This window comes from Gordonia sp. L191 (assembly GCF_030077625.1).
Lineage (GTDB): Bacteria > Actinomycetota > Actinomycetes > Mycobacteriales > Mycobacteriaceae > Gordonia > Gordonia polyisoprenivorans_A.
The window spans coordinates 5,288,383-5,403,725 of sequence record NZ_CP125996.1; the positions used below are offsets into that span (position 1 = coordinate 5,288,383).

The 115,343-nt window shown below is 67.2% G+C and carries 100 protein-coding genes, 2 tRNA genes, 1 pseudogene and 1 riboswitch (2 of these 104 only partly in view); of the genes and pseudogenes, 53 read left to right on the forward strand and 50 right to left on the reverse strand.

From position 1 onward, the window contains the following. From QNM97_RS23750 to pknB, 7 genes are all read left to right on the forward strand, one after another. Positions 1–468, forward strand: partial view of an FHA domain-containing protein gene (locus QNM97_RS23750; protein WP_283820597.1) — the end only. 762 nt of this gene lie to the left of the window's left edge; 468 of the gene's 1,230 nt are visible here — the last part of the coding sequence; its start codon lies beyond the left edge, outside the window; its stop codon occupies positions 466–468. Between the two features lie 253 nt (positions 469–721). Beyond that, positions 722–1,186, forward strand: coding sequence for an FHA domain-containing protein FhaB/FipA (locus tag QNM97_RS23755; RefSeq protein ID WP_094602126.1), 465 nt, complete (start codon positions 722–724; stop codon positions 1,184–1,186). After that, on the forward strand, positions 1,183–2,754 hold the full coding sequence (locus QNM97_RS23760) for a PP2C family protein-serine/threonine phosphatase (RefSeq protein ID WP_283820598.1): 1,572 nt from the start codon (positions 1,183–1,185) through the stop codon (positions 2,752–2,754). Before QNM97_RS23755 ends, QNM97_RS23760 begins: the two co-directional genes overlap by 4 nt. Beyond that, positions 2,755–4,185, forward strand: a complete 1,431-nt coding sequence (locus QNM97_RS23765; protein WP_283820599.1) for an FtsW/RodA/SpoVE family cell cycle protein — start codon at positions 2,755–2,757, stop codon at positions 4,183–4,185. After that, positions 4,182–5,666, forward strand: coding sequence for a peptidoglycan D,D-transpeptidase FtsI family protein (locus QNM97_RS23770; RefSeq protein WP_283820600.1), 1,485 nt, complete (start codon positions 4,182–4,184; stop codon positions 5,664–5,666). The genes QNM97_RS23765 and QNM97_RS23770 overlap by 4 nt, the downstream gene beginning before the upstream one ends. Beyond that, the gene (locus QNM97_RS23775; protein WP_283820601.1) at positions 5,663–7,021 is read left to right on the forward strand and encodes a protein kinase domain-containing protein; all 1,359 of its coding nucleotides are present in this window, start codon (positions 5,663–5,665) and stop codon (positions 7,019–7,021) included. The genes QNM97_RS23770 and QNM97_RS23775 overlap by 4 nt, the downstream gene beginning before the upstream one ends. Before the next feature lie 4 nt (positions 7,022–7,025). Beyond that, on the forward strand, positions 7,026–8,933 hold the full coding sequence (gene pknB, locus QNM97_RS23780) for a Stk1 family PASTA domain-containing Ser/Thr kinase (protein WP_283820602.1): 1,908 nt from the start codon (positions 7,026–7,028) through the stop codon (positions 8,931–8,933). Between the two features lie 43 nt (positions 8,934–8,976). Here the strand turns inward: pknB and QNM97_RS23785 are convergent, their stop codons facing one another. Next, positions 8,977–9,726 (reverse strand): aminodeoxychorismate/anthranilate synthase component II, encoded by a 750-nt coding sequence (locus tag QNM97_RS23785; protein ID WP_283820603.1) that lies wholly within the window; start codon positions 9,724–9,726, stop codon positions 8,977–8,979. Positions 9,727–9,914: 188 nt separating this feature from the next. Here QNM97_RS23785 and crgA point away from each other — a divergent pair, with 188 nt between their 5' ends. Next, a complete protein-coding gene (gene crgA / locus QNM97_RS23790) occupies positions 9,915–10,205 on the forward strand; it encodes a cell division protein CrgA (protein WP_006368633.1) in 291 nt (96 codons plus the stop codon). Between the two features lie 94 nt (positions 10,206–10,299). Further along, positions 10,300–10,782 (forward strand): PH domain-containing protein, encoded by a 483-nt coding sequence (locus QNM97_RS23795; protein WP_283820604.1) that lies wholly within the window; start codon positions 10,300–10,302, stop codon positions 10,780–10,782. Positions 10,783–10,865: 83 nt separating this feature from the next. Here the strand turns inward: QNM97_RS23795 and QNM97_RS23800 are convergent, their stop codons facing one another. After that, complete coding sequence (locus tag QNM97_RS23800; RefSeq protein ID WP_283820605.1) at positions 10,866–11,774, reverse strand: rhomboid family intramembrane serine protease; 909 nt, start codon at positions 11,772–11,774, stop codon at positions 10,866–10,868. Positions 11,775–11,800: 26 nt separating this feature from the next. Next, positions 11,801–12,352 (reverse strand): peptidylprolyl isomerase, encoded by a 552-nt coding sequence (locus QNM97_RS23805; RefSeq protein WP_283820606.1) that lies wholly within the window; start codon positions 12,350–12,352, stop codon positions 11,801–11,803. 110 nt (positions 12,353–12,462) lie between these two features. On the opposite strand from QNM97_RS23805, the gene QNM97_RS23810 reads away from it, so the two are divergent. From QNM97_RS23810 to QNM97_RS23820, 3 genes are all read left to right on the forward strand, one after another. Next, the gene (locus QNM97_RS23810) at positions 12,463–12,684 is read left to right on the forward strand and encodes a hypothetical protein (RefSeq protein WP_283820607.1); all 222 of its coding nucleotides are present in this window, start codon (positions 12,463–12,465) and stop codon (positions 12,682–12,684) included. Between the two features lie 1,051 nt (positions 12,685–13,735). Next, positions 13,736–14,008, forward strand: coding sequence for a DUF4190 domain-containing protein (locus QNM97_RS23815; RefSeq protein ID WP_283820608.1), 273 nt, complete (start codon positions 13,736–13,738; stop codon positions 14,006–14,008). A gap of 71 nt (positions 14,009–14,079) precedes the next feature. Further along, positions 14,080–14,790, forward strand: a complete 711-nt coding sequence (locus tag QNM97_RS23820) for a cutinase family protein (protein ID WP_276115720.1) — start codon at positions 14,080–14,082, stop codon at positions 14,788–14,790. Here the strand turns inward: QNM97_RS23820 and QNM97_RS23825 are convergent. After that, on the reverse strand, positions 14,741–15,454 hold the full coding sequence (locus tag QNM97_RS23825; RefSeq protein ID WP_283820609.1) for a DUF3159 domain-containing protein: 714 nt from the start codon (positions 15,452–15,454) through the stop codon (positions 14,741–14,743). The two genes, QNM97_RS23820 and QNM97_RS23825, sit on opposite strands and share 50 nt — an antisense overlap. Positions 15,455–15,525: 71 nt before the next feature. Between QNM97_RS23825 and QNM97_RS23830 the strand changes: the two genes are divergently transcribed. Beyond that, positions 15,526–16,173 (forward strand): TetR/AcrR family transcriptional regulator, encoded by a 648-nt coding sequence (locus QNM97_RS23830; protein ID WP_283820610.1) that lies wholly within the window; start codon positions 15,526–15,528, stop codon positions 16,171–16,173. 53 nt (positions 16,174–16,226) lie between these two features. Beyond that, positions 16,227–16,385 (forward strand): hypothetical protein, encoded by a 159-nt coding sequence (locus QNM97_RS23835; RefSeq protein WP_283820611.1) that lies wholly within the window; start codon positions 16,227–16,229, stop codon positions 16,383–16,385. 208 nt (positions 16,386–16,593) lie between these two features. Here the strand turns inward: QNM97_RS23835 and QNM97_RS23840 are convergent. From QNM97_RS23840 to dnaA, 10 genes are all read right to left on the reverse strand, one after another. Next, positions 16,594–16,666: transfer RNA gene (locus QNM97_RS23840), tRNA-Ala, on the reverse strand. 10 nt (positions 16,667–16,676) lie between these two features. Further along, positions 16,677–16,753, reverse strand: a tRNA-Ile gene (locus tag QNM97_RS23845). A gap of 97 nt (positions 16,754–16,850) precedes the next feature. Further along, entirely contained in the window at positions 16,851–17,759 is a 909-nt protein-coding gene (locus QNM97_RS23850) for a DUF3566 domain-containing protein (RefSeq protein WP_283820612.1), read from the reverse strand. Between the two features lie 122 nt (positions 17,760–17,881). After that, positions 17,882–20,371, reverse strand: coding sequence for a DNA gyrase subunit A (gene gyrA / locus QNM97_RS23855; RefSeq protein WP_283820613.1), 2,490 nt, complete (start codon positions 20,369–20,371; stop codon positions 17,882–17,884). 47 nt (positions 20,372–20,418) lie between these two features. Beyond that, positions 20,419–22,497: a DNA topoisomerase (ATP-hydrolyzing) subunit B gene (gene gyrB, locus QNM97_RS23860; RefSeq protein WP_283820614.1), complete on the reverse strand. Its 2,079-nt coding sequence runs from the start codon at positions 22,495–22,497 to the stop codon at positions 20,419–20,421. Between the two features lie 365 nt (positions 22,498–22,862). Next, positions 22,863–23,468: a DUF721 family protein gene (locus QNM97_RS23865; RefSeq protein ID WP_283820615.1), complete on the reverse strand. Its 606-nt coding sequence runs from the start codon at positions 23,466–23,468 to the stop codon at positions 22,863–22,865. After that, a complete protein-coding gene (gene recF, locus QNM97_RS23870) occupies positions 23,465–24,733 on the reverse strand; it encodes a DNA replication/repair protein RecF (protein ID WP_283820616.1) in 1,269 nt (422 codons plus the stop codon). Before recF ends, QNM97_RS23865 begins: the two co-directional genes overlap by 4 nt. A gap of 2 nt (positions 24,734–24,735) precedes the next feature. Continuing rightward, positions 24,736–25,668: a phosphogluconate dehydrogenase (NAD(+)-dependent, decarboxylating) gene (gene gnd, locus QNM97_RS23875; protein WP_283820617.1), complete on the reverse strand. Its 933-nt coding sequence runs from the start codon at positions 25,666–25,668 to the stop codon at positions 24,736–24,738. 85 nt (positions 25,669–25,753) lie between these two features. Next, complete coding sequence (gene dnaN / locus QNM97_RS23880) at positions 25,754–26,944, reverse strand: DNA polymerase III subunit beta (RefSeq protein WP_208793424.1); 1,191 nt, start codon at positions 26,942–26,944, stop codon at positions 25,754–25,756. A gap of 667 nt (positions 26,945–27,611) precedes the next feature. Then, positions 27,612–29,282: a chromosomal replication initiator protein DnaA gene (gene dnaA / locus QNM97_RS23885; RefSeq protein WP_283820618.1), complete on the reverse strand. Its 1,671-nt coding sequence runs from the start codon at positions 29,280–29,282 to the stop codon at positions 27,612–27,614. 619 nt (positions 29,283–29,901) lie between these two features. Between dnaA and rpmH the strand changes: the two genes are divergently transcribed. The 9 genes from rpmH to QNM97_RS23930 all read left to right on the forward strand — a co-directional run bounded on the left by rpmH (position 29,902) and on the right by QNM97_RS23930 (position 37,402). Further along, entirely contained in the window at positions 29,902–30,045 is a 144-nt protein-coding gene (rpmH, locus tag QNM97_RS23890; protein WP_006368615.1) for a 50S ribosomal protein L34, read from the forward strand. A 55-nt stretch (positions 30,046–30,100) separates the two neighbouring features. Beyond that, positions 30,101–30,538, forward strand: coding sequence for a ribonuclease P protein component (rnpA, locus tag QNM97_RS23895; protein ID WP_283820619.1), 438 nt, complete (start codon positions 30,101–30,103; stop codon positions 30,536–30,538). Beyond that, positions 30,535–31,014: a membrane protein insertion efficiency factor YidD gene (gene yidD, locus QNM97_RS23900; RefSeq protein ID WP_283820620.1), complete on the forward strand. Its 480-nt coding sequence runs from the start codon at positions 30,535–30,537 to the stop codon at positions 31,012–31,014. Before rnpA ends, yidD begins: the two co-directional genes overlap by 4 nt. Positions 31,015–31,017: 3 nt before the next feature. Next, the gene (gene yidC / locus QNM97_RS23905) at positions 31,018–32,364 is read left to right on the forward strand and encodes a membrane protein insertase YidC (RefSeq protein ID WP_283820621.1); all 1,347 of its coding nucleotides are present in this window, start codon (positions 31,018–31,020) and stop codon (positions 32,362–32,364) included. A gap of 85 nt (positions 32,365–32,449) precedes the next feature. Then, positions 32,450–33,190, forward strand: coding sequence for a Jag family protein (locus QNM97_RS23910; protein ID WP_283820622.1), 741 nt, complete (start codon positions 32,450–32,452; stop codon positions 33,188–33,190). Between the two features lie 214 nt (positions 33,191–33,404). Continuing rightward, positions 33,405–34,154 carry a 16S rRNA (guanine(527)-N(7))-methyltransferase RsmG gene (gene rsmG, locus QNM97_RS23915; RefSeq protein ID WP_283820623.1) on the forward strand — a complete coding sequence of 250 codons (750 nt, stop codon included), beginning with the start codon at positions 33,405–33,407 and terminating at the stop codon, positions 34,152–34,154. 171 nt (positions 34,155–34,325) lie between these two features. Next, entirely contained in the window at positions 34,326–35,240 is a 915-nt protein-coding gene (locus QNM97_RS23920; protein ID WP_244332875.1) for a ParA family protein, read from the forward strand. 72 nt (positions 35,241–35,312) lie between these two features. Beyond that, positions 35,313–36,404, forward strand: coding sequence for a ParB/RepB/Spo0J family partition protein (locus QNM97_RS23925; RefSeq protein ID WP_283820624.1), 1,092 nt, complete (start codon positions 35,313–35,315; stop codon positions 36,402–36,404). Between the two features lie 164 nt (positions 36,405–36,568). Continuing rightward, positions 36,569–37,402, forward strand: a complete 834-nt coding sequence (locus QNM97_RS23930; RefSeq protein WP_283820625.1) for a hypothetical protein — start codon at positions 36,569–36,571, stop codon at positions 37,400–37,402. A gap of 58 nt (positions 37,403–37,460) precedes the next feature. On the opposite strand, the gene QNM97_RS23935 is transcribed toward QNM97_RS23930, so the two are convergent. The 6 genes from QNM97_RS23935 to QNM97_RS23960 form a co-directional block, all read right to left on the reverse strand. Beyond that, entirely contained in the window at positions 37,461–38,621 is a 1,161-nt protein-coding gene (locus QNM97_RS23935; protein ID WP_208793415.1) for an N-acetylmuramoyl-L-alanine amidase, read from the reverse strand. A 210-nt stretch (positions 38,622–38,831) separates the two neighbouring features. Next, the gene (gene trxA / locus QNM97_RS23940) at positions 38,832–39,170 is read right to left on the reverse strand and encodes a thioredoxin (protein WP_208793414.1); all 339 of its coding nucleotides are present in this window, start codon (positions 39,168–39,170) and stop codon (positions 38,832–38,834) included. Positions 39,171–39,240: 70 nt separating this feature from the next. Further along, positions 39,241–40,236 carry a thioredoxin-disulfide reductase gene (trxB, locus tag QNM97_RS23945; RefSeq protein WP_208793413.1) on the reverse strand — a complete coding sequence of 332 codons (996 nt, stop codon included), beginning with the start codon at positions 40,234–40,236 and terminating at the stop codon, positions 39,241–39,243. Between the two features lie 165 nt (positions 40,237–40,401). Beyond that, the gene (locus QNM97_RS23950; protein ID WP_283820626.1) at positions 40,402–41,160 is read right to left on the reverse strand and encodes an RsmA family anti-sigma factor; all 759 of its coding nucleotides are present in this window, start codon (positions 41,158–41,160) and stop codon (positions 40,402–40,404) included. A 205-nt stretch (positions 41,161–41,365) separates the two neighbouring features. Beyond that, positions 41,366–41,959 (reverse strand): RNA polymerase sigma factor SigM, encoded by a 594-nt coding sequence (gene sigM, locus QNM97_RS23955; protein WP_283820627.1) that lies wholly within the window; start codon positions 41,957–41,959, stop codon positions 41,366–41,368. 324 nt (positions 41,960–42,283) lie between these two features. Continuing rightward, positions 42,284–42,502, reverse strand: coding sequence for a hypothetical protein (locus QNM97_RS23960; protein ID WP_283820628.1), 219 nt, complete (start codon positions 42,500–42,502; stop codon positions 42,284–42,286). 230 nt (positions 42,503–42,732) lie between these two features. Between QNM97_RS23960 and QNM97_RS23965 the strand changes: the two genes are divergently transcribed. After that, positions 42,733–43,281 (forward strand): DUF1990 domain-containing protein, encoded by a 549-nt coding sequence (locus QNM97_RS23965; protein WP_283820629.1) that lies wholly within the window; start codon positions 42,733–42,735, stop codon positions 43,279–43,281. A gap of 102 nt (positions 43,282–43,383) precedes the next feature. On the opposite strand, the gene QNM97_RS23970 is transcribed toward QNM97_RS23965, so the two are convergent. From QNM97_RS23970 to QNM97_RS23980, 3 genes are all read right to left on the reverse strand, one after another. Beyond that, positions 43,384–43,800 carry a histone-like nucleoid-structuring protein Lsr2 gene (locus tag QNM97_RS23970; RefSeq protein WP_425324165.1) on the reverse strand — a complete coding sequence of 139 codons (417 nt, stop codon included), beginning with the start codon at positions 43,798–43,800 and terminating at the stop codon, positions 43,384–43,386. 277 nt (positions 43,801–44,077) lie between these two features. Then, the gene (locus tag QNM97_RS23975; RefSeq protein ID WP_208793408.1) at positions 44,078–44,506 is read right to left on the reverse strand and encodes a PPOX class F420-dependent oxidoreductase; all 429 of its coding nucleotides are present in this window, start codon (positions 44,504–44,506) and stop codon (positions 44,078–44,080) included. A gap of 61 nt (positions 44,507–44,567) precedes the next feature. After that, positions 44,568–45,155: a TetR/AcrR family transcriptional regulator gene (locus tag QNM97_RS23980; protein ID WP_208795920.1), complete on the reverse strand. Its 588-nt coding sequence runs from the start codon at positions 45,153–45,155 to the stop codon at positions 44,568–44,570. 252 nt (positions 45,156–45,407) lie between these two features. On the opposite strand from QNM97_RS23980, the gene QNM97_RS23985 reads away from it, so the two are divergent. Continuing rightward, complete coding sequence (locus tag QNM97_RS23985) at positions 45,408–46,349, forward strand: sterol desaturase family protein (protein WP_283820630.1); 942 nt, start codon at positions 45,408–45,410, stop codon at positions 46,347–46,349. Here QNM97_RS23985 and QNM97_RS23990 read toward each other — a convergent pair. From QNM97_RS23990 to QNM97_RS24000, 3 genes are all read right to left on the reverse strand, one after another. After that, the gene (locus QNM97_RS23990; RefSeq protein ID WP_283820631.1) at positions 46,333–50,373 is read right to left on the reverse strand and encodes a lipid II flippase MurJ; all 4,041 of its coding nucleotides are present in this window, start codon (positions 50,371–50,373) and stop codon (positions 46,333–46,335) included. The two genes, QNM97_RS23985 and QNM97_RS23990, sit on opposite strands and share 17 nt — an antisense overlap. A 61-nt stretch (positions 50,374–50,434) precedes the next feature. After that, positions 50,435–53,221, reverse strand: coding sequence for a DUF6049 family protein (locus QNM97_RS23995; RefSeq protein WP_283823310.1), 2,787 nt, complete (start codon positions 53,219–53,221; stop codon positions 50,435–50,437). A 55-nt stretch (positions 53,222–53,276) separates the two neighbouring features. Continuing rightward, the gene (locus QNM97_RS24000) at positions 53,277–54,572 is read right to left on the reverse strand and encodes an NUDIX hydrolase (protein WP_172398976.1); all 1,296 of its coding nucleotides are present in this window, start codon (positions 54,570–54,572) and stop codon (positions 53,277–53,279) included. Positions 54,573–54,798: 226 nt separating this feature from the next. On the opposite strand from QNM97_RS24000, the gene QNM97_RS24005 reads away from it, so the two are divergent. After that, the gene (locus tag QNM97_RS24005) at positions 54,799–56,271 is read left to right on the forward strand and encodes a CCA tRNA nucleotidyltransferase (RefSeq protein WP_283820632.1); all 1,473 of its coding nucleotides are present in this window, start codon (positions 54,799–54,801) and stop codon (positions 56,269–56,271) included. A 44-nt stretch (positions 56,272–56,315) separates the two neighbouring features. Here QNM97_RS24005 and QNM97_RS24010 read toward each other — a convergent pair whose 3' ends face one another. Further along, positions 56,316–57,410, reverse strand: coding sequence for an aminotransferase class V-fold PLP-dependent enzyme (locus QNM97_RS24010; protein WP_283820633.1), 1,095 nt, complete (start codon positions 57,408–57,410; stop codon positions 56,316–56,318). 85 nt (positions 57,411–57,495) lie between these two features. Between QNM97_RS24010 and QNM97_RS24015 the strand changes: the two genes are divergently transcribed. Beyond that, positions 57,496–58,041 carry a hypothetical protein gene (locus tag QNM97_RS24015; protein ID WP_283820634.1) on the forward strand — a complete coding sequence of 182 codons (546 nt, stop codon included), beginning with the start codon at positions 57,496–57,498 and terminating at the stop codon, positions 58,039–58,041. Here QNM97_RS24015 and QNM97_RS24020 read toward each other — a convergent pair. Further along, positions 58,008–59,351: an MFS transporter gene (locus QNM97_RS24020; protein WP_283820635.1), complete on the reverse strand. Its 1,344-nt coding sequence runs from the start codon at positions 59,349–59,351 to the stop codon at positions 58,008–58,010. The genes QNM97_RS24015 and QNM97_RS24020 overlap by 34 nt on opposite strands. A 36-nt stretch (positions 59,352–59,387) precedes the next feature. On the opposite strand from QNM97_RS24020, the gene QNM97_RS24025 reads away from it, so the two are divergent. From QNM97_RS24025 to QNM97_RS24035, 3 genes are all read left to right on the forward strand, one after another. Next, entirely contained in the window at positions 59,388–60,065 is a 678-nt protein-coding gene (locus QNM97_RS24025) for a YqgE/AlgH family protein (RefSeq protein WP_006368588.1), read from the forward strand. A gap of 96 nt (positions 60,066–60,161) precedes the next feature. Then, complete coding sequence (locus QNM97_RS24030; protein ID WP_283820636.1) at positions 60,162–62,213, forward strand: CocE/NonD family hydrolase; 2,052 nt, start codon at positions 60,162–60,164, stop codon at positions 62,211–62,213. Positions 62,214–62,249: 36 nt separating this feature from the next. Next, positions 62,250–62,873 carry a DedA family protein gene (locus QNM97_RS24035; RefSeq protein ID WP_283820637.1) on the forward strand — a complete coding sequence of 208 codons (624 nt, stop codon included), beginning with the start codon at positions 62,250–62,252 and terminating at the stop codon, positions 62,871–62,873. 114 nt (positions 62,874–62,987) lie between these two features. Here QNM97_RS24035 and QNM97_RS24040 read toward each other — a convergent pair whose 3' ends face one another. Then, a complete protein-coding gene (locus QNM97_RS24040; protein WP_283820638.1) occupies positions 62,988–63,995 on the reverse strand; it encodes a bile acid:sodium symporter family protein in 1,008 nt (335 codons plus the stop codon). Positions 63,996–64,004: 9 nt separating this feature from the next. Further along, complete coding sequence (locus QNM97_RS24045; protein ID WP_283820639.1) at positions 64,005–64,541, reverse strand: SdpI family protein; 537 nt, start codon at positions 64,539–64,541, stop codon at positions 64,005–64,007. Between the two features lie 113 nt (positions 64,542–64,654). On the opposite strand from QNM97_RS24045, the gene leuS reads away from it, so the two are divergent. Next, complete coding sequence (gene leuS, locus QNM97_RS24050; protein WP_283820640.1) at positions 64,655–67,531, forward strand: leucine--tRNA ligase; 2,877 nt, start codon at positions 64,655–64,657, stop codon at positions 67,529–67,531. A gap of 14 nt (positions 67,532–67,545) precedes the next feature. Here the strand turns inward: leuS and QNM97_RS24055 are convergent, their stop codons facing one another. Continuing rightward, positions 67,546–67,872, reverse strand: coding sequence for an ArsR/SmtB family transcription factor (locus QNM97_RS24055; protein ID WP_283820641.1), 327 nt, complete (start codon positions 67,870–67,872; stop codon positions 67,546–67,548). Between the two features lie 76 nt (positions 67,873–67,948). Between QNM97_RS24055 and QNM97_RS24060 the strand changes: the two genes are divergently transcribed. Further along, positions 67,949–69,001 (forward strand): SDR family oxidoreductase, encoded by a 1,053-nt coding sequence (locus QNM97_RS24060; protein WP_283820642.1) that lies wholly within the window; start codon positions 67,949–67,951, stop codon positions 68,999–69,001. A gap of 36 nt (positions 69,002–69,037) precedes the next feature. Here the strand turns inward: QNM97_RS24060 and QNM97_RS24065 are convergent, their stop codons facing one another. Further along, positions 69,038–69,373 carry a TfoX/Sxy family protein gene (locus tag QNM97_RS24065; protein WP_283820643.1) on the reverse strand — a complete coding sequence of 112 codons (336 nt, stop codon included), beginning with the start codon at positions 69,371–69,373 and terminating at the stop codon, positions 69,038–69,040. A gap of 71 nt (positions 69,374–69,444) precedes the next feature. Between QNM97_RS24065 and QNM97_RS24070 the strand changes: the two genes are divergently transcribed. Further along, positions 69,445–70,641, forward strand: a complete 1,197-nt coding sequence (locus tag QNM97_RS24070) for an acyl-CoA dehydrogenase family protein (protein ID WP_283820644.1) — start codon at positions 69,445–69,447, stop codon at positions 70,639–70,641. Between the two features lie 41 nt (positions 70,642–70,682). Here QNM97_RS24070 and QNM97_RS24075 read toward each other — a convergent pair whose 3' ends face one another. Continuing rightward, positions 70,683–71,552 (reverse strand): RDD family protein, encoded by an 870-nt coding sequence (locus QNM97_RS24075; protein WP_283820645.1) that lies wholly within the window; start codon positions 71,550–71,552, stop codon positions 70,683–70,685. Between the two features lie 83 nt (positions 71,553–71,635). Here QNM97_RS24075 and QNM97_RS24080 point away from each other — a divergent pair, with 83 nt between their 5' ends. Further along, positions 71,636–72,631, forward strand: coding sequence for a stage II sporulation protein M (locus tag QNM97_RS24080; protein WP_208793388.1), 996 nt, complete (start codon positions 71,636–71,638; stop codon positions 72,629–72,631). On the opposite strand, the gene QNM97_RS24085 is transcribed toward QNM97_RS24080, so the two are convergent. The 6 genes from QNM97_RS24085 to QNM97_RS24110 all read right to left on the reverse strand — a co-directional run bounded on the left by QNM97_RS24085 (position 72,562) and on the right by QNM97_RS24110 (position 79,457). Then, positions 72,562–73,836, reverse strand: coding sequence for a PE-PPE domain-containing protein (locus QNM97_RS24085; protein WP_283820646.1), 1,275 nt, complete (start codon positions 73,834–73,836; stop codon positions 72,562–72,564). The two genes, QNM97_RS24080 and QNM97_RS24085, sit on opposite strands and share 70 nt — an antisense overlap. A 153-nt stretch (positions 73,837–73,989) precedes the next feature. Next, complete coding sequence (locus QNM97_RS24090; protein ID WP_283820647.1) at positions 73,990–75,282, reverse strand: DUF58 domain-containing protein; 1,293 nt, start codon at positions 75,280–75,282, stop codon at positions 73,990–73,992. Further along, positions 75,282–76,283, reverse strand: a complete 1,002-nt coding sequence (locus QNM97_RS24095; RefSeq protein WP_283820648.1) for an AAA family ATPase — start codon at positions 76,281–76,283, stop codon at positions 75,282–75,284. Before QNM97_RS24095 ends, QNM97_RS24090 begins: the two co-directional genes overlap by 1 nt. Then, positions 76,280–77,605, reverse strand: a complete 1,326-nt coding sequence (locus QNM97_RS24100) for a DUF4350 domain-containing protein (protein WP_283820649.1) — start codon at positions 77,603–77,605, stop codon at positions 76,280–76,282. The genes QNM97_RS24095 and QNM97_RS24100 overlap by 4 nt, the downstream gene beginning before the upstream one ends. Then, entirely contained in the window at positions 77,602–78,276 is a 675-nt protein-coding gene (locus tag QNM97_RS24105; protein WP_283820650.1) for a DUF4129 domain-containing protein, read from the reverse strand. Before QNM97_RS24105 ends, QNM97_RS24100 begins: the two co-directional genes overlap by 4 nt. Beyond that, positions 78,261–79,457 carry a hypothetical protein gene (locus tag QNM97_RS24110; RefSeq protein WP_283820651.1) on the reverse strand — a complete coding sequence of 399 codons (1,197 nt, stop codon included), beginning with the start codon at positions 79,455–79,457 and terminating at the stop codon, positions 78,261–78,263. The genes QNM97_RS24105 and QNM97_RS24110 overlap by 16 nt, the downstream gene beginning before the upstream one ends. 211 nt (positions 79,458–79,668) lie before the next feature. On the opposite strand from QNM97_RS24110, the gene QNM97_RS24115 reads away from it, so the two are divergent. Then, on the forward strand, positions 79,669–80,079 hold the full coding sequence (locus QNM97_RS24115; RefSeq protein WP_283820652.1) for a nuclear transport factor 2 family protein: 411 nt from the start codon (positions 79,669–79,671) through the stop codon (positions 80,077–80,079). A gap of 72 nt (positions 80,080–80,151) precedes the next feature. Here QNM97_RS24115 and QNM97_RS24120 read toward each other — a convergent pair whose 3' ends face one another. Beyond that, positions 80,152–80,901, reverse strand: a complete 750-nt coding sequence (locus QNM97_RS24120; RefSeq protein ID WP_283820653.1) for an SDR family oxidoreductase — start codon at positions 80,899–80,901, stop codon at positions 80,152–80,154. An 81-nt stretch (positions 80,902–80,982) separates the two neighbouring features. Between QNM97_RS24120 and ggh the strand changes: the two genes are divergently transcribed. Continuing rightward, positions 80,983–82,323, forward strand: a complete 1,341-nt coding sequence (gene ggh, locus QNM97_RS24125; RefSeq protein WP_006368013.1) for a glucosylglycerate hydrolase — start codon at positions 80,983–80,985, stop codon at positions 82,321–82,323. 73 nt (positions 82,324–82,396) lie between these two features. Here ggh and QNM97_RS24130 read toward each other — a convergent pair whose 3' ends face one another. After that, complete coding sequence (locus QNM97_RS24130) at positions 82,397–83,665, reverse strand: MFS transporter (protein ID WP_283820654.1); 1,269 nt, start codon at positions 83,663–83,665, stop codon at positions 82,397–82,399. Then, on the reverse strand, positions 83,662–84,135 hold the full coding sequence (locus QNM97_RS24135) for a MarR family winged helix-turn-helix transcriptional regulator (protein WP_283820655.1): 474 nt from the start codon (positions 84,133–84,135) through the stop codon (positions 83,662–83,664). Before QNM97_RS24135 ends, QNM97_RS24130 begins: the two co-directional genes overlap by 4 nt. 58 nt (positions 84,136–84,193) lie before the next feature. Between QNM97_RS24135 and QNM97_RS24140 the strand changes: the two genes are divergently transcribed. Continuing rightward, positions 84,194–84,421, forward strand: a complete 228-nt coding sequence (locus QNM97_RS24140; protein WP_283820656.1) for a PLDc N-terminal domain-containing protein — start codon at positions 84,194–84,196, stop codon at positions 84,419–84,421. Here the strand turns inward: QNM97_RS24140 and QNM97_RS24145 are convergent. Next, the gene (locus tag QNM97_RS24145) at positions 84,411–86,513 is read right to left on the reverse strand and encodes a PhoX family protein (RefSeq protein WP_283820657.1); all 2,103 of its coding nucleotides are present in this window, start codon (positions 86,511–86,513) and stop codon (positions 84,411–84,413) included. The genes QNM97_RS24140 and QNM97_RS24145 overlap by 11 nt on opposite strands. 177 nt (positions 86,514–86,690) lie before the next feature. Between QNM97_RS24145 and QNM97_RS24150 the strand changes: the two genes are divergently transcribed. Continuing rightward, positions 86,691–87,533 (forward strand): phytanoyl-CoA dioxygenase family protein, encoded by an 843-nt coding sequence (locus QNM97_RS24150; RefSeq protein ID WP_283820658.1) that lies wholly within the window; start codon positions 86,691–86,693, stop codon positions 87,531–87,533. A gap of 63 nt (positions 87,534–87,596) precedes the next feature. Here the strand turns inward: QNM97_RS24150 and QNM97_RS24155 are convergent, their stop codons facing one another. Beyond that, positions 87,597–89,660: a TPM domain-containing protein gene (locus QNM97_RS24155; RefSeq protein WP_283820659.1), complete on the reverse strand. Its 2,064-nt coding sequence runs from the start codon at positions 89,658–89,660 to the stop codon at positions 87,597–87,599. Between the two features lie 170 nt (positions 89,661–89,830). Beyond that, a riboswitch (M-box (ykoK) riboswitch) is annotated at positions 89,831–90,003 on the forward strand. Between the two features lie 256 nt (positions 90,004–90,259). On the opposite strand from QNM97_RS24155, the gene QNM97_RS24160 reads away from it, so the two are divergent. Together QNM97_RS24160 and QNM97_RS24165 are read left to right on the forward strand one after the other, a co-directional pair. Next, complete coding sequence (locus tag QNM97_RS24160) at positions 90,260–92,023, forward strand: ABC transporter permease (RefSeq protein ID WP_283820661.1); 1,764 nt, start codon at positions 90,260–90,262, stop codon at positions 92,021–92,023. Positions 92,024–92,048: 25 nt separating this feature from the next. Further along, positions 92,049–93,398 carry an ABC transporter ATP-binding protein gene (locus QNM97_RS24165; protein WP_283820662.1) on the forward strand — a complete coding sequence of 450 codons (1,350 nt, stop codon included), beginning with the start codon at positions 92,049–92,051 and terminating at the stop codon, positions 93,396–93,398. Between the two features lie 38 nt (positions 93,399–93,436). Here QNM97_RS24165 and QNM97_RS24170 read toward each other — a convergent pair whose 3' ends face one another. Together QNM97_RS24170 and QNM97_RS24175 are read right to left on the reverse strand one after the other, a co-directional pair. Continuing rightward, complete coding sequence (locus QNM97_RS24170) at positions 93,437–94,258, reverse strand: DUF1295 domain-containing protein (protein ID WP_283820663.1); 822 nt, start codon at positions 94,256–94,258, stop codon at positions 93,437–93,439. A 9-nt stretch (positions 94,259–94,267) separates the two neighbouring features. Next, the gene (locus QNM97_RS24175) at positions 94,268–95,050 is read right to left on the reverse strand and encodes an LLM class F420-dependent oxidoreductase (protein ID WP_208793373.1); all 783 of its coding nucleotides are present in this window, start codon (positions 95,048–95,050) and stop codon (positions 94,268–94,270) included. Positions 95,051–95,188: 138 nt separating this feature from the next. On the opposite strand from QNM97_RS24175, the gene QNM97_RS24180 reads away from it, so the two are divergent. Continuing rightward, positions 95,189–95,791: a class I SAM-dependent methyltransferase gene (locus QNM97_RS24180; RefSeq protein ID WP_283820664.1), complete on the forward strand. Its 603-nt coding sequence runs from the start codon at positions 95,189–95,191 to the stop codon at positions 95,789–95,791. 4 nt (positions 95,792–95,795) lie between these two features. On the opposite strand, the gene QNM97_RS24185 is transcribed toward QNM97_RS24180, so the two are convergent. After that, entirely contained in the window at positions 95,796–97,001 is a 1,206-nt protein-coding gene (locus tag QNM97_RS24185) for a MalY/PatB family protein (RefSeq protein WP_283820665.1), read from the reverse strand. 284 nt (positions 97,002–97,285) lie between these two features. Beyond that, positions 97,286–98,960 (reverse strand): annotated as a pseudogene (locus QNM97_RS24190) (HNH endonuclease signature motif containing protein). A gap of 388 nt (positions 98,961–99,348) precedes the next feature. On the opposite strand from QNM97_RS24190, the gene dinB reads away from it, so the two are divergent. The 8 genes from dinB to QNM97_RS24230 all read left to right on the forward strand — a co-directional run bounded on the left by dinB (position 99,349) and on the right by QNM97_RS24230 (position 109,990). Next, positions 99,349–100,557 carry a DNA polymerase IV gene (dinB, locus tag QNM97_RS24195; RefSeq protein ID WP_283820666.1) on the forward strand — a complete coding sequence of 403 codons (1,209 nt, stop codon included), beginning with the start codon at positions 99,349–99,351 and terminating at the stop codon, positions 100,555–100,557. A gap of 139 nt (positions 100,558–100,696) precedes the next feature. Then, entirely contained in the window at positions 100,697–102,199 is a 1,503-nt protein-coding gene (locus tag QNM97_RS24200; RefSeq protein ID WP_283820667.1) for a CitMHS family transporter, read from the forward strand. 71 nt (positions 102,200–102,270) lie between these two features. Beyond that, complete coding sequence (locus QNM97_RS24205) at positions 102,271–103,932, forward strand: ATP-binding protein (RefSeq protein WP_283820668.1); 1,662 nt, start codon at positions 102,271–102,273, stop codon at positions 103,930–103,932. Continuing rightward, positions 103,929–104,615 carry a response regulator gene (locus QNM97_RS24210; RefSeq protein ID WP_283820669.1) on the forward strand — a complete coding sequence of 229 codons (687 nt, stop codon included), beginning with the start codon at positions 103,929–103,931 and terminating at the stop codon, positions 104,613–104,615. Before QNM97_RS24205 ends, QNM97_RS24210 begins: the two co-directional genes overlap by 4 nt. A gap of 39 nt (positions 104,616–104,654) precedes the next feature. Next, the gene (locus tag QNM97_RS24215; RefSeq protein WP_283820670.1) at positions 104,655–105,713 is read left to right on the forward strand and encodes an FUSC family protein; all 1,059 of its coding nucleotides are present in this window, start codon (positions 104,655–104,657) and stop codon (positions 105,711–105,713) included. Positions 105,714–105,847: 134 nt separating this feature from the next. Then, positions 105,848–106,444, forward strand: coding sequence for a HEAT repeat domain-containing protein (locus QNM97_RS24220; protein WP_283820671.1), 597 nt, complete (start codon positions 105,848–105,850; stop codon positions 106,442–106,444). Further along, positions 106,431–107,441: a HEAT repeat domain-containing protein gene (locus tag QNM97_RS24225; protein WP_283820672.1), complete on the forward strand. Its 1,011-nt coding sequence runs from the start codon at positions 106,431–106,433 to the stop codon at positions 107,439–107,441. The genes QNM97_RS24220 and QNM97_RS24225 overlap by 14 nt, the downstream gene beginning before the upstream one ends. A 125-nt stretch (positions 107,442–107,566) precedes the next feature. Continuing rightward, a complete protein-coding gene (locus QNM97_RS24230; protein ID WP_283820673.1) occupies positions 107,567–109,990 on the forward strand; it encodes a phosphoketolase family protein in 2,424 nt (807 codons plus the stop codon). 124 nt (positions 109,991–110,114) lie between these two features. On the opposite strand, the gene QNM97_RS24235 is transcribed toward QNM97_RS24230, so the two are convergent. Continuing rightward, positions 110,115–110,498, reverse strand: a complete 384-nt coding sequence (locus QNM97_RS24235; RefSeq protein WP_208793361.1) for a hypothetical protein — start codon at positions 110,496–110,498, stop codon at positions 110,115–110,117. Positions 110,499–110,642: 144 nt separating this feature from the next. Between QNM97_RS24235 and QNM97_RS24240 the strand changes: the two genes are divergently transcribed. Further along, positions 110,643–111,947 (forward strand): TrpB-like pyridoxal phosphate-dependent enzyme, encoded by a 1,305-nt coding sequence (locus QNM97_RS24240; protein ID WP_283820674.1) that lies wholly within the window; start codon positions 110,643–110,645, stop codon positions 111,945–111,947. A 23-nt stretch (positions 111,948–111,970) separates the two neighbouring features. Next, positions 111,971–112,711: a DUF429 domain-containing protein gene (locus QNM97_RS24245; RefSeq protein WP_283820675.1), complete on the forward strand. Its 741-nt coding sequence runs from the start codon at positions 111,971–111,973 to the stop codon at positions 112,709–112,711. Positions 112,712–112,968: 257 nt separating this feature from the next. Here the strand turns inward: QNM97_RS24245 and QNM97_RS24250 are convergent, their stop codons facing one another. Then, positions 112,969–113,541 (reverse strand): GNAT family N-acetyltransferase, encoded by a 573-nt coding sequence (locus QNM97_RS24250; RefSeq protein WP_283820676.1) that lies wholly within the window; start codon positions 113,539–113,541, stop codon positions 112,969–112,971. Between the two features lie 140 nt (positions 113,542–113,681). Between QNM97_RS24250 and QNM97_RS24255 the strand changes: the two genes are divergently transcribed. Together QNM97_RS24255 and QNM97_RS24260 are read left to right on the forward strand one after the other, a co-directional pair. Beyond that, complete coding sequence (locus QNM97_RS24255) at positions 113,682–115,058, forward strand: 4-hydroxyphenylacetate 3-hydroxylase N-terminal domain-containing protein (RefSeq protein WP_283820677.1); 1,377 nt, start codon at positions 113,682–113,684, stop codon at positions 115,056–115,058. Then, a protein-coding gene (locus tag QNM97_RS24260; protein WP_283820678.1) for an acyl-CoA dehydrogenase family protein crosses the window boundary here: on the forward strand, positions 115,055–115,343 show its 5' end (the start). The gene runs 929 nt beyond the window's last position; only the first 289 of its 1,218 coding nucleotides appear in the window; the start codon lies at positions 115,055–115,057; its stop codon lies off the right edge, out of view. Before QNM97_RS24255 ends, QNM97_RS24260 begins: the two co-directional genes overlap by 4 nt.

Sequence of the window (115,343 nt, forward strand, 5' to 3'; positions counted from 1 at the left end):
GGCCAGCAAGGCTACGAGCAGGGCTACGGCCAACAGGGTTACGACCAGGGCTACGGCCAGCAGGGTGGCTACGACTACCAGCAGGGCTACGGCCAGCAGGGGTACGAGCAGGGCGGCTACGGCCAGCAGGGCGGCTACGACTACCAGCAGGGCTACGGCCGTCCGGCAGCCGGTTATGCGCCGACCGCGATCACGCTGATCCTCGAGGACGGCAGCAACCGCACCTTTGCGCTGCGCGAGGGCTCCAACGTCATCGGCCGCGGCCAGGATGCACAGTTCCGCCTCCCCGACACCGGCGTCTCGCGTCGTCATCTGGAGATCCGCTGGGACGGCAGCACAGCGATGCTCACCGACCTGAACTCCACCAACGGCACCACCGTCAACGACGTGCAGGTCAACAGCTGGGAACTCGCCGACGGTGACCGCATTCGCGTCGGTCACTCCGACATCACCGTCCGCTTCCAGTAGGGCATCGAGTTCGGCCTGCATGACGCACCACCGTGACTGCGCCATGTGCAGACACCGGCGCGTTCGTACGCAGGCACGACACCCGTTGATGCAGAACTGACACATCTGAATGACGGGCGCACCGGGTTGAGCCCATAAGATGCACCTCGGGTCTTGTACGTCCCGGACCCGCCCGGGTGGGGATCCTCCGTATCGTCGGAGACCGACTCGTTCGATCGACGACCGTTGAGATGCGCTGGAGGTGGATGACGACATGCAGGGGTTGGTGCTGCAGCTGACCCGGTTGGGTTTCTTGCTGCTGCTCTGGCTGTTCGTCTATGCCGTGATCCGCACCGTGCGCGCCGACATCGTCACCGCCTCGGGATCCCGGCTGCCGCGCTTTCGAGGCACGGCCGAGAAGGGACGGGCGAAGCCGGCCACGAAGGGGTCCGCGCGGTACCTGGTGGTGACCGCGGGCGCGCTCGCGAACACCCGCATCACGCTGGGAACGCAACCGGTGCTCCTCGGACGCGCCGACGATTCGACGTTGGTGCTCACCGATGACTACGCCTCCGAGCGGCACGCACGACTGTCCCGCCGCGGGGATGACTGGTACGTCGAGGATCTCGGGTCCACCAACGGCACCTACCTCGACCGATCCAAGGTGACCACGGCGGTGAAGGTCCCGCTGTCCACGCCGATCCGCATCGGCAAGACCGTGATCGAGCTGCGCCCGTGACACTCGTACTGCGCTACATCGCGCGTAGTGACCAGGGTCTGGTCCGATCGAACAACGAGGATTCGGCGTACGCCGGTCCGCGGTTGCTCGCGCTCGCCGACGGCATGGGTGGTCACGCAGCCGGTGAGGTGGCCAGCCGTCTGGTCATCGAATCCATGCGCACCCTTGACGAGGACGACGCGACCGGAGACCTGCTCGACGCCCTCAATCACGCCACCCAGGCCGGCAACCACGCGATCGCCGCCCAGGTCGAGGCAAAACCCGAACTCGACGGGATGGGCACCACCCTCACCGCGATCCTGTTCGCCGGCTCCCGAATCGGCTTGTGCCACATCGGCGATTCCCGCGGATACCTCTACCGCGACGGTGAGCTCACCCAGATCACCCGTGACGACACCTTCGTTCAAACGCTCGTCGACGAGGGCCGCATCACCCCCGAACAGGCCCACACCCATCCGCAGCGATCACTGATCATGCGCGCGCTGACCGGTACCGAGGTCGAGCCGACCCTGACCGTGCGTGAGGCGCGTGCCGGCGACCGGTACCTGCTGTGCAGCGACGGGCTCTCCGATGTGGTCAGCGAGGAAACCCTCGCCGAGACACTCGGTTCGATCAGCGACTACAAGGAATGCGCCGACCGGCTCATCGAACTCGCCTTGCGGGGCGGCGGACCGGACAACGTGACCGTCGTGCTCGCCGACGTCGTCGACACCGACTACGGCGAATCGCGGCCCATCGTCGGCGGCGCCGCAGGTACCGGTGAGGACGCCTACACCCCGGACCCGAAGACCGCGGCCGGCCGTGCGGCGGCGCTGCGCCCACCGCTCGAGGCGCCGCAGCAGCCGACGATCCTGCCCGACGACGACGAGCCGGTACGGACCGGACACAAGGGCCGATGGTTCACCATCGGGTTCATCATCCTGGTGATCGTGGCCATCCTCGCGGGCTTCTTCGGGTTGCGCTACTACCTGCACCGCACCTACTACATCGGCGAGCAGGACTCGAAAGTCGTTGTCTACCAAGGCTCTCCCGACGCCGTGCTGTTCTACTCGGTGAGCAACCTGGTGCAGAAGGGCTGCATCGTCGACGCCGACAAGGAGTCCGCGCGCATCACCTTCGTGCCCGCGGACGCCGCCGACTGCACCGCGCTCAACGTCGCCGACCTGCAGCCGTTCTCGCAGTCGGCGGTCCGCGAACACCGGATCTCCGGCAAACCGCTCAACGACATACTCGGCACCACCAGCGAGCTCGAACTGCTGCCGCTGTGCAAGGCGACGATGCCCGGCGTCAACGACCAGTCGATGCCGTCGGAATCGCCCGCGCCCGCCCCGCCGTCATCCAGCCCGGCACCCGCACCCGGGCCGGCCACGCCGGTGCCCGCGACCTTCGGGCCCGGCGGTGCCCACATCGCCCCGGTGACCGAGGCGCCCGCGCCCCCTACGTCGGGTGCCCCGAACAGCTCGGCGCCCGGCAGCTCCACACCCTCCGGTTCGGCACCCTCCGGCTCGGCGGGATCGTCGACGTCGCCCTCGGCTGACCAGCCCGGAACGAACTGCCGGGAACCGTAGATGACGCAAGCCGCCGCTCCGACCCACGCACGGCCCACCCAGCCCGAACACACCGGACGCACCGCCGAATTGGCGCTGCTGGTGTGTGCCATCGGGGTGGTCACGGTCGCGCTGCTCATCGTGCAGAGCGCCCAGGATCAGTCGCTGACGTGGGACATCGCGAAGTACGTCGCCGCCTACATCGTGCTGTTCGCGATCGGGCATCTGGTGGTGCGCCGCTTCGCCCCGCACGCTGATCCCGTCTTCTTGCCGGTGGTCGCGATGCTCAATGGCCTGGGCCTCGTTCTCATCCACCGCCTCGACCTCGGGTCGGGCAACACCGGGGAATCGATCAATCCGACGACCAAGACCGACAACGCCGACCAACAACTGCTGTGGGCGTTCCTCGGGATGGCCGCCTTCGCCGCGATCCTGATCTTCATCCGCGATCACCGCACCCTGTCGCGCTACGCGTACACGCTGGGTCTGGGCGGTCTGATCTTCTTGGCGATCCCGGCGATCCTGCCGGCATCGTTGTCGGAGATCAACGGCTCCAAGAACTGGATTCGTACGCCGCTGTTCAACATCCAGCCCGGTGAGTTCTCGAAGATCCTGCTGATCATCTTCACCGCGGCCCTGCTGGTCTCCAAACGCGACCTGTTCACCACCGCGGGCAAGCACTTCCTGGGCATGGATCTACCCCGCGCCCGCGACCTCGGTCCGCTGCTCATCGCATGGGTCGTCGCGATCGGCATCTTCGCCCTCGAGAACGACCTCGGTGGCCCACTGCTGATCTTCACCACGATCCTGGCGATGCTCTACGTGGCCACCGAACGGGTGGGCTGGGTGGTCATCGGCCTGACCATGTTCGCCGTCGGTGCGATCCTCGCCTACCAGCTGTTCCCACATCTGCAGGTGCGCGTGTCGGTGTGGCTCGATCCGTTCGGCGACTTCTACAACACCGGTTATCAGGTGGGCCAGAGTCTGTTCGGCCTGGCCACCGGCGGTCTGTTCGGCACCGGACTGGGCTCGGGGCGACCCAATGCGGTGCCGTTCGCCAACACCGACTTCATCATCGCGACGATCGGTGAGGAGCTCGGGCTCGTCGGTCTGGCCGCGGTGCTCATGCTCTACATGATCTTCGTCGTGCGCGGCCTGCGGACCGCGGTGACCGTCCGCGACAGCTTCGGCAAGCTGCTGGCCACCGGGTTGTCGGTGACCATGGCGGTGCAGGTCTTCGTCGTCGTCGGCGGCGTCACCAAGCTGATCCCGCTGACCGGTCTGACCACCCCGTTCATCTCCTACGGTGGCTCGTCGCTGCTCGCGAATTACGTGCTGGTGGCGTTGCTGATCCGCGTGTCCAACGCCGCCCGCGAGCCGGATCCGACGAAGCGCCGGCCCACCCCCAAGCCCGTGGAGTCGCTGCCCACGCAGGCGGTGAAGCGCACGTGAACACTCCGATCCGTCGGGTGTCGGTCGCGGTGATCGCGTTGATCGTCGTCCTGCTCGCCAACGCCACCTACGTGCAGGTGATCAAGGCCGACAAGCTGCGCTCCGACCCGCGCAACGACCGGGTGTTGCTCGACGAGTACTCCCGGCAACGCGGTTCGATCATCGCCGGCGGTGAGGTCATCGCGATGTCGCAGGCCACCGACAGCCGCTACAAATACCTGCGCCGCTATCCCCTGAACCCGCGCGCCTTCGCGCCGATCACCGGCTACTACTCGATCCAATACGGATCGATGGGACTCGAGCAATACGAGAACTCCATCCTGTCCGGCAACGACGACCGGTTGTTCGCCCAGCGGTTCACCGACATGTTCTCCGGTCGGGATCCACGCGGCGGCAACGTCGTCACGACGATCGACCCGCGGTTACAGCAGATCGCCTACGACCAGCTGAACTCCGGGGCCACGTGCGACGGGCCGTGCGTCGGCGCGGTCGTCGCGATGGACCCGAGTACCGGCAAGATCCTCGCGATGGCCTCGACGCCCAGCTACGACCCGAATCTGCTGAGCAGCCACGACCAGAACGTGCGGGAGGCGGCGTGGGGCGCCGACACCGGCGCGGACAAGCGCCTGCAGAACCGTGCGACCGACGAGATCTATCCGCCCGGATCGACCTTCAAGATCATCACGTCGTCGGCGGCGTTGCGGGACGGACTCAACGCGTCGACGCAGCTGACCGCGGCGTCGACCTTCCAGCTGCCCGACAGCACCGCGAAGCTGCCCAACTACGGCGACGAGACCTGCCCGGGCGGCAGCGGCACCGTCAGCCTCGCCGATGCGGTGAAGTACTCGTGCAACACCGCCTTCGCCGACCTCGTGCTCAACAAGATGCCCAACGCCACCGACACACTCAAGGAAACCGCACGGCTCTACGGTCTCGATTCGCCGGCGCCGAACATCCCGATGCCGGTGGCGCGGTCGACGGTCGGCACGATCCCCGACCGCGCGTCCCTCGCGCTCAGTGCGATCGGACAGAAGGACGTTGCGATGTCGACCCTGCAGAACGCGATGGTTGCCGCGACCGTGGCCAACGCCGGTGTGCGGATGCAGCCGTATCTGGTCGACAAGTTGCAGTCGGCGGACCTGCGCACCCTGTACACGACGCCACCGACCACCATCAACTCGCCGATCACCTCGGAGCAGGCGGCTAGCCTGACATCGATGATGGTCGGGGTGGAGAATGCATCGAACCCGTCCGGCGGGCCGGTGCAGATCGCGTCGAAGACCGGTACCGCCGAGCACGGCGACGAGAACTCCGCCACCCCGTATTCCTGGTACATCGCGTTCGGGCCGTCGACGGACGCGAAGATCGCCGTCGCGGTGGTGGTGGAGAATGGGAAGTTCGGTGTGCAATCGGTCGGTAACACCGTGGCCGGACCCATTGGCCGGGCAGTGATCAATGCTTATGTAGGAGGTGGACGATGACGTTGCAGAACGGCACCATCATCGCCGACCGCTATCGGCTGATGCGTCTCATCGCCACCGGCGGTATGGGACAGGTCTGGGAAGCGCTCGACACCCGGCTCAATCGCCGGGTTGCGGTCAAGGTGCTCAAGGCCGAGTACTCCGACGATCCCGAGTTCGCGGCACGGTTCCGCACCGAGGCGCAGACCACCGCGAAGCTCAACAACCCGGGCATCGCGAACGTCTTCGACTACGGCGAGACCGGTGACCGCGGCGGCGGCACACTGGCGTACCTGGTGATGGAACTCGTCGACGGCGAGCCGCTGAACTCGGTGATCTCGCGGATGGGTCGGCTGTCGGTGGCCAACACCCTCGACATGCTCGAGCAGACCGGGCGCGCGTTGCAGGCCGCGCACAGTCAGGGGCTGGTGCACCGCGACGTCAAACCGGGCAACATCCTGATCACGCCAACCGGTCAGGTCAAGATCACCGATTTCGGTATCGCCAAGGCCGTCGACGCCGCACCGGTCACGCAGACCGGCATGGTGATGGGCACGGCCCAGTACATCTCGCCCGAGCAGGCCACCGGCGACGACGCGACCGCGGCGTCGGACGTGTATTCGCTCGGTGTCGTCGGCTACGAGGCACTCGTCGGGCGGAGGCCGTTCCTGGGTGACGGCGCGATCACCGTGGCGATGAAGCACATTCGCGAGACCCCGCCGCCCCTGCCGGACACCATCCCGCCGAACGTGCGTGAACTGATCGACATCACCATGTCGAAGGACCCCAAGCAGCGCTACCCCAACGGCGGGGCGTTCGCCGACGCCGTCGCCTCCGTGCGCGCCGGGCGTCGGCCACCGCGTCCCGGGGTCGCCGGGGCCGCGGCGGCGGGTGCTGTTGTCGGCGCCGGAGCCGGAGCGGCGGCCGCACGGGCCAACGCGACCCGCGCGATGACCGACTCGACCCCACCGCCGACCTCGGCGCGTCCGCCCACCACATCCGCCGCGGCTGCCGCCGGGAACGGCGGGGGCGGCTGGACAACCGGGCAGAAGGTGCTCGCCGGTGTCGCGACGGCACTGCTCGTCGGGGCGATCGCCCTGATCGGGTACTACCTGGCCAGCGCCGACGACAACACGCCCGCACCGGCGCCGTCGTCGACGACGACCACCCAGACAGAGACGGTCACCAGCACCGACGACCAGACGACCACCCAGGAGACCACGACCACGCGGTCGCGGCCGCCGACCACGACCACCACCACCGAGGACACCACCACGCCGGAGACCACGACCCCCGAGGAGACGACGCCGCAGACCACCGACCCGGGCGCGACCACCCGATCGTGCAACATCGGGCCGATCCAGGTGCCGTGCTGATGCCATGATGTCGACCCCGCACCACCTCTCCGACCGCTACGAGCTGGGCGAGACGCTCGGCTTCGGCGGCATGTCCGAGGTTCACTACGCACGTGATCTCCTGCTGAACCGGGACGTCGCGGTGAAGGTGCTGCGCGCCGACCTGGCCCGGGACCCGTCGTTCTATCTGCGCTTCCGCCGGGAGGCCCAGAACGCCGCCAAGCTCAATCACCCGACGATCGTGCAGGTCTTCGACACCGGTGAAGCCGAGACCGACGAGGGGCCGCTGCCCTTCATCGTGATGGAGTACGTGGACGGTGAGACGCTGCGAGATGTGTTGCGGCGCAACGGTCCTGTTGCACCTCGGCAGGCCATGACGTGGATGGCCGACGTGGCCGCGGCGATGGATTTCTCGCACCGCAACGGCATCGTGCACCGTGACATGAAGCCGGCGAACGTGATGATCGACTCCTCGGGCGCGGTCAAGGTGATGGACTTCGGCATCGCGCGCGCGATGAACGACTCGACGTCGACGATGACGCAGACCAGTGCGGTGATGGGCACCGCGCAGTACCTCTCGCCCGAGCAGGCGCGCGGGATCAAGGTCGATCCGCGCAGTGACATCTACTCGATGGGCTGCGTGCTGTTCGAACTGATCACCGGCGAGCCCCCGTTCACCGGTGACTCGCCGGTCGCCGTCGCCCACCAGCATGTGCACGAGGATCCGCGCTGGCCGTCGGCGGTGCGCCCGGACATCCCGCCGGAGCTCGACTCCATCGTCATGAAGGCGATGAGCAAGAACAAGGAGAACCGCTACCAGTCGGCGGCCGAACTGCGGTCGGATCTGATCAAGGTTCTTGCCGGCGGAAAACCGTCAGCGCCGCTGCTGATGAGCGAGGAGGACCGGACCGCCTGGCTCGACACCGGCTCGGGTCCGCGTCGCGCATTACGTGCCGACACCGGTGGCCAGCCGGCTGCGGGCAAGGACGACGACACCCCGACCCGACGCCGTCCCCCATGGCTGATCGCCGGCGCGGTGGCGGCCGTGGTGCTGCTGTTCGTCGGGTTGCTGGTGTGGTGGTCGCCGTGGTCGTCCGGGTCGGCGCGCAAGGTGGCCGTACCCGCGGTGGCCGGACTGTCGGCGGCCGACGCGCGTAGCACCCTGGAGAAGGCGGGTTTCGAGGTCAAACAACTCGACGAGTCGAGCGAGACCGTCGACGCCGGTAAGGCCACCCGCTCGGCACCGGGCGAGAACGTCCCGACACCCGAGGGGTCGACGGTCACGCTGTTCATCTCCAGCGGACGTGAGCGCCAGCGCATCCCCGACGTACGCAACAAGACCCAGGCCGACGCCACGGCCGAGCTGCAGAACGCCGGTTTCACCAATATCAAGGTGCAACAGGTCGATTCGGTCAACGTCGAGGTCGGTGACGTGGTGGACACCAACCCGGCCGTCGGCACCGACACACCTGTACGGGACCCGTTGATCATCCGGATCAGCACCGGCCCCAAGGACGTCACGGTGCCCAACCTGGTGGGTCAGTTCGAGTCGGCCGCACGCGCCCAGCTCACGGAGCTCGGCCTCAAGATCGCTGTGGTGCCCGGCGATTCGGATCTGCCGCAGGGGCAGGTCGTCAGCTCCAGCCCGACTGCCGGGGACTCCATCAAGCAGGGCAGCACGGTGCAGCTGACGATCTCCCGCGGCAACATGATCGTGGTACCCGATCTGACCGGTCAGACCGCCGACCAGGCGTTCGCGACGCTGCAGCGGTCGGGATGGAACGGCGCACTGAACCAGACACCCCGCAATGTGCCGATCGGCAGCCCCGACGACGGGAAGATCCTGTCGCAGAGCCCCGGGGACGGATCGAAGCTGGCCAAGAACGGGGCGATCAACGTCGTTGTCGGACGAGCGAGCCTGCTCCCGGGCTGAGCACAGCCGGCTCGTCGGGACCGGCGGCTCGGGTGTGGGCGGGTCAGGACTGGGCGGCCAGCGCCGGACCGATCGCCTCGGCCATCTCCTGTTCGAGGACGGCGACGGCGGACTCGTCGATGTCGATGCCGCAGACGCCCAACCAGTTGGCCAGCATCCGGTGGCCACCCTGGGTGAGCACGCTCTCGGGATGGAACTGAACGCCGTGGATCGGCAGCTCCCGATGCTGCATGCCCATCACGATGCCCGACTCGGTGCGACCGGTGACCACGAGTTCGTCCGGAATGGTCTCGGGCAGCACCGTCAGCGAGTGGTAGCGGGTCGCGGTGAACGGATCCGGCAGCCCACGCAGCACGCCGACCTGATCGTGGTGGACCAGAGAGGTCTTGCCGTGCAGCAGTTCCGGGGCGCGGTCGACGGTGCCGCCGAACGCCGCACCGATGGCCTGATGACCGAGACACACCCCGAGCAGCGGTACACCGTCGGCGGCGGCAACACCGACGAGCGGCAACGTGGCCCCGGCGCGTTGCGGCGTACCCGGTCCCGGCGACAGCAGGACGCCGGCGAAACCGGATCCGTCGGGTCCGCGCAACGCGGCACGCAGCGACTCGTCGGTGAACTCGCCGTCGGGTGTCGTCAGCCGGGGATCATCGTTGCGCCACACGGTTGCCTCGACACCGAGCTGGCCCAGGTACTGGACCAGGTTGTAGACGAAGCTGTCGTAGTTGTCGATGACGAGGATGCGGGCCGCGTGGTTCGCGGAGCCGGTCGCCTCCGATGCTGCGCTGGTCATCGTGTCAGGTTACCCGGGGACTCGCGGGGCGCTCGTGGCGGCGACCTGGTGCGATACCGTAGAGGTGATGCGCCGGGCGTGTCGCGGACAACACACCGCGCCACGACACCGCCGCCGAACGCGAAACGAGAAGTTGCAAGGGGTTCATCGCCCGCCGATGACCCGCTCGCTGCACAACAGAGGAAGTCATGCCGAAGTCAAAAGTCCGGAAGAAGACCGACTACACCATCAACCCGGCGAGCCGCACGCCGGTCAAGGTGAAGGCCGGTCCCTCCAGCTCGATCTACGTCGGCGTGATGCTCGGCCTCATGTTGCTGGGTCTGGCCTGGCTGATCGTCTACTACCTCGCTGCCGGTGAGACCACCTACGGTGGCCCCGGTCAGGCGCTGCACTGGATGAACAACCTGGGTGCGTGGAACTTCCTCATCGGCTTCTCGATGATGGTCGTGGGCCTGCTGATGACCATGAAGTGGCGCTGAGGATCGCCGTTGATTCTGGTCAAAGACCTGCACGCGGTTATCCACAGTGTGGAAATTACATGTGTGTAAGTCATCCCCACTGTGAGTAAGTCCTGTGGATAACTCGGCCGATCTGTCCACACAGCAATGGGCGACGCCGCGACTCGCGGCGGGCGCGCTGCTGGCCGCGGGCGTCGTGCTCCTGCTGTGCGCGGTGTTCGTCGCGTCCGACGCCGTCGGATCGGTGATCATCGGTGTCGCCGGTTTGATGCTGCTCGGGTTCGGGGCGTACGCGTCGCTGATCCGGCCGCGTCTCGAACTCTCGGCCGGACCACGACTGACCATTCGTCGTATCGGCGGGGCCGTGACACTGGCACCCGCCGACGTCGAACGCGTCCGGCTTCTCACGATGCGTCGCATCGGACGCCGATCCGGTCAACTCGAGATCGACTACCTGCCGGCGGGTGCCGACCGGGGCACCGAACGCGAGGAATCGATGCTGGTGGTGTTCAGTCGATGGGATCTCGGTGCTGATCTACTCGACGTCGTCGAGGCGCTCGATCGCGCCGGGTTTCCAGTGGAGGACTCGCGGCGCTGAGCACGAGTGCTCCGGTTGTCGCTGAGCACGAGTGCTCCTGATCGTCGCTGAGTACGCATGCTCCGGTCGGTGCCGAGCGCGGTTCAGTGGACGTAGACGATGACCTGCCCGGTGTAGGTCACCGCGACGACGACGCTGATGGCCACCGCCACGACCAGCAGGGTACTGACGGCCACCCAGCCGATGAGGGTGGCGTTGCGGTCGGTGCGCAGAGACTGCGGCAGGAGCCGCGGCGACCAGATGAGTGCGGCGGTGGCTGCCGCGCCGAACACCAGGCCGCCGACGTGTGCGGCGAGAGAGATGCCGGGGATCGAGAACGACATCACGAGGTTGATGGCGATGATCGTCAGCACCGGGGCCGGAGAGACACGCAGACGCAGGACGACGATGAGCATGGCGCCCATCAGCCCGTAGATGGCTCCCGACGCGCCGGCGGAACTGGCCGCGTTGGATTGCGCGATCATCACCGCGGCGCTGCCACCGAGCAACGCGGTCATGTAGACCATCACGAAACGTCCGATACCCAGAGCGATTTCGAGGTCGCGGCCGAGGATGTAGAGCGAGATCATGTTCAGCGCAAGGTGTATCAGGCTGTAGTGCAGGAAGCCAGCGGTGACCAAGCGCCAGTACTGGCCGAGAAAGACGTTGCCGCGCACCAACTCTCCGTGCAGCAACGGTGGGGACACCTCGACGTTGAAGGAGTGGGCGGCGTAGACGGTGTAGGCGAAGACGGCGACGTTGATCGCGATCAGGGTGTAGGTAGCCAGCGGGCGGCGGGCGCGTACGGGCCGCGTGACCACCGACCGGATACCCCGGTCGCCGAAGTCGGGTCGGCGGATGTCCCGGCGGCCGGAGCCTTGCGCGCCGTCGCCGCGCACGCACTCGTCGCAGTGCTGCCCGACCGCGGCCGGGTGCAGACATCCCGGACAAGCCGGCCGCCCGCACCGCGTGCAGGACAGCGCGGTGGGGCGGTCGGGATGTCGGTAACACACCGCCGGCGGACCGGCGGGGCCGATGGTCAGTTGACCTCGATCTTTTCGATGCGGACCTCGTCGAGCGGACGGTCGCTGCGATCGGTGGAGGTGGTCGCGATCGCGTCGACGACCTGCTGCGAGGCCGGATCGGTGACCTCACCGAAGATGGTGTGGCGACGGTTCAGGTGCGGGGTGGGGCCGACGGTGATGAAGAACTGCGACCCGTTGGTGCCCGGTCCGGCGTTGGCCATCGCGAGCAGGTAGGGGCGGTCGAACTGCAGCTCCGGGTGGAACTCGTCCTTGAACTTGTAGCCGGGGCCGCCGCGGCCGGTACCGGTCGGGTCGCCGCCCTGGATCATGAAGCCCTCGATGACGCGGTGGAACACCGAGCCGTCGTAAAACGGACCTGAGTCGCCTCCGGAGGCGTTCGGCTCGCTGTAGTCCTTGCTGCCGGCGGCCAGGCCGACGAAGTTGGCGACGGTCTCGGGCGCATGGTTGCCGAAGAGATCGACCTTGATGTCGCCGCGGTTGGTGTGGATGGTCACGGTCTGCGTTGATGTGCTCACCACTCCATCCAACCAAATCGGCGGCGACATCCCCACGAGTCCGCCGACAACATCCCTCGCGACTCCCTCGACGGCGGCTCCCCTACGGCCCGTAACCACGCGAGTAGCACCGGCAAAGCGGACCTGGCACGCTGTGGGTCATGCCGAAGAAGTATCTCCTGCTGATCGCCGCTGCCTCGGCGGCAGCATTGTCGGCCGTCGCCGCGGTGTTCGTCGTGCGACGCTCCCGCACCGAGATCCCGCCGGTCTCGTCGACGGTGCCCCGTATCGAGAATCTCCGCTCCGCCGAGGGGGCCGACGATCTCGGCTCCGCCGAGGGGGCCGACGATCTCGGCTCCACCGAGGGTGATGTGGCTCTCTGATCCCGGTCGTGGGTATCCCCACAAGTCGGGCAACCGTTGCCGTTGCGGGACGCACCATGCATCGCCCGGAGGGTCCGGAAGGTAATTTGGACCGGTGACCTCCGACGAGAACAGGCCGGGCGGGGAGCTTCGCCGCGGCGACGCGCCCGACGGAGTGCCGCCCGTCCCCCGTGACGACGCGCCCGAGGCGGGCACCGGAACGGCGTCGGCGCCCTGGGAGCGACCGCCGACTGCGCCGGTCAGCGGCCGCAACCCCGATCTGACATCCGGTGCCGTGCGCTCGGATTCCGGCGTGGGACCCCGCCCGCCGGCCACACCGTCGAACCCGCGTGTTCCGATCACCGGTCCCGGACCACGACCACCCTCGGGTCCGCCCATCGGACCGGTCGCGCCCGGTGCACCCGCATCGCGTGGCGGGTCGAATACCGGATCCGGTCCTCGACCGCCACAACCGGGTCCGGCGTCGCGACCTCCCGGTGTGTCCTCGACAGGCCAGGGTCCCCGGCCGGTACCGCCGACCTCGGGTGCGCCCGCCGGTCCGAGCACGACTGCCGGTGGTCCGCCCGCCGGCAGCCCTCCGGTCGGCACTCCCGGAACCACCGGTCAGGGACCTCGTCCCGGCTGGCGCGGCGGACCACCTCCTGGTGCCCGATCGGGCCCGGGCACCCGGATTCCACCTCCGCCGGGCCGTCGACGCCCCGGCGCACCGATACCGCCGGGTGCTCGGCCTCCGGGCCCCCCACCGGCACCGCAAGGCGGGCCGCAAGGCAACGGACCACAGGGAGCTCCACCCCGCGGCGGTATTCCGGCCGGTGCCGACGCAGCCGACGCGACGGTCCGGTCCGATGAACAGTCCTCGGGTCCTCCCCGTGCCTACTCGGCCGTGGATGCCGCGCCGACCAGGACCACGTCCGCCGGAAACCCACCCGTCGGGGCATCACCCGTCGGGACATCACCCGTCGGGATCCCACCGAGGTCCGCCGACAAGAGTTCACCACCGACCACCGCCGTACCCGCGACGGAACCAACATCGGAGTCCAAGGAGGCGCCCGTGGGCGGGAAGAGTGCCGCCACCGCAGCCCGGTCGTCGTCGCGGTCGACGGCCAAGACGAGCACGCTCGCCATCTGGGCGATGGTGCTGTCGGTCATCGGCTGCACCTCGCCGATCGGGCTGTACCTGGGGTATCGAGCGCGCAACCAGATCCGGCGCACCCGTGAATACGGCGAACCGTTCGCCACCGTCGCGATCGTCGTCGGCTGGGCGTACATTCTTGCGCTGATCGTGGCGATCGTGGCGTACATCATCGTGCTCGTCCTGCGGTGAAGGTGACTGCGATGACGCTGTTCGGGCTGCGCGCCACCTAAAGTGAACCTTGTTCGCGTACCATTCGACGAATGAAGCGTCCACTTCTGATCCTGTTCGGATTCACCGTGCTCGCGGCCGGGTTGCTTGCCTCTCCGGCACCCCGCGCCGCCGCCGCTCCCCCGTGCGCCGACGTCGAGGTGGTGTTCGCGCGCGGGACCGTGGAGACGGCTCCACCCGTCGGCGTCACCGGCCTGTCCTTCGAGCAGGCCCTGCGCAATCAGCTGCCCGGTAAGTCGGTCAACGTCTACGGCGTGAACTATCCGGCCGGTAGCAACTTCGACAACCGGATGGCCTTCGTCGAGGGCGTGGTCAAGGGCGTCAACGACACCCAGCGCCGCGTCAAGTATCTGGCTGCGCAGTGCCCCGGATCGCACATCGTGGTCGGTGGGTACTCGCAAGGTGCTGTCGTCGCGTCCTACGCGTTGAGCAACAAGATCCAGATCGACCCGCAGTACCGGCAGTACCAGGACCGGGTGCCGCAGCCGCTGGCCGACAACGCCGCCTCGCACGTGACCGCCGCGATCCTGTTCGCGCCGCCGTCGTCGAACTGGATCAAGCAGGTCGGTGCTCCCCCGATGAACGTCGGACCCCTCTATGAGGGCAAGACCAAGCGCTACTGCATCGCCGGTGACGTCGTCTGCGACGGTGCCCCGGTCGGGCAACCCAACGGTCTACATGTGCTCTACGCCGTCAACGGCATGACCGTTGATGCCGCCCAGTATGTGAGAGCTCGTCTGTAGCACTCACCTCATCCGCTCTAGCCTCGACCGGCCGGACGTCCCGTGACGGGACGTCCGGCCGTTTCTGTCGTTCGACGTGGCGAAACGCCCAGCCGATCAGCATGAGGATCGTCACCGTCAACGGAAGGCCGGTGGCGATCCGTCCGACGGCCAGCCACCCGACGCTGCCGTGCTGATAGATCACGTACTGAACCACGAAGCGGGTCAGGCACGCCGATGCGGCGGCGAGGGTGACCGCGCCGAACAGTCGTCGCGCCGACGGGTCGCGCCGCCAACCGGTCCCTCGCCCGGTGACCGCACCGAATACCAGACCGATCACCGGATAACCGACGAGGCACGAAATGATCAGCGCGACAGCCACTATCGGCGGATACCAGAGATCGGGCAGAAAGAAGTCGCGGGCTCGACCGCTGTGGAGTGCGAACGCCGCAGAGATACTGACGCCGACGCAGGCACCGATGACCGGTCGCACCGTCCGCCACCGCCAGACGGTGAACGCCCCGATCGCGACGGTGGTGGCCGCTGCCGCGGCGATGGCCGCCCCGAGTCCCGCCGACGACGCGGTCACCGCGAAAACCGTGGACGGTACCGCCGAGAAACCGATCTCGGTCCATACCCGCGAGGGCCGTCTGTGTCCGGTCGAACGGGATTGCGGGGCACCCATGAAAGCACTCTATAACTAAGTTATAGTCGGGTCCAGTGGTGAGAATCGTCTCGAAGTCAGGGGGTCTACACGTGGCCACACGAGGTTCGTCCGCCGACGAGCCGGCCCGCGTCGACGCGGCCCACCTGGTGGCCGTCGCCGCCGACTTGCTGGCCGAACACGGACCGTCGGCGTTGACCGCACGACGCATCGCCGACGCCGCGGGTACGTCGACGATGGCGATCTACAGCCGATTCGGGGGCACCGGGGCCCTGCTTGCGGCGCTGCGAGCCGACGGATTCGCCCATCTCGCCTCCCTCACCGACGCGGCGGCCACCGAGGTGGACGATCCCGTGACCGCGCTCGCGGCAGCATCGTTGGCGTATCTCGATTTCGGTGTGGCACAACCGCATCGGTACCGTTTCATGTTCGTCGAACCGGCTCCGGGCGACGAGCCGGGACGCACGGCATTCGCGACGCTGTGTTCATCGATCGAGAAGTGCCTTGCGGCCGGCCGATTCCGGCCGGACCCCGGGCATGCCGACTCCGACGCCGCGGACCCTCCCAGGATCTGGGCCGCCCAGCTCTGGGCGATCACGCACGGGGTCACGAGTCTGGTGCTCACCGGCACGGTGCCCGCTGCGGCCGCCCGCCACGTTCTGTGCGACGGTCTGACACGCCTGTTCATCGGATACGGCGACGATGCCGAGCGTGCGGCGCGGTCGGTGGCCGACGCATGAGCCGACGCCGGATCGGGGTTGACAGATGGTTGGCATCGTCGCTGAATGGACCCATGGCTGATCCGGTAACGGCGTTCGCGCACTATCGGGTGCGAGAGGGTCGGGTCCCGGAGTTCCTCGAGCTGGTTGCCCGGCACGGGCCGATCCTGCGCCGGCTCGGGCCGGCGACCGAGACGCCCAGTCGGCCCGAGCCCACACTCACCCTGAGGTGAGCGCGGTGTGGACATCGATGGGCCCCTTGTGTGAGGAACGCGGCGGACGGCCGCCATTCGAGTTCCCCAGTGCTCGAGAGGTGATCCTGCCCTGAGCGTGCGTCTGCTCGAGGGGTAATCCTGCCCTGAGCGTGCGTCTGCTCGAGGGACTGAGGAAACTCGACGACATCGACGCTCGGTTCTCAGCGCTCGTGTCGGCGAAAAAGAGTGGAGCCTAGGAGATTCGAACTCCTGACATCTGCCTTGCAAAGGCAGCGCTCTACCAACTGAGCTAAGGCCCCGGGTTTCGGGTGGTGGGCCTAGGAGGACTTGAACCTCCGACCTCTTCGTTATCAGCGAAGCGCTCTAACCGCCTGAGCTATAGGCCCCTGAACCGAGGACTGAGATTACCCGACGGGGTGGCGAGAAACCAAAACGGTTCCCACCCACGCCCGTGAGCTGCGCAGATGAGCCTCGGCGCCCGAACTAGTCGAGGTCGGCCAGGGTGATCTCGAGACCGCCGACGAGCTCGGCGACCAGGTTGTAGATGTAGGAGCCGATGGTGCCCAGCGCGGTGATCAGCACGGCGTTGACCACACCGAGTACAGCCGCGTAGAAGAACACGCTGCCGGCGCCGATGATGTCGCTTTCCGACGTCGAGCCGTCGGTGGTCACCAACGTGCCGAAGGAGCTGTTGACCTGCTCCCAGACGCCCATCCCGTCGAGCACCAGATACAGCACGGCGACGGCGATCATCCAGATGACGAAGCCGACGATCGAGAGCACGCCGGCCACCTTGAAGGTCGCCCAGGGGTCGAGTCGACGGATCTGCACGGCAGCGCGCAGACCACGCCCCGAGGAGCCGACCTGCGCCGGCGCCGAGCGTGCGGCGGAGCCGACGACCGTGGCGGGTTCGGCGGCCGCGGCTCGGGCGGTCTCGGTGTTGGTGTGGTGGATCTCGTCGAGATCGGGCAACTCGGACTCCAGGGAGGGGTCCCGCGCGATGTTGCGGGTGGGGGTTTCGGTGAAACGTCCGCGCGGCACCTCGGCGGTCACGGTGGGCGCACCTGCCGGGGAATCGAGTTTCTTCACCGGCGCCTGCTGACCACTCATGCTGGCTGCGGCGGTACCGCTACCGGTCACCACCCCGCGCGGAGGGGGTCCGCCGGGACGACCTCCGGCGGGGATCTGCTCGGTGGTTCCGTTGTCGGGCACAGGGGCCTGAGCGCTGCCGGTGGCCTCGGGTCCGGCCACTCCGCCCGGGCCGCGCTGCCACGGAGGAACCAGCCCGCCGCCCTGAGGCGGACCCGACTGGGCTGCCGGGCCACCGGACGCGGTCGACGGCGTGGACGGGGTCTTGTTGTCCGGGTCGTTCGGTTGGCTCACTGGTGTCATTTCCTCCGGTTGCGCACGTTGGGTCCACCCTAACGGTTGTGGCCGTCACACAAGACGAGCCACGACGCTGCAATGGCGTCGTGGCTCGTGCGTGTGTCCGGAATGCCTGTCCGGGCGTCGGATCAGGCGGTCGGTTCCGGATCCGGCTCGTCGGCGTTGCGGGCGATGGCCAGCAGCGTCGTGCCCTCGTCGAGGTTCATCAGGCGCACACCCTTGGTCTGGCGTCCGGCCTTGCGGACCTGACGGGCCGCGGTGCGGATGACACCGCCCCCGGAGGTGATCGCATAGAGCTCGGAGTCGTCGTCGACGATGAGCGCGCCGATCAACGTGCCACGGCGCTTGTCGTGCTGAATGGTCAGCACGCCCTTGCCGCCACGCCCCTGCACCGGGTAGTCGTCCATGCCGGTGCGCTTGGCGTAACCGCCGGAGGTCGCCACCAGCAGGTAGGTGCCCTCGCGCACGACATTCAACGACAGCAACTCGTCGTCGGCGTTGAAGCGCATGCCCTGCACGCCCGAGGTCTGCCGGCCCATCGGGCGCAGCGCCTCGTCGTCGGCGTGGAAGCGGATCGACTGCCCCTTGCGGCTGACGAGCAGCAGATCGTCATCGGCACTGCACAATTGGGCGCCGACGAGCTCGTCCTCGCCGCGCAGGTTGATCGCGGCGATACCACCGGACCGGTTGGAGTCGAAGTCTTCGAGCTTGGACTTCTTCACCAGGCCGTTGCGGGTGGCGAGCACGAGATACGGTGCGTCGGTGTAGGTCTTGATTTGGATGACCTGGGCGATGCGTTCTTCCGGTTGGAACGCAAGGAGATTCGCGACATGCTGGCCGCGTGCGGTGCGGTTGGCCTCGGGGAGCTCATAGGCCTTGGCGCGGTAGACGCGACCCTTGGTGGTGAAGAACAGGATCCAGTCATGCGTCGAGCACACGAAGAAGTGCGCGACGATGTCGTCCTGTTTGAGCCCTGCCCCCTGCACGCCCTTGCCGCCGCGTCGCTGACTGCGATACAGGTCGGTCTTGGTGCGCTTGGCGTAGCCGGTCTCGGTGATGGTGACGACGACGTCCTCGCGGGCGATCAGATCCTCGTCGGCGACGTCACCGTCGGCAGCGATGATCTGGGTCCGACGCTCGTCGCCGAACTTCTCGACGACCTCCCGGAGCTCATCCCGCACGATCGAACGCTGACGCTCGGGCTTGTCGAGAATGTCCTTGTAGTCGGCGATCTCGCGTTCGATCTCGTCCAACTCGTCGATGATCTTCTGCCGCTCCAGCGCCGACAGTCGACGCAGCTGCATGGCGAGGATGGCATCGGCCTGGATCTCGTCGATCTCGAGCAAGTCCATCAACCCGGTGCGGGCTTCGTCGGTGTTGGCCGACGCACGGATCAACGCGATCACTTCATCAAGGGCGTCAAGGGCTTTCACCAGACCGCGCAAGATGTGGGCGCGTTCCTCGGCCTTGCGCAACAGGTAGCGGGTGCGCCGCACGATGACGTCGATCTGGTGGGCGACGTAGTAGCGGATCATCTGATCGAGGCGCAGGGTGCGGGGCACCCCGTCGACGATCGAGAGCATGTTGGCACCGAAGCTGGTCTGCAGCTGGCTGTGCTTGTACAGGTTGTTCAGGACGACCTTGGCCACCGCGTCACGACGCAGGGTGACCACGATCCGCAGGCCGACACGATCGGAGGAGTGATCCTCGATCTTGCTGATGCCCTTGAGTTTTCCCTCGTTGACCTGCTCGGCGATGGACTGGATCATGTTGTCCGGGTTGACCTGGTAGGGCAACTCGGTGATCACGATCTGCGTGGCACCGCCCTTGGCCTCCTCGATCGCGGTCACCCCGCGCATACGGATCGACCCGCGGCCGGTGGTGTAGGCATCCTTGATGCCCTGACCACCGACGATGAGGCCGGCCGTCGGGAAATCCGGGCCCTTGATCCGCTCCATGCAGGCGTCCAGGGTCGTCTCGTCATCGGCCTCGTGGTTCTCCAGCGCCCAGAAGATCGCCTCGGCCACCTCGGTGAGGTTGTGCGGCGGGATGTTGGTGGCCATACCGACGGCGATACCGCCGGAACCGTTGATCAGCAGGTTCGGGATCCGCGCGGGCAAGACCGTGGGTTCGTTGGTCTTGCCGTCGTAGTTGGGCGTGAAATCGACGGTGTCCTTGTCGATGTCGCGCAACATCTCCATGGCCAACGGGGTGAGCCGTGCCTCGGTGTAGCGCATGGCGGCCGGCCCGTCGTTGCCGCGGGAGCCGAAGTTACCCTGACCGTCGATCAGCGGGTAGCGCATCGACCACGGCTGAGCCAGACGCACCAACGCGTCGTAGATCGCCGAGTCGCCGTGCGGATGATAATTACCCATGGTCTCGGCAACGGGTTTCGCCGACTTCACATAGCTGCGGTCGGGGCGGAAACCGGCGTCGAAGGACGCGTAGAGCAGGCGACGGTGCACGGGTTTGAGGCCGTCACGGACCTCGGGCAGCGCGCGGCCGACGATCACGCTCATCGCGTAATCGATGTAGCTGTTCTGCATCTCCTGGCCGAGATCGACCGGTTCGACGCGATCGCCTTCCCCGCCGGCGGGCGGGAGGGTGGTGTCAGTCATGAAAAATCCTCACAGATGTGGTGTCCGGTCAGGCATGGTGCGCGACGTCAGACATCAAGGAAGCGAACGTCTTTCGCGTTGCGGGCGATGAAACTGCGGCGCGCGACGACGTCCTCGCCCATCAGCACCGAGAACAGCTCGTCGGCAGCGGCGGCGTCGTCGAGGGTGACCTGGCGCAGTGTGCGGGTGGCCGGATCCATGGTGGTCTCCCACAACTCGCTGGGGTTCATCTCACCGAGGCCCTTGTAGCGCTGGATGCCGTCGTCGGTGTTGATCTTCTTACCGGCCTCGAGGCCGACCTTGATCATGGCATCACGCTCACGGTCGGTGTAGGCGTACTCGGCCTCGGCGCCCTTCTGCCACTTGAGTTTGTAGAGCGGCGGCTGGGCCAGATAGACGTGCCCGTGTTCGATCAGCGGGCGCATGAACCGGAACAGCAGGGTCAACAGCAGCGTCGAGATGTGCTGTCCGTCGACGTCGGCGTCGGCCATCAGCACGATCTTGTGATAGCGCAGCTTGGCCAGGTCGAACTCGTCGTGGATGCCGGTACCGAAGGCAGTGATGATCGACTGGACCTCGGCGTTCTTGAGGACGCGGTCGATACGGGCCTTCTCGACGTTGATGATCTTGCCGCGCAACGGCAGGATCGCCTGGTACATCGAGTCGCGTCCGGTCTTGGCCGAACCGCCGGCCGAGTCGCCCTCCACGAGGTAGATCTCGCACTTGGACGGGTCGTTGCTGCGGCAGTCGGCGAGCTTGCCGGGCAGTCCACCGATGTCGGTGGCGCTCTTGCGGCGCACCAGGTCTCGTGCCTTGCGGGCGGCCATACGCGCATGAGCGGAATCGACGGCCTTGTTGATGATGATCTTGGCCTCGGCCGGATTGGCCTCGAACCAGTGCTCGAGGTGTTCACCGGAAGCCTTCTGGACGAAGCTCTTCACCTCGGTGTTGCCGAGCTTGGTCTTGGTCTGGCCCTCGAACTGTGGGTCGGAGACCTTGACCGAGATCACCGCCGCCAGACCCTCGCGGATGTCGTCGCCGGTGAGGTTGGAATCCTTCTCCTTGAGCAACTTCTTGTCTCGCGCATAGGAGTTCACCACTCGTGTCAGCGCCGCGCGGAAGCCTTCTTCATGCGTACCGCCCTCGTGGGTGTTGATGGTGTTGGCGAAGGTGTGCACCGACTCGGAGTAACCGTCGTTCCACTGCATCGCGACCTCGACCTCGTGGCCGGTGCCCTTGCCGGTGAAACCGACGACAGACTTGTGGATCGGATGCTTGGTGCGGTTGAGGTGCTTGATGTAATCGACCAGGCCATCCGGGTAATGGTAGGTCCGGGTCTTGGGTTTCCCTGCGGCAGCGGCCTTTTCCTCGTCGGACTTCACCTGTTCGGCGGTCTCGGTGGTGCCCTCCTCGCCCTCGGCATTCGGGTCACCGGGCGCCTCGACCGCCTTGGGTCGCCGGTCGGTGAGGGTGATCGTGAGGCCCTTGTTGAGGAAGGCCATCTCCTGCAGTCGACGCGCGACGGTCTCGGCGTTGAACGAGGTCGTCTCGGTGAAGATCGACGCGTCCGGCCAGAACCGCACCGTGGTGCCCGTCTTGCGGGTGGGTTCACCCTTGATCAGGCCATCCGGCTTGGAATCGGTGAAGGTCTCCGACCAGTGGAAACCGTCGACATCGATCTCGACCTCGACCTTGGTCGACAGCGCATTCACCACGGAGATACCAACACCGTGCAGACCACCGGAGACGGCATAGGAATCCGAGTCGAACTTGCCGCCGGCGTGCAGCTGGGTCAGGACGACCTCGACGGTGGGCACACCGGTTGCGTGCATGCCGACCGGGATGCCTCGACCGTCGTCGACGACCTCGACGCCACCGTCCTCGAGCAGGGTGACGTCGACCTTGCTGGCGAATCCGGCCATCGCCTCGTCGACGGAGTTGTCGACGACCTCCCAGATGAGGTGATGAAGGCCACGTTCGCCGGTGGACCCGATGTACATACCGGGCCGCTTGCGCACCGCCTCGAGACCCTCGAGGATGCTGATCGATTCGGCACCGTACTCGGACGGCTTCTTCCGGGGCTTCTTCGATCCCGAACCACCGGTCTTGTCACTGCTGTCGGCCACGAGGTGCGTCCGCTCCTGTTCTGATCGATTTCGACCCGACGGTCATGAGATGACCAGCACAAAAGTGCCCGCACGACATGCTGTGGTCGGACGTGATCGTCCGCTGTCACCGCTGCCATCGCGGGCGGCTGATCCCCCTGTCGGGACAACTCTCAATTCATTGTACTGCCTCAGTCAGTCAGAAACCCACATCTGGTACCGCTGATTTGCACACAGACCGATTTTCTCCGGCATCTGCCGGTCCGGTCGTGGTCTGAGGATGAAATATGCCTCAGAGTCGACGTGACGCGGAAAACTGTCGGTGGGGTGGAGTAGCGCGTCACGCCGCGGCCCGACGAGGTCCCCGAGCCGCCGAGATCACCGGGTCATCCGTAGGTGTCGCGGGGTCCACGCCCACGCACGTGCCGCTCCCCCTTGCGCCACGACGGACCCTTGGGTCCGGTGATCTTCAGTGACGTGACCATCCCGTCGCCGATCGCCGCGGCGATCTTGGCGAGGATCTGTGCCTGCACGTACCGCAGCTGCGTCGCCCACGCCGTGGACTCGGCCTGGACGTATAAGACGTTGTCGCGCAACGATATCGGTGTGGCATGGGCGGAGATGTCGGCACCGACGATCTGCTCCCACATGCCGAACAAGGTGCCCTCGGCGATGCGCGGTTGCCAACCGCGTTCACGGGCCAGTCCACCGACGAGCCGTCCGAAGGGCTGCGGATCCCGCGCGTCCGGACCAGATCCCGACCACCGCCGACGACCACCCTGATGCACGCCGGATCGTCGCCGCGGTGGCGACGCGCGACCCTGACCGACCGACTTGCCGGCGGCGCGAGCCGAGGCCCTCGCCTCCTCCAATGCGCGCCGCGCACGCTCGTAGCCGGTGAGTCCGTCGGCCGGCGCCACGGAACCGGTCGCCGGTGAGTCCGTGTCGGGTGCTCCCGTGTCAGGTGCTCCTGTGTCGGGCTGATCGGTCATGACGTCAGTCTCCCCGGCGGGTCCGACACCTCAGGCTCTCGCACCTCAGGCTCTGACACCTCAAGTCCTGACCCCTCGGCTTCCGAGACGAGCGGATCCGGCACGACGACCGAGTGCCGGACCCCGTCCTCCTCGATCATGTTCACCGCGATCCGCCGACCGCCCACTCCGTCGGGAATGTCCTCGGCGACGGCCGCGGTGATGATCAGTTGTTCCGCACCCTCGGTGAACTCGGCAAGCTTGCGACGTCGGGCAGCGTCGAGTTCGGCGAACACGTCGTCGAGCATGATCACCGGTTCGATCCCCTCGGCCCTGGTGAGCTCCACCGATCCGAGTCGCAGCGCGAGGGCGATCGACCACGATTCCCCGTGGCTGGCAAAGCCTTTCGCCACATCGGTACCGAGAACGAGATCGACGTCGTCACGGTGCGGTCCCACCAGGGACAACCCGCGCTCGATCTCCTTGCCGCGGATCTGGCCGAGCCGGGTCAACAGCGCCGCCTCGATGGCCTCCGGGTCGGCGGATTCTCCTGCCGCAGGCACGATCTCGTCGCCGACACTGGGCCGATACCGCAGCGTCGCCGGCCGCGAGTGCGGCGCGATCGCCGAATACGATCCGGCGAAATGTGGTTCGAGATCGCCGAGGACATCGATCCGTGCGGCGGTCACCTGTCCGCCGAGAGCCGCGAGCTGGGCGTCCCAGACGTCGAGCGTCGAGATCACCGAGTCGGCGTCGGATCCACCACGCCGCATGGCTGCGCCGGCGGTCTTCAACAGCGCAGAACGTTGCCGCAACACCTTGTCGTAGTCCGAGCGCGCCGCGGCGAATCGTGGACCCTGTTGTGCGACAAGCTCATCGACGAAGCGGCGGCGGTCACCGGGATCGCCGCGCACGAGGAGCAGATCCTCGGGGGCGAACAGCACCGCACGCAGGACGCCGAGGATGTCGCGCGGCCTGCGCTGGGGTGCGGTGTTGAGCCACGCCTTGTTGGAGCCCTCGGCGTTGATCTGCAAGGACGCGGTCAGTTCACGGCCGGCGTTCTCGACGGTCGCGGTCACCAATGCCGACGCCGCCGACGAACGCACCAGCGGTGCGTCGGTGCTGACCCGATGCGATCGCAGGGTGGCCAGATAGAACAGCGCCTCGATCAGATTGGTCTTACCGAAGCCGTTGCGGCCGGTGATGATCACCGATCCCGGCCCGAGTTCCACGTCCACCCGCGGCCACGAGCGAAAGTCACGCAGATGCAGTTCGCGAACGAACACGACTAGCCCGCCGAGGTGTCCGGCGGCGAGCCGGTCTCCCCCACCGAGCGGCCCGTGGTGTCGCGAACTGCGTGCCCGCCGAACTGATTTCGCAGAGCCGAGACCGCCTTGAGTGCCGGGGATCCGTCCTGGCGGGAGGCGAACCGGGCGAACAGTGCGGCCGAGATGACATTGGCCGGAACCGAGTGCCGGATGGCCTCCTCGACGGTCCAGCGACCCTCGCCCGAATCGGTGGTGTAATCCGAGATCGCTTCCAGCCCCGGATCCTCCTGTAGCGCGCGCACGAGCAGGTCGAGCAGCCACGACCGGATCACCGTGCCATGGGTCCAGGCCCGCAGGGTGCCTTCGACATCGGTGATCAAGGGTTCGGCCGAGAGCAGCTCATAACCCTCGCCGTAGGCGTGCATCAGGCCGTACTCGATACCGTTGTGCACCATTTTCGCGTAGTGACCGGCGCCCACCGGTCCGGCGTGCACGAAGCCGTCGGCGCGTTCGCCCTCCGGTCGCAGGGCGTCGAAGATCGGCATGACGCGTGCGACATCGGCGTCGGCACCGCCGGCCATCAGACCGTAGCCGTTCTCCAGACCCCACACGCCGCCGGACACACCGCAGTCGATATATCCGATTCCCTTGGCTTGCAAGAGTTTTGCGTGCTCGAAGTCGTCGGTGTAGCGCGAGTTTCCTCCGTCGATGACGATGTCGCCGGCCGACAACTCCTCGGCGAGTGACGCGACGGTGGTCCGCGTCGGGTCGCCGGAGGGCACCATCACCCAGATCACGCGGGGCGCGTCGAGTGCGCCCACCAGATCGGCGAGGGTCTTGACGTCGGAGACCTCGGGTCGCGGGTCGTAGCCGATCACCTCGTGCCCGGCGCCGACGATACGGGTGCGCATGTTGGCACCCATCTTCCCCAGACCGACAAGTCCCAGCTGCATCGCGATCCTCTCGAAGGTGGTGGTGGCGATCCGCTTCTGATGTGGAAACCGCTGTGTAGGAACGTCTTCTGAGAAGGCGAACCGGTCAGCCCGGCAGGCGGACCGGCATCAGCAGATAGCTGAAGGCGCTGTCCGGAGCGACGAAGGCCCCGGACTCGTCGGCGACCGGCTCATCTCCCGTCGACACCCGCAGCACCGCCGGACGGCTGGGCGTGGTGAACCCGAAATCGACCGACTTGGCGTTGATCGCCGACAAGCCGTCCTGCAGATATCCGGGGTTGAACGCGATCGTCAGCGGCTCACCGCGAAACTCGACGGGGAGCTCTTCCTCGGCCTTGCCCGCCTCGTCGCCGCCGGCGGTCAGCAGCACCGATCCCTCGGTGAACTCCATCCGCACCTGTGCTCCGCGCTCGGCCACCAGGGCAACACGTTTGATCGCCTCGATGAGCGGTCCGCTCTCGACGGTCGCGACCGCAGTGTGCGCGGCGGGCAGCAGCTGACGGAACTTGGGGAACTCGGCATCGAGCAGGCGCGTGGTGGTCTGCTTCGACTCGCCGAGGATACCCAGGATGCCCTCGGATCCGATGGCGTCGCCGGATCCGAAGGCCAGGCGCACCGCTCCGGTGCCCTCGGCACCTGCGGTCTTCGCGCTCTCCGAGAGAGTTTTGGCGGGCACCAGAACCGCTCCGCTGACATCGGGTTGAGTGGGATCCCACTCCAGCTCGCGCACGGCCAGTCGGAATCTGTCGGTGGCGGCGAGTACGACGGTGTTGCCCTCGATCTCGACGCGGACGCCGGTGAGCATGGGCAGCGTGTCATCACGGCCGGCGGCGATCGCGACCTGCGACACCGCCTCGGCGAACCGGTCGGCCGGGATGGATCCGGTGACCGCGGGCACGTCGGGCAACTGCGGGTAATCCTCGACCGGCATCGTCGGCAGCGAGAACTTCGCGCTACCGCAGGCGATGGCCACCCGGGATCCGTCGAGCGTGACATCGACGGGCTTGTTGGGCAGCGCCCGGGTGATGTCGGCGAGCAGGCGGCCCGAGACCAGGACCTTGCCCGGTTCGGCGATCTCCGCGGCGATCGATTCCTGCGCGGAGACCTCGTAGTCGAAACCGGAGATCGTCAGACCGGCGTTGGCGTCGGATCCGGTTTCATCGGGAGCCTCCAGGACGACGCAGCCGAGAACCGGCACCGGCGGGCGGGACGGCAGGCTTCGGGCAACCCAGGCAACCGAATCGGAGAACTCGTCGCGCGCGACACGAAACTTCATAACTGGGGATGCGCCCTTCTCTCGTCTGCCTTGGTTGCTTGCGGGGTCGGTGTTCGGGCCGGCATGGATGCGCTCGAGCGGCGTGTGTGCGCGCTTCGGAGCGAATCGGGAATTCCCACTCTAGAACGACGAGGCGTGTGGGTGGGCGGTTGGGGTCAAGTCGCCACGCCGCGAATCGGCGATGTCCACGCGGACCCCGCAGTGGGTGTGTACACACATCCTTCTTCAAAAGAGATTTCTTTAAAGAGAGATCAACAATAGTCATAGGCGCTGTGGATCCTGTGGAGATCGTGCTGTTTGACCAGGCCATGTACCTGATTGGGGTGTGCACAGCCGTGGGATGAGCCGTGGAGGTGCGGTGCGGTTGATGTGGATGACGGGTGTTGTTCGATTCCTGTCCACCTTCGATGCACATATCTGCGCGGTCGATCCCAAGGTCCATCCACAGGGTGACGGGCACGGATTTCCGACGTCGAGAGCTCGGAGACCCGTGGGTGAGGACGGCGCGTCGGAACCACAGAAGGCTCGCGTGTGAGTTGAGAGTTGGCGCGGATACGTCATCGGTGTAGCCCGGCGCGTGCGTGCCCGGCAACCGAAGACCGGTGACTGAAGACGAGCGACTGAAGACCGGCGACCGGGTACAGCGACTGCGTACCGGCGGCCGGGGTCAGCGGTCGGCGCGCTGTTTGATGCGTGCGGTGAGTTCCTGCACGTGGTCATAGACCTTGCGCCGCTCGGCCATTTCCTTACGGATCTTGCGTTCGGCGTACATGACCGTGGTGTGGTCGCGGTCGAAGGTCTCTCCGATCTTTGGCAGGGAGAGGTCGGTGAGCTCACGGCACAGATACATCGAGATCTGCCGCGCCTGGGCGATTGCTCGCGTCTTGCCCGGGCCACGGAGTTCGTCGACGGAGATGTCGAAGTACTCGGCGGTGATCGCGAGGATGCCTGCGGCGCTGATCTCGATGGTCCCGGAGTTCGGCAACAACGCCTGCAGCACGACGTCGGCCAAGGACTTGTCCAGCTCGGTGTTGTTCAGCGACGCGAACGCCGTGACCCGGATGAGGGCACCCTCGAGCTCGCGGATGTTACGTTCGATCTTCGACGCGATCAACTCGAGCACGTCGTCGGGGACCGCGATGTTGTCCATCTGGGCCTTCTTGCGAAGGATCGCGATCCGGGTCTCCAGATCCGGTGGCTGCACGTCGGTGATCAAGCCCCACTCGAATCGAGTACGGAGCCGATCCTCAAGCGTTGCAAGCTGTTTCGGCGGGCGATCGGACGAGATGACGATCTGCTTGCTGGTGTTGTGCAGGGTGTTGAAGGTATGGAAGAACTCTTCCTGGATACCTTCCTTGCCGATCAGGAACTGGATGTCGTCGACGAGAAGGACGTCGACATCGCGATAGCGGCGTTTGAACGCGACTCGACGATCGTCACGCAGGGAGTTGATGAAGTCGTTGGTGAATTCCTCGGTCGAGACGTACTTGACGCGCATACCCGGGAACAGACGCTGGGCGTAGTGGCCCGCGGCATGCAGCAGGTGAGTCTTGCCGAGTCCCGACTCGCCCCAGATGAACAACGGGTTGTAGGCGCGAGCGGGTGCCTCGGCGACGGCGACGGCCGAGGCGTGCGCGAAACGGTTGGACGCGCCGATCACGAACGTGTCGAAGGTGTACTTCGGGTTCAGACTGACCGGCGTTCCCGACGTGGACGCGGTGGAGGTGGTGGGTCGCTCGGCGAAATACGACGACCACTCGGCGCCGGGGTTCGCGTTCGGCGCCCCCTGACCGGTCGAATCGGCGGCGCCGGAGTAGCCGGCGCCCATCGGTGTCGGGTGGGGGAACGAATCCGACGGTGCTCGGTGCTCTCGGCCCGCGAAACCCTGCCCCGGCAACGGCCCCGACCCGTCGGGTGACGGCCGGCCGGGCACGGACGGGCCGAACGTACGGATGGGTCCGGAATCATCGAATGCCGTGGGAGACAAGGGAACCGGCTCGGTGGAGGGACCGGGGCCCACCGAATCGGCGGTGGCCGGATCCGGTGTCTCCTCGAGCGGCGCAGGCGTGGCCGTCCGCACCCCGAGGTCAACGGGCTGGCCGAGATGACGACTCAACGTCGTGCGGATCGTGTCACGCAGATTGCGTTCGATCTGTTCCTGGACCAGTGGCGTCGGAACGGCCAACAGGGCGAAGCCCTCGGCCAGCGTCAGCGGCTGAACCAGTGACAACCATGCCTTCTGCTGGCGGCTGAGCGGTTCGTGATGGGCGGCATCATCATTGAGTTCGGCGACAACCTGCTTCCAGACCTCGCCGAAGGAGTCGCGATCCGAAGTCACTCTGACCCTCCTGCTCGACGCCTGCTCACCATCGACGCCTGCTTTTTCGTCGACGACCGCTCCCCATCAGAGCTGCGAAGGCCGGCGGCGTGCCCTACCGGCTTCCGCCCCGACGAAACTACCAGCATCGGCAGGTGCCGGTCGGGGGTGGACGGATACCACCTTGGCGGGGTCGGGCGGACTTGTCCACACACTTATCCACATCTGTGAATAAAAGGAGATGGAGGAGCGGCGCCGCGGGTCGTGGTCACCGGATACCGTCGATGTGACGTGACCGGCGGCAATGGGACGTGCCTGGCGAAACCGTAACAGACCGGATCGGGCGTCGACAAAGGAAAGCAGCCGACGATCCTCCGATCGGGGGAACGCGTGGGGCTGGCCTGGGGGATCGGCGCTCGTTTGATTTGGCCGGGTCCACTCCCGTACTCTCGACTGGTCATCCAGGTTGCGGATTTGCGGTGGATCACGTCATCAGCAGCGTCGTCGAGTACTCGGCGTCGGTGAGGGGGACGCCACCCCGGCACTAGTCCGGCACCGCGTCAGGATAAGCAGAGACCACCACAGGATGTGGGAACGCGAGTCATCGGCGTGCCCATGTCACCGAGCACAAGGAGTCACCGTGGCCAAGGGAAAGCGGACTTTCCAGCCCAACAATCGTCGTCGCGCACGCGTACACGGCTTCCGGCTGCGTATGCGCACCCGTGCGGGTCGTGCCATCGTCAACAGCCGTCGCAGCAAGGGCCGCGCGAAGCTCACGGCCTGATCTCGATCTGCGCTGCCGGTCGTGACCACAAGTCCGGCCGGCTTCGTGTTGTTCGATGATGTCGGCCCAACATGGGATCTCTCGTGGATCCGACTTCTCCCGCACGCTGAAACGCGGTGTGCGGACCTCGACGCGTGATCTTGTGGTCAGCGTCGCCGTGGTGCCGTCGGTGTGGCCGGATCCGTCCGGACGTCGTACCCAGGTCGCGATGACCGGTGGGCCATGGCTGGGTCTGATCGTCAGCAAGTCCGTCGGTCCCGCAGTTGTCCGGCATCGTGTGGCCCGACGACTACGTGCCGCCTTCCGCGACAGCCGCGTCAGAGTTCCCGCCACCGAGACCTTCGTCGTCGTCCGCGCACTCCCGGGCGCCGCACATCGCTCCAGTGATGAACTGGCCGATCAGTTGCGAGAAGTGATGGGACGCAAGCGTGTTCGCGAGCTTGCAGCGCGTTCCGCAGGGGTCCAGGTCGCCGGCACCGGGGTGTCGGCATGACCGATGTCGAGACCCTCCCCCACTCCTCCTCGCCCACCGACATCGAGGACTCGCGGTCAACTCGGGTCATGCGATGGATCCATTTGTTCCCGCGGCGCGCGCTCATCTTTGTCATCGAGCTGTATCGCACCTGGGTGTCGCCGATGCGACTGCCGACATGCCGGTTCGAGCCGACCTGCTCGGCCTACGCCGTCGAGGCATTGACCCGGCACGGGTTCTTCCACGGCGGTGCGCTGGCGGTGCTCCGGCTGCTGAAGTGCGGACCGTGGCACAAGCCCGGCTACGACCCTGTTCCCGAACGCGGTTTCCGGCATCCGCCGGTCTCCCCGCGGGCGGCCCGGGGTGATGGCGCTCAGAGCGACGTCGCCCCCGGAGACCTTTCTCAATCGGACCTTTCTCAATCGGACGCGGTGGAAACGCCGTATCGCATCGCCGACGACGGCGTACGCGCATCTATGGAAGTGAGGGATAGCTGACCCGTGCTGAACTTCATCTATTGGCCGGTATCCGCGATCATGTGGTTCTGGCACTGGCTGTTCGACTTCATCACGCCGAACTCTCCCGGAGGTAACGGTGTCGCCTGGGCACTGTCGGTGGTGTTCCTGGTGTTCACCCTGCGTGCCATTCTCTACAAGCCCTTCGTGAAGCAGATCCGCACCACGAAGAAGATGCAGGAGATCAACCCTCAGCTGCAGGCGATCCGGAAGAAGTACGCCAAGGACCGGGTCAAGATGACCGAGGAGATGCAGAAGCTGCAGAAGGAGCACGGGTTCAATCCCCTGCTCGGCTGCCTCCCGATGCTTCTGCAGGTCCCGGTGTTCATCGGCCTGTTCCACGTGCTGCGGTCGTTCAACCGGACTGCGCACGGCATGGGCCAACTCGGTATGTCGCCCGAAGAGACACGGTCGGTCGGCAACTACATCTTCAACGTCGATCAGGTGCAGAACTTCCTCGACGCCCGTCTGTTCGGGGTGCCGCTGTCGTCGTTCATCACCGAGCCCAAGACCGAGTGGGCGGCGTTCGTCCAGCCGGGGCAGCCGATCGACTTCACTCGAGTCGATATCGCCATCGTCGTCATCCCGATGATGATCATCGCGTCCATCGCCACCCACATGAACTCTCGTGCGTCGGTCGCACGCCAACCAGAAGCCGCGCTCGAGAACCCGCAGACTCGCATGATGAACATGCTTGCCCTGTACATCTTCCCGCTCGGCATCTTGGTCACCGGCGCCTTCTTCCCCGTCGCGATCCTCCTGTACTGGATGAGTAACAACGTCTGGACCTACGGACAGCAGCACCTCGTCTTCGGCCGCATCGCCCAAGAAGAAGAAAAGGCCCGACTGGCCAAGCAGGAGAAGCTCAAGGCGAACGCTCCCAAACCCGGGGCCAAGCCGGACCGCAGCAAGAAACTCGGCGACGGCCAAGGGTCGGACAACGGTGTGGACCTCGAGAAGACCGACCTCGAGAAGACCGAGGCCGTGGACGAGAAGTCCGCGAGTACGACGGACAGCACCAAGAGCGCATCGCTGATGGATCGACTCACCAAGGGGCTCGGGATCGGTGGGGCCGGCGGTGCGAAGGCGAGTAGTGCGAAGGCGAGTAGTGCGAAGGCGAGTAGTGCTCCGGCATCCCCCGCTGCCGCCGAGTCCGAGTCGAGTGAGTTAGGTGGCGTTTCCTCGTCCGCGACGAACGGGTCTGCACCTGCCAAACCGAAGCCGGGACAGAAACCTGCGGCACAGACTTCCGGAGGCTCGGGAGCCAGACCAAAGAATCAGGGGTCGAAGAAAGGCGGAAAGCGCGGCGGCCGTAAAGGCGGCCGGCGCTGAATCGCCAGGAGTAACCCCCATGCGGGCCGGGTCTGCCGGCGACCGCGCCAGACATCACAAGTACGAGTAAGAAGGTGGAACCGAGATGACAGCTGAGACCGCGACGCATGGCGAATCAGATGTGACGGAACCCGAAGTGACCGAGTCTTCTACGACCGTGTCATCTGCGACCGAGTCTCCTGTGACCGAACCCGACGTCACGGAAGCAGACGTCACGGAACCCGAAGTGAGCGAGTCGGAAGCGACGGCTGGTGATGATTCGGCAGACGAGGGTGCTGAAGACGAGGGTGCTGAAGATGAGAGCGCTGAAGACGAGGGTGCTGAAGACGAGGGTGCTGAAGACGAGGGTGCTGAAGACGAGGGTGACCGTCTCTTCGAAGAAGGCGAGATCGCCGGTGACTATCTCGAGCAGCTTCTGGATGTGTTGGACTTCGACGGCGACATCGATCTCGACGTCGACGGCGACCGTGCGGTCGTGAGTATCGACGGCGGTGACGATCTTGCCAAGCTCGTCGGCCGTAAGGGTGAGGTTCTTGACGCGCTGCAGGAGTTGACGCGTCTCGCGGTCCAGCAGGTGACCGGTGACCGTAGTCGGCTCATGCTCGATATCGCGCGGTGGCGCGCCGACCGCCGCGATCGGCTCGCGCGTCTCGGCACCGAGGTCGCTGAGCGAGTTCGTGACAGTGGCGGCCGCGAGGCGCTGGAACCGATGACCCCGTTCGAGCGGAAGATTGTGCATGACGCTGTCGCGGCTGTGGATGGCGTCATCAGCGAGAGTGAGGGCGTTGAGCCCAAGCGTAAGGTCGTCGTCATCAAGGTCGACTGACGATCGGCCGAGGCGCCCGGCGCCCCTCGGCGTTCAGGTGGTCGACCATGAGGTCGGTACGAACGAAGTCCCGGTTACCGCCGGGACTTCGTCATTTCTGGGCCCTCGAATTACATACGTGTAGTTCTTGCAGCCTGACCTCTGTGCGGACGTAGGGCTGTGTTTCACGTGGAACATCCGCGCGGGGCACACAAACGGAAGGATCACATTTCACGTGAAACATGCGAGCGACAGTGCAGCACCCGACAGCGGCGCGGACCCCTCCCCTCCCCCATCGGCCCACGCGGTGTTCAAGGAGCGGCTCGAACTCGCGATCCGGTATCGGGAGATGCTCGCGACCGACGGCATTACACGGGGCCTGATCGGGCCGCGGGAAGTACCGCGCTTGTGGGATCGACACATCGTGAATTGTGGGGTTCTCGGTGAGGTGATCGCCGACGGTGAGTACGTCATCGATATTGGCAGCGGCGCCGGGCTACCGGGCATCCCACTGGCGTTGGCGCGACCTGATCTCCGCATCACGCTCGTCGAGCCTCTATTGCGGCGAACGACATTTCTGGAAGAAGTGGTCGCATCCCTAGGACTGGAAGTCACTGTCGTCAGGGGTCGCGCCGAGGAACGAGCAGTACGTGACGAGGTGGGGCTTGCCGACGTGGTGACGTCGCGCGCAGTCGCGCCGCTCGACCGTTTGGCGGCTTGGTCAGCTCCGCTGATCCGGCCCGGTGGCCGGCTGGTGGCGATCAAGGGGTCGTCAGCGCCCGACGAGATCGACCGGGACCGCACGTCTGTGGCACGGCGGGGTCTGATGGATCTCGAGGTGCGCCAGTGTGGTGTCGGCGTGATCGAACCACCGACTACGGTTGTCGTAGGCGTCCGAAATGATCGTGTCAGCGGGTCGCAGTCATCCAAGAAGAAACGGGCTGATCGGCGCAGCCGATCGGACTCTCGTGGGTCAGGGAGGTAATTGGTGCGGATCGGTCGCAGGGCGCAGAATAGAAGGGCGTCATCAAGTGGCTCGGAGATCTCTGGTGATGACACCCCATTGGACGGTCGAAGGAGTCCTCGCGTGGTCCAGCAAGATCGCAACGTTTCACGTGAAACCGTCTCTCCGAGCAAGAGCGCCTCGGGCCCTCGCATTCCCTCGCCCGCTACTTCGACGGCCTTGGAGGCATCGTTGGACGACACACCCATCGCCGCCGCGGCCGCCCGAGCCAGCCAGGTGCTGACCCCCGGTGCGGCAGGACGGCTCCCCCGCCCGCGGGAGACCCGAGTCCTGACGGTTGCCAATCAGAAGGGCGGTGTCGGAAAAACGACGACCGCGGTCAACCTCGCAGCGGGTCTGGCTGTCCACGGACTCCGTGTACTTGTCGTAGATCTCGATCCCCAGGGCAACGCCAGTACCGCGCTCGGAATCGATCATCGTGCGCCTGATATCGCCTCGGTGTACGAGCTCCTCCTCGGAGAAGTCGGGGTCCGAGAGGCGATCAAACAGAGCCCGAGCAACGAGAACCTCTTCTGTGTCCCCGCAACACTCGACCTCGCCGGTGCCGAGATCGAGTTGGTGTCACTCGTCGCACGAGAGAACCGCCTTCGGAATGCGCTGAACGACGAGGCGATGGCGGACTTCGGCTTCGACTACGTCTTCATCGACTGCCCGCCGTCACTCGGTCTGCTGACCGTCAACGCGATGGTCGCGGCGCGCGAAGTGCTCATCCCCATCCAGTGCGAGTACTACGCACTCGAGGGTGTCGGGCAGCTGCTCCGCAACATCGAGTTGGTGCAGGCGCATCTCAACAAAGAGCTCCACGTGTCCACGATTCTTCTCACCATGTATGACGGCCGCACGAAGCTTGCCGACCAGGTGGCAGAGGAGGTCCGCCGCCACTTCGGCGAGAAGGTCTTGTCCACGATCATCCCGAGAAGCGTCAAGGTCTCCGAGGCACCCGGATACGGCATGACGATCATCGAATACGACCCGGGTTCACGTGGATCAATGAGCTACCTCGACGCTGCTCGTGAGCTCGCGATGCGCGCCGACACGGCGCCCTGATCCCCGCCTGATACAGACCGATACTGAACAGCCAGCCAAGATTTTCGGCCCGCCTTGCCCGAGAGGAATCCAGTGAGTCAGAAAGAGACCGCACACCGACGTGGTGGACTCGGCCGCGGTTTGGCGGCGTTGATCCCGACCGGTCCCACCGACGAGGATCCGACCGCTCCGAAACTCGGAGCTGCTGCTGCAGACGTCGTGATCGGCACCGGAAATGGTGGGGGTTCGGCAGCGTCGTCGGTTCGCACGCCGGGCGCGCAGAGCGCTGCGGCGACAGGCAACGGTGCCGGCACGCGGGGCGCATCCGCTCCCCCGGCTCTGATCGGTACACCCGACGAAGTAGGCGCGGTGTACCGAGAGATCCCACCGAAGCTCATCCAGCCCAACCCGCATCAGCCGCGAACCGTCTTCGACGAGGATGCGCTGAACGAGCTGATTCACTCGATCCGCGAGTTCGGCCTCATGCAGCCGATCGTGGTTCGCAAGTTGCCCGCACCCACCACTGACGGTGTCGAGTTCCAGATCGTCATGGGTGAACGTCGGTGGCGAGCCAGCCAAGAGGCCGGCCTCGATGCGATCCCGGCGATCGTTCGGGAGACGCCCGATAGTGACATGCTCCGAGACGCACTTCTGGAGAACATTCACCGCGCGCAGTTGAATCCGCTCGAAGAGGCGGCCGCGTATCAACAGCTTCTCGAAGAGTTCGACGTGACACACGAGGAGTTGGCCGCCCGACTCGGCCGCTCGCGACCGGTGATCACCAACATGATTCGGCTGCTGAAGCTACCCATTCCGGTCCAGAGACGCGTCGCGGCCGGGGTTCTGTCGGCCGGACATGCTCGCGCCCTGTTGTCCCTGGAGACGGGAAGCGACGCTCAGGAAGCGTTGGCGGCGCGCATCGTGGCCGAGGGACTGTCGGTGCGCGCAACCGAAGAAGCGGTCACCCTCGAGAACCGCGACGGCGGATCGGCGACGCCCTCGCCGACCACCAAGCGCAAACCGATGCAGATGCCGGGCCTCCAAGACCTTGCCGAACGCCTGTCGGATCGACTGGACACACGTGTGACGGTCAGCTTGGGTAAACGAAAAGGCAAGATCGTCGTCGAATTCGGTTCGGTGGACGACCTTCAACGAATCGTCGGAGAGATCGATCCGGGTAGGTGATTTCGCCGACGATTTTCCACGACCAACCACCCTCGGGAGTAACGTCACTGTGACGCAACAACGTGAACGCTCATCGATGAGCATCGAATCTCGTTACAGCACAAGTGGTTTCGAATTTTCTGCGTTTTCCGACGGCAGTGTGGCAATGGGACGGATGAGCTGACATGGAACCGGTGGTCTCGCGGCTGACTCTCGAGTCGTTCGAGTCACTACCTCCGCATGCGCGTCGGTGCGTGTTCTGGGAAGTCGAACCCAGTATGGCCGGCCCGCTGGATCGGCCCGAGTCGGTGGGGCCTGCCGGAGCTGAGGGTCGCGGCGAGATCATGGGTCGCAGTGTGGCGCGCGCTCCCTTCGAGAGCGAGTTCGACAAGGAAGCGTGGATCTCCTCGGTACTCCTGGAGTGGGGAGCGTGCGGGCAGCTCGCCACCGATCCGACAACCGGGGTGATCGTCGGCACGGCGTTCTATGCCCCGCCCGGTCGTGTTCCACGATCTCGACTGTTCCCGACGTCGCCGGTGAGCGCGGACGCCATCCTCCTCACCTCCATCCAGGTGGAGCCCGGTTACGAAGAGGTGGCCACTCCCCTACTCGATGCGGTGCTCGTCGACCTCATGCGTCGCGGTGTTCGCGCGGTCGAGGCATTCGGATTGGTCCGCGGTGACACTGCGCGACGGAACCCGACGCCTGACGCGACTCCGGGGATGCGCGACATCAGTGAATGGTCGGACGAAGAGATCGTCAGCGTCGCACGTGAGATTCTCGATAACCCGCAGCCCGACCTGTGCACTCGATGTCTTCTCGACGCCGCCTTCTTGAAAGCCTCGGGATTCGACGTCGTTGCGTCCCATGCCCGCTTCCCCCGCCTGCGGTTGGAACTCGACGAAGGCTTGGGGTGGAAGTCGGAGGTCGAGGGAGCTCTGGAGAAACTGGTGGTGATGGCGGCGATCGACATGACGGGGAGGGAACGCACCTTCGCCCCGGTTGGCCGGCGACTCTAGACTCTAGGCTCGAGACCGCCGCGAAAAGCCAAGTGCCGCGGTGATTTACCGCGACGTATCAGGAGATCTCTTCGGCGGCAAGAAGATCCGCGAAGGTATAGGTCCCGGTCGGGCGATCGTCGTCGCCGAGCAGATAGAGTCGCTTGACCGCGACGAGGATGGCCTCCGCGATGACGTTGCGGTAATCGGCGTCCTCGAGGACCCGAGCATCGTCCGGATTGGTGATGTATCCGACGTCGAGGATGATGACCGGCATTCTGGTGAGTCGCAGCAATTCCCACGTGCGTTCGTGAGTGCGGCAATCGGTCAACGGGGTGCGCGCGGCGACCTCGCGTTGGACGAAGCCGGCCAGGTTGCGCCCGATCGTGGAGAAGGACCCGTGACTGTTGCCGAAGTAGAAGGCGGCCACGCCGTTTGCCGCCGGGTTCGGGTAGTGCCCGACTCTCAGCGAGATCATGACGTCGGCGTCGATCATATTCGCGACCCGGGCGCGTTCCTCGTCGGTGGGCCGTCCCTTGCCGTCATGTGACAAAAAGGTCTCCATGCCTGCGGCCGCCATCCGCCCCTCGAGGCGGGCAGCGAGATCCCACAGCAGGCGACTCTCGGTGTCGGCGAGATCACCGGTCGAAAGGTCGTGCAGCCCACCGGATCCCGGATCGATCACAATGCGCTTGCCGGACAGTCGGGGACCCGAACGACGAACGTGCTCTTCTTCGCGGATGGCGAGCGGCGATCCGCCGGTCACCCGGGTGCCGAGGCGTTCGAGAGAACGAAGGGTGGCGGGACCGCAGATTCCGTCGGCGAAGAGCCCGTATTCGCTCTGGTAGAGGCAGACCGCGTTGTGGGTGGTTTCGCCGAAGACCCCGTCGACCAGCGCAGTGTAATAGCCGAGATTCTGTAGGCGGTTCTGTAGCTGAGCGACGTCGTCGCCGACCATCGGCGCGGAGAACCGGAACGCGAGAACCCGTGCACCGAGCTGATAAGAGGCCTCGCGCAGGGCGCGGTACGTGGCGGGTCCCACGATGCCGTCCACGATGAGGCCGCGCTGCTGCTGGAAAGCGCGCACAGCCTGGTCGGTGTCGGCGTCGAAAGTGTCACCCTGCGTGTCGGCCTCGGCGGCGTGCCGGCCGTGAGAAGTGCTGAGGAGACCTTGTCCGGCGAGGATCGAACGGATTTCGGCGACTGCCGAGCCCTGATCACCCAGTCGGAATTGTGGCATCTTCAGACTCCTTGGTCGCGACGAACAGTCAGTGTCCGTGCGGATCGCGATTCGACGCCGGTACTCACGGAAACGCACTCGGCAGAACCACGAGCATTCTTTCAGTTCGGCCGATGTGGGCCAAACCGGATCAGGTCACAATGTAGCGACAGGCACCGTCACCAGCGGGAACGTCGGTGACGATGCCTGTCATACGCCATCTGATCGGTGTCAGGCGTTGGTGCCGACCACCGAATCGAGCTCACGCAGCAATGCGGCCTTGCCCTTTGCGCCGACGATGGTCTTGGTGGGCTTTCCGTCCTCGAACAGGATCAGCGTCGGGATCGACATGATCTGGAAGTCACGGGCGGTCGCCGGGTTCGCATCGACGTCGAGCTTCGCGACGGTCAGCTTGTCGCCGTGTGCGTCGGCGATCTCTTCGAGGACCGGCGCCACCATGCGGCACGGTCCGCACCAGGTGGCCCAGAAGTCGACGAGCACCGGCTTGTCGGAGCCGAGTACGGCGTCCTTGAACGTGGCGTCGGTGACGGCGACGGTATTTGCTCCCATGGTGATTTCCTCCTGTGATGAGTCCGGGTATGTATGAGGGTTCGCACACCGAGGTGGTGAGTGCGGCCGATCAGCTGTGCGCGTCGACGACCAGCACGTCGGCCTCGACGGGTGTGGGGTCGATGTCGCCCTGTTCGGCCAGCCACCGCTCGGCGTCGATCGCCGCCGAGCATCCGCTGCCCGCTGCGGTGATGGCCTGCCGATAGGTGTGGTCGACGAGGTCGCCCGCCGCGAACACCCCGGGCAGCGACGTGTAGGTGGTCCGGCCCTGGACCTGGACGTACCCGTCCGAATCGAGGTCGACCTGCCCGCGAACGAGTTCGCTACGCGGGTCGTGACCGATGGCGACGAACATGCCGGTCACGTCGACGGTCTGGGTGTCACCGCTGCGGGTGTCGATCAGTTCGAGGCCCGTGACCGACCCGTCGCCGATGACGGACTTGACCGCCGAATTGGTGACGAAGCGGATCTTGTCGTTGTTGCGGGCGCGGTCGAGCATGATGCGCGAGGCCCGGAATTCCTCTCGGCGGTGGATCAGCGTCACCGAGCGTGCGAACTTGGTGAGGAATGTGGCCTCCTCCATCGCCGAGTCACCGCCGCCGATGACCGCGATGTCCTGGTCCTTGAAGAAGAAGCCGTCGCAGGTCGCGCACGCCGAGACGCCGCGCCCGAGCAACTCCTGCTCGCCTTCGATACCGAGGTACCGCGCGGCGGCACCCATCGCGAGGATGACCGCGCGAGCGCGGTGGGTCTCACCGGAGGCCACGACCTCCTTGATCTCGCCGTCGAGCCGGAGTTCGTCGACGTCCTCCATGCGGAGATCGGCGCCGAAGCGGATCGCCTGTTCGCGCATCTCGTCCATCAGCGCCGGACCCTGGATGCCGTTCTGGAAGCCCGGGAAGTTCTCCACCTCGGTGGTCGTCATCAGAGCGCCGCCGAACTGTGTTCCCTCGAAGACGAGCGGGGCGAGTTCGGCGCGAGCCGCATACACCGCCGCGGTGTAACCGGCAGGCCCGGATCCGACGATGATCAGCTCGTGGATCTGCTGGTTGTCTGACTGGGTCAATTCGTCCTCCGTGTCATCGACGCGCCGGCTCGGTGAGCGGCGCGTACCTGGCATTCAACACAAGGGTATGCGGACATGTTCCCCGACGTGTCGGCCCCACGACGCACGATCCGGGGATTGCGCCGCATGGTTGACGAACGATATACCGAGGTCATCTCGCCAGGCTCATCCCCCGATGATCGTGCGGGAGATCGTGGCCGGATTGTCCGAATCACACTCGGGGCCGACGACGAGCGCCAGGAAGCGGCCGGCGATCCCGGTACCCAGCAGGATCACCACCTGTCCGGCGCCGTTGATGGTCACCGGCCCGGACCCCAGTACCGGGGTGTCGGCGGAGACACCATTGGCCGCAGTGCACCGGCGTAGCGCGGCCATCGAGGCGAATGGTGCACCGTCGGTTCGGCCGAGCACCGACAGCGCCGCAGCTGCACCCGCTGCGCCGGACGCAACGGACGAACTCGCGGGGGTGCCGTCGGCCTGCACACGGTTCGAGGGGGCGTCGGGACGGGCCGAGTGGCTCACCAGGACGACCCCCACGATGACGGCAACCAGGACCGCTGCGGCGACCGAGAGCAGCGCCACCGCCTGTGGGGCCGAGCGCAGCGGCCGTCGACGCGCGAGCGGTGTGACGTCACTTCCGCCACCGACCTCGGCGGCGATTCGGGCGAGCGTCTGCTGCGTGCGCGCGTCGACCCACTCGGGCACGGGTTCCCGGGGTACCGGGAGGTCGCGCAGATCGGTGCGCAGACTCTCCAGTGCCGCGAGGACCTCTCGAGCGCCGGGGTCGTCGGCGAGCCGGGAACGGATGTGTGCGGCAACATCGGGCTCGAGCACGCCGGCATCGAGATCGGACAGCAGATCCACGGAATAGGGAGGATCCGGAAAGCGTGGTGTGTCTGCAGAGCGCGCGTGGTCGTCGGTCATCGGCGCTCCGCTCGTGTCGTGTCGCTTGCCTGCGTCGCGTCGTGGGACGCGAAGATCATGTCGTTCTCCCCGATCGAATCGTCACCGGCCGGTGCGGCGAGCCCGTGCCCGGTGGGAACCCGGTGGTGATGGGACCCATGAAGTATTGGACGCAGCAGGACCTCCAGGTGTTCCACTGCGTTCGCAGCAATGTTCACGGCCGGTCTCACTCCGACCCGTCGTGCAGTGACTCGTGACGCAGATGCCCGAGCAGCTTGGCCAGGCGCAGCCGTCCCCGTGAGCTCCGACTCTTGATCGTGCCCTCGGGCACGCCGAGTAATTGTGCGGCCTCCGAGATGGAGTACCCCTCGACGTCGAGTGCGAGGACCGCCGCCCGCTGACCGGACGGCAGCTCATCGAGCGCTCGAGAGATCGTCTCGGTCAGGTCGACGCGCTGATAGTCGTCGGTGTGATCGGTGAGCACCGCCGTGTCGAACTCCGGTAGCGGCACCGTGCGGCGAGCTGCGTTGCGCCGCAACCGATCCAGCGACGCATTGACCACGATGCGATGCAACCAGCTCGATACGCGTGCCTCGGCGCGAAAGGAACCTGCGGTGCGGTGAGCCGACAGCAGTGCCTCTTGCAGGGCGTCGGCGGCATCGTCGGGGTTTCGGGTGGTGCGTAGGGCGACGTTCCACAGGTAGGTGTGGTGCCGGGTGATGAGTGTGGTGAAGGCCGTGGGATCGCCATGGGTGTGCGCAGCGAGCAGTTGCTCGTCGTTGCGTGTGTCGCCGTGTGGCGAGTGGGTCCCCCCGGACATGGGATCGAGCGTAGTGGGCGCGCGTGTGTCGGGATAGTCGTAATGCGGTGCTTGTGGACAACCCGCACAGCGGTGGGGAGACCTGGCTCAACCGCGGCGATGGTATCGATTTCTACTTGCCGACGATTCCCGCATGCTGGCGCGGATCGATCGAGTAGCAGATCTCACCCCGCTCGCCTGGTTCATCGGTCCCCGTGACCGAATGCAACACCGTGGGCGGTGTCCTCGAGGGTGGTGTCCTCGAGTTGATTCACCTGGTGCACAACCGACGGGAGTGCCTGCGGCGCAGCCCAAGCGGTCGACGCGGAGACTCACCCGAGATCGCTACCGGGACGACGTCGTCCACTGAATCGTTGACGCACCGTCATGACCGTGGACGGCCTCGACGTCGGCGATCCCGTCCCACACCGCGGTCGAGCGGTGTTCGCCGGCCACCCAGTGGATCGCGACGCTTCCGTCGGTGAATTCGACGCCCTCGGCGACCACACCGGTACCGGTCACCCCGGATACGTCCACGTGACGGTAGAGAAAGAAAGTCCGCATTTGTGCTCCCCCCAGAGTGCAGATCAAAGCCCGTTGCTCGATCAGACGCTCCGTTTGGGATTTAATATCACATAGGCGGACTTCACTACTACATTTGTACAGGCGTGAGCAAGATCACCACGCCCAACCCGGTCCCGGAGTGACCGTGCGGCGTCCACGACAAGTGCACGCGCTTTTCGGAAATCGCTGTGCGCCAGCGCTTTCACACCGTTCGCGGCTACAGTCATGAGTTGTCCCACGCTTGCCTGCGACTCCTCGACGATGTCGAAGTACGACGGCTGCGCGCCGCGGAGCTCACCTATTCGGAAGTCGGCGCGACGACCGGAGTGACACCCACCGGCTATCGACACGTCCGTCTGCGGACGCAACTGGGCAACGGCCGAAATCATTTCGAGGTGGCTCGCGAGGCCATGATGTCCTGGCAGATCCAATTGCGCGCGAATATCGCGGTCGCCTCGTCGCATCCCACCGTCACCGACGATGCGGTGGCGATATTGGGCCTACGGATCGGGAGGGTGAATGCCGTGCGGGCACCCGTGGCGATCGTCGCGGTGGAGTCCGGTGAGAACGTGGCCGGGTTCACGTATGGGACGCTGCCCGGTCACCCCGAAATGGGTGAGGAACGATTCGAACTGCGTCTGACCTCTGACGAGTCGGTTCAGTTGTCGATCAACGCCTTTTCGAGGCTGGCCACTCTCATGGCCAGGCTCGGCCGACCCGTTGCCGGCGTGCTGCAGGATGCGATCACCCGGAGATACGGTCGCGCATTACAGGCGTGACCGCATCCATCGGAGCAAGAAATGACCCGGTACCCCGACGTCGGTCGACGTCGCGAATCGGGTACCGGGTCAGTTCGATAATCGGGGGATTTGGGGTGCAGGTCAGTTTGCCGCGTCGTAAGCCTCGAGGATTTCCTTCGGGAGTCGGCCACGCAGCGGCACCTCATAACCCGCTTCCTGCGCCCACTCGCGAATCACCTTGGTGGACGGACGTGCTGAACTCGACGAGGATTCCGAGCTCGCCGCGGGGGTACTGACCTTCGGCGCGGTCGACTGCTTACGGCCACCGACCCGGGTCGACACCTCGAGAAGTTTGGCGACCGGCACCCGACCGTTCTCGATCTTGTCGAGATTCGCCGACGACACATCGATCTGGTAGTCGACGCCCGACCACGACCACGAAATGGTGTGAGCATCGTCGATATCGAGTTCACGGCCGTCGAGATCATCTATGAACGACACAACTTGTCTTTTAGCCACGCCACGAGAATAACGTACGCCGTGGTCCGCACGTCGCATATGTGTGCGGTGGCCGCGTGGAGGGATGCCGACGGACGCCACCGGCACGCCGTCCTCAGATGGCGGCGGCGACGTCTATGGGCACCTCAGCCCGGCGGTAAGGAAACTCGCAAATAACTCGGAATATTCCAATCACGTTGCTGTGCAACAGATTGAGAAAACTCTGAGACGGTGAGCAGAAAATGGAAGTCCGCTCGTATTCCGCCCGCAAGGGCAGAGAATTGTCGACCAGGTCGTGCCCTACCGAATGACGGGTCCGGGAGATTCGGACTCCCGATCAGTCGGCGATGTCGAATACCGCGTTCACCTTGGTGGGCGTGACGCGGACGACGAGCTCGCCGGGCACCGCGTTGCGCTTGCCATATGCCTCGGCGAGGTCCGGCCCCATATATCGGGCGGCGATACGCGTTGCGGTATCGAGGAGATCCTCCGGATCCTCACCGATCTCCGCAGTGCCCTGGACCTGGACGAAGGAGAAGGGCGGGCGCTCGTCGTCGACGAGTATTGTCAGGCGCCGATCGCGACTGAGCGCACGCCCTTTTGCGGTGTCGGCGCCGGTATTGAACACAAGGACACCGTTATCCACGATGAACCAGATGGGCGCGACGAGCGCTCGTCCGGATGCGGAGACGAATGCCACCTTTCCGGTGCGAGTGCCTTCGGTGAGAAATGCGACAACCCGGTCGTCGAGTTCGGTATGTGCCATGACCCCATCATGGCCGACGATCCGAGGAAATACTTGGTCCTGGGAGTCCTGCGACCGAACCTCAGCGCATCAGCTGATCGTAGGTGGCACCGAACATATCGACACAGACCTCGAGCATGACGTCGAGGTCGGTGGGTTCGGCGCCGATATCCACGGGATCGGGCGCGACATTCGTGAAATACCAATCGACGAGCAATTGCGTGACCGCGCCGACGAGTCCGACCGCGGCGAGGCGTTGCGCCGCCGACACCTCGCGCTCCCCCATCGACAGCGCGAGAATGAGATTCGCCCAATCGTGGATGGCTCGTAGCCGCGTCGATTCGACCGCCGGATCCACCCCGACGACCTCGACGAGCATCACCCGTGCGCGTCGCGGATCACCGGTCAGCGTTGCGAGGAACGCCCCGAGGGTGTCACGGGCGGCTGCGCGCACCGCGCCGGGTGCGACGCCGGCCGGATCGAGCAGATACCCCGCGGCGGCACCCACGGTTGCGGCTCGGGTGACCTCGACGCAGTGCTCGTAGACCGCGATCAGCAACGCGGGCCGGTCGGCGAACGACTCGTAGAAGTAGCGCTGGGTCAGACCGGCCTCGTCGCAGAGCCGTTTGACGGTCACCGCGGGGTAGCCGAGCTCCCCGAACAACTGCAAACCGGCGTCGATGAAGGCATGTCGCCGGCGTGCGCGGCGTTCCTCGGCTTCTGCGCCCCCGTACCGGCGTCCCTCCGCGGACTCGGGGTTCACCGAGGAGCGCTGCTGCTGGGACGACACTGCTTCTCCCCTTTCGGCGTGCGCGATCTGACGGCACCGTGGACAACCCGTCATCTGACACGCTACCGTGTCACACACAGATCTGACACGGTACCGTGTCAGATAACTCGACGATCACCGGAGACCGACGCCGTGCTCGACCTACTCCCCGACCCGATGCATGAGCCGACGGTGCTCGCGATCCCGTTCTTCTTGGCGCTGCTGGTGCTGGAATGGATCGCGGCCTGGAAGCTCGAGGACCGGGCCACCGATGCCGAGGACACCGGGCCCGCCGCCGAGCGTCGGGCGCCGGTCGGTGCCTACGAGAAGCGTGACGCGCGGGCCAGCATCTCGATGGGACTGGTGTCCATAGCCACGAGCGCAGTGTGGAAGCTCGCGGGGCTGCTGGTCTACACGGCGATCTTCGTCTACGTCGCACCGTGGCAGTTGCCGATCGGCGCCTGGTACACGTGGGTGATCGGATTCGTCGCCGTCGACGTTCTCTACTACTGGAATCACCGCATCTCCCACCGGGTCCGATTGGTGTGGGCGACCCATCAGGCCCACCACTCGAGCGAGTACTTCAACTTCGCGACCGCGCTGCGGCAGAAGTGGAATATCAGTGCGGCGCTGGTGATGTGGCTACCGTTGCCGTTCCTGGGTATCCCGCCGGCGGTGGTGTTCGCCTGCTATGGCGTTAATCTGGTGTACCAGTTCTGGATTCACACCGAACACATCGACCGCATGTGGCGGCCCGTCGAATTCGTCTTCAACACCCCGTCGCACCATCGGGTGCATCACGGTAGCGACCCGGAATACCTCGACCGCAACTATGCCGGCGTCTTCATCCTGTGGGACCGGATGTTCGGGTCGTTTCGCGCCGAGGCACATCGGCCGCACTATGGACTCACCAAACCTGTTGGCACCTACAACATCTGGACGCTGCAGACACATGAGTACGTCTCCATCGCCCGTGACGTGCGGGCGGCGGCGGGATGGCGGGCCAAGCTCGGCTACATCTTCGGACCACCCGGATGGAGTCCTACGAACGGGGACGCCCCATCGGCGAGCGGCGCGGTCAGCTCGTCGCGCTGATCTTGGAGATCTGCACCTGATAGCTGCCCCCCGTGCCGGGCAGCGAGGTGACCCACACCAGCAGATACCGCGACTGTGTGGGGTTGGCGATCGACAGCGTGGTGTCGGGCTGATCGACGGTGCCCTGGGCGAGCTGGGTCGTCTGGGCCAGGGTGGCGTCGGCGCTCTGCGCGCCGCGTAGCGATACCGCGAATCCCGGGGTGGTGGTGGTGATCGAGACGGCCTTGACCGCCTGCGGCGATCCGAGATCCAGCATCAGGCCGAGTCCCTGCTTGAGGCTGCCGAAGTCGGCGGTGCGGTAGGTGTCGCTGCGCCAACCGGATCCGGCTCCGGAGATCACGTTGCGGGCCAGGTCGGGATTGTCACCGGACTGTCCGGAATAGTCGACGAGGGTCGCCGAGCGCAGCGTGATCGGTCCACCAGCGGGCGCAGCGGCGCCGGGTGCCGGTGCAGGCGCCGACGTGGTCGACGACAGGAACTTGTTGATGTCGGTCTGTTGGTCACCCCCGCCGAAGACACCGGTCAGCCACACCACCAGGGCGATGACCACGAACAGTACGAGCAGAGCCGCGCCGACGAGCAGCGCGACGGTCCGGTTGCTGCGCGCGGGCTCGTCGGACCCGATCCGACCCGACCCACCGATCGACACCGGTGGCTCGTCGGAGTCACCGAGCGCGGGGATCATGTCGGTCTTGAGGTCGACGACGGTGGCCTGATCCAGAACATGCTGAACCGTTGCGGCAGTACGGATTCCACGACTACCCGACAAGGCGCGGGCGGCGACGGCAGAGATCTCGAACGGGATCTCCGGGTCGACCTCGCGTGGTTCTACGGGACCCTCGCCGTCGGCGGCGGGCGAGGCGATCGCCAGACCACCCACCGGGGTGGTCGTGTCGATGGTGGTCACCAGCTCGGAACCGGTGGCGCCATCGAGCGGCCACCGCTGCAGCAGCAGTGCGTAGAGCACCGCTCCGAGCCCGCGGACGTCGGAGGTGGCGTCGTCGCCGGCAAGGGTGCCCGGGAAGGCGAGTACCGCATTGCCCTCGGCGGAGATACGGATGCGATCCGGATGGTCGATGGACAGCGCGCCGCCGGAGCGGTGTGCGGCCTCGGCCGCGGCGGCCAGCGCGCGGACCGCACGTGCGGCACCGATCGGTGACGGATGCGTGGCGGCGACCTCCGACAGCGAGGAACCCTGAACCCATTCGGCCACAACGATGCCGCCCGAGGAACCGCGGACCACGTCGAGCACGCGGGCGACGCCCGACGAGCTGATCTGGCCGAGACGCAACGTCCGGGTGAGCACGGCCTGCGGTCCGGTGTCGCCGGCTCTGCTCGGCGCTCCCTTGTCCGGAGGGGGTGCGAGCTGTTCGGCGTCGACGAAGGTCAGCCCGACCTCGCGGTCGAGGTTGATGTCCTGGGCCTTCCAGAACTGCAGACCCCGTGTGCCACCGTGATGTTCGAGCAGGCGGTACCGGCCGCCGGCGACCGCGGCGCCGGGCACGAGGCGGGGTCCGCGACGACGCGCCGGGCGGATCGGTTCGGCGCGATCGGGGTCCACGGGAGTGGCGCGGACCGCGTCGGACGGCTGGGCGCCACCCGAGCCAACGGCCGAATTCGGCTGTGCGACTGGCCTTTCCGAAGCCGAGGAGGTAGCGGAAGCCGACGCGGCAGCGGGCTCTGCCGGACTGATCGGGGATTCCGGTGTGGCGTCGATTCCGCTCTCGTTCACGCGGCGAACTCCTCTCCTCCGATAGCGCATATCCGGGGGTCGTTGGGGCGGGGTCCACGGCGCCACACCGGCGCCGCCCGCGGCGCCACCGGTGTGCACCGCATACGACTGCCACGTCGCGGAACCGCGATCGAACCGTCGAACGACCTGTACCTGACCAGAGTACGGTAGCGACTCGTCGCTGGTGACCCGCGGAAACTGAACCGTGATCGTTGCCGATGGTTGTTGTTGCGGTTCGCCGTTCGGCGCAAGTGCCGGGATGAACCGACCGGCCACGCGTCGCACCGACATCAGGACGGACACCACGTCGGGAAGACCGGCCGCCGCCAGGCCCGCATAGATCACGCCGAGCACCACGATCGCGGTCAGCAGCAGATAGGCGATCGACCCGATCTTGCCGTGCTGTGTCGCCAGATGCAGGCCGGAGATCTCGGCGACCAACCACACCGCGAGGGCGCTGCCGACGGAGATCGCCAGCGTCACCACCGTCGTGCGGGTGACGTTGGTCAGCCGGGCGTCACGCGGATCGCGGGCGTCGGCGCGCAATCGGCTGCGCAACAGATAATGTCCGACGATCGCGCCGACGAGATAGCCCAGACCGTTGGACAGGGCCAGCCAGCGCACCACGAGGTCGGGATCGGAGAACAGCACCGGGCCGAGATAGGACGCGGCGATCTTGACGATGGTGATACCCAGGACCATGAAGGTCGGCGTCCAGGCGTCCTCCCGGGCGTAGAACACTCGCAACTGCACCAGGGTCATCGCATACGGGATGAGCGTGAAGGCACCCCAGGCGAGCGTCGAACCCAACTGCGTGGCCACATGGGCGTCGAAGCGGCCGAAGTTGAACACCGCGACACCGATGGCCGGACCGAAGAAGGTCATGTAGGCGACGACGGGCACCAACGCGACCATCGTGAGCCGGGTGGCCAGCGACATGTCGTCGACGACGGCCTTGGTGTCGTCGCCGGCGGCATTGCGCGAGAGCCGCGGCATGATCGCGGTCAGGATCGTCACCCCGAGCACACCGTAGGGCAGCTGCAACAGCTGCCAGTGCGTGACGTAGACGCTGATGCCGGTCTCGGTGGCGGCCGACGCGATGCGATAGGTGACGATGAGACCGACCTGCAGGATCGCCACGTAGGAGACGATCGCCAGCGCCATGTTGCCGAACTTGCGCAGGCGCGCGTCGAGTCCCCACTCGATGCGGAGCCGGATACCGGCGCGACGCAGATACGGCAACAGCACCAGCGCCTGCAACACGACGCCCATCGCGCACCCGATACCGAGGACGAGCAATTGCGGATCGCTCATCCGGAACGGGTTGAGCGTCAACTGCCCCGGCATCAGCCAGTACGCGACGAGTGCGCTGATCTGGATGACGTTGTTGAGGACCGGCGCCCACGCGCCGGGCTTGAAATAGCCCCGCAGATTCAGGATCGCGGTGAACAGTGCGGTCAGACCGTAGAAGAGGATCTCGATGAGCAGGAAGTAGGCCAGCCCGGTCGCCAGTGGGCGCAGTTGCGCGTTGTCGATGTTGAGGCTGGTCAGCAGGGGTGCCGCGGCGATCGCGGCGATCGTGCCGATGCCCAGCACGACGACGGTCAGCGTGAAGATCTTGTTGATGAACGACGCGCCGCCGTCGGGGTCCTCGGCTTCGGCGCGGGCCAGCAGCGGGATGACGATGGCGGTGAGCACCGCGCCGAGCAGGATCTCGGCGATCATGTTCGGCAGGACGTCGGCCGCCTGGAAGGCCGACGCCACCGAGGCGCCGAGCAGGGCCAGGATGAGCACGGTCCGGACGAATCCGGTGATGCGACTGGCCAGGGTGGCGATCGCGATGGACCCGCTGGTCCGCAGGATGCTCGAGTCGGAGTCGCGTGCCAGTCCGGTGGCGGAGTCGTCGGACGGGGCGTCCTCAGGTCGGGTTTCGTCGGACCGGGTTTCCTCGGCGCGGGAGTTGCGTTCGAGCGTCGGGGTCGGGGTGGATGCCGCGGTGCGGCCCGTGCCCACGCGTCGCGTCTCGGGGGCGACGGGTGCGCCCGAGAGCGGCGGGGCGTCGGCGAGCGGGCCGGCCAGCGGCGGTGGTCCCGATCGCGCGGGACCCCGACGTGTGGGCTCGCCCTGTGGCCGGGGTTGGTTCGGGCGGGGCTCGTTCGGGCGGAGGGGTCCCTGTCGGAACTGGGTCCGACGGGGCGGGTTCTGGCGGTCGGGGGTCTGCCGTTCCGGGGTGGGGGGAATGCGACGGGGTGCGGCGCGACGCGGTGGGTCGCCCGGTCCTCGTTCGCTCATTCGCCTGCCTCGTCCGTCGTCGCCTTGCCGATCGTCGCCTTGACGCTGATCACCTCGTCGGTCACCTCGGTGGGGTACTGCTGTGTTCTGCCGGTGTCGTCGTATCCTCCGTCGCTACCGGCTCGTCGGGCTCCGGATCGGGATCCGGATCGGGATTCGGTCCGGTGGCGGACCCGGGGTCGGTGTCCTGGTGGCCCGGGTTCTCCGATCCGTGGTCACCCGGCGAGGGCCGCGCCGACCCGGTGGCGCCGGCCGGCTCGGGGTCCGGTGGCCACGAGTACCCCGCGTCGTCCTGCCACGCACCGGAATGGACTTCTTCGATGTGCAGCGTACGTCGTCGTTGCTGATAGGTTGCCGCGGCGAGCAAACGCTCCTGCTCGTCGGGCTCGGGGCGGTCGGCGTCGGCCGGGTCGGGTTCGCCGCGGAAGCGGTGCCAGAGGCGACGCGCGGTCAGCAGCACGAGGGCCGCGCCGGCGATGATCGTGATGATGAACAACGCCTTGCCGTAGGCGTTGGAATGCACCGACAGCCGGATGTCGGAGCCCATCGGCAGACCCGTCACCGTCGCGATCGAGATGGTGACGGTGATCGCCTCGGAGGTCTCCGCCCGCGTCGGCAGCTGTAGCTGACGCGTGCCGCGTGCCGGGATCTCGATCGTCCCGACGTCGCCGATGTCGAGGTCGTGGGGCGCGCTGGTCCTGATGTCCACCCGGATGGGCAGCGCCAGATCGTTGCGTACCACCAGCAGCAGCGGGCTGCGTTCGGAGGCGAGTGTGTAGCGACCGCCCGGGTCGAGGATGGTCACCGCCGCCCGCATGCGATCGAGCGTCGAGGTGACGGCGCGAATCGTCTGTGCCCGGGTGTCGGCGAGTCGGGTGCGTGTTTGCGCGCCGGCCTCGGCGGGCACGGTCAGCGAACGCAGCATGTCCTCGCGCAGCGGTGCGAGGTAGCGCTCCGGAGTGGTCTCCACGTCCGCCGAACTCACCAGCGAACCCTGCAGCTGATAGCTGAGGTCGGCCTGCTCACGCATCGCGGTCGCCGTCTGCTCCGGCAGGGGCACCGACACCGACGACACCGGTCCGACCCCGGGTGGCGGGGCCAGCCGGGCGGCGGTCCGGGCGACGTCTGCCGAGCCGACGACGCTGGTCAACGGGGTGGGGGTGGCGACGCGAGAACCCAACAGCACCTCGGCGGTGGAGATGAGCGCGTTGGCGTCGTCGGTGCTCGGCGACCAGTACAGCGACGGAAGAACCACCTGCGAGCGGCCGGTGGTCGGCAGCTGCGCTGCCGAGGTCTGCCCGGCGGAGCCCTGTCCCGAGTCCGCGCGCTCATCGTCGGGTGTGTCCACCGCGGCGAACGCCAGCGCGCCGATGCCGGCCTGACGTCTGCTCAGCGGCGACTCCGCGGAGAGGTCGACCATCTGGTCGGCAGGTGTGATCGCCGGTGTCGTCGGGTTGGTCCCGAGCGCCGCGAGTGCGGCCGTGACCGGCTCGTCGTAGGACTGTGCGGCCAGCGGTCCGACGCGATAGGCGCCGCTGCTCTGCGGCTGCTCGGTCGACAGATTGACCGCCGAGGTCAGCACGGTGGAGTGATTGGTGTCCTCGAGCAGCCGCGCGCCCGCCTGATTGATCGCACCGAGCGCCGGAATGGTCAGTCCGCGAACACTTTTCACGCCGAGTACAGAGTCGACGACGTCGGCGGGGGAGTCCAGGGCGGTCGCGGTCAGGCCGGAATTGTCGATCTCGGCGAGAGCGGAGAGGTCCACCCCGGCAAACGGCAGAGCCACGACGCACAGTCGCGAGGCGACGTCGCGCAACTCGTTCAGCCAAGAGGTCGCCGCGTCCTGACCGGTGCCCGGCACCGTCGACGACGTCGGGTCGGACGGATCGGAGGACACCACATAGCCCAGCGACATCGCGCGCACCGTGACGAGCAGATTGGGATCCACGGCCAGGCACATGCTGCGCGCGAGGTCCGATGTCTGACCGGACTGCGCCCCCGGGGCGGGTGGCGCCGTCGACGCCGAGCCGGGGTCGGGCGCCGATGCAGGCGCGGCGTCGGCGATCGCCCGCAATGGGGCGAGCACCGAATCGAGCCGTCCGCCCGGCGACAGTGAGCGGGCCATGTCCTCGCTGATCAGACGTACCGGCTCGGTGTTGCCGCCGAGGGCGCCCGGAGCGAGTTGCGGGGGTGCGGCAATCGGCCACAACAGGGTGAATCGCGACGGACTGGAGGTGTCGGCGGACACCGAACCGTCGGCACCGAGACCGGGTGTCGTCGACGACGCGTCGCCGCTGCCCGGATCGGTGTAGGCGGCCGCCCGGCTGCGGTCCGGCGGCAATGACAGCACCGGCAGCAGCGTGCGCGATCCGGCCACCTGGGCGACGCCACCGTAGTCGGGGAGGCCATTGACGTTGAGCTGCAGCGGATAGACGCCGCGTTGCGAGATCTGCAGACCACCCGCGCCCGACAACGGCACCGTCAACGAGAAGCTCGCCTGCGCACCCGGCGCCAGGGTGTCCGAGGACAGATCGCTGAAGTCGGTGGCGGCGGCGATCGGTGGGTGCTCACCGGCCAGCGCCGACCTCAATTGGGAGGCACCGGCCAGCGCGTCGCCGCGTTCGAGCCGGATACCGAGATCACGCAGCGTCCGGCTGCTGGTGTTGATCACATGCCCGGAGATCGCCACCGTGGGACCCGAACTGCTGGTGACCATCGATGGCGTCATCGAGTCGATGACGATCTGCGCAAACCGATCCGGCTGGGCGGTGGCGGCGTCGCCGGGTGCCGCAGCGGCCGGGGCCGCAGACAACACCGCGGCCGGGGCCGCCGACAACACCATCAGCACCGCCACCGCGACGACCGTGAGGAACCGAGCCCACCGTGCGCGCCCCGACGAGGGGTCAGCCATCACCGGCCGCGGGGCGGCGGGGACGCCTCCGGCGCCGACGCGAGGGCGCCGCAGGCGGCGGCTCGTTTCGGCGCTGGTTGCGGGCGGCTGCGGCTCTCTCATAGGCGTTGGGTTCTGTGCGACTGCTCTCGGCCTCGGACTGGGCCAACCGCTGGGGGTCGGCGGCCAGGTCGGCGATGACACCGCGGGCCATACGGGCCAGTCGTCGCTCGTCAGAGTACGTCAGTCGGCGGGGTAGCTCGTGCAACGGCACCCACGCCACCTCGCTGACCTCATAGTCTTCATCGGAGAGCTCACCGCCGACACTGCGCAGCAGATAGTGATGCACGGTCTTGTGGATGCGACGGCCCTCGCTGACAAACCAGTAGTCGATCTTGCCCAGCGGCGCGACCACCAGACCCTGGATGCCGGTCTCCTCGGCCACCTCGCGGACCGCGGTCTGCTCGGCGGTCTCCCCGGTCTCGATGTGGCCCTTCGGCAACGACCACATCATGCGCCCTCGGCGGTCGACGCGGCCGATCAGGGCCGCCGACAGTTCCTCGACCGGCAGGTCGAGATCGGAGATCACCAACCCACCCGCCGACGTCTCCCGCACCGTGCGCAGACGCTCCGCGCGTTCCGGACGACGGTTGCCGCGCCTGCGCCGAGTCGGCGCGGGCGTCGCCGCCGCGTCCTGGGTGAGGCCGGTTTTGGTGATCTTGGCCGACATCACGGCCATATCCGATGGCTTGGGCGCGCTCACCCGCGTGCCCTTGCCGGTCGGTGTGGCGGCGGCCACGGACGCCGGTGACGGATGGCGGGTTCCGCCGGGCTTGGGCCTGTGTGCTGCTGCCTCGTGTGCTGGTGCCCCGTGTCCTGCTGCCCCGTTGACGCCGGTTGCGTTCACCCCGGTCCCGTTCACCGGAGCCGCAGACCCGTTCACCGGGCCGGGCTTGGCTGTCCCGTTCGTCTCTGCGCCGTTCTTACTCGACCCGTTCTTGTTCGGACTGCCGGTGGTGCCGTTTCTGGTGCCGCCGGCACGATCGGCCAGATCTGCCGGAGAAGGCCGTTTCGGGCGTGGCGTCGGATGTTCGGCGCTGGTCGGAGGCGTTTCCGGCCGAGGATGGAACTCCGCGTCAGACCGCGACTCCGGGGTGCCCCGGCGCCTCCGCCGGCCCCGACGACCGCGTCGCCGACCCTGCCCAGCGACACCACGCGCATCACCCGACCCGGCCTCTGCGGCCTGGCGCCCACCCGTGCTGACGTCGTCGGAGACGTCTGTGGGGTCGGTTGACGGGTCGGTGGGCACGCCTTCGATGCTAGCTGCTGGTCACCGGCCGTTTGCCCACATGGTGCTGGCAGCAGCGCACACAGCTGCATACGGCCCGCTCGCTTCGCTCCCGGCGCCGGGCCCCATACGGCCCGCTCGCTTCGCTCCCGGCGCCGGGCCCCATACGGCCCGCTCGCTTCGCTCCCGGCGCCGGGCCCCATACGGCCCGCTCGCTTCGCTCCCGGCGCCGGTAGGCTGTCGTGCCGTGACAGAGCAGCCCCACCCCACCACCACCGCCGAGCGCCGCACCCGGCTCCTCGCCGCGGCGGCGGTGTCGCTTCGCGCGCTCTCCGACATCACCGAACCGCTCGGCGTGCTGTTCGCCGACGCCGGCCACGACCTCTACCTCGTCGGCGGCTCGGTCCGCGACGCCGTCCTCGGCCGCCTGGGCACCGACCTCGACTTCACCACCGACGCCCGGCCCGAGAAGGTCCAGGAACTACTGTCGGGCTGGGCCGACGCCATCTGGGACACCGGCATCGAGTTCGGCACGATCAGCGCGCGCCGCAAGGACCTGATCCTCGAGATCACCACCTACCGCGCCGAGAAGTACGACGGCGTCGGTCGCAACCCCGAGGTCACCTTCGGCGAGTCCATCGACGACGATCTGGTACGCCGCGACTTCACGATCAATGCGATGGCCGTACGCATCGGCGGCAAGGGTGCCGAGGAATTCCACGACCCCCTCGACGGACTCTCGGCCGCACTCGCCGGGATCATCGACACCCCCGCGACGCCGCAGGAGTCCTTCGGCGACGACCCGCTGCGCATGCTGCGTGCGGTGCGCTTCGTCTCCCAGCTCGGCTTCGAGGTCGCACCCCGCGTCGCCGCGGCGATCACCGAGATGGCCGACCAGATCGATCGCATCACCCCCGAACGTGTCCGCGTCGAACTCGACAAGATGATCACCGGCGCACACCCCATCGAGGCCATCGAGCTGATGGTGGACACCGGACTGGCCGATCGCGTCCTGCCCGAGGTGCCGGGGATGCGGCTGACCATCGACGAGCACCACCAACACAAAGACGTCTATCAACACTCGCTGACCGTCCTGCGGCAGGCCATCGACCTCGAGGACGGCGACCCCGATCTCGTCCTGCGCTGGGCGGCGCTGCTGCACGACATCGGCAAACCGGCCACCCGGCGCCACGAACCCGCCGGCGGGGTGAGCTTTCACCACCACGAGGTGGTCGGGGCCAAGATGGTCCGAAAGCGTATGCGCGCGTTGAAGTATCCGAAGGCTGTCGTCGAAGACGTTGCGACGCTGGTCTTTCTGCACCTGCGCTTTCACGGATACGGTGACGGTGCCTGGACCGATTCCGCGGTCCGCCGCTACATCACCGATGCCGGACCACTGCTCGACCGCTTGCACAAACTCGTGCGCGCCGACTGCACCACCCGTAACAAGCGACGAGCCCGACGCCTGCAACAGAACTACGACGACCTCGAACGCCGCATCGACGAACTCCGCGCCGCCGAGGACCTCGCCCGAGTCCGGCCCGACCTCGACGGCAACGCGATCATGGAGCTGCTCGGTGTGCCGCCGGGCCCCTTGGTCGGCAAGGCCTGGCGTCACCTCAAAGAGCTACGTCTCGACCGCGGGCCGCTCTCGCGCGACGAGGCGGAGGAGGCACTTCGGCAATGGTGGGCCGAGCAGGGCGGCACGGGATCCGCGTAAACGCGTGAGGTCGGTACCAGTACTGCGTTCGCACCAGCACCGCGTCAGTACCCCATCGTCCGCAGGGCGTCGGCGAGCCGGTCGAGGTCCTCGCGGCGCACGTCGAGGTGCGGACTGATCCGCAACACTCCCTGATCCCCGGCCAGCGGTGCCCGCCACGATTCGGCGGCGGTGACCAGGATCCCGAGTTCGTCGAACAACCGATCGCGAGCAGCCCGGAGGTCGGAGTCCTGCCAGCCCGGCGGCGGGGCGAGGGTGACCAGCGCCGACGGCTCGTCGACGGGTTCACACACCACCCAGCTGCCGATCCCGTCGAGGCGTTCCCGGGTTGCGCGGCCGATCGCCGCGAGCTCGCGGAAGACCCGCTGCTGGCCGATCTGCTGCAGTTCGGCGACCGCGACACCGAGCCCCAACCGGCCCGCGAGAAACGCTTCCGAGCTCTCGATCTCGACGGTCCGCAACGAGTCCCGGCGCACCGCGAGAAAGCCGACCCCGCGCGGCCCGGTCAGCCACTTGCGGCTGGTGCCGTAGACGATGTCGGCGCCGGTGACCGTGGGCACGTGACCCACCGATTGCGCCATGTCGACGACGACGGGCACCTGTGCCGCATGGGCGATCTCGACGACCCGCGCCACCGGCTGCACCACCCCCGACATCGACCCGATGTGGCAGATGTGGATGAAGTCGGGCTGCTCGAACTGCAGCATGTTCTCGAGGGCATCGAGGTCGATGTGCCCGTTGACGTCGCCGTCGGGCAGTGGGCGCACCGCATATCCGCGGCGTTCGAATTCGACGAGGTTGGGCCCGAACTCGTTCTTGGCCACCCACAACGTCGTCGAGACCGGCAGGCTCCACCCGTTGAGCAGTGCCCGCAACGCGGCCCGCGCGCTCTCGCGAAAGGTGATCTCATCGGCGGTGTGACCGATAAGGGACGCAAGATCCCTTGTGTCCCTGGCGAATTCCTCGGCTCGGTCGTCGGCCGCCACATAGGACCCACGCTCGGCCTCGCGCCACAGGTGCGCCGAGATGGTTCCGATGACGGCGTTGGACGACCGACCCGCCGACGCCGAATCGAGATGGGTGATCGCCGGCGACAGCCGCGCCCGGTGGAACTGCTCGCCGAGAACGCTGACGTACATAGCCGTTGAACCTACCGTGTGGGTCCTCGGCGCGACCATCGACCGTCGAGGGAACCGTGGCGTCGGCTCGTGCGTCCAATACCCCATGGATCCTGTCCTGGAGTACGTGTTCGGCGATGGCGACGCAGAGCCCACGCACTGGCACACCCCCGCTGACACCGATACCGACGCCGACGGCGTGCTCGACGCGATCGCGCTCGACTTCGACGGTGACGGTCGTCGCGACGATCTGCTCATCGACACCGACGCCGACGGTATTGCCGACCTCGCGGCCCTCGACCTCGACGACGACGGCACCGTGGAACACCACTATCGCGATTCGGGGAACGGGATCTGGGGTATCGCCGTGCCGACACGGGAGGCGCCGCCCGCGCCGCACACCCGCGGCACTCGCACCCCGGCCACCCCCACCCCTGCGGATCCCGCTCCCACCGACACCCGGGTTCAGGCGCACGATCTCGACGGCAACGGCACCCCCGATATCGAGATCCTCCTCGACGCGGGGGCGATCCGGCGGCTCTACGTCGATACCGACTCCGACGGCCGCCCCGACCAGGTGCTCGTCGACTCCGACGGTGACGGCACCGCCGATGCCGCCTACGCCGAGGGGGAGCCGGGTTTCGGCAGGTGATCGTCGGGGACGGGCGGCGGTGAGTAGTCGTGGCGGGCGGGATGCAGGCCGCGGACCACGACGATCCCGATGAGATAGAGCGCGCACCCGATCAGCACGAGCGGCACCGAACGTCCGTCCGGGGAGATGATCACCGCGGTGACGACCATCGCGATGACGTAGGCCATGTTGAACAGGGCGTCCTGTACGGAGAAGACCTGTCCGCGCACGGAGTCGGAGATGTCGACCTGCATGGCCACGTCGCCGCACAACTTGGTGGTCTGCCCGACCAATCCGAGCACGACGGCGGCCGCGCAGAAGCCGGGAATCGTGAACGTCAGCAGCAGCACCTGGGCCAGCGCGCCGAGCAGCAGCATGAGCATGATCGTGGCGCGTCGGCCGTAGCGCTCGACGAGGATCGGTGTGGTCACCGCGGCGGCAAAGGCCCCGGTCGCCACACATCCGAGGACCAGGCTGATCCGGCTCAGTCCGTCACCGCCGCCGTGCACGTGCCGGGCGAAGACGAACAGCATCAGGGTGTTGAGGCCGAAGACCAGCCGGTGTATCCCGATCGCCGAGAGCGCCGCCGACGCGGGCCGGCATCGGGCAATCGCCCGCGCACCGTGCAGAAAGCCAACGGCCACGGCGTGTGCAGCCGAGTGCCCGATGTCGTCGGGACGGTCGGGCCCGAGCTGGCGGGCCGGAAAGCCGTGCGCGAGCACGCCGGCGACGAGGGCCAGCACCACACCGATCAGCGTGGTCTCCGCGCTGCCCACGTTGTCGTTGCCGACCAGGGCTCGCATGCCGAGCGCGAGGCCCGCGCCCACCGACAACATCGCCCCGCCGAGTGTGGTGAACAGGGCGTTCGTCGCGACGATGACCTCGCGATGAGCGACGTGCGGCAGCGCCGCGGACAGCCCCGACGCCACGAACCGACTGGCCCCGGTGACCGCGAGCGCGCTGATCAGCACCAGGGTGTCGGAACTGCCGGTACTGATCGCGATTGCCACCATCACGATCAGCAGCGCGCGCAACACGTTGGCCCACAGCAGGACGCTGCGCCGATCCCATCGGTCGAGCAGCGCTCCGGCGAACGGGCCGATCACCGAATAGGGCACCAGCAGCACCGCGAAACCGAGCGCCGCGGCGAGCGGATCGGCATGGCGTTCGGGGTTGAACAGAACCCCACCGATGAGCGCGGCCTGGAAGACACCGTCGGTGAGTTGACTGGTCAACCGCACCGCGAGCAGCCGGCCCAGGCCGGGTGAGTGGCGCAGTGAGTGGGTAAAGATCTTCCACGAGGACGTACCTTCGGTCACCGCGGAATTCACGTACCTACATTACCGACCGAGCCGACTTCTCATGCGATGATGGATGTCGTGGACGGCGGTGACAGTGCAGACGATCTCACCCCCGACCGGCCCGAACGCGGCGTCGGCGGTGGCGGCGGTGCCGCGGATGCGGCACGAGACATCGAGTCGGCCAACAGTATTCGGGCCGGCACGCTTCTGCTCGCGTCGACCGATCTGCTCGAGCCCACCTTTGCGCGCACCGTGATCTATGTGATCGAGCACAATGACGCGGGCAGCCTCGGAGTGGTCCTCAATCGGGTGAGCCAGACCGCGGTTCACAACGTGATGCCGTCGTGGACCGATCTGGCCGCGCAGCCGCGGGCGCTGTTCGTCGGCGGTCCGGTCAAACAGGATTCGGCCCTGTGTCTCGGCGTTGTCCGGCACGGCGCCGACATCTCCGGGATCGAACAGATCCGGCCGGTCAGCGGCCGTGTCGCTCTCATCGACCTCGACGCCGATCCCGAGCTGATCGGGCCGGTGCTCGAGGGACTCCGCATCTTCGCCGGGTACGCGGGCTGGGGTATCGGGCAGCTCGACGCGGAGATGGCCCAGGACAGCTGGATGCTGGCCTCGGCGCTCCCCCGCGACATCCTCGCCCCGTCGACCACCGACATCTGGGCCGACGTGCTACGCCGCCAACCATGGCCGTTGCCGTTGTTGGCCACCCACCCCGTCGACGTCACCGGGAACTGAGCGCCGACCCTGATCGGGCGATCCCACCGCACCGGTGACACGCCTCACAGGTCTTGCTAGGCTCTCGACCGGTCACATCTCACCGGGGGGACGGCGATGCGGGTACGGGAAATTCGGATACGGGGAGTCGTCGTTGCGGCGGTCATCGCGATCGTCGCGCTGCTGACCGGCCCGACTCTGGGAGCCGCAGGAACGGCGCACGCGGCCACCGGCCCCGACGGCGGAGCCCCGGCCAAGCGGTGGCTCGCCTCGCACGACGGCCCGCAGCCCTACGCCGACGTCAACACCCAGTGGGACGTCCCGATCCGGATGAGCGACGGCACCATCCTGCGCGCCAACGTCTACCGCCCGGCCAACGCGGCCCGGATACCGACGACGGCCAAGACTCCGGTCATCGTGACCATGACGCCGTACACCAAACTCGTCTCCGCGATCACCGCGGCTGCGTTGGCCAACCCGGTGCTGGCGCCGCTGGCCGTCCAGGTGGCCTCGGCGATCAACTTGTCTGGCACTCCGATCGACGGCATCAACGACGTCGCGCACCTGATCCGTGATCAGGGACTGCGCAACTTCTCCGTCGACTTCGATCTCGTGCGCAGCGGTTATACGGTGGTGGTCGTCGACGTCCGCGGAACCGGCTTCTCCCAAGGGGATTGGGACGTCTTCCAACAACGGGAGCAGCAGGACTCCGTCGAGGTCATCGACTGGGCCGCCAAGCAGAAATGGTCTGACGGCAAGGTCGGCATGTCTGGCGTCTCCTACTCGGCGATCAACCAGATCCAGGCCGCCAACAAACATCCCGAAGCCCTCAAGGCGATCTTCCCGGTGGAACCGGGCGGCGACCTGATCCGTGACATCGTCGCACCGGGCGGCGCGCTCGGCGTCGGATTCCTGCCGCTGTGGCTGACCCTGGTCAATTCCACCAAGCTGGTTCCCAACGTCGCGTCGATGCTCAACGGCACCTTCGACTGGACGTGGCTGGCCGACCGCCTGCGGGACCCGTTCACCTTCTTCCCGCAACTCATCCAGGCGCTGACCGTCCCGGACATCGCGTCGATCCCACCCCAGCTAGGCGATCTGCTGAGCCCGAATTCCGGTCCGCGTACGGCCTGGCAGGACCACGCCGACACGATCACCACCCCGACGCTCATCTACGGCGGATGGTTCGATCTGTTCACCAACTCCGAGGTCGCGATGTACAACAAGATCCCGCTCGCGCCCGGACGTAAGCAGTTGATCATGGGCGACGGTTACCACCTCACGATCGGCGGTGGGCAGGGCCGGCCGGGTACGCCACCACGTCTCGACGTGCTGCAGAAGGCGTGGTTCGACAAGTGGCTCAAGGGAATCGACAACGGGATCGACCGCTACGGCCCGGTGAACCTCAAGCAGGTCGGCGACCGGTGGATCACCGCCTCCCAGTTCCCCCGTGCGGGCATGACCCGTCAGCGCCTCTACCTGGGTGATCGGCGCTCGGGCACGGCCCCGTATGCGCTGGGCGACGGCAGTTTGGGCACCGGTGTCCCGGCGACCCGCGGCCGGATGACCGTGGCGCCGGGACTTGCGACGCTGTGTTCGCGCGACTCCGCACAGCAGATGGCCGGCTTGACCGCGATCTTCCCCGACTGCGCCGACGACGCACGGATCTCCGAACGCAACGCGCTGAGCTTCACCAGCGCACCGATGACCACCACCCGCAGCGTCAGCGGCTACAGCAACGTGCATCTGAACACCGTGCTCGGCGCCCCGGACGGTTACTGGACTGCGACGCTCAACGACGTCGCCCCGGACGGCACGTCCAAGGTCATCAGCTCCGGGCAGGTGGTCGCGTCGCTGCGCGAATATGACCGTAGCCGTTCGCAGTTCGCGCCCAACGGGGATGTGATCGATCCGTTCTACACGCTCACCCTCGACACCCGCCACCCCGTGACGCCGGGAAAGGCGGTGGGAGTCGACATCGGATTGCTGCCGACGGAGGCGCTGATCGGCAAGGGTCACCGGCTGCGGATCGACGTGTTCGCGATGAACCTGCCGCGCGGGCTCCCGCTGCGGCCGCTGCTCAACGATTCCGGGCTTCGACCCCAGCACATCGAGCTGGATCCGAGTAACCCGAGCTTCGTGAACCTGCCCCTGTCGGCACCCCTGTGAGAAACCCCGTGGACGGTTCATCGTTACGGTGAACTGGTGCACGCCTTCGCCGACTGGCTCATCGGGGTCATCGAGTCGGTTCCCTCCTGGGCGGTCTACCTGATCGCTGCGGGCATCGTCTACCTCGAGACGGCCCTGCTGATCGCCGGTCTGGTGATGCCGAGCGAGGCGGTGCTGCTCGCGGCCGGGGTCGCGGCAGCGGTCGGCTCCACCAACATCGCCTGGCTGGTGGTCATCGTCGTGTTGTGCGCGGTCGCCGGGGATGCGACCGGGTATTGGCTGGGTCGGGTCGGTGGGCAGCGGCTCAAGGAGTCGGGGCTCGGGCGCCGATTCGGCGAACAACGCTGGGACAACGCCCAGCAGCGTCTGGAACGATCCGGGCTGCTCGTCGTCGGCACCGGCCGCTGGGTCGGGTACGTGCGGACGATCGTGCCGCGGATGGCGGGCATCAGTCGGATGAGCTTCGTGCGGTTCGGCATCGCCGATGCGATCGGCGCACTGACGTGGGCGTCGGCGGTCCTGCTGGCCGGCTATTTCGCCGGGGCGGTGCTCGGTGCGACGATCCTGCTCTACGCGGTGATCGCCCTCGTCGGTGTGGTCGCGGTCTTCTACGGCGTCAGCTGGGCGGTGCACCGCTGGCATCGCGGTGACATCGGCTGAGAGCCGACCCCGCGGGGCGAAGGCGAATACAGATTCCACCGATCCGGCGCGACACGCCGTGGAATCCGGGTCGGTGGCCCGCTCCGGTGGAAGCTGTATTCGTATGCGAGGCCCTCAGCCGGGTTCCGACCCGGAGGCGGCGGCTTCGAGGGCCGCGGCCTGGCGACCGTAGCGGGTGGCCAACCACGAGCACATGATCAGCTGGATCTGGTGGAAGATCATGAGCGGCAACACGATCAGACCGACCACCGACCCGCTGAACAACACCGTCGCCATCGGTAGACCGGTCGCGAGGCTCTTCTTGGTTCCGCAGAACTGGATGGCGATGGCGTCCTCACGGTTGAAGCCGAGCCGTCGTGGCAGCCATCCGGTCAGCCACAGCATGAATGCGACGAGCACGATCGCGACCACCGCCATCGCCACCACCTGCCACACCCCGACGATCGACCAGATGCCGTTGCGCACACCCTCGCTGAACGCGGCGTAGACGACGAGCACGATCGACCCGCGATCCACGTACTTCGTCGGCTCGGCGAATCGCTTCAGGATCGGCGTCACCAATGGTCGGCACAGCTGGCCGAGGATGAACGGCACCAGGATCTCCAGCAGGATCTCGAGGACCTGCGAGCCGGTGATGTGCACACCGTTGGTGCTCGACATGAGCACCACGACCAGCACCGGGGTGAGGACGACACCGAGCAGGTTCGACGCCGACGCACTCACGATCGCGCCCGCGACGTTGCCCCGGGCCATCGAGGTGAACGCGATCGAGGACTGCACCGTCGACGGCACCAGGCACAGGTACAGCAACCCCGATGTGAGGTCGTCACCGATCACCGGCCGCAGCAGCGGTTGTAGCGCGAGCGCGATCAGCGGGAACACCACGAAGGTGAAGGCCAGGATGATCAGGTGCAGGCGCCAGTGCGTCAGTCCCTCGAGTGCCTGCCGGGGGTGTAGTCGGGCGCCGTAGAGGAAGAACAGGAAGCCGATGGCGACCACGACGACCCAGTCGAGGACGTCGGCGAATTCGCCACGGGCGGGCAGGAAGGCCGCGACGACGACCGCCGTGAGGATTGCCAGGATGAACCCGTCGATCGGCGAACGGCTCAGCAGGGAGCGCATGCGAATCGCTCAGCGCTGGGCGGTGTCGGCTGCCGGTTCGGCCGCGCACACTCCGCGCAGCGTGCACGACGCGCAGCTCGACTCGCCACACTCGTCGGCCGGGCCCTGCGCGTCGGATTTCGCCGAATCCGCGGCGGGGGCGGCGTGGTCATGGGAGCCGGCATCGGCCGAGCAGCACGAACAGCCCGAGTCGTCGTCGGGGTCGACGGCCCAGCGTGCCGCGCGCACCCCGTAACCACTGACGACGCCGACCACCACGAGCGCGGCCAACAGGGCACCGACGGCGAACAGGAACGACCACGTGCCGCCGACACCGACCGTCAGCAGGCCGCCAGCGATCAGGATCGCCGCGGCGCCGAGGGTGCCGGGGGCGGCCACCTTGTTGGCCAGCGCGAAGGCTTCGTCGGAGACCAGTGTCTCCGGTGCGCGGACGCCGAGCCACCGGTTGCGTCGCAGCCTGCCGCGCAGACCGGCGACCCCGACCACGACCCACACGAGGGCCAGGACGAACACGCAGACGGCGACGACGACGGACAGAACGCTCACCCGACCACCATACGAGCTGGGGCGTGCGGTGGCGAAACGCGACCACGGACTCCGCGTGCGAGCGGGGCGAGTGCCGCTGCAATGTGCCTCGGGCCACCATTTACGCTGGTGGGGTGACTTCAGCGGATACCTCGACCCCACCGGCCCAGGGCACCCATCGCTACACGGCCGAACTCGCGGGACAGATCGAGCAGCGCTGGCAGCGGAACTGGTCCGACCGGCACGCCTTCGAGGCGCCGAACCCGGTCGGACCGCTCGCCGGTGACCTCAGCGCCTTCGGTGGCGGCGCTCCCGACTCGCCCGAGAAGGTCTTCGTCCAGGACATGTTCCCCTATCCCTCGGGTGCGGGTCTGCACGTCGGACATCCCCTGGGGTTCATCGCCAGCGACGTGTTCGCCCGGTATCAGCGGATGATCGGCCGCAACGTCCTGCACACGATGGGTTTCGACTCCTTCGGCCTGCCCGCCGAGCAGTACGCGGTGCAGACCGGTACCCATCCGCGTACCACCACCGAGGCCAACATCGAGCGCTACCTCGGGCAGATCCGTCGGCTCGGACTCGGCCACGACGAACGACGACGCGTGGCCACCACCGACGTGGACTTCTATCGCTGGACGCAGTGGATCTTTCTGCAGATCTACAACGCCTTCTACGACACCGAGCAGCGCAAGGCGCGGCCGGTCTCCGAGCTGATCGCCGAATTCGAATCGGGTGCACGCACTCTCGATGGTCACGACAAGCTCGACGGACGGGACTGGGCCGACCTGTCACCGGCCGAGCGCAACGAGGTCGTCGACTCCTATCGTCTGGTGTATCAGAGTGATTCGCTGGTCAACTGGTGTCCCGGGCTGGGTACCGTGCTCGCCAACGAGGAGGTCACCGCCGACGGTCGCAGCGACCGCGGCAACTTCCCGGTGTTCCGTAAGCACCTGCGGCAGTGGATGATGCGCATCACCGCCTACTCCGACCGCCTGCTCGACGACCTCGACGACCTGGATTGGCCGGAGAAGGTCAAGACCATGCAGCGCAACTGGATCGGGCGTTCCCGGGGCGCGCAGGTCCGCTTTGCCGCCGGCGGCACGACGATCGAGGTCTTCACCACCCGGCCCGACACGTTGTTCGGCGCCACCTACATGGTGCTCTCGCCCGAGCATCCGCTCGTCGACGAGCTCACCGCCGATGCCTGGCCCGCCGGCACCGATCCCCGATGGACCGGTGGCGATGCCGACACCCCGGCCGCCGCCATCGCGGCCTACCGCACCGCGATCGCCGCCAAATCGGATCTCGAGCGGCAGGAGAACAAGGAGAAGACCGGCGTCTTCACCGGCACCTACGCCACCAATCCCGTGGACGGGCGCGAGATCCCGGTGTTCATCGCCGACTACGTGCTGATGGGCTACGGCACCGGGGCGATCATGGCGGTGCCCGCTCACGACGGTCGTGACTATGAGTTCGCCACCGTCTTCGGCGTGCCCATCCTGGAGGTCATCGGATCCGAGCAGGGGGTGGCCACCGAGCCGTTCGTCGGCGATGGGCCGCTGGTCAATTCCGGTTTCCTCGACGGTTTGCGCGTCGACGAGGCCAAGGCCGCGATCATCGCGTGGCTCGAGGAGCGCGGCGCCGGCACCGGCACCATCCAGTACAAGCTGCGCGACTGGCTCTTCGCCCGCCAGCGGTATTGGGGCGAACCGTTCCCGATCGTCTACGACGCCGCCGGTCAGGCCCACGCGTTGCCGGAATCGATGCTGCCGGTGGAACTCCCGGAAGTCGACGACTACGCGCCGGTGTCCTTCGACCCGGAGGACTCCGGATCCGAGCCGTCGCCGCCGCTGGCCAAGGCGACCGAGTGGATGAGCGTCGAACTCGATCTCGGTGACGGTCTGCAGACCTACACCCGCGACGCCAACGTGATGCCGCAGTGGGCGGGCAGCTCGTGGTATCAGCTGCGCTACATCGATCCCACCAACGACGAGACGTTGTGCGCCAAGGAGAACGAGGCCTACTGGATGGGCCCGCGACCGGCGTTGCACGGGCCGAACGATCCCGGCGGCCTCGACCTCTACATCGGTGGCGTCGAGCATGCCGTGCTGCACCTGCTGTACTCGCGCTTCTGGCACAAGGTCCTCTTCGACCTCGGTTATGTGACCAGCCGCGAGCCGTACCGAAAGCTGTTCAATCAGGGCATGATCCAGGCCTACGCTTACACCGACTCGCGCGGCATCTACGTGCCCGCCGAGGAGGTGACCGAGCGTGACGGGAAGTTCTTCTACAACGGCGACGAGGTCTCCCAGGAATACGGGAAGATGGGGAAGTCGCTGAAGAATTCGGTGACCCCCGATGACATCGCCGCCGACTACGGCGCCGACACCCTGCGTCTCTACGAGATGTACATGGGGCCGCTCGACCAGTCTCGCCCGTGGGCCACCAAAGATGTTGTGGGACTTCAGCGATTCCTGCAGCGGGTGTGGCGTCTGGTGGTCGACGAGGAGACCGGCGCGGTGCGGGTCACCGACGCCGAGCTCGATGACGTGACGAAGCGGTTGCTGCACACGACGATCGCCGAGGTGCGAGAGGAGTTCGCCGGGCTGCGCTTCAACATCGCGGTCGCGGCGCTGATCAAACTCACCAATCACCTCACCAAGCAGTTCGAGGGTGGTGCCCCGCGCGCCGCCGTGGAGCCGCTGGTCACCATGCTCGCCCCGCTGGCCCCGCACATCGCCGAGGAACTCTGGCACCGCCTGGGCCACGGTGAACTGCTGGTGCGCGGGCCCTTCCCGGACGCCGACCCGCGGTGGCTCGTCGCCGACACCGTCGAGATCGCCGTGCAGGTGAAGGGAAAGGTCAAGAGCCGCATCACCGTTGCCGCCGACGCCGACGAGGCGACGCTCCGTGAGGTGGCGCTGGCTGACGAGAAGATCGTCGCCCTGCTCGACGGGGAGCCCCGCAAGGTGATCATCGTGCCGGGGCGACTGGTCAACATCGTTCCGTAACGGCAAGCCGAGTGTCAGATGATCTCGGGCAGAAGCTGATTGAGGCGTGCGAGGGCATCCTCATTGCGTCGGTAGTGTGACCACTGGCCGATCTTGGTGCAGTGCACGAGATCTGCGCGCTGCAAGACCGCCACATATTGCGAGACGGTCGACTGGGATGCGCCCATCCTGGCTTGAATGTGCTTGAGGCACACGCCCACTTCGCTTGCGGGTTCGAGTTGCGGCGGGAAACTCTCCGGGTCGCGCAGCCATCGCATGATCGCCATCCGCTGTGGATGTGCGATCGCTTTGAGGGCGGTGACCACCCACTCGTCGGTGTCGACCAACTCACTGCTGCTCATCGCTCCAGCATATCTGTACATCGCGATCTTGTGATATACATTCATCGTAAAATCACGATCTAACGATGGAGGCTTTATGTCGGTATGTGGGAACGCTCTGGTCATCGGTGCACGAGGGGTCATCGGAGGCAACCTGGTCGAGCATCTGGCAGGCACGGGCAACTGGGATGTGGTCGGGATATCCCGACGTGGCGGAGACGACGGGCCGCGCATACGTCACGAGCGCGCAGATCTGCTCGACCCCGACTCCACGCGTGCCGCGATCGGTCGTGCCGCGGAGACGACGCATCTGTTCTACGCCGCCTACCAGGACCGTCCGAACTGGTCGGACCTCGTCGAACCGAACGTGACGATGCTGCGCAACGTCCTGGATTCGGCGGATCTCCTACCCGCCTTGGAGCACGTCAGCCTGATGCAGGGCTACAAGGTCTACGGGGCTCATCTCGGTCCGTTCGCGACCCCGGCCAGGGAGAGCGATCCGCCGCACATGCCGCCCGAGTTCAATGTCGATCAGCAACAATTGCTCGAGCGACGGCAGCGTGGACAGAGCTGGTCGTGGTCGGCGATCCGCCCGTCGGTCGTTGCGGGAGTCACCGTGGGCAATCCGATGAATATCGCGATGGTGCTCGCCGTGTACGCGTCGATCAGCAAGGAGCTCGGAATCCCACTGCGCTTTCCCGGCAAGCCGGGTGCCTACTCCAGCCTCATCGAAATGACCGACGCGGGCCTGCTCGCGCGCGCCACCGAATGGGCGGCGACGACTCCGTCGGCCGCCAACGAGGCCTTCAACATCACCAACGGCGACATGTTCCGGTGGCAGCGCATGTGGTCGGTGGTCGCCGACTTCTTCGATATCCCGGTCGCGGATCCGTTGCCCATGTCGTTGTCCGAGGTGATGGCCGACAAGCAGCAGGTATGGGACGCGATGGTCGCCGAGTACGGACTCGAGCCCACCCCCTACGAGGACGTCTCCTCCTGGCAATTCGGCGATTTCGTGTTCGGCTGGGACTACGACGTGATCGCTGATACCTCGAAGAGCCGACGCGCCGGATTCCACGACTACGTCGAGACCGACGCGATGTTCACCAGGATCTTCGAGCAACTCCGGGAGCGCAGGCTCATCCCCTAGTTCTTCGGCGCTTCAGTTCCTCGGCACTCCGGTGGGTCAGTACTTCGCCGGGAGTTTGCGGGCGTAATCCGATCCGAGGGTCACCCACCCGCTCAACTGGCGCTCGGTGCGCACACCCTCGCCGCCGACGCGGAGCCAGCCGCGTGTCTCGCGGCCGGACATGATCATCGGCTCGGTGTGCGGATACTCCAGGAGTACCTCGGTCTGCTCGGGCGGGACCCGCACCATGAGTCCACCGCGGGAGCTCGCAGCCAACGCCATGTTGCCGTTGATGAGGAACGCGAGACCGCCGAACATCGGCTTCTCGTCCACGTTGCTCTCACCGCTGAGCAATGCGCGGATCCGAAACGCGAGTTCATCGTCGTAGGCCACCACTCGAGGGTAGGCATCGCGCTCGGGAAGGTGGGCTGGACAGCAACTTACTTCTGAGTAAGATAGCCCGCATGGCGATCAACCTGGAGCTCCCGAAGAAGTTCGATTCGGCGGTCGAGCAAGCCCACCTCGCGGCCGAGCACATCTTCCGACCGGTCTCGCGCAAGTACGACAAGGCCGAGCACGAATACCCCAAGGAACTCGACGACCTGGGTGCACTCGCCAAGAAGGCGCGAGAGGCGGCCAAGGAGTCGGACAAGTCGGGTGGAACCGATGCCGATGCGGGCACCGTCAACGGCGCCAACATCCGTGGCGTGCTGCACGGCGTCGAGATGGGTTGGGGCGACGTCGCCCTGATGCTGTCCATCCCGTACCAGGGATTGGGCAACGCCGCGATCTCCGCGGTGGCCACGCCGGAACAGCTCGAGAAGTTCTCCGGTGTCTGGGCGGCGATGGCGATCACCGAACCGAGCTTCGGCTCCGACTCGGCGGCCGTGTCGACGACGGCCACACGCGACGGCGACGATTACGTCATCAACGGCGAGAAGATCTTCGTTACCGCCGGCTCCCGCGCCGACCACGTGGTCGTCTGGGCGACCGTCGACAAGAGTGCCGGTCGCGCCGCGATCAAGAGCTTCGTCGTGCCCCTCGACGCCGACGGCGTGAGCGTGGTGCGTCTCGAGCACAAGCTGGGCATCAAGGCCTCCGACACCGCGGTCCTGCGGTTCGAGAACGCGCGTGTGCCCGCCGAAAACCTGCTCGGCTCACCGGAAGTGGAGACCAAGAAGGCCTTCGCCGGGGTCATGCAGACCTTCGACAACACCCGCCCGGTGGTCGCCGCGATGGCCGTGGGACTCGGCCGGGCCGCGCTCGAAGAACTGCGCAGCCTGCTCGGCGACGCCGGCCACACCATCGACTACGACGCCCCCGCGACCACCCAGCATGCCGCGGTCGCCGAGTTCATCCGGCTCGAATCCGATTGGGAGGCTTCCTGGTTGCTCGCGGTCCGGGCGGCCTGGATGGCCGACAACAAGGAGCCCAACTCCACCGAGGCGTCGATGTCGAAGGCCAAGGCGGGCCGCACCGTCACCGACATCACCAACAAGGCGGTGGAACTCGGTGCGACCGCGGCATTCTCGGAGACCATGCTGCTCGAGAAGTGGGCTCGCGACGCCAAGATCCTCGATATCTTCGAGGGCACGCAGCAGATCCAGCAGCTGATCATCGCCCGCCGCATCCTCGGCAAGTCCAGCGCCGACCTCAAATGACCGACGGGTCCATCGGCCGCCGAGGCGGATGACCGGAAAGCTCAGCGCAGCAAACGTGTTCGCAGCCGGTCCTCGCGGGCCAGCCGTGCGGTGTCGCGTTCGCGTCGTGCTGCCATGACTGCGGCGAGGACATCCTCGGCCGGCGCCTGCGGCGGAGGAGCGGGCGCGACGTACGGCGCGATCGCGAAGATCAGACGCTCCGCGAGAGCCGAGCGCGCCGCCGGATTGTAGCCCTCACGACGATTCAGGAACTGCCGTACCGACACCGCCAACGGGTCCGGGAGAGCGGCGATGTCGGCTGTGCTCGCCCACGGGGCCAGTGGCGGCGGCATCGGGATCGGTTCGGGCAGCGTGATCTTGAATCGTTCGCGGATCACGTATGTGCCGGCGACGAGGTCGCCGACGCGTTTGTTGCGGCGGTTCACCGCCGCGCAGATCATCGCCGGGACACCGAAGAACGTGTAGATCTCGACCACGCCGATCATCGCCCGGGTCAGGGCGTGGCGGAATCGGATCGGGCCGGCGTCGTCGCGCACGGTCCGCAACCCGAGTATCACGTGCCCGAGGGTTCTCCCACGCGTCAGTGTCTCCCACGTCGTCGGCACCGCGGCGAATGCGATCACCGTCGACACCGTGAGGCAGGCGCCGAACAACGCGTCGTCGACGTCATAGGCCAGCTTGAACGACAGGTAGATGCCGAGGATCAACACGAGGTAACCGAGGATCAGATCGATCACCCCGGACAGAATCCGCAGCCCGAACGAGGCGGCAGGCAAGTTGAGGGCGACGGCCTCACCCGACACCTGGTCGTCGCGACCGACGCCGACCGTGCCGACCGCGCCCCGACCCCAGGTGACCGGCGGATACGGCCGCACCGGATAGGTCATCTGCTGCGGATACATGCGCCACACTCTAGGCCACCACGCCGAGAGCGGCGTCGATCAACCGGAACACATCGCCACTCCTCGATCCTCTCGCGTTCTAAGCTGTCGAGGTGGATCTCGATGCCTACGTGAGCGACAAGCGACCGACCTGGGAGCGGCTCGAGCAGCTCACCAAGCGCCGCAGGCTCTCCGGGGCGGAGGCCGACGAACTGATCGACACCTACCAGCGGGTGGCCACGCATCTCTCGGTCATCCGGTCCACCGCTCCCGACGCCTCCCTCGTCGGCTACCTCTCGGCGTTGTTGGCCAAGGCCCGGACCCGGTCTGCCGGTGTCAAGGAGAGCAGTTGGGCGATCGTCGGCCGCTACTTCGGTCGGACGTTCCCCGCGGCGTTGTATGCGATGCGCTGGTGGTGGCTCAGCGTTCTGATCGTGTCGTTCGTCGGGATGTTCGCGATGACGTGGTGGTTCCTGGACCATCCCAGCACCGAGACCGCGTTCGGCAGCCCGGCCGACATCCAACGACTCGTCGACAACGACTTCGCGAACTACTACACCGAGAACGCCGCGACGTCGTTCGCGTTGCGGGTGTGGACCAACAACTTCTGGCTCGCCGCCACCTGTATTGCATTCGGCGTCTTCGGTTTTCCGATCGTCATGGTGGTGTGGAGCAACATCCTCAACGTCGCGGTCACCGCGTCGATCATGATCCGGCACGGCCGCGCCGACGTGTTCTTCGGCTTGATCACCCCGCACGGACTGCTGGAGATGACCTGTCTGTTCGTCTCCGCCGGGGTGGGTCTACGGGTCTTCTGGTCATGGATCGCGCCCGGCCCGAAAACACGGATGCAGTCACTGGCCGAGCAGGGTCGCGCGGCGATCGGCATCGCGCTGGGATTGGTTGTCCTACTGCTGATCACCGGGCTCATCGAGGCGTTCGTGACGCCGTCGGGGTTACCTACCTGGGCACGTATCGGCATCGGCGTGTTCGTCTGGGTGGGTTTCTTCGTCTACGTGTTCACCGCAGGCCGGTGGGCCTACAACGACGGTGAGCGCGGCGACATCCCCGATCCGGATCGCGGGGACGCTGTGCCGGTGGCGGCCTGAGCGGAGTCCTGACCGGAGGAGACCTGCCCAGAGGATTCCTGCCCAGAAGAGTCCTGCCCGGCCGTGGAGTCCGGCGCTCGGTGCCGTCCGACGTAGCCGCCGGACTCCGGTGTCGCGGTGACTGATTCCTCCGGTGTTGGTGTCGGCACCGACGGAGTTGTCGTGGTGGCAGCGGGAGCCGATGTCGGGGTGGGTGTTCCGAGGGCCGAGGATGCGCTTGTCGTCACGGCGTACCCGGTGGCCGCCGGAGCCGCGACGCTCTGACGGGCCGCGGTGCGGGATGCGGTGTTCTCGGCGGATCTCGCGGTGTTCGCGGTGGCAGAGGTCCCGAAGACGCTGCCGATCGTCTGCTGCGCGGCCGGGTCGTCGCCGAGGGCGGTGTAGCCGGTCCGGTTGTATCCCTGATCGACGATCGTCTTGAGCGGACCGTTGAGCTGGTCGGCCACACTGCTCAGGCCCATCATCCGGAGTGGTTCGAGCAGAGGCAGATTCGCGGTCGGCACCAGGACGTAGGTGGTGCCGCCGACGGTCTGGACCAGATTGTTCGGGTCGTCGACGTCGACCCCGGTGTAGTCGGTGTGCACCAGGAAGTAGCCGGCGATCGCGTTGGCCACGGCGAGCCCGTTGAGCGGGTTGTTCGGCCAGTCCGATTCGGCGTCGTACTCGCGGGAGATGTCGATGACGGTATATCCGGTGTCGGTGGGGGTGGCCGACCCGGCACCGGAAGTCGGTGCCAGACCGTTGAGCCCGCGCTGCGGATTGCCGAGGAGCACGAAGGTGAGATCCGATGCCGGCGGGGCCGACGGTGAGGAGGCGGTGTCCTGCAGCCACGACGTGGTGATCATGCCGCCCTGCGAGTAGGCGAAGACGATCTTCTTGCCCGGCGTGGTCGCGATATCCGAGGTGAGGGCCGTGACACCCACTTGCAGTGCGGCACCGCCGATTGCACCGGACGGATAGACCACCACCTGACACGTATTGGGGGAGTGACAGAGTTCGCCTCGGAGCTCCTGTGGCATGGGCGTGCTCACGATGGAGGTGTTGCCGGCGACCGTCAGCACGGTCGACGCCAGGCGAACGTTCGCCGGCGACAACGCTGCCGGGGACACGGCCGCGGCATTGGTCTCATGCCCGGCCGCGAGCGCCGCGGCGATCAGCGAAAGGGCGGCCACCGAGACCGGGGCGTTGAGGTGAGTCGGGCGCAACGGATTTCCCCTCCTGACACGGTCCCCAGCCCGCTCCGACGCTACACGACGACGGTGTGCAGGTGGCGAGTAGCGATGGTTGTCAACCAGATTGGGGCGTCTGACAACCAATGGGAGAGTGAACAGACCGGGTCGGGGAGCACACCGACTGGGTTAGAGCAGACCGCGCGACTTGAGGGTGAGGTAGTGATCGGCGAGTGCCGCCGGCAGACCTGCCGGGTCGGCGTCGACGACGTCGACGCCCAGGCGTGACACCGCCGATTCGGTGCGTCCGCGTAGCGCCAGGGTGCGGGCGGCAGCGGCGGCGTCGTAGATGTCTGCCGCGTCGTCGCGCAGCGCCGCCATCGCGGCGAGCTGCGGGTCACGGACCGATCCGATCACCACCTTGTAGCGCTGCGCCAGCACCGACAGTGGTGCCAGCATCGACTCCTCGATCGCCGCCGGCTCCAGGGGTGTCAACAACACGAGCAGCGCCCGTTGCCGGGTCAGTTTGCTCACCTCGGCGGCCAGCAGCGGCCAATCTGCTTCCAGTAGAGCCGGTTCCAACGCGGCCATCGCGTTGACCAGATCGCCGAGCACGGTGGTGCGCGATGCGCCGACCACGCGCCGGTGGACGACGCGATCACCGGCGATCAGATCGACGCGATCACCGGCGTGCGCGGCGAGGGCGGCGAGCAGCAACGCCGCGTCCATCGCCGCGTCGAGACGCGGGGCATCACCGATGCGGCCCGCGGAGGTGCGCGAGGTGTCCAGCACGATCACGATGTGCCGGTCCTTCTCGGGCTGCCAGGTCCGCACCACCGTCGACCGTCGCCGGGCGGTGGCGCGCCAGTCGATGCTGCGCACGTCGTCGCCGTCGACGTAGTCACGCAGGGAGTCGAACTCGGTGCCCTGTCCACGAATCCGGACCGCCGAGCGGCCGTCGAGCTGACGGAGGCGGGCGAGCCTGGACGGCAACAACTTTCGGGAGTCGAACGGCGGCAGCGCCCGGATGGAGCCGGGTACGACGTATCCCGATTGCCGCCCGGCCAGTCCGAGGGGACCCATCCGTCGTACCGTCACCCGATGTGTGAGCCGATCGCCACGGCGGGTGGGTTGCAGGGACGTCACCAGCTGTTGCTGCTCGCCAGGAGCCAGCGACACCGCGTGCACGGCGTTCGACGCGCCCGCCGATGGCTGCCACGAATCGTTGATTCGCGCCCGGAACCGGCGGGCGGTCACGTTGTGCGCCATCAGAACCGAGCTCCCGATCTCACCGAGGCGGATGGGCGCCGACGGAAGCCGGTAGAGCCGAAGGGTTCTCGTCGATCCGGCGGCGACGACGTCGGCGACCATGAGGATCACACATCCCAGGACCCACAGCAGGGCCACCCAATAGCGCGGGTAGGCGATCACCGGGATCGCGCCCGCCACCACGAGCGCGAAGAAGCGGCCGGTGAGCACCATCAGCGCGGCACGGGCACCGAGGCGATGGCGGCGTCGAGGACTGCCGCCACCGACACACCTTCGAGTTCCGCCTCCGGCCGTAGCGAAAGACGATGTGCCAGCGTCGATTGGGCGAGCGCCTTGACGTCGTCGGGCGTGACGAAGTCGCGTCCGCCCAGCCACGCCCACGCCCGGCTGGTGGACAGCAGGGCGGTGGCGCCGCGCGGGCTGACCCCGAGTGCCAGTGACGGTGAGGTCCGGGTGGCGCGGGCGATGTCGACGATGTAGGCCGCCACCTGCGGGGCGACCGCAACGTGGCGGACGGCATCGGCGGCGGCGACGATGTCGGCCGCGGAGGCCACCGGCCGCAATCCGGCCGCGCCGAGGTCCTTGGGGTCGAATCCCGCGGCATGCCGTGCGAGCACGGTGATCTCGTCGTCACGGGGTGGTACCGGCAGGGTCACCTTGAGCAGAAACCGGTCGAGCTGGGCCTCCGGCAGTGGATAGGTGCCCTCGTATTCGACGGGATTCTGGGTCGCGGCCACCAGAAACGGGTCGGGGAGCGGGCGGGGCACACCGTCGACCGAGACCTGCCGCTCCTCCATCGCTTCGAGCAGCGACGCCTGCGTCTTCGGCGGTGTCCGGTTGATCTCGTCTGCCAGAAGGAGATTGGTGAACACCGGTCCGGGGCGGAAGGTGAACTCGGAGGTGGCGTTGTCGAAGATCAGCGAGCCGGTGACGTCACCGGGCATCAGATCGGGAGTGAACTGCACGCGTTTGGTGTCCACGGACAACGCCGACGCGACCGACCGCACCAGCAACGTCTTCGCCACGCCCGGAACACCTTCGAGAAGGATGTGGCCGCGGCACAGCAGGGCGATGAGGATGCCGGCGACCGCCGGGTCCTGACCCACGACGGCTTTGGCTACCTCTCCACGCACCGCGCTCAGCGCGGCGCGCAGATCTCGCGGCGGGGTGTCGACGGGGGAGTATGTGGCCGAAGCGGGTGTCTCGGGATTCATGGTCTGCGGAGGACTTCCTTGTCGAGGGCGGTCAGGGCGTCGGTGAACCGAACCAGGTCGGGATCGGTGGTCGGCAGCGGGCCGGCGAGTAGGTTTTTCACCTGCGCCGGGTCCCGGCCGGTGGCGTCGGCGACGGCCGAGATGATCGAAGCCAGAGCAGGATCCGTCGCATGTGTGTCGGCGTCGGGTTCGTCGAGGGAATCGAGAGCATGGCCGGGGTCGTACGGCAGTCCCAGATAGCCGGCGATCCCGGCGATGGTGTGCACCCGCAGCACGGCCGCCGCGCGATCGGCGGCCCCGGCCCTGCGGTACATGCGGCCGCGTGACCGGGTGGTCTCGATGGCCTTGACGACGGCAGGCAACGGCTCGGTCGCCAGCGGTCCGAAGCGGCGTCCCCGCCAGAGGATCAGCGCCAGCACCGCGAAGAACGCCAGCAGGAACAGCGGCCCGACGGCGCGCGGGAACACCGATGGAGAGCTGTGCTGGTCGGAGTTCGAACTCTGATCCGGCACCGTGTCGTCGCGTTGCGGGACGTACCAGAGGACGTGGTCGGTGGTGGCAATGGTGCGTATCGCGACACCGGAGTTGTCGTAGCGCGCCAGATTCTGGTTGAGGGTCATCGGGGCGGTCATCGCCACCACCGGCGGGCCGCCCGGCTCTGCGGCAATGCTGACCAGATTGGCGCCGCCGCCCTGACGGCGTGAGAAGCATGGGGTCACACCCGTCGTGGAATCCAGCCCGCCGGTGAAGCCGTTCGACGAATCGGAGGTGACGAGGTCGGAGGGCGATATGCCGTCGAGGGTGCAGTCGGCCTTGCTCACCGGTAGAAGGCTCTCGCTGTAGGAGGTGCTGACCTGCGCGGTGAAGGCGGCGAGCAATGAATACGACGGATCGATCAGGACGACCCGATGCGCCGACCGCACCCGGTCGAAGATGGCTTCGGCGACGTCGGTGGAGATCACCGTCTCTCCGCTGATGACCACGGTGGTGTCGGAACCCGGGGCCGAAGTCGCACGCAGGCTGTCGAGACCGCGTACTACCGAGACATCAACGCCGTGGTCGTCGATGATGGACGCGAGTGCGCTCGTTCCGGCGCCGCCACGATTGCCGGGATCGAGCGGGGTGGTGTTCGACGAGCGGCTACCGGCCGCCGACACCAGTGCGAGCACGGCGAGTACGAGGACCACCGCGACGGCGACACCGCCGATCACCCACCACACCCAGCGGTGTGATCGCGTGCGTCCGGGGCCCGGAGTGCCCGAGCTCGAATTCGCTTGTCCACCGGTCTTCTCGAGTGCCGACGTGGTGTTCGGTGCGCTCATCGTGGCACCGCATACGTTGCGCCGGAATCGTTGCCCCGCGCCGCGGACGGCCGCGCCGAATCCAGTTCGGTCTCGAGGGTCAGCAGTCGTCGGGCCTCGTCGGCGGTCGCCGATGCATGACCGTACGCGACCCTGTCGAACAGGTCGGCGGCCGCGCCCAGATCGGTTGCGTGGTCGGCGAACACCGGGCGCAGCCGGGTCGCGACCTCGTGTGCGGTCAGCGACGGCAGATCGTCGAGCACGGTGCGCTCGATGCTGCGTCGGGTCAGAGCGCGCATCGCGAAGACGACGGCGCCGTTCGTGTCCCCTTCTGCGAGCAGCGATTCGGCGCGGGCTCGCAGAGTGCGCGCCGATGACGGGTCATCGGACAACACACTGCGATCGACGTCGGCAACAGCACGCGGGGTACGGCGCATGAATCGGATGCCGTAGATCAGCAGGGCGACCACCACGAGTGCCGCGATGATCGCGATGATGCCCGGCACGGTCTTGCCCGCACCCACCACATCGAGTAGGCGATCGGTGATCCAGCGTCCGATGTCGTCGCCGAGCCGGTCGGCGGCGCTGGGCCCCGATCCGCGCGAATCCGACCACGCATCGCGGGCCCACTCGCGGGCCTCGTCGTTGCCCGGCGTCAAGCCGTCGGCCAGCACGGTCAACGTGGCGCCCACGGCACACCTCCTCCGGACGACGACTGGTCCAGCTCGATATCGAAGCCCTCCTTGCGGATTCGGGCATCGACATGCATCAGTGCCGACGCCACCGCGATCAACGGCTGCACGAGCGCTGCGACGATCACAGCCAGCACGATGGCGACGACACCGCCGAACACACCACCACCGATTCTGGTCACTGAGTCGACCATGTACGACAGTACGACCTCGATGACCACGCTGATGAGGTTCAGTAAGAGGGCCACGGCAAAGTAGCGGCCGAACGAGCGTCGGGTGAGTGAGACCGAACGCGCCAGGGCGACAACGGGACCCAGCCCCTCGACGGCAGCCGCGGGCACCGACAGCGACATCCGGATGTAGAGCCACGAGTATCCGAGCACCAACACCGCGGTGACCATCAGCACCGCGACGAGCGTACCGACGTCCGCCGAATCGAGACCGAGCTCGATCAGAACCAGGGCAGGAACGAAGCACACGAGGGTCACCAGCCCGAGAAGCGCTGTGCTGCCCAGGATTCGCCACATCGAACCGCGCGCGAACCGCCACGACTCGACCCAACCCGAGCGGGCACCCATGACATCGCGCGCGACCGGGTAGGCCACCAAGCCGGCAAGTATCCATCGCCCGACCCACGCGGCGTCCGATATCGCGTCTGGCCCGCCGGCCAGCCATGCTGCCGCATCGAAGAGTCCCGACTCGCTCACCATCCGGACAACCACCAGGACCAGCAGGCCGCAGACCGTGACGATCGCACTCACCACCGCCGACCACCCGAAGTAGACGCGCGGATTACCGAAGATCGCCGCGAACGTGCCGCTGATCAGATCGCCGACGTTCAGCGGACGCAGCGGGATGATGCCCGGCTTGTGCGTCGGCGGCGGACCGAAGTGACCCGGCACGTACCCGGGATTCTGCGACGCGGCACCCGGCTGCCCACCGACCGCAGCCCCCCACAGCGGGCCGGTGGTCGGCGGAGACGGTGGTGTCGGCGTCGATGTCCATTCGTCGGCCGCGCCGGACGGCGCAGGTGCATCGTGGCCCGCTCGCTCCGCTCCCGGCGCCACCGCATCGTGGCCCGCTCGCTCCGCTCCCGGCGCCACCGCATCGTGGCCCGCTCGCTCCGCTCCCGGCGCCACCCACCCCTGGTCCCGAGAGCCGTCTCCCGGTGGCTGGGTCATGGGGCTCCCTCGACGAACCGATGATCGCGTCCGCGCCGTCGTCGGACACACAGTGTGTGCGCGAACCTATCAAATTCGGGATGTCCGATGCTGTGCGGACAGCTGTGGGTATCGGTTGTCCGGATGACCGAAGAACCCATTCCGGGCGCTGTACGCCGCTGCTATCGTCAAACAAGAACACGTTCTAATTCTTGAGCAGAGGGGACACTCGATGAGCGTCGAGCAGGACAGCAGTGCGCAGGACACCGACAGGGCGCAGGCCCGGATCACCGAGGTCGTCGAGAACTACATCGACTTCCTGACCAACGGCACCGCCGAGCAGATCGCCGACCTCTATGCACCCGACGCGACCGTCGAGGACCCGATCGGCGCCGACGTCCGCAACACCCGCGAGCAACTCGTCGAGTTCTACTCGATCATCACCAACATGGACGAGCGCACCGCGACGCTGAAGTGGAAGAAGATCGCCGGCGACACCGCGGTCTTCGAGTTCACCCTCGTCACCGGCACCTCCGGCATGCGCTTCGAGATCACCCCGGTCGACATCATGGTTTTCGACGCCGACGGCAAGATCGCCTCGATGCGAGCGGTGTGGCAACCCGCCGATCTCGTCCAGCTCTGAGACCAGCTCTGAGACACCATCCCGTGTGAGGTTGAGCCCGGAAACCGGGCACAACGTCACACTGATCGGCGGTCATCGCCCCGTCGGCCGCAGCACGATCTCGGCGGGATGGGCATCGGCGGGCGTCGCGATGGCATGGACGACCGCCGACGCGACGGTCTCCGGCTTGAGGAACTGACCCGGGTCGTACTCCTTGCCCTCGATCGCGATCAGGTCGCGCTGCATGTCGGTGTCGATCCGACCGGGGAAGACCGACGTGACCCGCAACGACGGTTCCTCGAGCCGCAACGCGTCGGCGAGCGCGCGCAACCCGAACTTGCTCGCCGCATAGGCGGCCCAGCCCGGATTGGCGCGCAGGCCCGCACCCGAGTTGATGAAGACGACGTGACCGCGCGCCGCACGCAGCGCCGGGAGCAGGACGCGGGTCAGCTCCGCCGCCGCGACGAGATTGACCTCGAGGACATGACGCCATTCTTCGACGGGAGTCTCCCCGACCGGCAACAGACTGCTCCCGACACCCGCGTTGTGCACGAGCACATCCAGCGACGAGATGGCCTCCGCGGCCGCCGCCACCTCCTCGTGATCGGTCAACTCGACCGCAAACGTTGATGCGCGGTTGGCATGCGGCCCGCTCGCTTCGCTCCCGGCGCCGTGACTATTCGGCCCGCTCGCTTCGCTCCCGGCGCCGTCCAATTCGATGGCCAGCGCGTCGAGCTCAGCCGATGGTCGTCCGCCCAACAGCAGATCGTGGGTCGGGGCAAGCTGACGGGCGATGGCGGCGCCGAGGCCGCGACTGGCCCCGGTGATCAATGCGGTGGGCATGAGCCGAGCTTAGAACCCGGCGTCGCGTTGTCCGCCGATCCTCATCCGGCGCCGATGAGCACGGCGGGGCAGAATCTCCGCATGGCGCGCAACGGTTTCACCCCGACCCAGCTCGCGGCTCGTGCCGCGTATTTGCTGCGCGGCAACGACCTGGGCACGATGACCAGCGCCGCCCCCCGCCTGTACCCGCACATGTGGAGTTGGGATGCGGCGTTCGTCACCGTGGGACTGGCGCCGCTGTCGGTGGAACGCGCGGTCATCGAGATGGACACGCTGCTCTCGGCGCAGTGGTCCAACGGGATGATCCCGCACATCGTGTTCGCCAATGGCCGCGACGGCTACTTCCCCGGACCCCGACGCTGGGAGTGCGCGCGCCTGGCCGAGTGCGCGCCCGACTACCCCGACACCTCCGGGATCACCCAGCCGCCCGTGCACGCGATCGCTGTGCAACGCATCCTCGACCACTCGCGACGCCACGGTCGCACCACCCGCTCGATGGCCAACGAGTTCATCGACCGGCGGTGGGGCGCCCTGGTGCGCTGGCATCGCTGGCTCGCGCACGCCCGTGACCCCAACGGTCGTGGGCGGATCACGATTTATCACGGGTGGGAGTCCGGGATGGACAACTCCCCACGCTGGGACAAGCCCTACGCGGGCGTGACCCCCGGCGACGATCTCCCCCCGTACCAGCGCGCCGACCTCGACCACGTCACCGACCTGTCGATGCGACCCACCGATCACGAGTACGACCGCTATATCTGGCTGGTCGAGGAGATGAAGCGCGCCAACTATGACGACGAGTTGCTCCCCAAGGTGATGAGTTTCGCCGTGGAGGACGTCTTCGTCAGCGCCATCTTCTCGCTGGCCTGCGACGTGCTGGCGACCATCGGCGAGGATTACTCCAAACCGCGGTCCGACGTCCGGGACCTTCGGGCCTGGGCCGATCGTTACCGGACCGGTGTGGCCGCGGCGTCCAACGAACGTAATGGCGCAGCAAGGGATTTCGACCTCCGGGCCGACAGGTGGATCACCACCGAGACGATCGCGCAGTTCGCGCCGCTGCTGTGCGGCGGGTTGTCGCGCGAGCAGGAACGCGCACTGCTCCGCCTGTTCGACGGGCCGCGGTTCTGCGGACATCCGGACCTGCGTTACGCCGTACCCCCGTCGACGTCGCCGATCTCCGCGGACTTCCGGTCGCGCGAGTACTGGCGCGGCCCGGTCTGGCCGGTGATGACGTGGTTGTTCAGTTGGGCGTTCGCGCGTCGGGGCTGGCCCGAGCGGTCGGCGCGACTGCGCGAGGAAGGTCTGCGTCAGGCCACCGACGGCGCCTTCGCCGAGTACTACGAACCCTTCACCGGCGAACCGCTCGGCAGCATGCAGCAGAGTTGGACCGCCGCGTCGGTGCTGGATTGGTTGGACTGACACACACCAGCGACACACGACGACCGCCCACCCGGTGGGTGAGCGGTCGTGGATGAGAACGGGTCTGAGTACTTCAGTACTCCTCGGCCCCGACGAGCACCGCTTCTTCGGCCACCTCGTGGGATTCGGCGCCGGTGGTGCGGACGAAGCTCACCGCGATGACGGCGACCACACAGTAGGCGGCGGCGAACCACCAGGGCGCGGCCGTCGAGGAGAACCACTCGGCGAGATGTGCGACGAGGACGGCGGCCACCGCCGCACCGGCCCACCGCAGGAACGAGTAGCCGGCGCTCGAGACCGACCGCGGTGTCGAGCCGTCACCCGATCCCATCGCGACACCGGTGAACAGCGTGTTGAGCACACCGGACGGAATACCCGACAGGACGACGGCGAGGCCGATCAGCCACACGTGACCGGTGAACGTGCCGACGCCGGCCAGTGCCATCACCACGGCGTACGCGGCGATTGCCGACATCACTCCACCACGCTGACCGAGCGCCTCGGCGATGCGCGGCGCGACGAAGACACCGGCCAGTGCGGTGAGCAGACCCCATCCGAAGAAGATCAATCCGGCCCAGATGGGCTTGAGCCCCATGGCAATCGGCGCCCAGGCGATGACGGTGAACAGAGCGCCGGTGTAGAAGGCGGAGCCGATCGAGGTGATCAGCAATGTACGGTTGCGCAGCGCCTTGATGGGATCGAGGATCGCCACCGGCTCACGGGACGTGCGCGGCCCGTCGGCGGGGAGCATCACCGCGCACAGGATGGCGCCGATCAGCATGAGGATCGCGGTGCCACCGAACGGTGCACGCCAGGTCCACGTGCCGAGGATCGCCCCGAGCAATGGTCCGACGGCCAGGCCGACGCCCAATGCGGCCTCGTACAGCATGATCGCGCCGTGCGTGGAGCCCTTGGCCGAGCTCACGATGAAGGCGAGTGCGGTGGCGATGAACAGCGCGTTGCCCAGTCCCCAGATCACCCGGTAGGCGATCAGCTGGTCGATGCCGCCGGCGAACGCGGAAATGGCCGCGGCGATGACGATGAGTGAAAGCCCTACGGTCAGAGTGCGTTTCGGGCCGAAGCGGTACGCAGACCAGCCGGTGATCAGCATCGCGACGCACTGCACGCCGACGTACACGCCGAAGAGCAGGGTCAGCTTGTCCGGCGGCGCGTTGAGCGCCTCGGCGATGCTGTTGAGGATCGGGTCGACCAGGCCGATCCCCATGAACGCGATGACCGCGGCGAACGCGGTCACCCAGACGGTACGGGGTTGGGCGGCGAAGGTGGCGAGCAGTGAGTGGTCGTCGGATGTGGCTGTGGCAGCCGGTGTTCGGGTGGTCATTGATCTCCTCGCTGACGTGTCGGAACGGTGCCCTCGAGCACTTCGTGCAGCGCTCGCAGGGCCGGTGCGGCGGCGGCCAGCGCGGCGCGGTCGTCGTCGGAGAGTTCGGCGATGGCGTGGGCGAGCACGTCATCGCGCTGTTCGCGAACCCGTTGGAGTACCGCCCGGCCGTGGTCGGTCAGTGAGACCAGCACGGCGCGGCGATCGGTGGGATCGGGTTCGCGGAGGGCCAGCCCGTTGCGGATGAGACCGTCGACGAGGCTGGTGGCGGTGGGCATGCGGATGGATTCGCGGGCGGCGAAGTCACCCATGCGCATCGGTCCGTGGTCGAGCAGGGTCGCCAGGCCGGAGGCCTGAGCCGACGAATACTCGGGTATCGGTGTGTGGCGTCGCAACATCAGGTACAGACGGGTCAGGGCCGGGCGAATGGCCCGGGCTTTGGAGGCGGAGTCCTGATGCGTGGCGGTCACGCTTCGTAAGTCTAATACTTAGAGATACGAAATAAAAGCGGTGGGTACTGTGACCTGTGTGACCCGACGCAAAAAGAAGTTCTCCGAACTGTCCCCACGGTCGCGGACCGCGATCCGCGTCGGAGCATTCGCGCAGATCGCGCTGCAGGCGGCGGCACTGTGGGATCTGTCCCGCCGTCCGTCGGCCGAGATCCGCGGAACCAAACGGGCATGGGTGGCCGCGTCCTTCGTGAATTTCCTCGGCCCCATCGCCTATTTCGTCTGGGGCCGTGACGTCAGGCGTTGACGCCGATCGCGCCTCCGTCGCGCCACACCGCCACCACCGAGGGCCGCGGTTGTGAGTTCCCGCCGTCGGGCCAGTGCGACATCGGGTTGTCCGCGGAGTGGTCGTCATCCTCGCCCGGATGCTGCACGCACACCACGACGCGGTCGTCGGTGATGATCGGTCCGCACGTCTCACCGCCGGCCGGCACGGTGAGGAACTGCTTGGTCTCGCCGCGCCGAGGTCCGTCGAGTGCGACCGCGAAGAGACCGTCGTTGCTGTCGAGGGCGTTGCCGTCGGTGGAGATCCACAGGTTGCCATGCGGATCGAAGGCCACATTGTCCGGGCATGAGATCGGGCTCACCGCGGTCTTGTCGAAGCCCGCGTAGTAGGTGTCGGCCTCGGCCGGATCCCCGCACACCAGAAGCAGATTCCAGGTGAACTCGGTCCCCGCATGGTCGTCGTCGATCTCGATGACCTGACCGTTCTTGTTCTCGTTGCGCGGATTGGCGGTGTCGGCGGCGGCCTTGCCCTTGGTGCCGCGCTTGGTGTTGTTGGTCAGCGCGCAATACACCTTGCCGGTCTGCGGATGCGGCTCGATGTCCTCGGGACGGTCCATCTTGGTGGCACCGGCCTTGTCGGCGGCGACCCGGGTGAACACCGCCACCTGCTGCGGCGTCATGCCCTCGACATGGGAAGTGGCCGAACCGTTCTCGTCGACGGTCAGCAGCTTGTGCCAGCGGCCGGTGCCGGTGAACCCGCCGTCGGGTACCCGGCCGCTGCCGTCGATCTGCTCGGGATGATCGCCGGTGAAGCTCGCGACGTAGAGGGTGCCCTCGTCGAGGATGCGTAGGTTCGCCGCACGCGCGGTCTTCGAGCGTCCCTCGGTGACCTTGCGGCTCGAGACGAATTTGTAGATGTACTCGAAGCGTTCGTCGTCGCCGCTGTAGGCGACGACGGTGCCGGCATTCGAACCACCCTGCACCACATGGATGGTCGCCGACTCGTGCTTGAGCCGGCCCAGCGCACTGTGCTTGATCGGCGTCGATGCCGGGTCCTGCGGATCGACCTCGACGACATAACCGAACCTGTTGGCCTCGTTGGGTTCCTGCGCGAGGTCAAAGCGTGTCTCGTAGCGACCCCACTGGTGATAGTCGGCGTCGTCGGCGAACGAGTAGCGCTCGAGATTCTCGACGGCGGCGGGTTCGGTCACCCGACTCGCGTTGGAGAAGTAGTTGTTGAAGTTCTCCTCACCGGAGAGCATCGTGCCCCACGGCGTGATGCCACCGGAGCAGTTGCCGATCGTGCCGAGCACGGTCGTCCCCGCCGGGTCCGCCGACGTGCGAACGTACTCGCTGCCGGCCGCCGGCCCGGTCAACCGGAACGGGGTCGACGCGGTGATACGCCGATTGCGTTCCCCCACAACCGGAGTCAACGCACCCGAGCGGGGGACCGCGGCCACCTCGACGACGGTGATCCCGTGCGCGGCCATCGAGATGCGGGCCTGTTGCTCGGTCGGCTCCTTGGGCACGTACCCGCGGAACATGAACTCCTCGGTGGTGTACTCCTGGTTCACCACCAGATAGAAGTGGTGGGGCGCGCCGGCACCACCGTTGACGCCGTCGATCGGGATCAGCCCGGCGAAGTCGTTGTTGAAGCCGAACTGCATGGACTGCGCCTGCGGCGTCTGGTTGTCGAAGTCGAAGGCGGGTGCACCGGGCAGCACCGGGTCACCCCACCGGATCACCACCTGCTGGCGATACCCGTCCGGGATCACCACCGCGTCGGTGGTGTTCGGGGCCACCGGCGCGAAATCCATGCCGGGCCGCGGCGACGCCGACGAGGTGCTCGCCGCGTCGTCACCGCAGGCCGCGAGTAGCGAGGTGGCCGCGACGCTGCCCGCCACCACGGCCGACCCCTTGAGGAATCCGCGTCGAGACACCCCGGCGCGCACGATGTCTCGGAAGTAGGCGTTGTCGCTGGTGTTGCCGGGCTCGTGCCAGCAGGCCTCGCCGCACTTGTATCGGCAGGTGATCCGGGCGCGCGCAGAGGTGCCGACGCCGGCACCACGGGCGGCATCGTCTGCGGAGGTGAACAGCTGCAACGGAATACGCACGAGGAAGACCTCCGGAACTGGGGTGGACGACGAGTGTCCGCAAAGGGCTGTTTGCGAACCTTGTCAGAGAAGTAGGGAGGCCGGTGGAACCGGCGGCGATCTCCGGGTGAACACGGGGCGAACAGCCGGTGCGCGCTCGCACGGCGAGGTGCGCCGCACCGGACTATCGTGACGCGGATGATCGGCGAACCGGGCATCTTCACCCCCGACCAGACCACCGAACTCGCGCACTTCTATCACGCGAACGGGTACGCGACGCTGCGCGGACTACTCGACGCCGAGGGAATCGCCGCGATCGAACGCGAGTGTGTTTCGGCTCAGGACAAGGTGGTTCGTGGTGAGCTCGACGACCGCTACGGTTCGACGGTGTTCCTCGACGACGCATCGAAGGCGCAGCGATTCGCCAACTACGTCGAGTACGTCAACGAACTCGCCCCGTCGGTGCCCGCCCTCCTGGCCGACGAGGCGTTGCTCGCCGCGGTCCGGGCGTCGATCGGTGAGAACGCGTGGCTGCGTTCCGACGACGGGTTCGGCGTGGTCTATCAAGACGCCCGCCCGGGCCGCGAGTCGGGGTACTCACGGATCGGCTGGCATTCGGACTGGCAGGCCAGCCCCAGCATGGACATCTGGCCGTCGGCGGCCTTCACCATCCACATCGACGCCACCTCGCCGGCCAACGGCTTCCTCCGCGTGGTGCCCGGCAGTCATCGCTGGGCCACACCCGCACCGTTTCGCAACATCAACAACGTCGAGGTGCCGCCGACCGCGGTGCCCGCCCGCGGATGGACCGACACCGCACCGCCGTTCGCGATGCCGCTCGGTTTCGAGAAGGTGCCCGGCGAGATCGGTGTCTACCTCGAGCGCGGAGACGTCCTGCTGCACGACGGATACCTGTGGCATTCCGCGGCGCGCGCCACCGACGACGACACCACCCGCCGGCATGTGCGCGGCGGGTTCTTCGCCGGGACCCGGCCACCCGTCGGCGCCCCGGCCGAGTTCGTCAAGAACGCCGCCCGCTGAAACCCCGTGCCGCTGAAGCCCTGTGCTGCTGAACCGCACGACGTCACCGATCGGCCGCCGGGCTCAGAACCGACCGCCGACCCCGATCCGGCCGGAACTCGACGACCCGCCGAACGACCCGGGACTGCGCCCACCACTGGTGTAGCCGCCCCCGAAACCACCACCACCGAAACCGCCACCGCCGCGCATCGTCCCGCGCAAGAAGCTGTCGACCAGAATGCCACCGAGAACCGCTCCGGCCGTCGATGATCCGTGCGCGCGCGGTTGCTGACCCTGCTGCCACCCGACCACGTCACCCTGTGCGGCCATCAGCGCCTGATCGGCCAGCGAGCCCGCGCGCCGGGCCGCATCGGCGGCCGCGAGGGGATCGGTGGCGCCGGTGTTCTGCGCGCTGGCCAGCAATCGCTCGGCCTCGGAGAGGCGGGTCCGCGCGACCGACTGCACCGCACCGCGTCGGGTGCCGATGAAATCGCGTGCCGCCGACACCTTGGCCTGCGCCGATGTCAGTGCGGCACCGAGCATCTCGGACCGTCTGGTGCGTTCGGCGGCAGCCCCGCGCGCGGTGTCGAGAGCCTTGTCCAGCGCGGCGTCGGCGTCGACGAGCGCGGTGAACACGCCGAGCGGGTCGGCGTCGAATCCGGTGCGCGCGGACTGCAGGGCCGTGGTCGCCGTCGCGACCGCCGACGCCAGCTCCGGCCCGCCGTCGGCACCGAGCTGCGTGGCCTCGGCCAGCTCTCCCTCGACCTCGGTGATCAGTGCCGGCATCCGGGAGTGCGCGGCGGCGATGTTGCCCTCGGCGTTGTCGATGGCGTCGAGCAGGTGGGTCGCCTGGGTGATCGCGCCCTCGGCGGCGCGGATGTCGGCGACCGCCGGACCCTGTTCGCCGGCCGGCCGGGCGATCGCCTCGCGACCCTGATCGGCGCTGCGCTCGGCGAATCCGATCTCCTGACGCGCCAGCTCCACGTTGTGCAGGATCGAGGCGCACTGCTGCGCACCGTGGCGAGCGACGAGTGCCTCGAGCTGCCGGGCCGAGGCGTCGGCGCGGGTACGCAGATCGACCAGCCGCCGGGTGATCTCGTCGAACCGGGCGTCGGCGTTGATCAGCAGGTTGCGCATCTCGTCGAACGCGGCCACCTGCGCGTCGAGCGCGCCGTCGGCGTCGGTGCAGGCGGTGATGATCTGCAGCAGCATCGATCGTTGCTCGTCGGGTGTCTCGGGGATGTTGTCGTCGAGACGCTGCCGCACCGTGAACGACGCCGCCAGCGCCTCACGCGCTCGCGCCACCGCAGCGGTGAACGGAGCGGTCTGCGCCTCACCGAACTCCCCAACCGCGAGCCGCAATTCCTCCTCGCTGGTGCGGATCGCGTTGTCGGTGTCGGTGAGCACCTCCCGCGACCACGGGTCGAGCACATCGAGCGGTTGCGCGGCCAACTGGTCGACGGTCAGTTCTTGCTCCCGCAGCGTCTCGAGCCCGCTGTCGAGGGCGCGGCGCTTGCGTCGACGGGAGTAAACCCACATCCCACCCGCCCCGACGACGGCGACACCGGCCACCGAGCCGGCGACGATCAGCCCGGTGTGCGACGGGGTGAGGGCATCGGAGAGGCCATCGGCGGCAGCGACGCCGGCGCCCGGAAAGTTGCCCTTCTTGAGAGCGGGGACGACGTCGCCGGTGGCGATGTCGGACAGGTTCGACTGGGTCACCCCGTCAACGGAACCGATGGTGCCGAGCCAATAGGCGCGATCCTCGGTGGCGACGGCGAGCAACACCTCGTGATCGTCGAGCCCGCTGAGTTCGGCGGCCTTGCGACCCCACTGCTCCGGGGTCTGACCGTCGAAATTCTTGACGTAGACCACCCACAGCTGAACGCTGTGATCGTTGTACAGGTTGTCGGTCGCGGTCTGGATCTGGGTGCGCTGATCGACCGACAGGACGCCGGCCGGGTCGGAGATCGGCTCGGGCAGCCGGCTCGGCGGCTCCGCGTGGGCGGCGCCCGTCCCGAGCAGAAGCGGCCCGAACAGGACGGCAGCGAGAAGCATCACCGCCGCAAACCCGAAGGTGGTCGGCGAGACACGCCCCGATGATCGCATCGCGTGCCGGGTCTGCCCCGGCGATCCCGAACACAGCATGACACTCAATCTAGGGCATCAGTGCGCAGGTTACGGCGAGGTGAGGTGCGTCGGGCGACGACCGACTTGCCCGTAATGCGGCCCACCGCCGGTGGCAGGTCGCCGGTATTGCCGGGGTCGGCGGGTCCGGGCTTGCGCGCAGCGCGCTTCGGTGCCAACCTTGCTTCGCAAGGTGCGCTTGTTCGCTGAGGCTCCTTCGCGGAAACAGGCCAGCGACCCCGAACGTCGAGAGACGCCAAGGGTCAGGACAGATTCATTCGGATCAAGGGTGAGTCCCGATTGGCTCCCGTCGTCGTACGGGTGACGCCGCGAAGTGCCAAAGGTCTGACGAGGAGACGTAGGAGGTGGGCACATGAGTGACGGCCCGTCTATATCCGGTACCCGGCGCTGACACGGGTACCACCCCCCATTGATCAACTGACTCTTCCGGCTGCCCGCCGGTTCGTTGTCGTGCCCGCGTAGCCGCACGACCGATCCGACGCGGCCGTTCACTGCTGTGCCATCGGGTGGCTGACGCCCGAGGAGTCCACTGTGCCAACGGCACTGGCCCGCCAATGGCACCTCTCACCAATGACACTGTCCGCGAAAGGCTTTCAGACATGACCACAGTATTGCGTCGGGGTGCGCCGCCGACCGCCGGGCGCCCCGAGCGGGTGCGTCCGCGCGCCTGGCCCGCCGACATCCTGGTACTCGTCGGGGCCGCGGCCCTGATCTGGTGCATCATCACCCTGGCCCACGCCATGGGCGCACCCGCCGACTTGGCCGGTGCCCCTTCGTCGATCGACACCGATCCCGCGAAACTTCCCTACTACGCGGCACGTTCGCTTCTCCGGATGTTCATCGGCCTGGGGTTGTCGATCGTGTTCACCCTCGTGTACGCGACGCTGGCGGCCCGGTCGCGGCGCGCGCGGACGGTGCTGTTGCCGATTCTCGATATCCTGCAATCGGTTCCGATCCTCGGCTTCCTGTCGGTGACCGTGACGTTCTTCGTCGCCCTGTTCCCCGGATCGGAGCTCGGCCTGGAGTGCGCCTCGATCTTCGCGATCTTCACCTCGATGGCCTGGAACATCACGTTCGCGTTCTACCAGTCGCTCGTCAGCCAGCCCCGCGATCTCACCGAGGCCGCGGTGAACCTGAGAATGACTCGTTGGCAACGATTCTGGCGGCTCGACGTGCCCAGCGGCCTGATCCCGATGGTGTGGAACGCAATGATGAGCTTCGGTGGTGCGTGGTTCTTCCTCACCGCGTCGGAGGCGGTCACCGTCGGCGGCAAGTCCTACGCGCTGCCGGGGATCGGCGCCTATGTCGCCTCGGCGTCGGATGCCGGTCAGCTGTTCCGGATCTGGTGGGCGATCCTGACGATGGTGATCGTCGTCGTCGCCCTCAACGCGGTGTTCTGGAGCCCGCTGACCGCCTGGGTTGAGCGGTTCCGCATCGAGAACTCGGCATCGGGCGTGGAACCCAAGTCGGTGATGCTCTCGCTGCTGCGCCGATCGAACGCCGGCCGGGCCGCGGGCATCGTGTTCGCGCCGGTGTCCGCGTTCCTCGATCGGGTCTGCGGATTCCTCGGTGGCCGTACGCAACCGGTGACCACGACCACCGTGACCCGCCGCCGCACCGGTGACGTCATCTTCGTCGTCGCGGTGCTCGCGGTCCTGGTCTACACGACGTGGCGGGTGGTCGAATCGATCGCGGCCTGGGCCGATCTCAGCACCGTCGGCAGCGTGTTCGCCATGGGTCTGGCGACCATGGCGCGCGTGGTGGTGCTGATGATCGTCGCCAGCGCGATCTGGGTGCCGATCGGTGTGATCATCGGACTCAACTCGAGGCTGACCCGGATGCTGCAGCCGGTGGTGCAGGTGTGTGCCAGTTTCCCGGCGAACTTCCTGTTTCCCATGGTGATGGCCGTGTTCATCGCCTGGCACATTCCGCTGAACATCGGCGGCATCGTCCTGATGGCCCTCGGCACGCAGTGGTACATCCTGTTCAACGTGATCGCCGGGGCGGGCGCGATCCCCAACGATCTGCTCGAGGCGTCCCGCGACATGCGGCTGCCCCGGGTGTTGCGTTGGCGATATGTGTTGCTGCCGGGCATCTTCGCCAGTTTCGTCACCGGCGGCATCACCGCGGCCGGCGGGGCGTGGAACGCCTCCATCGTCGCCGAATTCGTCAGTTACAACGGCACCGACCACCATGCCTACGGGCTGGGCAACTACATCGCCGAACAGACCGCGTCGTCGGCGCCGGGACACACCGCGCTGCTGTTGCTGGGCATCGTCGTGATGTGTCTGTTCGTCGTCGCCACCAACGCCGCCTTCTGGCGCCGGCTCTATGCCCTTGCCGAGCGCCGCTACTCACTGTGAAACTGCTTGCGAAAGAGGAATTCCCATGACCGTCACCATCACCGACGAGAAGACCCGAGGTGCCATCGTGCCCGCGCCCCTGATCGAGATCAGCGGACTGACCAAGAGTTTCGACGGCGCGCGGGGCGACGTGCTGACCGTGCTCGACGGCATCGACCTCCGTATCGAACCCGGTGAGATCGTCGCCCTGCTCGGACGTTCCGGCTCGGGCAAGTCGACGCTGCTGCGTATCATCGCCGGGCTGATCCCGGCCAGCACCGGATCGGTACTCGCCAACGGCAAGGAGTTGTCGGGGGCCAACGCCTCGACGGCCATGGTCTTCCAGTCGTTCGCGCTGATGCCGTGGCTGACGGTGCAGGCCAACGTCGAGCTCGGGCTCGCCGCGCTCGGTGTGAGCCCCGACGAGCGGCGTCGGCGGGCCTTGGCCGCCATCGACACCATCGGACTCGACGGCTTCGAATCCGCCTACCCGCGTGAGCTTTCCGGTGGCATGCGGCAACGCGTCGGATTCGCGCGGGCGCTCGTACTGCAGCCGGACCTACTGCTGATGGACGAGCCGTTCTCCGCCCTCGACGTGCTGACCGCGGAGAACCTGCGCAACGAGTTGATCGATCTGTGGACCGGATCGGACTTCCCGACCAAGAGCATCTGCATCGTGACCCACAACATCGAGGAGGCGGTGCTGCTCGCCGACCGCGTCGTCGTCCTCGGTTCCAAGCCCGGCCGCATCATCCACGAGGCACGAGTGCCGATGCCCCGGCCCCGGGATCGGGAGTCGCCGCAGTTCGTGTCGTTGGTCGACGAGCTGTACGGGGTGCTCACCGGGCGGTTCGACCCCAACGGGTCGGTGACCGAGCCGAATGCCGTTGCCGTCGAGGCGACCCCGGTGAACCGGCCGCTGCCCGCCGCGTCGGTCGGCGGGATCGCCGGACTCATCGAGATCCTCGTCGCGCAAGGTGGTGACGCCGATCTGCCCGACCTCGCCACCACCCTCAACTTCGAGATCGACGACCTCCTCCCGCTCGTCGACGCCGCGGTGCTGCTCGGCCTGATGGAGGCCCGGGACGGTGACCTGCACATCACCGACGTCGGCACGCGGTTCGACGGCGCCAGCATCCAGGACAGCAAGGAGATCTTCGCCACCCAGGCCAGCACGCGGGCGCCGTTGGTACGCACCATCATCCGCGCCCTGCGCAGCAGTGCCGACGGCAAATTGCGGGCTGGGTTCTTCCTCGACCTGCTCAGCCGCGGCTTCGGCACCGTCGACGCCGAACGGCAGTTCGCGATCGCCGTGGACTGGGGACGCTACGGGGAGATGTTCGACTACGACTCGGACTCCGACCAGGTCTCGCTCGATCCGGCGTTCAAGGGGTGAGTGCCCATTGCGCCCAAGGATGAGCCCTGCGCTCGGCGTCACGACGTGGCGCCGAGCGTGCGGTGCCGCGGTGGCATCGGCACGAAGCCGGCCGTGCGGCGCTGATAGTCGGCGTACTCCGGGTACTTGGCCAACGTGATCGACTCGGTGAACTTCGTCGACCCGACGAACAACAGGGTCAAGAGGACGGCGCCGAGGACGGTCGGCTGCAGTACCGTGCCGGCCGCCGTCGCGCCGAACGCGAAGATCACCCACCACTGCGCCTGTTCGCAGAAGTAGTTGGGGTGACGGCAGTAGCGGAACAGGCCCTCGGTGAGGAAGCGAGACGGCGGCTCGACGCCCTGCGCCAGCGCCGCCTCCGCCTTGCGTCGGTAGAACTCCCATTGCTTCTGGTCGGCAACGGTTTCACCGGCGAGGAACGCCACGAACAGCAGGGTGAGGATCACGTCGAGCACACCGAAACCGCCGGGATGGCGCAGCGCGGTGTAACCCGGCAGGGAGATCAGCACCAGCAGCAGATTCTGGTAGATGACGATGAAGAACAGGTTGAACAGGGCGAACTGCCATCCGCTCATCTTCGATCGGAGGATCTGCCATCGGTAGTCCTCCATGCCGGTGTAGCCACCGCGTCGGGCGAAGTTGAACGTCAATCGTGCGCCCCACGCGGTGACCAGTACCGTCATCACCCACAGCCGTGGGTCGTCGAAACCGGCTGCGCCGCAGAAGATCCACATGTAGACCACCGGGGTGATCGACCAGATCCGATCCACCCACGAGGTGTCGCCGGTGATCAGCGACGCCACCCAGCATCCTGCACAGACGACTGCCGCGACGATTCCGACGACCCACAGCACCGACATGGCGTCAGCTCATCCGCGCCAGCGGCACAGTGCCTCGACGGCGGTCATGTCGTAGTCGGGGCCGGTGATGCCCACGGTCAGCAGGGTCACGCCTTCGGCGCTGATGGCGTCGGCGTCGCGGAGCAGGGCATCGACATCGTCCTTGTATTGCACGCCCGCGGACCGCTCGATGGTCTCGGGGTCGCGGCCGGCGGCGGCGCAGTGCTCGGCGAGCACGGTGGACTTGTGGCGGTAGGTCTCGACGTCGTTGAAGCCGTGCCACGCGTCGCCGTACTGCGCGACGAGCGGCAGCGTCTTGCGCTCGCCGCTTCCGCCGATCAGCACCGGGATGTGGCGGGTGGGAGCCGGATTGAGCTTCTTCAGCCGCGAGTCGATACGCGGCAACGCCTCTGCCAGATCGGCGAGTCGCGAACCCGCGGTCCCGAACTCGTAGCCGTATTCGTCGTAGTCCTTCTGGAACCAGCCGGCGCCGATCCCGAGGATCAGCCGGCCGCCGGAGATGTGGTCGACGGTGCGTGCCATGTCGGCGAGCAGTTCGGGGTTGCGGTAGGAGTTGCAGGTGACCAGCGCGCCGATTTCCACGCGCTCGGTCTGCTCGGCCCAGGCGCCGAGCATCGTCCAGCACTCGAAGTGGGCGCCCTCGGGATCGCCGTAGAGCGGATAAAAGTGATCCCAGTTGAAGATGACGTCGACGCCGGCATCCTCGGCGCGCAGGACCGCGTCGCGGATGAGGGAATAGTCGGGAGCGTGCTGGGGCTGGATCTGGACACCGATGCGAATGGGGAATGCCATGGGTCCCAGTCTGCCCCCACGGGCGGGGTGTGCGCACCCCCCGGTTCTCAGTGGTTCACTTCGTCGCCCTGGGCGCCACTTCTTGCCGCTGGGGCAAGGGGCGTCGACGTTCGGGTGCGGTCGTGCCAGAGTCGAGGCATGAGCACCACAGACCGCAATCCCCACACCGCGGACGAATGGGATGCGCGGTATTGCGATACCGACAGGTTGTGGACGAGCGACGTCAATCCCGCACTACCGATCGAGGTTTCGGACCTGACGCCGGGTACCGCGCTGGAGGTGGGTTCCGGTGAGGGAGCAGACGCCCGGTGGCTCGCCGACCACGGCTGGCAGGTCACCGCGCTCGACATCTCCCAGGTCGCCGTCGACCGCGCGCGGGAGATCGATACGCGTCCGGCGATCACCTGGTTGCAGGCCGATCTCGTCGTTGACGATGTCCCGGGTCGCGATTTCGCACTGGTCACCGCCCACTACTTCCCGATTGCAGCGGCCGACGTGGCGGTGGCGGGCAAGCTCATCGATGCGGTCGGACCAGGCGGAACGCTGCTGGTGGTGGCACATGCCCCCGAGGGCGTGCGTGCCCACGGCTTCGATCCGGCCGACTATGTTCAGCCCGACGACATCGCCGAGATGCTGGGCGACGGTTGGCAGGTGATCACGCACGAGACCCGTGAACGGGGGCGCCCTGCCGGCGGTGGTCACCACATCAACGATGTGGTGCTGCGGGCGCGGCGCACGTAGATCGCTAGTTCTGGCCGTGAGCGTCGACGACGCGCGCGATCCGTTCGATCGCTTCGGTCAGTACCTCGGGTGAGCACGCGACGTTGATCCGCGCGAATCCGTTGCCCTGATCGCCGAAGGCGGGACCCCGGTGGAGGGCGACGCGCCCTTCATCGAGGATCGGTCCGGCCGGGTCGTCGCCGAGGCCGGTGTCGCCGAAGTCGAGCCAGGCGAGGTACGACGCGTGTGGTCGGGTGTAGCGGACCCGTGGAAGATGTTGTGCAAGAAGCTGCTCCAGAAGGTCAAGGCTCTCGCCGATGGTGTCGAGCGTCGCTGCGAGGTAGTCGTCGCCGTGGGCGTAGGCGGCCGCGGACGCGGCGCGGCCGAGGATACTGGTCCGGAAGGCCACCTCGTGCGGTTGTCGTCGAACGACCGCGCGCATGAGGTCACTCCCAACGACGGTGAGCGCGCACTTGGTGCCGGCGATGTTGAACGCCTTGCTCGCGGAATGGGCGGCGATGCCGACCTTGCGAGCGGCACCGCTGACGGACAGGAACGGCACGAAGGGTGGAGCCTCCGGCGTGATGCTCGACGGGTGCACCAGCGGGGCGTGGATCTCGTCGCTGACGACGACGGCACCGTGATCGTCGGCCATCTCCGCCAGGGCGACGAGATCCTCGCGCGGATGCACGAGGCCGAGCGGATTGTGCGGATGGCACAGCAGGATTGCGCGTGCGCCCGCAGCGAATTCCGCGCCGATCGCGTCGAGATCGAGGCGGTAGCCGGTGGGACGCGCGGGGTCTGCGACGAGGGGAGTCTCGACGAGTGTTCCGCCGGCTTCCGGGATGAGTTCGAAGAACGGCGGGTACACCGGTGGCGTGATGATCACGCGGTCGCCGGGTGAGATCGCGGCTCGGAGTGCTTCGACGATCACCACGCTGACGTCGGTGGTGAGGTGCACGTCGTCGGGGTCGACCTGCCAGCCCCAGTGCCGTTCGGCGAATCCGGAGAACGCCGGTCCCACGTTGCCGGTGGTGCCGGCGTACCCGAGGTCGGAGGTCTCGATCTGGGTGCGCATGGCGTTGGCCACGACCGGCGCGATCGGATAGTCCATCTCCGCCACGAACAACGGCAATACGTCGTCGGGGTAGGTGCGCCACTTCTCGCTGTTGCGCCGACGCAGCTCCGCCAGCGACGGCGCCGTCGGTCTCGGCAGCTCTCGACCGGTCATGTCCTCTTGTCTAGCACCGCTGTGGGGGTTTCGATGTCGGGGGTCTCGGGGGTCTCGAGGCCTCGTCGCTGGCGCTCCTGCGCACCTCGACCATCGGGAGGGGGAGGCGCAAGCGATCACAGAAGACCGCCGGGAAATCTCATCCTCGGTGGTCGAGGTGCCGAGGAGCGATAGCGGCGTTCCCCTTCTTCCGGTGGTCGAGGTGCCGAGGAGCGTTAGCGACGAGCCTCGAGACCTGTTGCACCGCTGCTGGTTTCCGACCCTGGACCGAAGCATGTGACGGTCTAGAGTCCGCGGTCGCCGAGGAGTTGGGCGAGTCGGGTGTCGACCGGCGAGTCCGGGCCAGGGTCAGGGTGGAGGATTTCGACGAGGTCGTAGTAGCCGTGTCCGATCGGGACTCGGCTGCGTCGGATTCGGTTGGTGGGCAGCATCGAGTCCCGGTCGTCGCTTGTGGCGAGATCGGTATCAGCACTGGCAGCGGCCCTACTTGGTGGTGGGTCGGGTGGTGGATGCAACTCCGCGCGCACTGTGTCGAGGGTGGCGCGGAAGGTGGCCTCGACGTCGGGGAGCGCGTTGGTGCGTTTCGGGTTCGGTTCAGCTGCGCCGATGGGGGTGTTGTTGCGCCACCAGCAGCGTCCGGCCCACGGCCCGTCCCGATAAATCCCGGTCGTGAATTGTCCGGGTTTGTCGCCGACCATCCGGTTGTGTTTGCCGCAGGCGGGGGCGAGGTCACCGATGTTGGTGAGCCCACCTTTCGCATGATCCTTGGTGGCGTGATGAATTTCCACGTGCGCGGCAGGTTGGGTACACCCGGGATACGAGCAGTACTCGCCACCGTCTTTGGCGAACAACGCGATCCGTTCGCCTTGACTCGCCAACCGCGCCCGACCCAAATACAGGGGCAGGCGGGTGTGGTCGTCGAACACCGCCAACCAGGGTTGGCTGTGGGCCGCCAATGCGATGACATCGGTGATCGGCAGCAGGGTGCCGGTCGCCGTGACGCCCATCCCGGTTTGGGCGATCAGGTCGGACAGCGATGCTTTGATGATCAGGTGCGGCGGCAGCCCGCGATGCGATTGCGGGCCGAGTCCCACATCCAGTCCGGCGCGTAGGACTGCTTCCAACGCATCATGGTTGCGTTGCACCTGATCGCGGTGATCGCGGGCTGCGGCGGCCGTCAACGCGTCGGGGTCGGCGTCGTCGCGACTGCCGGTCGGGGGAGTCGGGGTCGGTGGGGTTGTTCATTCCGGGGGCTGCCCACGCGGCGAGTACTGCTTCGAGGTGTGCGGTCAAGGTGGGGGTCATTTGTCCGGTCAGGCCACTCATTTTTTGGGCGTCTTGACGCCCGATGCGAATCTGGCGGTGCCGTTGCCGATCAGCATCGTCGGTCAACTCACCGTCGGGGTCGAGGTGCGCCAACACCCGTGCCCCCAAGATCCGAAGATCAGACGGGGTGTGGGTGCGGGCGAACCCGGCCATCGTGGCGTCGGCCGACATTTTCTCGTCGAACGGCACTGTCGCGGGGACACGGTCCAACACATCGATCACCACCGCCGCATGCGAAGGGCCGGCCGCCCCGGAGGCCATCGCTTCGGCCAACGCCGGATATTTCGGGGCGGCGACCTCGCCGGTGAAGGTGTGGAAGGTGGCGGTCGCTGTGAGTTGTTTCCACCGCCGCCACGGTTCCGACACACGCAACAAGCCGATCATGGCGTCGATGATCGACCCGAACCCGTACTCCCGCGCCAAATGACGGTCGGAGAACTCGACGATCTGCCGATCCCCCTGGACGGTGACGCAGGTGATCAACCGCTCGGTGGACTGAGCAACCGACACCAGGTCATCGTTGGACAGGCCGGTCAGGTCATCCGATGCCAGCGAATCGACCAAGCGGTGGGCGAGGGCGATTTTCTGGGTGGTCGACAACCCGGACACGTCAGGGAGTGTCGTGTCGACCATCATTGCTCACCCCCCGGCGATAAGCGCACATGCGTTTGCGCGCTGTTGTGTTCGATTCCATGCCGGGTTTGTCGGGTTGGCAAGGGGTTGTCGAAAGTTTTTTCGTACGGGTTTGGTGGTGGGGTTTCAGCGTCGATTCGGCAGGGCCTCGAGGCTCGGCGCCTGGGGCGCCTCGCACCTCGACCATCGAGGGGGAAGCACCTCGACCACCGATCGGGGAAGGACCTCGACCACCGATCGGGGAGCGTCTCGGCCGTCGATCGGGAAGCGTCTCGTCCACCCGGGCGGGAATGCGTTTCGACCAGTGGTTGGGGAGCGCGTTGACAATTGAAGTAGTATTCGACCATACGTTCGATGCGCGTATGCGCCGGATAGAAGGGCTCGACCGATGCGCATCGACAGCGGGACGAGACGGGAGGCATCAATACTCCACGCCGACCTGGACTCCTTCTATGCCTCCGTCGAGCAGCGTGACGATCCGGCGCTGCGGGGTCGGCCGGTCATCGTCGGTGGTGGAGTGGTGTTGGCCGCCAGTTACGAGGCGAAGGCGCGCGGTGTCCGGACGCCGATGCCCGGCCGGGAGGCGCGGGCACTGTGTCCCGATGCGATCGAGGTACGCCCTCGGTTCGAGGCGTACATGGAGGCCAGTCGAGCGGTCTTCGAGATCTTCCGCGACACAACGCCTCTCGTCGAGGGGATCTCCGTGGATGAGGCATTCCTCGATGTGGCCGGTCTCCGGCGTCTCGTCGGCGATCCGGTCGCCATCGCCGAGACCCTGCGGTCCCGCGTACGCACCGAGGTCGGCTTACCGATCACGGTCGGTCTCGCGCGCACGAAGTTCCTCGCCAAGGTGGCAAGCGCCGTCGGCAAGCCCGACGGGCTTCTCGAGGTCGCGCCGGGTACCGAACTGGCGTTTCTGCACCCGCTTCCGGTCCGCCGGCTCTGGGGTGTCGGTCCCGTGACGGAGGCCAAACTCGCCGACGCGGGGGTCGCGACGGTCGGTGACATGGCGCGTCTGGGCCAGAAGGCGTTGTGCCACATCGTCGGTCCCGGCGCCGGCCGACACCTGTTCGCCCTGTCGCTCGCGCAGGACCCGCGGCGTGTCGAGACCGGCAGGCGGCGCAGCTCGATCGGTTCACAGCGGGCCCTCGGCCGCAGGCCCCGGCCCGAGGCTGAGATCGAGGCGACGATCATCGCCATCGTCGAACGGCTCGGCAAGCGACTGCGCGGCGCCGATCGTGTCTGCCGAACCGTGGTGCTGCGCTTGCGTTTCGACGACTTCTCCCGCGCCACGCGCTCGCGCACGCTGCCCGAGGCCACCGACCGCACCCAGGTACTGATGGGTTGTGCCCGGGCGTTGTTCGACGACGCCCTGCCCCTCATCCGGGAACGCGGGTGCACGCTGATCGGGCTGTCGCTGGCCAGCCTCGACGACTCCGACTCGCTGCAGATGACCCTGCCCTTCGACGACGATCATCAGCCGGAACTCGACGCCACGATGGACGAACTCCGTAACCGCTTCGGCCGGGACTCCGTCACCCGCGCGGTGCTCGTCGGACGCGACCATGGCGACGACGCCCCGATGCTGCCCGACTGAACCGGACGACACGGTGCGCAAAATGCGCAAAACACGACTTACGAGCACAACAGTGACTGTGATCCGCATTACCCACAGACTCCTCGTGTAGCCGACGACACCGCAGAGTCGTCGGGAAACACGGCAGAAAGTTCAGGCAATGTTGGTAGCACTCGGGTTGGCGATGGTCGCCACCTTCATGTTCCTCATCATCACCAAACGCGCGACACCCGTTGTCGCACTGATCCTGGTTCCCGTCGCCTTCGGCCTCTTCGCCGGCGCGGGCCTCGGGATCAGCGACATGATCAAGGACGGCATCAAGGAGCTCGCCCCGACCGCGGCGATGCTGTTCTTCGCGATCATCTTCTTCGGCATCATGATCGACGTCGGCCTGTTCGACCCGATCATCCGCTTCATCGTCCGCATGGTGCGCAACGATCCGGCCCGGCTCGTCGTCGGTACCGCGGTCCTCGCGGCCGTGGTGTCACTCGACGGCGACGGATCGACCACCTTCATCATCACCACCGCGGCACTCTTGCCGCTGTACCTGAAACTCGGTGTCTCCCCGGTGGTTCTGACCGTCGTCGCCGGCCTGGCCAACGGCACCATGAACATCCTTCCGTGGGGCGGGCCGACAGCCCGCGCGGCCAGTGCGCTCAAGATCGACACCAACGACGTCTTTCTCCCGATGGTGCCCGCACTCGCTATCGGCATGCTCGTCGTTCTGGCGTTCGCCTACCACCTCGGCGTGCTCGAGCGTCGTCGCATCGGCCGCATGGAAATCAAGGACTCGATGCTGGCCCCGAGCGAGGAACTCGTCCTCGCCGGAGCAGGCGGTGGCAGTGGCACCGACACGCCCACCGGCCGTCGACGCTTCCGCGGTCGCGGAACCAGCAGCGCGGCAACCGGTTCCGGCGCCGGTGGCGACTCGGCCGGCCCCGCCTTGACCGGCGACCTGCCCGCCCAACCCCACGACGATGCAGCTCACGACGACTCCGACGCCACGGCCTCCTTCACCGGCGTGCTCGACCCGAACCGGAAGTCGCTGCGGCCCAAACTGTTCTGGATCAACGCCGCACTCACCGTGGCGCTGCTGGCGATCCTCGGCATGGACGTCGTCGCCATCCCGGTGCTGTTCATGATCTTCGCCGGAATCGCTCTCGCGGTGAACTTCCCGCACATCAAGGACCAGCAGGAGGCCATCACCCGGCACAGCTCGAGCATCGTCTCGGTGGTCGCGATGGTGCTCGCCGCCGCGGTGTTGACCGGCGTGTTCAGCGGAACCGGCATGGTCGATGCGATCGCGCACTGGATGGCCGACGGCATCCCGACCTGGATGGGCCCGCACATGGCCGTGGTCATCGGCGTGCTGTCGATCCCGCTGACCTTCCTGATGTCCAACGACGCCTTCTACTTCGGTGTGCTGCCGGTGCTTTCGGAGACCGCCACCCGCTACGGCATCGACCCCGCCGAGATGGCGCGCGCATCGATCACCGGTCAGACCTTCCATATGCAGAGCCCGCTGGTTCCGGCGATCCTGTTGCTCGTCGCGCTCGCCGGCGTCGGACTGGCCGATCACCACAAGAAGGTGCTGTGGCGTGCGGCGGTGGTCTCGCTGGTGATGCTCCTCGCCGGCTGCCTGTTCGGCGCCATCCCCTTCTGACGATCCCCGACCGGGTCGCCGCAAACCGGATCTCCCTGTCGGCCGATCCCTCCCACGCCTAGGCTGACCGCATGCGATTGCGAACGCAGGTACTGCTCCTGCAACTCGCCGTCATCGCGGTCAGCCTCGGCGTCGGTTTTGGCGTCGTGGTCTACGGATCCGACGACCGGGTCCGCGACGAATACGCCCAACGGGCCCTGGCCATCGCCCAGACCATGGCCGACGATCCCGACGTCGTCGCCTCCGTCGCCGCACATCAGGGCACCGACCTCGACCGAGCCGAACTCGTGAACTCGTCCCTGCAACGCCAGGCGACCGCCGTGGCCCGCAGCACCGGTGCGCTCTTCGTGGTCATCGCCAACGCCGACGGAATCCGGTTGGCCCACCCCGACATCGACGAGGTCGGAGTGCACGTCTCCACCGATCCGTCCCGGGCGCTGTCCGGCCAGATCGACATCACCACCGATCGGGGAACACTGGGCGACTCGGTCCGCGCAAAGGTGCCCATCCTGCAGCCCGGGCTGACCCGTCCGATCGGCCTGGTCAGTGTCGGCGTCTCGACGCAGAAACTCACCCGCGACACCCGCCGCGACATCCTCGCCACCGGGCTCATCGCGCTCGTGGCCCTCGCCGTCGGTGCGGTGGGGTCGGTGCTGCTGGCCCGCCGATGGCGGCGCCTGACCCTCGGACTGGAGCCCGACGACCTCGCCGAACTCGTGCGTGAGCAACGGGCCGTGCTGCACTCGCTCGATGACGGTGTCCTCGCCGTCGACAGCGCGAACGTGCTGCGGGTCGCCAACGAACGCGCCCGCCGACTGCTGGAGTTGTCCGCGCCGGTGGGCACGCCCGTCGACGCGCTCGGCCTGACGCCCCGGGTGCGTGGTGTGGTCGAAACGCCGACGCCTGAGCCGGTCGCCGCCACCGTCGGGGATCGGATCGTGCTCGTGTCGTCCCATCGGGTCACCGCCGACGGACGTGACCTGGGCATGGTGCTGTCGGTGGTGGATCGCACCGACGTCGAGGAACTCACCCGCGAGGTCGACGCCGTACGCGCGATGAGTGTGGCCTTGCGCGCGCAACGCCACGAGGCCGCCAACCGCATGCACGTGCTCGCGGGATTGTTGCGGCACGACAACGTCGACGAGGCGCGGGCCTACCTCGACGATCTGACCGGACCGCACGCACGCACCGTCGACGGCATCGAGAACGTCGACGAACCGCACCTGCAGGCATTCCTCGAGGCCAAGGCCAGTCATGCACGTGAACGCGGTGTCACCCTGCGTCTCGGCCCTCAGACGTGGGTGGCGGGCGCGCTCACCGATGCGGTCACGGTGACCGCGGTGGTCGGCAACCTCGTCGACAACGCCATCGACGCCGCGGCCGGCAGCGAGGGGGCCGGCGGCGAGGGGGCCGAGGTGGAGGTGGAACTGCTGACTGATCCGGGCACGGGCGCCGACGACGGTACGACAGTAGCGACACTGTTGGTGACGGTGGCCGATTCGGGACCGGGCATCGCTTTCGACGATCCGGCGGAGATCTTCACCGAGGGCGTCACCACCAAGACCGACCCTGCCGTCCCCGGCGGCCGGGGAATGGGCATGTCGATCGTCCGGCAACTCGCACGGCGAATCGGCGGTGACGTGACCATCGCCGAGCCGGGCGGAACCGGGCGCGGCGGTGCGGTATTCGTGGCCCGGCTACCGGGCGTCATCGAGGAGGGAGACCGGTCATGACAGGCGAGACGCCAAGCACCGACGGCCACGGCGTGCTGATCGTCGACGACGACTTCCGGGTTGCCGCATTGCATTCCGCGATCGTCACGGCGGTCCGCGGATTCCGGGTGGTCGCCCGCGCCGGGACTCTGGCGCAGGCGCGCACCGCGCTCGCCGAACACCCCGACATCGAGCTGGTGTTGCTCGATGTCTACCTGCCCGACGGTTCCGGCATCGACCTGCTTGCCGAATTGCGTTGTGACTGTTTCATCGTCGGCGCCGAGACCGACGCGCGGGCGGTGCGCGCGGCCACCCGCGGGGGTGCGTTGGCCTATCTGATCAAACCCTTCGCCGACACCGAGTTGGCGCGTCGCCTGGCCGGTTACGCGCACTATAGGCGGGTGCTCGACGCGCCTCGGGTCGACCAGGCGCAGGTCGATGCGGCGTTGTCGGGGCTGCGGTTCGGGACGGCGCCCGCCGAGCGGTCCTCGGGCGCCTCGCCGACCGAGCAGCGGATCCTCGAGTTGTTCGCCGACACCGACGAGGGGTTGTTCGCCGACCAGGTCTCCGACGCCATCGGCATCTCGGCGGCCACCGCCCGCCGGCACCTCGCGGCGCTGGTGTCGGCGGGACGGTTGGTCATGTCATTGCAGTACGGCGGCACCGGACGCCCACGGCAGGAGTATCGCAAGCCGCGCACGTGATCAGCCCGCTTGCAACCTCACACAGGCGATGATGGCTTCGTGCGAAGGTTTCGGGAGTCGAGTGCGTTGTCGGCATTTCAGATGTCGGACGCCCCGCTGGACACGGCGGGTGCGCTACGCGCGCTCGCGGCTGGCGGCACCCTCCTGATACTCGGTGTGCTGCTCGGCGACTGGGCCAGGCTGGGGGTCGCCTATCTCGGCGCCGCGTGTTCGGTGGCGTTCGTGATCGGCGAAAGCTACCGGGTCCGGTTCACCGTGCTCGCGGCGGCGTCTGCGGGTGCCGCGGTGGGGATCGTCGTCGGTGGCTCGACGACCGGCCACGGCGTGCTGCCGATCATCCTCGTCGCGGTGGTGGCCGCAGCGGTGTCGGGGCTGGTCGGCGTCGTCGGGCCAGGCGGACCCGCCTTCGGGATGATGCTCAGTATCGGTGTCGCCTACGGCCAGTTCGGTGGTTCGGGGCTGAGCCCGCTGAACCAGGCGGTGTGGTACCTCGTCGGCGCATTGGTGGTCGGCGTGGCCGACTTCGCCGAGTGGCCGTTCCGGGCCGGCCTCCGACGATCTCCGCTCGCCACGACGACCGACACGCAGCCGCACTCGATCAGAGGCGATGCCGTTCGGGTCCTGAACAGGATGCGCACCCCGGCAGCGGTCCACAACAGTGTTCGGACGGCGCTGTGCCTCGGTGTTGCCACCGCGATCACCGTCGCTGTACACGCCCCGCAGCACGGGTTCTGGTTGCCGCTGACAGTGGCTGTCATCGTCCGGCCCGAGTACGGTTCGGTGGTCGGGCGAACGGTGAACCGGGTGGCGGGCACGGTGATCGGTGCCGCGGTGGCCGCCGCCGTGGTCGCGATCTGGCCCAGCGGCGTCGTGGTCGCGGTGGCGGCGTCGGTCGGGCTGGCCTTCGCCGTGCTCACCGGACCCAAGTTGTACGGGCTCCGAGTCGTCGGCATCACCCTCTCGGCACTGTTGTCCGCGTCGGTGGGCGCCCCGGATGCCCTCGGTCCGGAGATCCGGCTTCTCGACACCCTCGCCGGCGCGGTGATCGCCGTCGTCTTCGGTTATCTGATCTGGGCAGGCAGCAAGGACAACGCCTGACCCAGGCAGCAAGGACAACGCCTGACCCAGGCAGCAAGGACAACGCGTGACCCAACGCCGCGGGCCGGCCACCACGACTTGACCTTGACACGGTGACAAGGTGTGGAGTGGACGGGGAAAGGAGGTGGTGGACGATGTGGCAAGCACTCGAGCACCCCGATCAGTCGGTACGTCTGCGCGCGGCGATGGCGGTGGGTACGGCCGGAGCCGATCTCGACGCCGAGGAGGTGACCGACCGTCTGATCGCGCGGAGTGCGATCGAGCCGGACTTCTTCGTCCGCGACATGCTGACGTGGGCGCTGTGCCGCCAGCCCGCCGACGTCACGGTGCCGAAGCTGCTCAAGGAACTCGACTCCGACATCGTTCAGGCGAGAAGCCAAGCACTGCATTCCCTTTCGAAGATCGGGGATAACCGGGCATGGCCGTTCGTGTCGACCATGCTGCATGAGGACGACGACGAGGTGGCGCGAACCGCGTGGCGTGCGGCCGTCGCGCTCGTTCCCGCCGACGCCGTTGACAGCCTTGCCGCGGATCTGGCCACCGAGTTCGGACGGCGCACCGACGAGGTGCGCCGGAGTCTGAGCCGGGCTCTCATCGGGCTCGGACAGCCCGGGCGCGACGTCGCGCAAGCGCGGCTGACGCATCCGGTCGCCGCCGTCGCCGACCACGCCGCGGCGACGATCCGGTTGTTCGACGATCCCGACTCGGGGTTCGCCGATGCTCATCGGTGAACTCGCCCGCCGTTCGGGGGTCTCCACCCGCATGCTGCGTCACTACGACCGACTCGGGCTGGTGACCCCCACCGGGCGGACATCGGGCGGCTACCGCGAGTACTCCGACGCCGACGTTCGCCGGTTGTTCGAGGTGGAGAGTCTGCGCACGCTGGGCCTCACGCTGCCGGAGGTCGGCGCCGCGCTCGACGAGGCGGCCTACGAGCCGATGCAGGTGGTGGAGGACCTCATCGACCGGACCCGGGACCGGATCGCCGCCGAGCAGGAACTGCTGGCTCGACTGCAGCGCGTCGCCGCCACCGCGCCCACGCAGTGGGCCGACGTGCTCGACGCGGTCGCGATGCTGCGCGCGTTGCAGTCACCATCGGGCGTGCAGCGTATCCGGGCCGCACTCAGTGGCGACGACACCCGTCTGCCGATCGAAGAGTTGGCGAAAGCTGCTCTGGCCGAGGATGATCCGAATGTGTTCGGGGCATTACGGTGGTCGTTGGCGCGTGCCGGTGACGCCGCACTCGACCACCTCGCCGACGGCCTGGCCGCAGCCGATCCGCGGGTACGGCTGCGCGCCGTCGAGGCCGTCACCGCCATCGACTCCGAGCGGACCGCCACGATCCTTCTGCCCGCACTCGCCGATGCCGACGACGACGTGCGCGATCGTGCCGCGACGGCGTTGGCCGCGCGGGGTTCGGCGGAGTCGATCGATCCGCTGGTCGCGATGATCGTCGCCGGGCGGCGCGACGTCGAGGCCGCCGAGTACCTCGGCGTCCTCGCCGAGCGAGGAGGCTCGGGTCGCGTCCTGGCCCGGCTCCGTCCTCATCTCGACGCCGCCGATCCGGCTGTGCGATTGCGAATTGTCCAGGCACTCGCCGAGATTCCCGGCGTGGACGGGCAGCGTCTGCTGGAAGAGATGGCCGCCGACGACGACCCCACCGTCGCGGCCACGGCCACGGCGGTGCTGCGCGCCAGGGATGTGGGCCCAAGGGTTATCGGTCGGTGACCACCCGGTGACCGAATGGGTCGTGTCTCGGCGTTTTGTCGTTTCCGGCTGACGCGGTCGCTCCCGGCACGTATGAATGGAGGAGGAACTGCGGAAATCACCCAACGCCCGTGAGAGGCCCCACGATGTCCCACAGCACCGGAATTGCCCACCGTCCCCAGGACGAAAGCAGCTACGACGACGCCGACATCGACGCAGACCTGCGCTGGTGGGCCGCCGCCAACTACCTCAACATCGCGCAGATCTACTTGCAGGACAACGTTTTACTGACCGAGCCGCTGACCGTCGACCACATCAAACCACGGTTGCTGGGCCATTGGGGCACCAGCCCGGGATTGTCGGCGATTTACACGGTGCTCAATCGAATCATCAATGACACCGGGTCGGAATGGTTGTATATCACCGGACCCGGGCATGGCGGTCCGGCATTGGTGGCCAACACATATCTCGAGGGCACCTATACCGAGATCTATCCGCACGTTTCCCTCGATGCCGCCGGCGTACGCGCACTGTGCAGGCAGTTCTCGACGCCCGGTGGCATCCCCAGCCACGTCAGCGTGCAGACGCCGGGGAGCATCCACGAGGGCGGCGAGCTCGGCTACGCGCTCGTGCACGCCGCAGGTGCGGCCTACGACCATCCCGACCTGATCGTCGCCGCGGTGGTCGGTGACGGTGAGGCCGAAACGGGTCCGTTGTCGGGGTCGTGGAAGATTCCGGCCTTCCTCAACCCGGCCCGCGACGGTGCGGTGTTGCCGATCCTGCATCTCAACGGGGCGAAGATCGCCGGGCCCACCGTCCTCGGTCGCAGCACCGACGCCGAGATCAGCGATTACCTCAGTGGGCAGGGGTGGCGTCCGGTGTTCGTGGAGGGCGAGGACCCGCGGGAGGTGTTCCCCGCCTTGCACACGGCGCTGGTGGACTCCTATCGCACGATCCGGGAGATCCAGGCCGCCGCGCGCGGCGACGGCCCGCGCCCGGACACCGCATGGCCGGCGATCGTGTTGCGGACGCCGAAGGGCTGGACCGGCCCGAAGTTCGTGGACGGCAAGAAGATCGAGGGCACGCACTGGGCGCATCAGGTGCCGCTGTCGGGGGTCCGGGAGAACCCGGAACATCTGGCGATCCTCTCCGACTGGCTACGGTCCTACAAGCCCGAGGAGCTGTTCAACGAGGACGGCGGCGTCGTCGACTCCATCCGCGCGCTCGCACCGAAGGGCGATCTGCGGATGGGCGCCACCCCGTACGCCAACGGGGGCCGCCTGCTCCGCCCCCTCCGTCTGCCACCGATCTCGTCCTACGCCCTCGACATCGACTCGCCGGGCGTCGTCCTGCACGAGACCACGCGCGTGCTCGGCGAGTTCATGCGCGACATCTACCGGGAGAACGGGACTCCCGACGACGGCGGCAACTTCCGGTTGTTCTGTCCGGACGAGACGTCGAGCAACCGCCTCGGCGCGGTCTTCGAGGCCACCGACCGGTGCTGGCAACTCCCGACCACCGAGTTCGACGACGGGCTCTCGGCGTCCGGGCGGGTGATGGAGGTTCTCAGCGAGCACCTGTGTCAGGGCTGGCTCGAGGGCTACACGCTGTCGGGGCGGCACGGATTGTTCGCGACCTACGAGGCGTTCGCGATGGTGAGCGCGTCGATGGTCGTGCAGCACACCAAGTGGCTCCAACACGCCGCCGAACTCCCGTGGCGCGAGCCGGTCGCCTCGCTCAACATCCTGCTGACGTCCACGTGCTGGCGCAACGACCACAACGGCTTCTCCCATCAGGGTCCCGGGCTCATCGACCTGGTGTTGCCGCTGTCGCCGGGGGTCGTGCGGGTGTGGTTGCCGCCGGACTCCAACTCGCTGCTGTCGATCGCCGATCACTGCTTCCGCAGCCGCGATCACGTCAACGTCCTCGTCGTCGACAAACAGCCGCATCTGCAATACCTGACGCTCGAGGAGGCCAACGAGCAGGCCGCGGCGGGCGCCTCGATCTGGGAGTGGGCCGGCACCGAGTCCGCCGACGACGGGTTCGACGACGCCGCACCGCCGGACGTGGTACTCGCCGCCGCCGGGGACGTCCCGACCCAGGAGATCCTCGCGGCCGCGCAGTTGCTCCGGGAGTGGGTGCCTTATCTGCGCACGCGGGTGGTCAACGTGATGGACCTGATGGTGCTGCTGCCGCAGAACGATCATCCGCACGGCTTGTCCGAGGAGAAATTCATCGACCTGTTCACCCGCGACACCGACGTCGTCTTCGCCTTCCACGGCTACCCGCGCGCGGTCCATCAACTCGTGCACGGCCGCACCCATCCCGGACGGTTCCACGTCCGCGGATTCTCCGAACAGGGCACCACGACAACGCCGTTCGACATGGTGGTGCTCAACAAGATGAGTCGCTATCACCTGGTCCTCGAGGCGCTGCGCCGCTCGCGACGCGCCCCGGAGAAGGGCGCCGAACTCGCCGAGTACTGCCGCACACAACTGGCCCGGCACGCCGACTACGTGCGCGAGCACTTCGAAGACCTCCCCGAGGTCCGGGACTGGACCTGGAGCTGATCTCGGACGTGCCCTCTTCGGAGACGACAACGGCACCCGGCGAACGTCTCGCCGGGTGCCGTTGCCCGTTAGTGGATCCGAGCGTCAGTGGATCCGAGCGTCAGTGGATCAGAACGTCACCGGATCAGAACTCGGTCCACAAGGTCAGCGGCTTGGGCAGTGTCTTGTTGTACGACACCCAGACTCGGCCGTTGGGGTGGCTTGCGGCCTCCCTCACCATCGCCTGGGCGCTGGTGTAGACGACGTAGCCCTTACCCGGGACGTAGAACGTCTTGTACCGGGAGTCGCGGTCCGGATTGGCGTACCAGTACGGGCGCAGCTGCGGGGTGTCGAAGATCGACTCGACGCCGCTGGCCGCGATCTGCTTGGTTTCGGCGGGGGTGAAACCCACCCACACCTTTGTCGGTGTGTCCCGAACGTCGGCCGCACTCGCGTGCCCGCCCCCGATGAAAAGCAGCCCGGTCACGGCAGCCAGCGCCACCAGGAGACCTACGAGTTTCTTGCGCACTTCAACAACCTCCCCTTGTCGTGAGTACTCCGTGTGTGAGTACCGATGATCGAGAATTGAACATAGCAAACTCTCCGCAATCTCGCAGATTGGGTGCGGCGACCCGGCAACTCGCCGTGTGCGGGCCCGCTACAGTTGTCAGCCATGACGACGCACGTGGATGCCACCAGCCCAGATCTGATCACCGTGGACGTGCCGACGCACTGGTATAACCTGGCAGCCGAGCTCGACGAGCCGATCCCGCCGCACCTGCACCCGGGCACCAAGGAGCCGGTCGGTCCCGACGATCTCGCCGCACTCTTCCCGGCAGGACTGATCGCTCAAGAGGTATCGACCGAGCCCTACATCGAGATCCCCGAGCCGGTCCGGGAGATCTACCGGATGTGGCGGCCGTCGCCGCTGATCCGGGCGCGACGGTTCGAGGAGTCGCTGAACACCGGTGCGCGGATCTACGTCAAGTACGAGGGCGTCAGTCCGGTCGGCAGTCACAAGACCAATTCGGCTGTCGCGCAGGCCTATTACAACTCCGTCGACGGAGTGCGCAAGCTGACGACAGAAACCGGGGCGGGCCAGTGGGGTAGTGCGCTGGCCTTCGCCGGAGCGCAGTTCGGCATCGGCGTCGAGGTGTGGCAGGTGCGCGCGTCCTACGATTCCAAGCCGTACCGCGGATATTTGATGCGGACCTACGGAGGGACGGTGCACCCGAGTCCGTCCGACCTCACCGAGGCCGGCCGCGCGATGCTCGCCAAGGACCCGAACACCACCGGGAGCCTGGGGATGGCGGTCAGCGAGGCCGTCGAGGTCGCCGCGACCCACGACGACACCCGGTATGCGCTCGGCAGCGTCCTCAATCACGTTGTGCTCCACCAGAGTGTCATCGGCCAGGAGGCCGTCGAGCAGCTCGCCGGCGTCGAGCCGGGCGGCGCCGACGTCGTCTTCGGTTGCGCCGGAGGCGGATCGAACCTCGCCGGTCTCTCGTTCCCGTTCCTGCGGGAGAAGTTGGCCGGACGGTCGAATCCGCGGATCGTTGCCGCCGAACCCGCCGCCTGCCCGTCGATCACGCAGGGTGAGTACCGGTACGACCACGGTGACGTCGCCGGGCTGACCCCGCTGCTCAAGATGCACACGCTCGGAATGGATTTCGTGCCGGACCCGATCCATGCCGGTGGCTTGCGCTACCACGGCATGGCACCCGCGCTGAGCCACACCGTCGAACTCGGACTCGTGCAGGGCATCGCCATCGCCCAGCGCAAGGCCTTCGAGGCCGGCGTCCAGTTCGCGCGGACGCAGGGCATCGTGCCCGCGCCGGAGTCGACGCATGCCATCGCCGCAGCCGCGGCCCACGTCGCCGACGATCCCACCGAGCAGGTCGTCGTCATCGGATTGTCGGGCCACGGTCAGCTCGATCTGCCCGCCTACGCGGAGTTCCTCGACGGCGCGATGGCCTGAGTGCCTCTCGACCGGTCACGCGGGTGACACGCACTGCCGGAGTCGATCTCGCGGCTGCACCGGCATCGACCGCGGTCGCGGTGATCGACTGGTCGGCAGGCATTGCGCGGCTGGTCGAGCTGGTGACCCCCGCCGGCGATGCGACGATCCGGGCCCTGGTGGCCGGGTCTGCGCGGGTGGGGATCGATTCGCCGTTCGGGTGGCCGGAGGAGTTCGTCGACTTCGTCGTCGCCCACCACCGAGGATCGACGCCGACCGGCAGCGGGCTCGACGCCATCGACCGCCGACGTCCCTTGGCATTTCGGCGCACCGACCGGTTTCTCGTCGAGCACGGACTGGGGCGACCGTTGAGCGTGTCCGCCGATCAGATCGCCCATGTCGCGTTCCGCTGCGCCGGGCTACTGGCCGACCTCGGCGTCGTCGATCGTGTGGACGGCTGGGCGGTGGAGGCGTATCCCGCAGGCGCTCTGCGGCATTGGGGCCTGCGATCCCGCGGCTACAAGCGGGCGGGTAACCGGGAGTCGCTGGCTGATCTCGTGTCGGCGCTGCAGGACGCGGCCGGGTGGCTCGACCTCGGCGATCATTACGCGCTCATGTGCCGTGACGACAACGCCTTCGACGCCGTCGTCACCGCACTCATCGCTCGAGCCGCGCAGCTGGGGCACACTCGTCTGCCGGACGAGGCCGACAGGTCGGTGACGCTGCGGGAGGGCTGGATTCACGTCCCCGACTGCTCGCTGGATGCGCTGCGCTGGTCGCGGTGAGCTGGAACCAGCACCGTGGCAAGCGGTCTCGAGGCTCGCCGCACGCGGCTCGCACCTCGACCATCGGGTGGGGAGGCCTTCCTTCCGGTGGTCGAGGTGCACCTTCACTCCAGCGATGGAGCTGTCCTCCCGGTGGTCGAGGTGCACCTTCACCCCAGCGGCGGGGCTGTCCTCCCGGTGGTCGAGGTGCGTAGGAGCGATAGCGACGGAGCCTCGAGACCCCTTGTGCCGAAAAGTATCCGGGCCAGCGCGCACCCTCACCCCAGCGGCAAGCGCATGATGATCCGCGGAAAGCCGTTGAGCACCGACGTCGTGTCGGAAGCCTTGACGAACCCGGCGGTCTCGAACATGGCGCGGGTGCCGACGTAGGCCATCGTGAGATCGACACGTTCGCCGCGGTTGTCCACGGGGTACGCCTCGACAGCGGGTGCTCCCCGATCCCGTGCGAACTCGACGGCACCGGCGATGAGGGGGTGCACAAGCCCGGTCTTGCGGTGACCCGGCCGGATTCGTATACACCACAGTGACCAGACGTCGAGGTCGTCGACGTGGGGGATCCTGCGGTTCGTCGCGAAGGTGGTCTCCGCGCGAGGTGCGATAGCGGCCCAGCCGACCACCTCGTCGTCGAGGTAGGCAAGAACACCCGGCGGGGGATCGGCGGCACACAGTTTCCGGACGTATCCTCCACGCTCCTGCTTCGCCAGGGTGCGGTTCAGGGCGTTGGGGATTCGATAGCTCAGGCACCAGCAGACGTTGGCGTCGGGACGCTTCGGCCCGACCATGGTGGCAACGTCGTCGAAATGCGTCGCCGGGCGTACCTGCACGGTCATGACAACCAGCCTCACCCACTCGGCGTGCAGATGCAACGGCCGGCATACAATCGCTTGTATATTTCTGAATCTGAATCTAGCATCAGAAAAGTCGAGCCGAACTCGCGCGCCCGATCCCCTCACCCCGAAAGAGGCCTCACATGGCGATGATGACCAGGGGCTCCTATGTCGCGTCCCTCGACGACGGTCGCCGGATCTTCGCGGAGGGAGAGCAGGTCAAGGACCTCTCCCGGCACCCGCAATTCGCCACCGCCATCGAACTCGTGGGCCAGGGTTACGCCGACCACTACCGGCCGGGCGATGATGCGAGCGGTCCGTACTTCGACATCCCGCGCAGCCCTGCCCAACTCAAGGAATTGCTGTCGGACCTGCTGCACTGGGACATGGTCACCGTCACCACCAGCCAGGGCCTGCTCGCGCTGCTGACCGCGGCCGCCCGCATGCGCGCCGATCACCCCGAGGCGTCCGCACGCATCGAGGACTACTTCGACTACTGCCGGCGCAACGACCTGCGCTGCGTGCAGGCCATCACCGACGCCAAGGGCGACCGTCGGCTGCCGCCGGGGGCGCAGGACGATCCCGACGTCTACACGCGGATCGTCGAGCGCCGCCCCGACGGCGTCGTCATCCGTGGCGCCAAACTGCACATCTCGTCGGCGGCGGTCTGTCACGAACTCGTCGTCATGCCGACCAAGAACATGAAACCGGGCGAGGAGGATTACGCGATCGCGTGCGCGGTGCCGGTCAACGCGCCGGGCGTGCGCATCGTGAACACCAGCTACGCGCCCCGTGAGCGCGAGGGCGACTTCCCGGTCAGCGCGAAACACAATATGCCCGAGGGCTTCATCATCTTCGACGATGTCTTCGTCCCCGCCGAGCGGGTCTTTCTCGACGGTCAGGTCGGCCATTCGGCGACCTTCGCCCACGCGCTCGGACTGTGGGAGCGTCTCGGCGGAACCGCCCACATGTCGGAGTTCGCCGATCAACTCGTCGGGCTGGCGCAGCTGATCGCCGAGGCCAACGGCACCGAACGCATCAACCACATTCGCGAGAAGATCGCCGAAATGGTCATCTACGCCACCATGGTCCGGTCCGGCCTCGAGGCGGCGATCGCCAACGCCGAGGAGAGCCCGGAGGGCTGGTACTTCCCGAGCGAGCTCTACACCAATGCCGCGAAGCATTACGCCGCAGCCGATTACAGCCTGATGGTCCGACATCTCCATGACATCGGCGGCGGCTCGATTCTCACCGCACCGTCGACCGCCGACCTCGACAACGACGAGGTGGGCCCGCTGATCAAGAAGTACATGCGCACCAAGGCTGGCATCGACGGCGATTACCGCACCAGACTGTTCCACGCCATCCGCGACTTCACCGCCGACGCCTACGGTGGCTGGCAGCTGGTGACGATGCTGCAGTCCGGCGGCGGGCTGTACGCGCAACGTCTGGTGGCGCGCAAACACTACAACATGGACAAGGCCAAGCGCGCGGCTCTGGAGCTCGCGGGATTGGCATGACGCTCAACGGGATTCCCACGGGGCTCGACGCCTTCGCCCGATATCTGCGGCGTCGTCTCGCAGACATGACCGGTGAGTTCTGTTCTGCGGTCGAAGACCCCGACGCCGGTGAATCCGGAGGAGATCGGATCGCGGCGGTAGAAGAGCTTCGCGCGGGTCACGAGGAGGTGGTCGCGCGGATGCGCCGACTGCAGGGCGCGCTGTTCGACGCGGGTGTCGCGTGGCCCGGCGGTCCGGTCGAACTCGGCGGCCTCGGGCTGTCCGCGGCACACGACGAGATCTTGG

Bases quoted from the DNA above. Each gene is read 5' to 3' on its own strand.
- QNM97_RS23755 (WP_094602126.1), top strand. From the start codon at position 722: ATGCAGGGGTTGGTGCTGCAGCTGACCCGGTTGGGTTTCTTGCTGCTG.
- QNM97_RS23765 (WP_283820599.1), top strand. From the start codon at position 2,755: ATGACGCAAGCCGCCGCTCCGACCCACGCACGGCCCACCCAGCCCGAA.
- QNM97_RS23775 (WP_283820601.1), top strand. From the start codon at position 5,663: ATGACGTTGCAGAACGGCACCATCATCGCCGACCGCTATCGGCTGATG.
- pknB (WP_283820602.1), top strand. From the start codon at position 7,026: ATGATGTCGACCCCGCACCACCTCTCCGACCGCTACGAGCTGGGCGAG.
- QNM97_RS23785 (WP_283820603.1), bottom strand. From the start codon at position 9,726: ATGACCAGCGCAGCATCGGAGGCGACCGGCTCCGCGAACCACGCGGCC.
- crgA (WP_006368633.1), top strand. From the start codon at position 9,915: ATGCCGAAGTCAAAAGTCCGGAAGAAGACCGACTACACCATCAACCCG.
- QNM97_RS23805 (WP_283820606.1), bottom strand. From the start codon at position 12,352: ATGTCGCCGCCGATTTGGTTGGATGGAGTGGTGAGCACATCAACGCAG.
- QNM97_RS23810 (WP_283820607.1), top strand. From the start codon at position 12,463: ATGCCGAAGAAGTATCTCCTGCTGATCGCCGCTGCCTCGGCGGCAGCA.
- QNM97_RS23820 (WP_276115720.1), top strand. From the start codon at position 14,080: ATGAAGCGTCCACTTCTGATCCTGTTCGGATTCACCGTGCTCGCGGCC.
- QNM97_RS23825 (WP_283820609.1), bottom strand. From the start codon at position 15,454: ATGGGTGCCCCGCAATCCCGTTCGACCGGACACAGACGGCCCTCGCGG.
- QNM97_RS23835 (WP_283820611.1), top strand. From the start codon at position 16,227: ATGGCTGATCCGGTAACGGCGTTCGCGCACTATCGGGTGCGAGAGGGT.
- QNM97_RS23850 (WP_283820612.1), bottom strand. From the start codon at position 17,759: ATGACACCAGTGAGCCAACCGAACGACCCGGACAACAAGACCCCGTCC.
- gyrA (WP_283820613.1), bottom strand. From the start codon at position 20,371: ATGACTGACACCACCCTCCCGCCCGCCGGCGGGGAAGGCGATCGCGTC.
- QNM97_RS23865 (WP_283820615.1), bottom strand. From the start codon at position 23,468: ATGACCGATCAGCCCGACACAGGAGCACCTGACACGGGAGCACCCGAC.
- gnd (WP_283820617.1), bottom strand. From the start codon at position 25,668: ATGCAGCTGGGACTTGTCGGTCTGGGGAAGATGGGTGCCAACATGCGC.
- dnaN (WP_208793424.1), bottom strand. From the start codon at position 26,944: ATGAAGTTTCGTGTCGCGCGCGACGAGTTCTCCGATTCGGTTGCCTGG.
- rnpA (WP_283820619.1), top strand. From the start codon at position 30,101: ATGATGTCGGCCCAACATGGGATCTCTCGTGGATCCGACTTCTCCCGC.
- yidD (WP_283820620.1), top strand. From the start codon at position 30,535: ATGACCGATGTCGAGACCCTCCCCCACTCCTCCTCGCCCACCGACATC.
- QNM97_RS23910 (WP_283820622.1), top strand. From the start codon at position 32,450: ATGACAGCTGAGACCGCGACGCATGGCGAATCAGATGTGACGGAACCC.
- QNM97_RS23930 (WP_283820625.1), top strand. From the start codon at position 36,569: ATGGAACCGGTGGTCTCGCGGCTGACTCTCGAGTCGTTCGAGTCACTA.
- QNM97_RS23935 (WP_208793415.1), bottom strand. From the start codon at position 38,621: ATGCCACAATTCCGACTGGGTGATCAGGGCTCGGCAGTCGCCGAAATC.
- trxA (WP_208793414.1), bottom strand. From the start codon at position 39,170: ATGGGAGCAAATACCGTCGCCGTCACCGACGCCACGTTCAAGGACGCC.
- QNM97_RS23950 (WP_283820626.1), bottom strand. From the start codon at position 41,160: ATGACCGACGACCACGCGCGCTCTGCAGACACACCACGCTTTCCGGAT.
- sigM (WP_283820627.1), bottom strand. From the start codon at position 41,959: ATGTCCGGGGGGACCCACTCGCCACACGGCGACACACGCAACGACGAG.
- QNM97_RS23960 (WP_283820628.1), bottom strand. From the start codon at position 42,502: ATGCGGACTTTCTTTCTCTACCGTCACGTGGACGTATCCGGGGTGACC.
- QNM97_RS23970 (WP_425324165.1), bottom strand. From the start codon at position 43,800: ATGCGACGTGCGGACCACGGCGTACGTTATTCTCGTGGCGTGGCTAAA.
- QNM97_RS23975 (WP_208793408.1), bottom strand. From the start codon at position 44,506: ATGGCACATACCGAACTCGACGACCGGGTTGTCGCATTTCTCACCGAA.
- QNM97_RS23990 (WP_283820631.1), bottom strand. From the start codon at position 50,373: ATGAGCGAACGAGGACCGGGCGACCCACCGCGTCGCGCCGCACCCCGT.
- QNM97_RS24010 (WP_283820633.1), bottom strand. From the start codon at position 57,410: ATGTACGTCAGCGTTCTCGGCGAGCAGTTCCACCGGGCGCGGCTGTCG.
- QNM97_RS24015 (WP_283820634.1), top strand. From the start codon at position 57,496: ATGGATCCTGTCCTGGAGTACGTGTTCGGCGATGGCGACGCAGAGCCC.
- QNM97_RS24025 (WP_006368588.1), top strand. From the start codon at position 59,388: ATGATGGATGTCGTGGACGGCGGTGACAGTGCAGACGATCTCACCCCC.
- QNM97_RS24030 (WP_283820636.1), top strand. From the start codon at position 60,162: ATGCGGGTACGGGAAATTCGGATACGGGGAGTCGTCGTTGCGGCGGTC.
- QNM97_RS24040 (WP_283820638.1), bottom strand. From the start codon at position 63,995: ATGCGCTCCCTGCTGAGCCGTTCGCCGATCGACGGGTTCATCCTGGCA.
- QNM97_RS24055 (WP_283820641.1), bottom strand. From the start codon at position 67,872: ATGAGCAGCAGTGAGTTGGTCGACACCGACGAGTGGGTGGTCACCGCC.
- QNM97_RS24060 (WP_283820642.1), top strand. From the start codon at position 67,949: ATGTCGGTATGTGGGAACGCTCTGGTCATCGGTGCACGAGGGGTCATC.
- QNM97_RS24070 (WP_283820644.1), top strand. From the start codon at position 69,445: ATGGCGATCAACCTGGAGCTCCCGAAGAAGTTCGATTCGGCGGTCGAG.
- QNM97_RS24090 (WP_283820647.1), bottom strand. From the start codon at position 75,282: ATGGTGCTCACCGGCCGCTTCTTCGCGCTCGTGGTGGCGGGCGCGATC.
- QNM97_RS24095 (WP_283820648.1), bottom strand. From the start codon at position 76,283: ATGAATCCCGAGACACCCGCTTCGGCCACATACTCCCCCGTCGACACC.
- QNM97_RS24100 (WP_283820649.1), bottom strand. From the start codon at position 77,605: ATGAGCGCACCGAACACCACGTCGGCACTCGAGAAGACCGGTGGACAA.
- QNM97_RS24110 (WP_283820651.1), bottom strand. From the start codon at position 79,457: ATGACCCAGCCACCGGGAGACGGCTCTCGGGACCAGGGGTGGGTGGCG.
- QNM97_RS24115 (WP_283820652.1), top strand. From the start codon at position 79,669: ATGAGCGTCGAGCAGGACAGCAGTGCGCAGGACACCGACAGGGCGCAG.
- QNM97_RS24120 (WP_283820653.1), bottom strand. From the start codon at position 80,901: ATGCCCACCGCATTGATCACCGGGGCCAGTCGCGGCCTCGGCGCCGCC.
- ggh (WP_006368013.1), top strand. From the start codon at position 80,983: ATGGCGCGCAACGGTTTCACCCCGACCCAGCTCGCGGCTCGTGCCGCG.
- QNM97_RS24130 (WP_283820654.1), bottom strand. From the start codon at position 83,665: ATGACCACCCGAACACCGGCTGCCACAGCCACATCCGACGACCACTCA.
- QNM97_RS24150 (WP_283820658.1), top strand. From the start codon at position 86,691: ATGATCGGCGAACCGGGCATCTTCACCCCCGACCAGACCACCGAACTC.
- QNM97_RS24155 (WP_283820659.1), bottom strand. From the start codon at position 89,660: ATGCTGTGTTCGGGATCGCCGGGGCAGACCCGGCACGCGATGCGATCA.
- QNM97_RS24160 (WP_283820661.1), top strand. From the start codon at position 90,260: ATGACCACAGTATTGCGTCGGGGTGCGCCGCCGACCGCCGGGCGCCCC.
- QNM97_RS24165 (WP_283820662.1), top strand. From the start codon at position 92,049: ATGACCGTCACCATCACCGACGAGAAGACCCGAGGTGCCATCGTGCCC.
- QNM97_RS24170 (WP_283820663.1), bottom strand. From the start codon at position 94,258: ATGTCGGTGCTGTGGGTCGTCGGAATCGTCGCGGCAGTCGTCTGTGCA.
- QNM97_RS24175 (WP_208793373.1), bottom strand. From the start codon at position 95,050: ATGGCATTCCCCATTCGCATCGGTGTCCAGATCCAGCCCCAGCACGCT.
- QNM97_RS24180 (WP_283820664.1), top strand. From the start codon at position 95,189: ATGAGCACCACAGACCGCAATCCCCACACCGCGGACGAATGGGATGCG.
- QNM97_RS24185 (WP_283820665.1), bottom strand. From the start codon at position 97,001: ATGACCGGTCGAGAGCTGCCGAGACCGACGGCGCCGTCGCTGGCGGAG.
- dinB (WP_283820666.1), top strand. From the start codon at position 99,349: ATGCGCATCGACAGCGGGACGAGACGGGAGGCATCAATACTCCACGCC.
- QNM97_RS24200 (WP_283820667.1), top strand. From the start codon at position 100,697: ATGTTGGTAGCACTCGGGTTGGCGATGGTCGCCACCTTCATGTTCCTC.
- QNM97_RS24205 (WP_283820668.1), top strand. From the start codon at position 102,271: ATGCGATTGCGAACGCAGGTACTGCTCCTGCAACTCGCCGTCATCGCG.
- QNM97_RS24210 (WP_283820669.1), top strand. From the start codon at position 103,929: ATGACAGGCGAGACGCCAAGCACCGACGGCCACGGCGTGCTGATCGTC.
- QNM97_RS24220 (WP_283820671.1), top strand. From the start codon at position 105,848: ATGTGGCAAGCACTCGAGCACCCCGATCAGTCGGTACGTCTGCGCGCG.
- QNM97_RS24225 (WP_283820672.1), top strand. From the start codon at position 106,431: ATGCTCATCGGTGAACTCGCCCGCCGTTCGGGGGTCTCCACCCGCATG.
- QNM97_RS24230 (WP_283820673.1), top strand. From the start codon at position 107,567: ATGTCCCACAGCACCGGAATTGCCCACCGTCCCCAGGACGAAAGCAGC.
- QNM97_RS24240 (WP_283820674.1), top strand. From the start codon at position 110,643: ATGACGACGCACGTGGATGCCACCAGCCCAGATCTGATCACCGTGGAC.
- QNM97_RS24250 (WP_283820676.1), bottom strand. From the start codon at position 113,541: ATGACCGTGCAGGTACGCCCGGCGACGCATTTCGACGACGTTGCCACC.
- QNM97_RS24255 (WP_283820677.1), top strand. From the start codon at position 113,682: ATGGCGATGATGACCAGGGGCTCCTATGTCGCGTCCCTCGACGACGGT.